Annotated in this window: 84 protein-coding genes, 2 pseudogenes, 1 riboswitch and 1 other annotated feature (1 of these 88 running past the window's edge); of the genes and pseudogenes, 35 read left to right on the forward strand and 51 right to left on the reverse strand. The window is 49.2% G+C overall.

From position 1 onward, the window contains the following. Positions 1 to 665: the 3' portion of a fructose-6-phosphate aldolase gene (fsa, locus tag ACFPYJ_RS01375; RefSeq protein WP_379186241.1), read on the forward strand. The gene continues 4 nt to the left of window position 1, outside the view; the window shows 665 of its 669 coding nt (coding positions 5-669); the start codon falls outside the window, past its left edge; its stop codon occupies positions 663 to 665. Between the two features lie 79 nt (positions 666 to 744). On the opposite strand, the gene ACFPYJ_RS01380 is transcribed toward fsa, so the two are convergent. Next, complete coding sequence (locus tag ACFPYJ_RS01380) at positions 745 to 2214, reverse strand: MFS transporter (RefSeq protein WP_379186242.1); 1470 nt, start codon at positions 2212 to 2214, stop codon at positions 745 to 747. 265 nt (positions 2215 to 2479) lie between these two features. Here ACFPYJ_RS01380 and ACFPYJ_RS01385 point away from each other — a divergent pair, with 265 nt between their 5' ends. Next, entirely contained in the window at positions 2480 to 3712 is a 1233-nt protein-coding gene (locus ACFPYJ_RS01385) for an aminopeptidase (RefSeq protein WP_379186243.1), read from the forward strand. Between the two features lie 144 nt (positions 3713 to 3856). On the opposite strand, the gene ACFPYJ_RS01390 is transcribed toward ACFPYJ_RS01385, so the two are convergent. Both ACFPYJ_RS01390 and ACFPYJ_RS01395 read right to left on the reverse strand, forming a co-directional pair. After that, positions 3857 to 5005, reverse strand: a complete 1149-nt coding sequence (locus tag ACFPYJ_RS01390; RefSeq protein ID WP_379186244.1) for an enolase C-terminal domain-like protein — start codon at positions 5003 to 5005, stop codon at positions 3857 to 3859. Further along, the gene (locus ACFPYJ_RS01395) at positions 5005 to 5883 is read right to left on the reverse strand and encodes an NAD-dependent epimerase/dehydratase family protein (protein WP_379186245.1); all 879 of its coding nucleotides are present in this window, start codon (positions 5881 to 5883) and stop codon (positions 5005 to 5007) included. Before ACFPYJ_RS01395 ends, ACFPYJ_RS01390 begins: the two co-directional genes overlap by 1 nt. A 178-nt stretch (positions 5884 to 6061) precedes the next feature. Between ACFPYJ_RS01395 and ACFPYJ_RS01400 the strand changes: the two are divergent. Next, positions 6062 to 6195: pseudogene (locus ACFPYJ_RS01400) on the forward strand (IS110 family RNA-guided transposase); the annotation flags it as partial. Between the two features lie 263 nt (positions 6196 to 6458). Continuing rightward, entirely contained in the window at positions 6459 to 7070 is a 612-nt protein-coding gene (locus ACFPYJ_RS01405; RefSeq protein WP_379186246.1) for a DUF1349 domain-containing protein, read from the forward strand. A 1131-nt stretch (positions 7071 to 8201) separates the two neighbouring features. Here the strand turns inward: ACFPYJ_RS01405 and ACFPYJ_RS01410 are convergent. The 5 genes from ACFPYJ_RS01410 to ACFPYJ_RS01430 form a co-directional block, all read right to left on the reverse strand. After that, positions 8202 to 10583 (reverse strand): X2-like carbohydrate binding domain-containing protein, encoded by a 2382-nt coding sequence (locus ACFPYJ_RS01410; RefSeq protein ID WP_379186247.1) that lies wholly within the window; start codon positions 10581 to 10583, stop codon positions 8202 to 8204. A gap of 910 nt (positions 10584 to 11493) precedes the next feature. After that, positions 11494 to 12954, reverse strand: coding sequence for an arylsulfatase (locus ACFPYJ_RS01415; RefSeq protein WP_379186248.1), 1461 nt, complete (start codon positions 12952 to 12954; stop codon positions 11494 to 11496). A 19-nt stretch (positions 12955 to 12973) separates the two neighbouring features. After that, entirely contained in the window at positions 12974 to 13147 is a 174-nt protein-coding gene (locus tag ACFPYJ_RS01420; RefSeq protein WP_379186249.1) for a hypothetical protein, read from the reverse strand. Between the two features lie 645 nt (positions 13148 to 13792). Beyond that, positions 13793 to 15151: a cytochrome P450 gene (locus ACFPYJ_RS01425; RefSeq protein WP_379186250.1), complete on the reverse strand. Its 1359-nt coding sequence runs from the start codon at positions 15149 to 15151 to the stop codon at positions 13793 to 13795. A 303-nt stretch (positions 15152 to 15454) separates the two neighbouring features. Continuing rightward, the gene (locus ACFPYJ_RS01430) at positions 15455 to 17815 is read right to left on the reverse strand and encodes an S-layer homology domain-containing protein (protein WP_379186251.1); all 2361 of its coding nucleotides are present in this window, start codon (positions 17813 to 17815) and stop codon (positions 15455 to 15457) included. Between the two features lie 202 nt (positions 17816 to 18017). On the opposite strand from ACFPYJ_RS01430, the gene ACFPYJ_RS01435 reads away from it, so the two are divergent. After that, positions 18018 to 18602, forward strand: coding sequence for a type 1 glutamine amidotransferase family protein (locus ACFPYJ_RS01435; protein WP_379186252.1), 585 nt, complete (start codon positions 18018 to 18020; stop codon positions 18600 to 18602). A gap of 174 nt (positions 18603 to 18776) precedes the next feature. Further along, entirely contained in the window at positions 18777 to 19247 is a 471-nt protein-coding gene (locus ACFPYJ_RS01440) for an MmyB family transcriptional regulator (RefSeq protein WP_379186253.1), read from the forward strand. 100 nt (positions 19248 to 19347) lie between these two features. Here the strand turns inward: ACFPYJ_RS01440 and trxA are convergent, their stop codons facing one another. The 6 genes from trxA to ACFPYJ_RS01470 form a co-directional block, all read right to left on the reverse strand. Continuing rightward, positions 19348 to 19659, reverse strand: a complete 312-nt coding sequence (gene trxA / locus ACFPYJ_RS01445; protein ID WP_379186255.1) for a thioredoxin — start codon at positions 19657 to 19659, stop codon at positions 19348 to 19350. An 80-nt stretch (positions 19660 to 19739) separates the two neighbouring features. Beyond that, positions 19740 to 20165 (reverse strand): RrF2 family transcriptional regulator, encoded by a 426-nt coding sequence (locus tag ACFPYJ_RS01450; protein WP_379186256.1) that lies wholly within the window; start codon positions 20163 to 20165, stop codon positions 19740 to 19742. A gap of 142 nt (positions 20166 to 20307) precedes the next feature. Then, positions 20308 to 21258, reverse strand: coding sequence for a ring-cleaving dioxygenase (locus ACFPYJ_RS01455; RefSeq protein WP_379186257.1), 951 nt, complete (start codon positions 21256 to 21258; stop codon positions 20308 to 20310). A 57-nt stretch (positions 21259 to 21315) separates the two neighbouring features. Then, positions 21316 to 21714 (reverse strand): DoxX family protein, encoded by a 399-nt coding sequence (locus ACFPYJ_RS01460; protein WP_379186328.1) that lies wholly within the window; start codon positions 21712 to 21714, stop codon positions 21316 to 21318. Between the two features lie 99 nt (positions 21715 to 21813). Beyond that, on the reverse strand, positions 21814 to 22059 hold the full coding sequence (locus tag ACFPYJ_RS01465; protein WP_379186258.1) for a DUF896 domain-containing protein: 246 nt from the start codon (positions 22057 to 22059) through the stop codon (positions 21814 to 21816). Between the two features lie 311 nt (positions 22060 to 22370). Then, positions 22371 to 23258 carry a DUF72 domain-containing protein gene (locus ACFPYJ_RS01470; protein WP_379186259.1) on the reverse strand — a complete coding sequence of 296 codons (888 nt, stop codon included), beginning with the start codon at positions 23256 to 23258 and terminating at the stop codon, positions 22371 to 22373. A 140-nt stretch (positions 23259 to 23398) separates the two neighbouring features. Here ACFPYJ_RS01470 and ACFPYJ_RS01475 point away from each other — a divergent pair, with 140 nt between their 5' ends. Beyond that, positions 23399 to 24034: a DsbA family oxidoreductase gene (locus ACFPYJ_RS01475; RefSeq protein ID WP_379186260.1), complete on the forward strand. Its 636-nt coding sequence runs from the start codon at positions 23399 to 23401 to the stop codon at positions 24032 to 24034. A gap of 139 nt (positions 24035 to 24173) precedes the next feature. On the opposite strand, the gene ACFPYJ_RS01480 is transcribed toward ACFPYJ_RS01475, so the two are convergent. The 7 genes from ACFPYJ_RS01480 to ACFPYJ_RS01510 form a co-directional block, all read right to left on the reverse strand. Further along, complete coding sequence (locus ACFPYJ_RS01480) at positions 24174 to 24938, reverse strand: GTP cyclohydrolase II (RefSeq protein ID WP_379186261.1); 765 nt, start codon at positions 24936 to 24938, stop codon at positions 24174 to 24176. Positions 24939 to 25130: 192 nt separating this feature from the next. After that, on the reverse strand, positions 25131 to 25424 hold the full coding sequence (locus ACFPYJ_RS01485) for a hypothetical protein (protein WP_379186262.1): 294 nt from the start codon (positions 25422 to 25424) through the stop codon (positions 25131 to 25133). A gap of 122 nt (positions 25425 to 25546) precedes the next feature. Beyond that, positions 25547 to 27061 (reverse strand): beta-N-acetylhexosaminidase, encoded by a 1515-nt coding sequence (nagZ, locus tag ACFPYJ_RS01490; protein ID WP_379186263.1) that lies wholly within the window; start codon positions 27059 to 27061, stop codon positions 25547 to 25549. A 1168-nt stretch (positions 27062 to 28229) separates the two neighbouring features. Further along, complete coding sequence (locus tag ACFPYJ_RS01495) at positions 28230 to 33971, reverse strand: HAMP domain-containing protein (RefSeq protein WP_379186264.1); 5742 nt, start codon at positions 33969 to 33971, stop codon at positions 28230 to 28232. Positions 33972 to 34005: 34 nt separating this feature from the next. Then, complete coding sequence (locus ACFPYJ_RS01500; RefSeq protein WP_379186265.1) at positions 34006 to 35199, reverse strand: ATP-binding protein; 1194 nt, start codon at positions 35197 to 35199, stop codon at positions 34006 to 34008. A gap of 354 nt (positions 35200 to 35553) precedes the next feature. After that, positions 35554 to 36381: an alpha/beta hydrolase family protein gene (locus ACFPYJ_RS01505; protein WP_379186266.1), complete on the reverse strand. Its 828-nt coding sequence runs from the start codon at positions 36379 to 36381 to the stop codon at positions 35554 to 35556. Positions 36382 to 36527: 146 nt separating this feature from the next. Next, positions 36528 to 37199 (reverse strand): DNA alkylation repair protein, encoded by a 672-nt coding sequence (locus ACFPYJ_RS01510; protein ID WP_379186267.1) that lies wholly within the window; start codon positions 37197 to 37199, stop codon positions 36528 to 36530. Positions 37200 to 37503: 304 nt separating this feature from the next. Between ACFPYJ_RS01510 and ACFPYJ_RS01515 the strand changes: the two genes are divergently transcribed. Further along, the gene (locus ACFPYJ_RS01515) at positions 37504 to 37665 is read left to right on the forward strand and encodes a hypothetical protein (RefSeq protein ID WP_379186268.1); all 162 of its coding nucleotides are present in this window, start codon (positions 37504 to 37506) and stop codon (positions 37663 to 37665) included. Positions 37666 to 38442: 777 nt separating this feature from the next. After that, positions 38443 to 38730, forward strand: a complete 288-nt coding sequence (locus tag ACFPYJ_RS01520) for a hypothetical protein (protein ID WP_379186269.1) — start codon at positions 38443 to 38445, stop codon at positions 38728 to 38730. Positions 38731 to 38870: 140 nt separating this feature from the next. Here ACFPYJ_RS01520 and ACFPYJ_RS01525 read toward each other — a convergent pair whose 3' ends face one another. From ACFPYJ_RS01525 to nirB, 3 genes are read right to left on the reverse strand one after another with little or no spacing between them, the layout of a single operon-like run. Further along, entirely contained in the window at positions 38871 to 39695 is an 825-nt protein-coding gene (locus ACFPYJ_RS01525; protein ID WP_379186270.1) for a uroporphyrinogen-III synthase, read from the reverse strand. Between the two features lie 49 nt (positions 39696 to 39744). Then, a complete protein-coding gene (nirD, locus tag ACFPYJ_RS01530) occupies positions 39745 to 40080 on the reverse strand; it encodes a nitrite reductase small subunit NirD (RefSeq protein WP_379186271.1) in 336 nt (111 codons plus the stop codon). 4 nt (positions 40081 to 40084) lie between these two features. After that, positions 40085 to 42532: a nitrite reductase large subunit NirB gene (gene nirB / locus ACFPYJ_RS01535; RefSeq protein WP_379186272.1), complete on the reverse strand. Its 2448-nt coding sequence runs from the start codon at positions 42530 to 42532 to the stop codon at positions 40085 to 40087. A gap of 578 nt (positions 42533 to 43110) precedes the next feature. Here nirB and ACFPYJ_RS01540 point away from each other — a divergent pair. Continuing rightward, on the forward strand, positions 43111 to 44352 hold the full coding sequence (locus ACFPYJ_RS01540) for a nitrate/nitrite transporter (protein WP_379186329.1): 1242 nt from the start codon (positions 43111 to 43113) through the stop codon (positions 44350 to 44352). A gap of 23 nt (positions 44353 to 44375) precedes the next feature. Continuing rightward, positions 44376 to 46007: a molybdopterin oxidoreductase family protein gene (locus tag ACFPYJ_RS01545; RefSeq protein WP_379186273.1), complete on the forward strand. Its 1632-nt coding sequence runs from the start codon at positions 44376 to 44378 to the stop codon at positions 46005 to 46007. A 134-nt stretch (positions 46008 to 46141) separates the two neighbouring features. On the opposite strand, the gene ACFPYJ_RS01550 is transcribed toward ACFPYJ_RS01545, so the two are convergent. Next, positions 46142 to 46327, reverse strand: coding sequence for a hypothetical protein (locus ACFPYJ_RS01550; protein WP_379186274.1), 186 nt, complete (start codon positions 46325 to 46327; stop codon positions 46142 to 46144). A 627-nt stretch (positions 46328 to 46954) separates the two neighbouring features. Here ACFPYJ_RS01550 and ACFPYJ_RS01555 point away from each other — a divergent pair. Next, positions 46955 to 47698 carry a PmeII family type II restriction endonuclease gene (locus ACFPYJ_RS01555; protein WP_379186275.1) on the forward strand — a complete coding sequence of 248 codons (744 nt, stop codon included), beginning with the start codon at positions 46955 to 46957 and terminating at the stop codon, positions 47696 to 47698. Positions 47699 to 47744: 46 nt separating this feature from the next. Here the strand turns inward: ACFPYJ_RS01555 and dcm are convergent, their stop codons facing one another. Continuing rightward, complete coding sequence (gene dcm / locus ACFPYJ_RS01560) at positions 47745 to 49082, reverse strand: DNA (cytosine-5-)-methyltransferase (RefSeq protein WP_379186276.1); 1338 nt, start codon at positions 49080 to 49082, stop codon at positions 47745 to 47747. A gap of 151 nt (positions 49083 to 49233) precedes the next feature. Between dcm and ACFPYJ_RS01565 the strand changes: the two genes are divergently transcribed. The 4 genes from ACFPYJ_RS01565 to ACFPYJ_RS01580 all read left to right on the forward strand — a co-directional run bounded on the left by ACFPYJ_RS01565 (position 49234) and on the right by ACFPYJ_RS01580 (position 51565). Beyond that, positions 49234 to 49416, forward strand: coding sequence for a hypothetical protein (locus tag ACFPYJ_RS01565; RefSeq protein WP_379186277.1), 183 nt, complete (start codon positions 49234 to 49236; stop codon positions 49414 to 49416). 101 nt (positions 49417 to 49517) lie between these two features. Next, on the forward strand, positions 49518 to 50045 hold the full coding sequence (locus tag ACFPYJ_RS01570; RefSeq protein ID WP_379186278.1) for a hypothetical protein: 528 nt from the start codon (positions 49518 to 49520) through the stop codon (positions 50043 to 50045). 843 nt (positions 50046 to 50888) lie between these two features. Further along, positions 50889 to 51182, forward strand: coding sequence for a hypothetical protein (locus ACFPYJ_RS01575; protein ID WP_379186279.1), 294 nt, complete (start codon positions 50889 to 50891; stop codon positions 51180 to 51182). A gap of 98 nt (positions 51183 to 51280) precedes the next feature. Further along, entirely contained in the window at positions 51281 to 51565 is a 285-nt protein-coding gene (locus ACFPYJ_RS01580) for a hypothetical protein (RefSeq protein ID WP_379186281.1), read from the forward strand. A gap of 1174 nt (positions 51566 to 52739) precedes the next feature. Here ACFPYJ_RS01580 and ACFPYJ_RS01585 read toward each other — a convergent pair. The 9 genes from ACFPYJ_RS01585 to ACFPYJ_RS01625 all read right to left on the reverse strand — a co-directional run bounded on the left by ACFPYJ_RS01585 (position 52740) and on the right by ACFPYJ_RS01625 (position 56656). Next, positions 52740 to 53357: a helix-turn-helix domain-containing protein gene (locus tag ACFPYJ_RS01585; RefSeq protein WP_379186282.1), complete on the reverse strand. Its 618-nt coding sequence runs from the start codon at positions 53355 to 53357 to the stop codon at positions 52740 to 52742. Positions 53358 to 53362: 5 nt separating this feature from the next. Next, a complete protein-coding gene (locus ACFPYJ_RS01590) occupies positions 53363 to 53989 on the reverse strand; it encodes a hypothetical protein (RefSeq protein WP_379186283.1) in 627 nt (208 codons plus the stop codon). 56 nt (positions 53990 to 54045) lie between these two features. Continuing rightward, entirely contained in the window at positions 54046 to 54168 is a 123-nt protein-coding gene (locus tag ACFPYJ_RS01595) for a hypothetical protein (RefSeq protein ID WP_379186284.1), read from the reverse strand. Between the two features lie 11 nt (positions 54169 to 54179). Next, positions 54180 to 54518 (reverse strand): hypothetical protein, encoded by a 339-nt coding sequence (locus ACFPYJ_RS01600; protein ID WP_379186285.1) that lies wholly within the window; start codon positions 54516 to 54518, stop codon positions 54180 to 54182. Continuing rightward, positions 54518 to 54682 carry a hypothetical protein gene (locus ACFPYJ_RS01605; RefSeq protein WP_379186286.1) on the reverse strand — a complete coding sequence of 55 codons (165 nt, stop codon included), beginning with the start codon at positions 54680 to 54682 and terminating at the stop codon, positions 54518 to 54520. The genes ACFPYJ_RS01600 and ACFPYJ_RS01605 overlap by 1 nt, the downstream gene beginning before the upstream one ends. Positions 54683 to 54969: 287 nt before the next feature. Beyond that, a complete protein-coding gene (locus ACFPYJ_RS01610) occupies positions 54970 to 55152 on the reverse strand; it encodes a hypothetical protein (RefSeq protein WP_379186287.1) in 183 nt (60 codons plus the stop codon). Beyond that, positions 55152 to 55892 (reverse strand): hypothetical protein, encoded by a 741-nt coding sequence (locus tag ACFPYJ_RS01615; protein ID WP_379186288.1) that lies wholly within the window; start codon positions 55890 to 55892, stop codon positions 55152 to 55154. Before ACFPYJ_RS01615 ends, ACFPYJ_RS01610 begins: the two co-directional genes overlap by 1 nt. 26 nt (positions 55893 to 55918) lie before the next feature. Next, positions 55919 to 56410: a phBC6A51 family helix-turn-helix protein gene (locus tag ACFPYJ_RS01620; protein ID WP_379186290.1), complete on the reverse strand. Its 492-nt coding sequence runs from the start codon at positions 56408 to 56410 to the stop codon at positions 55919 to 55921. Then, positions 56411 to 56656 (reverse strand): helix-turn-helix transcriptional regulator, encoded by a 246-nt coding sequence (locus ACFPYJ_RS01625; protein WP_379186292.1) that lies wholly within the window; start codon positions 56654 to 56656, stop codon positions 56411 to 56413. Between the two features lie 1181 nt (positions 56657 to 57837). Here ACFPYJ_RS01625 and ACFPYJ_RS01630 point away from each other — a divergent pair. The 5 genes from ACFPYJ_RS01630 to ACFPYJ_RS01650 all read left to right on the forward strand — a co-directional run bounded on the left by ACFPYJ_RS01630 (position 57838) and on the right by ACFPYJ_RS01650 (position 61249). Continuing rightward, on the forward strand, positions 57838 to 57990 hold the full coding sequence (locus ACFPYJ_RS01630) for a hypothetical protein (protein ID WP_379186294.1): 153 nt from the start codon (positions 57838 to 57840) through the stop codon (positions 57988 to 57990). Next, positions 57990 to 58700 carry a helix-turn-helix domain-containing protein gene (locus ACFPYJ_RS01635; protein ID WP_379186295.1) on the forward strand — a complete coding sequence of 237 codons (711 nt, stop codon included), beginning with the start codon at positions 57990 to 57992 and terminating at the stop codon, positions 58698 to 58700. The genes ACFPYJ_RS01630 and ACFPYJ_RS01635 overlap by 1 nt, the downstream gene beginning before the upstream one ends. Before the next feature lie 4 nt (positions 58701 to 58704). Next, positions 58705 to 58914: a hypothetical protein gene (locus tag ACFPYJ_RS01640; protein ID WP_379186296.1), complete on the forward strand. Its 210-nt coding sequence runs from the start codon at positions 58705 to 58707 to the stop codon at positions 58912 to 58914. 168 nt (positions 58915 to 59082) lie between these two features. Continuing rightward, positions 59083 to 60660, forward strand: coding sequence for a recombinase family protein (locus ACFPYJ_RS01645; RefSeq protein WP_379186297.1), 1578 nt, complete (start codon positions 59083 to 59085; stop codon positions 60658 to 60660). 52 nt (positions 60661 to 60712) lie between these two features. Further along, the gene (locus ACFPYJ_RS01650; RefSeq protein ID WP_379186298.1) at positions 60713 to 61249 is read left to right on the forward strand and encodes a molybdopterin oxidoreductase family protein; all 537 of its coding nucleotides are present in this window, start codon (positions 60713 to 60715) and stop codon (positions 61247 to 61249) included. Between the two features lie 254 nt (positions 61250 to 61503). Here ACFPYJ_RS01650 and ACFPYJ_RS01655 read toward each other — a convergent pair whose 3' ends face one another. Next, positions 61504 to 62127 carry a molybdenum cofactor guanylyltransferase gene (locus ACFPYJ_RS01655; RefSeq protein ID WP_379186299.1) on the reverse strand — a complete coding sequence of 208 codons (624 nt, stop codon included), beginning with the start codon at positions 62125 to 62127 and terminating at the stop codon, positions 61504 to 61506. A 256-nt stretch (positions 62128 to 62383) separates the two neighbouring features. On the opposite strand from ACFPYJ_RS01655, the gene ACFPYJ_RS01660 reads away from it, so the two are divergent. Further along, a complete protein-coding gene (locus ACFPYJ_RS01660) occupies positions 62384 to 63004 on the forward strand; it encodes a nitroreductase family protein (RefSeq protein ID WP_379186330.1) in 621 nt (206 codons plus the stop codon). 972 nt (positions 63005 to 63976) lie between these two features. On the opposite strand, the gene ACFPYJ_RS01665 is transcribed toward ACFPYJ_RS01660, so the two are convergent. The 3 genes from ACFPYJ_RS01665 to ACFPYJ_RS01675 form a co-directional block, all read right to left on the reverse strand. Next, the gene (locus tag ACFPYJ_RS01665) at positions 63977 to 64114 is read right to left on the reverse strand and encodes a hypothetical protein (RefSeq protein ID WP_379186300.1); all 138 of its coding nucleotides are present in this window, start codon (positions 64112 to 64114) and stop codon (positions 63977 to 63979) included. A gap of 192 nt (positions 64115 to 64306) precedes the next feature. Next, positions 64307 to 64507 carry a transposase gene (locus ACFPYJ_RS01670; RefSeq protein ID WP_379186301.1) on the reverse strand — a complete coding sequence of 67 codons (201 nt, stop codon included), beginning with the start codon at positions 64505 to 64507 and terminating at the stop codon, positions 64307 to 64309. 335 nt (positions 64508 to 64842) lie between these two features. Beyond that, positions 64843 to 66510 (reverse strand): glutamine--tRNA ligase/YqeY domain fusion protein, encoded by a 1668-nt coding sequence (locus ACFPYJ_RS01675; protein WP_379186302.1) that lies wholly within the window; start codon positions 66508 to 66510, stop codon positions 64843 to 64845. Between the two features lie 170 nt (positions 66511 to 66680). Here ACFPYJ_RS01675 and ACFPYJ_RS01680 point away from each other — a divergent pair, with 170 nt between their 5' ends. The 5 genes from ACFPYJ_RS01680 to ACFPYJ_RS01700 all read left to right on the forward strand — a co-directional run bounded on the left by ACFPYJ_RS01680 (position 66681) and on the right by ACFPYJ_RS01700 (position 73450). After that, positions 66681 to 67184 (forward strand): MarR family winged helix-turn-helix transcriptional regulator, encoded by a 504-nt coding sequence (locus ACFPYJ_RS01680; RefSeq protein ID WP_379186303.1) that lies wholly within the window; start codon positions 66681 to 66683, stop codon positions 67182 to 67184. A gap of 6 nt (positions 67185 to 67190) precedes the next feature. Beyond that, positions 67191 to 68921, forward strand: coding sequence for an ABC transporter ATP-binding protein (locus tag ACFPYJ_RS01685; protein ID WP_379186304.1), 1731 nt, complete (start codon positions 67191 to 67193; stop codon positions 68919 to 68921). After that, positions 68918 to 70951 (forward strand): ABC transporter ATP-binding protein, encoded by a 2034-nt coding sequence (locus tag ACFPYJ_RS01690; protein WP_379186305.1) that lies wholly within the window; start codon positions 68918 to 68920, stop codon positions 70949 to 70951. Before ACFPYJ_RS01685 ends, ACFPYJ_RS01690 begins: the two co-directional genes overlap by 4 nt. A 438-nt stretch (positions 70952 to 71389) precedes the next feature. Then, entirely contained in the window at positions 71390 to 71923 is a 534-nt protein-coding gene (locus ACFPYJ_RS01695) for a YceI family protein (protein ID WP_379186306.1), read from the forward strand. Positions 71924 to 72154: 231 nt separating this feature from the next. Further along, positions 72155 to 73450, forward strand: a complete 1296-nt coding sequence (locus ACFPYJ_RS01700) for a TolB-like translocation protein (protein WP_379186308.1) — start codon at positions 72155 to 72157, stop codon at positions 73448 to 73450. Here ACFPYJ_RS01700 and ACFPYJ_RS01705 read toward each other — a convergent pair. From ACFPYJ_RS01705 to ACFPYJ_RS01730, 6 genes are all read right to left on the reverse strand, one after another. Then, a complete protein-coding gene (locus tag ACFPYJ_RS01705) occupies positions 73426 to 73881 on the reverse strand; it encodes a hypothetical protein (protein WP_379186331.1) in 456 nt (151 codons plus the stop codon). The genes ACFPYJ_RS01700 and ACFPYJ_RS01705 overlap by 25 nt on opposite strands. After that, positions 73878 to 75140, reverse strand: coding sequence for a serpin family protein (locus ACFPYJ_RS01710; RefSeq protein WP_379186309.1), 1263 nt, complete (start codon positions 75138 to 75140; stop codon positions 73878 to 73880). Before ACFPYJ_RS01710 ends, ACFPYJ_RS01705 begins: the two co-directional genes overlap by 4 nt. 60 nt (positions 75141 to 75200) lie before the next feature. After that, entirely contained in the window at positions 75201 to 76433 is a 1233-nt protein-coding gene (locus ACFPYJ_RS01715; RefSeq protein ID WP_379186310.1) for a serpin family protein, read from the reverse strand. Positions 76434 to 76690: 257 nt separating this feature from the next. Further along, positions 76691 to 77674, reverse strand: coding sequence for a tryptophan--tRNA ligase (trpS, locus tag ACFPYJ_RS01720; protein WP_379186311.1), 984 nt, complete (start codon positions 77672 to 77674; stop codon positions 76691 to 76693). A 147-nt stretch (positions 77675 to 77821) separates the two neighbouring features. Beyond that, positions 77822 to 78103, reverse strand: a binding site (T-box leader). A gap of 77 nt (positions 78104 to 78180) precedes the next feature. Next, positions 78181 to 78633 (reverse strand): GNAT family N-acetyltransferase, encoded by a 453-nt coding sequence (locus ACFPYJ_RS01725; protein ID WP_379186312.1) that lies wholly within the window; start codon positions 78631 to 78633, stop codon positions 78181 to 78183. After that, entirely contained in the window at positions 78630 to 79202 is a 573-nt protein-coding gene (locus tag ACFPYJ_RS01730; protein WP_379186313.1) for a GNAT family N-acetyltransferase, read from the reverse strand. The genes ACFPYJ_RS01725 and ACFPYJ_RS01730 overlap by 4 nt, the downstream gene beginning before the upstream one ends. Before the next feature lie 216 nt (positions 79203 to 79418). On the opposite strand from ACFPYJ_RS01730, the pseudogene ACFPYJ_RS01735 reads away from it, so the two are divergent. The 3 genes and pseudogenes from ACFPYJ_RS01735 (at position 79419) to ACFPYJ_RS01745 (ending at position 83529) form a co-directional block, all read left to right on the forward strand. Further along, positions 79419 to 80278: pseudogene (locus tag ACFPYJ_RS01735) on the forward strand (NAD-dependent epimerase/dehydratase family protein). A gap of 1401 nt (positions 80279 to 81679) precedes the next feature. Continuing rightward, a complete protein-coding gene (locus ACFPYJ_RS01740) occupies positions 81680 to 82630 on the forward strand; it encodes an ATP-binding protein (protein WP_379186314.1) in 951 nt (316 codons plus the stop codon). A gap of 11 nt (positions 82631 to 82641) precedes the next feature. After that, a complete protein-coding gene (locus tag ACFPYJ_RS01745; protein WP_379186315.1) occupies positions 82642 to 83529 on the forward strand; it encodes a tetratricopeptide repeat protein in 888 nt (295 codons plus the stop codon). A 79-nt stretch (positions 83530 to 83608) separates the two neighbouring features. Here the strand turns inward: ACFPYJ_RS01745 and ACFPYJ_RS01750 are convergent, their stop codons facing one another. The 4 genes from ACFPYJ_RS01750 to ACFPYJ_RS01765 form a co-directional block, all read right to left on the reverse strand. Then, positions 83609 to 84154: a glutathione peroxidase gene (locus ACFPYJ_RS01750; protein ID WP_379186316.1), complete on the reverse strand. Its 546-nt coding sequence runs from the start codon at positions 84152 to 84154 to the stop codon at positions 83609 to 83611. A gap of 25 nt (positions 84155 to 84179) precedes the next feature. Continuing rightward, positions 84180 to 84638 (reverse strand): MarR family winged helix-turn-helix transcriptional regulator, encoded by a 459-nt coding sequence (locus tag ACFPYJ_RS01755; RefSeq protein ID WP_379186317.1) that lies wholly within the window; start codon positions 84636 to 84638, stop codon positions 84180 to 84182. 347 nt (positions 84639 to 84985) lie between these two features. After that, entirely contained in the window at positions 84986 to 85498 is a 513-nt protein-coding gene (locus ACFPYJ_RS01760) for a CcdC family protein (protein WP_379186318.1), read from the reverse strand. Positions 85499 to 85626: 128 nt separating this feature from the next. Beyond that, a complete protein-coding gene (locus tag ACFPYJ_RS01765) occupies positions 85627 to 85809 on the reverse strand; it encodes a hypothetical protein (protein WP_379186319.1) in 183 nt (60 codons plus the stop codon). Between the two features lie 205 nt (positions 85810 to 86014). Continuing rightward, positions 86015 to 86174: riboswitch (cyclic di-AMP (ydaO/yuaA leader) on the forward strand. 123 nt (positions 86175 to 86297) lie between these two features. On the opposite strand from ACFPYJ_RS01765, the gene ACFPYJ_RS01770 reads away from it, so the two are divergent. Continuing rightward, positions 86298 to 86768 (forward strand): hypothetical protein, encoded by a 471-nt coding sequence (locus ACFPYJ_RS01770; RefSeq protein ID WP_379186320.1) that lies wholly within the window; start codon positions 86298 to 86300, stop codon positions 86766 to 86768. A gap of 24 nt (positions 86769 to 86792) precedes the next feature. Here the strand turns inward: ACFPYJ_RS01770 and ACFPYJ_RS01775 are convergent, their stop codons facing one another. Then, positions 86793 to 87284 (reverse strand): NanQ anomerase/TabA/YiaL family protein, encoded by a 492-nt coding sequence (locus tag ACFPYJ_RS01775; protein ID WP_379186321.1) that lies wholly within the window; start codon positions 87282 to 87284, stop codon positions 86793 to 86795. A gap of 442 nt (positions 87285 to 87726) precedes the next feature. Next, on the reverse strand, positions 87727 to 87930 hold the full coding sequence (locus ACFPYJ_RS01780; protein WP_379186332.1) for a YwbE family protein: 204 nt from the start codon (positions 87928 to 87930) through the stop codon (positions 87727 to 87729). 204 nt (positions 87931 to 88134) lie between these two features. On the opposite strand from ACFPYJ_RS01780, the gene ACFPYJ_RS01785 reads away from it, so the two are divergent. The 4 genes from ACFPYJ_RS01785 to ACFPYJ_RS01800 all read left to right on the forward strand — a co-directional run. Further along, positions 88135 to 89301, forward strand: a complete 1167-nt coding sequence (locus ACFPYJ_RS01785; RefSeq protein WP_379186322.1) for a WD40/YVTN/BNR-like repeat-containing protein — start codon at positions 88135 to 88137, stop codon at positions 89299 to 89301. 437 nt (positions 89302 to 89738) lie between these two features. Then, the gene (locus ACFPYJ_RS01790) at positions 89739 to 89963 is read left to right on the forward strand and encodes a DUF1450 domain-containing protein (protein WP_379186323.1); all 225 of its coding nucleotides are present in this window, start codon (positions 89739 to 89741) and stop codon (positions 89961 to 89963) included. 65 nt (positions 89964 to 90028) lie between these two features. Next, positions 90029 to 90535, forward strand: a complete 507-nt coding sequence (locus ACFPYJ_RS01795) for a ferritin (RefSeq protein WP_379186333.1) — start codon at positions 90029 to 90031, stop codon at positions 90533 to 90535. Between the two features lie 1024 nt (positions 90536 to 91559). Further along, positions 91560 to 91870: transposase (locus tag ACFPYJ_RS01800; protein ID WP_379186324.1), on the forward strand; the 311-nt coding region annotated here is incomplete at its 3' end.

The raw sequence follows: 91870 nt of genomic DNA on the forward strand, positions 1-91870 counted from the left end.
AGTTTTTTATTGACACAGCAAATGTTGAGGACATCAAGAAAGCGTATAAAATCGGAGTCTTATCCGGTGTGACCACGAATCCTTCACTCGTTGCCAAAGAAGGCGTCAAATTCGAAGACCGAATTGCAGAAATTTTGCAGATTGTTCCTGAGGTTGAATCGGTTTCTGCCGAAGTAACTCCTGATGCGGTAACCGCTGAGGAAATGATTGCACAAGCGCAGGAGCTTATCAAAATCAATGACGGCGATAAGAATATCACCATTAAGCTTCCGATGACTCTAGCTGGGTTAGAGGCTTGCCGATATCTCACTAAATTAGGGGTCAAAACGAATGTCACCCTTATTTTCACAGTCAATCAGGCGCTGTTGGCTGCTCGTGCAGGGGCTACCTATGTCTCCCCATTCCTAGGCCGATTGGATGATATCTCGGAGGACGGCGTTCAATTGGTTACAAAAATCGCCGAGCTGTTCCGTGTCCATAATCTTGATGCTCAAATTATTGCTGCTTCCGTCCGCCATCCGGATCACGTAACCCGCGTAGCTTTGGCCGGCGCACACATCGCAACGATCCCATTCAGTGTCATTGAACAAATTTCGAAGCACCCGCTTACGGATCAAGGCATAGACAAGTTCGCCGGTGATTGGGCGAAAGCACCTAAGTTTTAAGTTCGCAGTCCTCTAATATGAGGGTGAAAAATCCGGTCCTTCTTGAGGACCGGACTTTTACATGCCCGCCATGTATGATCTACTGCGGCGTTACTCCGTTCACACCCGCCTCATGCTTTACCGTGCGGCCAGCCCGCATAATTGACAGGAAGCAAGCAGCGACCATCAATGCAGCCATAACCCAGAACACAGTATGAAGACCCGTAATAAATCCGGACAATGACTGCTCCGGGTTCTCCAGCCCGACCTGCGTCCCGGAGAAAATCGCCAGCATCGCTTCTCTTGGAATGCTCTGTGTGACAAGCGGGATGGTGAAAGCGACGCTCAGCATCATGCCAAGGTTTGCGGTGAGCGAACGGATACCGGACGCCTCGCCGCGGTACTTGGGTCCTGCCGCATTCATGATGCTGCTGGAATTAGGCGAGTTGAACAAGCCCGAGCCGATACTGATCAGCGTCATCCAGAAGGCGAGCTGCCAGTAGGGTGTATGAAGCCCCGTATCCATAGCCAAACCGACAAGCCCGATAAAGCTGAAGATAATGCCTGCTGTTGCCGGTGTTGTTTCTCCGTACCGGTCGCCAAGCCATCCTGCAAGCGGGGAGAAGATCAGCATGCCCGCTGCCAGAGGAATGGTCAAAATCCCCGCCATCAGCGCATCGTAGGAGAGCGCTCCTTGGAAATAGAAGATCAGCATGAACATCACCGCCATCCTCGCCAATCCGTTTAACGTAGCGGTCACGATACCGAGCGAGAAAACGATATTTTTGAACAAAGGCAGATGCAGCAAGGCGGAAGGATGACCATTCTCCACCCGAAGGAAAAGAGGAAAAGCAATAACGAACGCCAGAAACGAAATATACACGACCGGTGAATTCCACTGTTGAATCGGCCCCCATGTTAATCCGAGCAGCAGCCCTGTCATGAAGATGACGTAGAGGACGGAGCCGAGCATATCGAATTTCTTCGTTTCACCTGCCCGCTTCACATCCTTCATGCCCATCGCCCACATCCCCCATAGAATGGCAATGACGCCAAACGGAATGTTGAACCAGAAGGTCCATTCCCAGCCGTATGCCGTTGTCAGCCAGCCGCCAAGCACAGGCCCGATAATCTGACCGACAGCCACGACCATAATATTGATGCCGAGCGCCCGCCCGAGCTCTTCCCTCGGGAAAGCATCGGCCACGATGGCTGTACTGTTGGCCATAACCATAGCTCCGCCGATACCCTGCAGAACCCGGAATAAGATCAGCATCGGCGCATTCGGCGCGAAGCCCGACGTAAAGGAGAAAATCGTAAACACGATCAGCCCGAACATATACAGCCGTTTGCGGCCGAAACGGTCCGCAAGACTTCCCGCCATGAGCACCGCTACGGTTTGCGCAACCATGTACGCGAGCATGATCCACATCGCCTGCAGCAGTGAGGCGTGCAGCCCTGTAATTAAATCCGGCAGCGCAATAATAAGCGTGCTAAAGTTAAGCGCAGACAACAGCGCACCTAGACTCGTTACGGATAACGTCATCCATTTGCGGTTAACAGTATTCATTTCTCTCCCTACCTCCAACTGCCTATTTTGTACAGCTCTCTATACAGCTATTATATAACTTAGCTTATCATTTATATGAAAATTTTTATATATAAAATATTTTTTTGCTCCGATTCGATATTCGCCGCAAAGTTGTTTAGAATAGAGGGGACGGTGGATCAGGCCATGCCGCGCAAAAACTTAGGTTGATGCTTTCGAAGCGAGTTTTTAGCTCGCAAGGAAGTATTTCAAGGTGATTCGCTAAAAACTTTTAGGAGGCGTACATATGTCAAATTTCAAGCAAAAGCTGGAGCAATACGCTGAGCTGATTGTTAAAGTCGGCGTGAATGTGCAGCCAGGGCAAGAGGTTTACATTACCAGCGCAATCGAGATGGCCCCATTGGCCAGACTCATTGCTGCCCGGTCCTATGATGCCGGCGCAAGCAACGTTCATGTCGATTGGACAGATGAAGCTCTCTCCCGTCTCAAATATGAAAAAGCAGCGGATGCGATTTTTACGTCATTCCCTGAATGGGAATCAGCCAAACGCAACTCCTTCGTAGAGCGCGGCGCTGCTTTCATTGCACTCATTTCTCCTAATCCAAGCTTGCTCAAGGGCATCGATCCGCAGCGCATCAGCAATTTTCAGAAGGCATCCGGTCAGGCCTTAGCGGAATACCGGCGTGCGATTCAATCCGATAAAGTGGCCTGGACCGTTGTAGCTGCTTCCTCCAAAGAATGGGCGACGGTGGTATTCCCGGGTATATCTGATGAAGAGGCGGTCGCTAAGCTGTGGGACGCTATATTCGAAACGGTCAGACTGCATACAGACAATCCGGTAGAAGAGTGGGCTGCGCATAATGCCAATCTTCACGCCAAGGTGGATATTCTCAACGCGAAGCATTTCCGCAAGCTGCACTACCGTGCTCCAGGCACTGATCTTACGGTTGGGCTGCCGGACAAACATCTGTGGGTGGGCGCATCCAGTACAACTAAGGACGGGATCGCCTTCATGGCGAATATGCCGACAGAAGAGGTATTCACCGTTCCGCAGCGCGATGGCGTAAACGGCTATGTCTCCAGCACGAAGCCGCTTAGCTACGGCGGTAATATCATCGACCGTTTCAAGCTGACCTTCGAGACAGGCCGTATTGTGAAGGTGGAGGCAGAAGAAGGCGAGGAAATTCTGAAGCGTCTGGTGGAAACGGACGAGGGCTCGCATTACCTGGGCGAAGTTGCACTTGTCCCGCATGAATCGCCAATTTCGCAATCGAACATCTTGTTCTACAATACCCTGTTTGATGAGAATGCCTCGAACCATTTTGCCATTGGAAGCGGTTATGCCTTTAATGTGGAAGGCGGCAAAACGATGACGCCCGAGGAGCTTATCGCAAACGGCGTCAACTCCAGCATTACACATGTTGATTTCATGATCGGTTCCGCCGAAATGGACATCGACGGCATCCTGGATGACGGTACAATCGTACCGATCTACCGCCAAGGCAACTGGGCGATCTAAGAGCGGCTCCCGTTCGTATACGGAATATCATCCTTAAGCAGCGGTCCGAGCTTCATCACGCAGCACAAAGAGCCTTCCTGCAGCAGCGATCGACTGCTTACAGGAAGGCTCTTTCTCTACTGCGAACTTGAGGCGTCAAGCCCCTTACACGGACCAGCCGCCCTGCTTCACTCGGCTCGCAAACAGCTCCGCATCAAAGTCGATGCCAAAGCCCGCTTTATTCGGAACATAAAACAGTCCATCCTTCACCTCGTAAGCCGAGACATCCATTCCGGCTATGGCGATCTCATCGTATTCCACGAACTGAAATCCTTTAATGGCTGCTGCCAGATGGCCGGAGGCATAAATGCCGTATGCATTGCCGTAACAGTGCGGCGCACTGAATAATCCGTGACTGTCCAGCTTGGCACCTAATTCGAGCCAGTGGGTAAATCCGGGGTGAATAATATCGTATTGCAGCACATCCACGTTACCTCTGATCGCCCAATCAACCAGATAAGGGGAGGCAAGACCTTCCCCGTCTGCAATGAGCACCTTGGAGCTCCGTTCATTCAGCCATGCCCGCAGATCACTGTAGAGCGCCTCATCTTCATGAAACATCTCCTCGATCCAGTACAGGTTAACGTCGGAAAGCGCAGCCAGCACATCCTTCGTCAGATTGAGGTTATAGCCGTTATTTGCATCAATCATGATTTTGCCTTCGGGACCCGCCACTTCCTGCACGCCCCACACGATCGCGATATCCCGCTTCGTCCCTTCCCATACAGGCATATAGCGGTTTCCGCGGCCGACTTTAATCTTGAAGTTCCGATGTCCTTTGACGAAGCCTTGTCTTGCTTCCTCCTGCATCAATGCGACAGCATCCTTCTCATTATCCAGATGAAGATCATCGAAATACAGCGAAGTATCATAACAAGGTACAGTCTGCGGCTCACCCGTCGCCCGGCCGTCCCTGGCTGCGAGCTCATAAACCGGCTGATTCCATCTCTTGCCGAGGAAGTCCAGCAGCGGGTATTCAAGGAGCAGCCGGTAAGGCTCAAGCAGCAATCCATTCTCGTCAAACAGCTCGCTTACCGTCCTGCCGATCAGGCCCTTCGCCCGATCCTCCGAGAGAAAGGAAACTCCATAGCCCGCTTCGCCATCAATAGTAACGCGTGCAATATCTACTGCGCAGTTCTTGCCATGCACGCCGATTCTGGCATTCGCACCTGCAATACGGGCGCGCTCCCCTGTCAGTCTGGCAAATTCGATACGCTCAATCTTCCAACTCGGATCTATTCTTGAACGATCCATTATTTCTGCACCTCCGGAAGTTCTGATGGGATGAATAACTCATGCACGTCAAGCCCTTGTTCGTCCCGGAGCTTCAAATCACACAGAAATTCAATAAAGCCGATGCGCGGCTTCCAATCCAGCAGCCTTTCCGCTTCGGAGAGATCATGCTGCTCCACTTGATTGGGGAGGACAAGTTTATATTTCTCAATGAGCGCCTGGGCACCCTCTACCTGAGACTCACACCAGGCAGGTCCCTTATTGCGAAAATCCTTTACGACTTCACTCGGCATTCCGTGATTGGTGTGGATAACGGTCTGGAAGAGTTCAAACCTCCGATCGAGCGCCGCGCGGATAGCCGCGACCGTCGCTGCCGCAACATCACGCCGATCGATCCCGTTCTGAAGCAAACGCGATCCGAATTCCAGATACGGCCTCGGAATAAATTCATGGTATCTCAGCATGGCAATCGAAGCGCCCGTCATATTCTGATAGGTTTTGCACAGATCTTCACCGATTACTTTAGTGACCCCATAGACGGACCACCAGCCATATGCCATTGAGGAAGCGTATACAATTGCCTTCACGCCTTCCTGCCTGCAAGCCTCCAGCACGTTATACGTCCCATCCACATTTACAGCAAAAATCGTGTCATCACTGACCGGTGGATTATGGGCGCAGTGCCAAGCCGCCAAATGGATGACCCCGTCCATACCTTTAACCGCCTGCCGTACGTCCGATACCGTACGCGTATCGCAGCGAACAAACTCAAGCGTCTTCAAATCCTCCGCCGAAGACGGCATGACATCCGCCATTCTTACATCATAGCCAGCCTGTTTGAGCGCTCTGCATACCGCTTGGCCTCCGTTACCGGAAGCACCTGTCACTAGAATTCTCATAAAATCGCCTCAGCTCCAAACGAATGAATTCGTATCTGCTCTTTGCAGGCAGTATCTTCTAGAATAGGTTCTTGGTTTACCACCATATTCCTGCACAGAGCTTGAAAAATGAGGAAGGTTTAATTGGGAAGGCGGTTTTGGGGGTTGGGGTTGGACACAGGACAAGCAAAATCAACTCATTGAAAACATTACCGTTTCTCACTTAGTCGTCGCGTAGATATCGCCTAGGAAGTTCATGTGGCCCGCGCCGTCAGCTTTCGAGGCATTGCTTTGGGAACTCCGCTCGAGTTCGGTAATCATCGTGAAGGGTTCTCCGTCCCTCGGTTGATTAGCCTTACATCTCCTTGTCAAAAGCAGTTTGGTGGAAACAAGGGTATGAGGCAGCTCACGCCGAATTCATATATCGGAGAATACCGGCCAAAATCCGTGTACGGCGAGGAAGGAGATTGTGATTCCGATACCTTTATTGTTCGGTCCATATGGAAACGGGTGAGCTGCCTGTCCGGACAAAGCCCTCGCGTTCAGGCATTCGGTTGAGACGATCCGGAATCTTTGCAGAAATGAGGAGGCATAATATGAATCTTTTTGAACAATGCCGGCAAGGCCGGCAATTAGCACCAGGCTTTCAGTGGATGAATCAACCTGAATCCTGGGAATTCGACGGTGACGGCAGGCTGACGATAATTGCGCCTCCTTTGGCGGATTACTTCCGCGATCCGAATGGAGGAAGTCCGAGAAACTCGGCTCCGTACCTTTACACCGTGCTCAAGGGTGATTTTACCGTATCGGCCCGGGTCGAGGTTGATATGGTCGAAGATTTCGATTCCGCTTGTATGATGATTATGGTCGATGAAGAAAACTGGGCAAAGCTATGCTTTGAATATCCAAATAAAATTCCGACGATGGTCAGTGTAGTGACCAAAGGCACTTCGGACGACTGTAACTCCGAGAAAGTCAGTGAGAAGAAGCCTTACTTGAGAGTGACCAGATTCGGGAATTGCTTCGCCTTCTTTTATTCAGTGGATGGAACATCGTGGACTCTGGTGAGGTATTTCCGTATGGAGGCTCCGGCAGAAATCAAGGTTGGCGTTGTAGCGCAGTCCCCCGCGGGCAACGGCTGCAGAACGTCATTTGATTACCTCGAATATTCCCAGGAACCGGTGACAAATTTGAGATCGGGGGAATGAATAAAATCCAATCCCCCGGATGAAGGCGCCGCCTTCAAACCGGGGGATTTCAATAAGAGACTCTTTATTGGGACAACTTTACATACTCCGCGTCCCGGATGAGCTTATCCGCCATAGGATTACCAGACTCTCCTTGCGATTCTAGAACGCGCAAGGAGTTTAGAGGTACTCAAAAAAGGCTAGATAAAGCGTTAAAAATGGATGCTAATGGTAACCTAGCACATTGGATAATAAGAAAAAAAGCCCACATCGAGTTTTCAGCTTTTGTCCGATCAATCGGTGATACGATTATTCGCAATGGGAAATAAATTGAAAGGCCGACTGCTGCTTGCAATCGGCTTTAATTTTACAATAAGAAAACTTGCCGTTACCGTTACTTATGGTAAGGTTCACCGTAACACTCTAACTGCGAAAAAATAGAAAAAGGATGCTATATGTAAGCATCCTTTTTTGGTTGTCCCCAGAATTTCCCTTTAAGCAAATTCTACTTGGGAAGCCTTCATTAGTGTGTTTCATTTGAGGAATGAGTTTTACGCATATTCTTTTCAACAATTGATAGTTGAATAGGTTTAGCCTAAAATTCATATTTGAAAAACCTAAATTATAATAATACCTACACAACAATTAGCACATTCCACTCCACCGGGAGTCTAAGGCTATTTTCATCCGAAAAGTATGGTGCTAAATACGGTTATTTCTAAAAATACCCAATCCTTTTTGGATTATTTGCAATGCATTTTGATGTGTTGTTCTGCCAATGCGGTATAACCGCGTGATTTTGCACAAGTTTTTTTGTTTGGTCACTTGAAAATTTCTCCAATTTTGGGTGAAGTCCCTTTTTTATGCCTGAAAATCCTTGCGTATCAAGGGCTTAGGTTAATGCAAAATGCTCAGATAAATAACTTATCTTATGTAATGAAAAAACCGTTCTCCTTTTTAGGGGAGAACGGCGTAAAGGGGACGGTAAGCCGGATAGCCTCCTTCTCTATCGTGAATTCGGTATTGGCGAACTTCATCCTATTCATCCGGAATGAAGATCGTCATCGCGGTCTCGCCAGCCGCCGGAATTGTCGGAACAGCCAGCGCGCCGTTGCCACCCGACTACTGCGAAGACGAACTCGTCCCGGAGCTTTATGAAACGATGAATTTCAGCATGTCCGCAATCATCAACTCGCCCGATTTTTTGACAACCCTGATTGTATGGCTGCTGTTTTTCAGTTTGGAGACGCTGAACAGACTTTGCTGCACGCTGCGGGTTTGGCTATAGGCGTTCACCGTCGCCTTCCGCGCGCCGTCGATATAGATGTCCATCTCGCCGAGATTAGGACCTTTCGGCGCAATCACGTCAATGCCGGTTCCGGTAAAGGTATATTCGTAATAATCGCCGTTCGCTGCTGCAGCATGCACGTCGTTCTGGTAGTCGCCTTTGAAGACGAAAGTCAGCCGGGTCGTTCCCGCTGGCTGTGCCGCCAGGTATTCCTTCTTGATCGTCACCGCATTGCCGTTAATCGAATAATCGATTCCGTTAGTAAGCGCCGCGCTGCCGTTAGTTATTCCGCCCAGATTGCCGATGTTCCCCAAGACGTTAACCGTCAGATCAGCTTGGGTGGACTTGTCGAACTCGGCGGCGCTGACATTAATCAGATCGGGCAGCTGAACCTTGAGCGCATCCAGCAGCATGAAAGTTCCCGATTTTTTCACGGCTTTGATCGTATGGAAGCCGTCAGATAGGCCGGATACCTTGTAAATGGCCTGCTGGGCCGACCGCTGGGCGGCAAAGGTGTTGACGGTTTGCTGGAACTGCCCGTCGAGATAAATGTCCACATCGCCCTGGGAAGGATCGAGCTCCGTAATATACTGGATGCCGGTTCCTTTAAAGGTGTATTCTAAATATTCGCCGTTGTTCTCCGAATAGTGCACATCGTCGAAGTAATCGCCGAAGCTGCGACCGCTGTTGCGCGACCATCCGTTCGAATATATGATGCCGGAATCGTCGTCGTTCAGCATCAGATAGCGGTCCGATGCTGTCGCGTTCTGCGCCGAACCGTCAACAATCGCAACCGACAAATCCTGCTTGTCAGCCATCTGCTCGCTGCCGCCGTTGCGTGTCCAGCTGCCGGTATATTTCATTCCCGATTCATCATCGTTCACGCTTGCTTTGCCGTTCTTGGCCGTTATCTTGAACAAGCGCGAAGCATGCGGCTCAAGAATGATATTCTTAAGGCCGGTTGCGTTGCTGTCCAATTTTTTGCGGCTCCACAAATCGCGGACCGCTGCCTTTCCCTCCAAGCCGATATCGCTGAAGTTGACATTCATTGCGGCAGGCTTATTGTCAAGATTGAATAACGCCACATTGAAGGTGCCGTCGCCGTTATTGGAATACCAGACCTGCTGGTTCGTCGTAATGGACAACGGGTGTGCCGGCCGGCCCGCCTGATTGACCGCAATAACTTCCGGATTGGTCAGAAGGCTTAGCCCGTAGTCATCGAGATTCGTCATATCGTTGCCGATGTAAAGCTGGGCCGCGGAGACGGCCCAGAAGGTCATCGCAGTCCTGCGCTCGTCTTTGGTGAGCCCGTCCATTGATCCATTCCCGATATTCAGGGAATCGAAGTCGTTCCAGCCGCCGGGTCCAGCGTCCCGCCACCACAGCGCCGCGTCGGGGAACAGCCTGGCGATGTTTTCCCATTTGGTCAGGGTCGTTCCGGGTCCGCTGTAGCTCTCGATGTCCCACTCGATGCGCCAGCCGTTGGCGTATTTCTTCCAGGTGTCCGCGTAATTGTGATCGAGCGCCCACGACAGCTCAAGCCAAATATGATACGGCTTCAACGACTCCGACATGGCCGCTACTTCGTCGCGCGCGTCAATGGCCGTATTGTTGTGGCCCGATCCGGGAGTGACGCTGTCGAATTTCAGAAAGTCGATGCCCCATTTGCCGAATTGGTCGGCGACGGACTTGATATACTCCTTTGCGCCCGGCTTCGAAAAATCGATTTTATAATTGATGCCCCAATAATCGGCCGTCGTGAGCGGCAGCTGCACGATATCCTGCGCATGGTAAGGCGTCCCGTAGATCGGCAGGTTTTTGTCGTATACCTCTTTCGATAAGCCCGGTATCGTATAGAGACCGATCTTCTGTCCATTGTGATGGACGTAATCGATCACTTCCTGGATTCCTTTCGGATACAGCGATTCCTTGGGCTGCGGCCTGCCGTATTCATCGAAACCGCCGTTCCAGCCGGCGTCGATGTTTATGTAATTGTAGCCGTAAGGCTGCAGCTTCTGATGCATGGCATCGGATTGCGCCTTGACCCTGTCGGCCGTAACCCAATCGATTCCGTTCTCATTGTAGACCTGCAGGCTGTAGCTGCTCCAGCCCATCAACGGCTTCTGGGCAAGGCCGTTGTCGGCGGCTTCCGCCACATTGCTCTTCGGCGGAATCAAACCTATCGGCGCAATGACTAATGCCGCCAGCAGCAGACTCAGACACAACGTTCTCATTCCTTGTTTCAAATCCCAACAACTCCTTTAAATTTGAAATAAATTCCACGGCGTTGACAACCGCGCGCTAACAATTGTACTCCGACATTCCAATAAAAACGTTTTCACAAAACCTCTAAGTTTGACGCTTTGACGGGTTACAACCCTATCCCCCTCTCGTTTGGACGTAGCCTTTTACAAGCCTTTTGCAGCCTGACAGGTCTCCCGCTTTGATAGCGCTTACCGTCACTCATAATAGTACAATTTGTCAGGAAAACGATAGGTACATTTCGTCTTTTAACGTACAAATCTCCAAAATTCCATGGAACATTTAGGCAGGTTGACGTACAAATACCGTGATTTCAAATGTTTCAGACATTTTATAAAAAAACGCTCTTGCAACTCATGCAGGAGCCGAAACCGATGAAACGGGCACTTCATAGAATAGAATGACAGATGATTTGAAACGGACAGGAAGAGAAGGTCGATGACACATGACCTGGTATCGGAAGCTTTGTTATCCATGGGGTCCGGCCAACATTTTAACGAAATTATACGTTAAGGGCGTTTTGACGTATGAAGAGCGGACTGCCCCTACTCTACCTTGGTTACAAGTAATTCTACCTGTCTTTTACGTGACTCAAAAATTGATTATTAAATGAGCAAACTAATACTCAATAGCTAAATTTTAGGATGTGGCTCCAATTTAACACTTTGTGCATTGTGTTAAGTTTAATGTTTAACACGTTCCCATCCTACTCTTCAGCTCACGCCGAATTCATATATCGGAGAAAAGCGCCCATCCTTTACATAAAAATAGCCCAGTCCTCGTAAGGAAGATGGGCCTGATAACTTAATATCAAAATATTAAGGCTATTCTTTTGGAATCACCATTATTTGTGCCTACGTATAATTATATTGGATATTTTAATTTCTATATCCTCTAATTCTCACATGTATCCAGCCTCTCTCTGTATTTTGGTGAAATCAGGTAAGGCTTGCCGGATTGATTAACCAGCCGGTCGCCCTCTGTCAAGCCGGAGTCGCGGGTAGACAATTCTGCTACCAATCGGGCTCGCCATTTTTGAAGTTCTTGTGAATAATCTTTACTGTCCACAAAATTTATTGTTTCGTCTCTGCCGTTGGTAAGATTAAATAACTGCTCTGTTCCTATCCGCGGGAACCATATATACTTCCATTTCCCGTCCGTCAAATATTGCATTTCCTGCTCTTCCGAATAGCAGGTGCTATGTTCGCCGTGAATATAACTCCGCTCCGTCTTTTCTCCCCTAATGAGTCCGAGCAAGCTTACTCCGTCAACGGTTTCGGGAATTTCCGCACCCACGGCTTCCAATATGGTCGGCATAATATCCTGCAGCAGAACAGGAGCGTCAATCCGTTTGCAAGAGGGTTTCCCTAATGATTTGGGCAGCCGTACAATCATCGGAATATGCGCGGATCCCTCATAAGCGTATGTTTTTCTCCACAAATTGTGATCCCCGAGCATGTCGCCATGATCGGAAGTAAAAATAATCAGGGTGTTCTCCAATTCCCCGATTTTTTCCAGGTAAAACAACAATCGGCCGATTTGGAGGTCGATATGATGAATGGACCCGTAATACCCGGCTCTTGCGCGCCGAATTTCTTCCTGACTCCTTACCCCTCTCCAGGCGTTCGGTTTGGCCGCATCTTCCGGCACATCGTGGATGCCGGCCCAATCGCCGACATCGGGTTCTGGCAGTGATTTGTTCAAATACAAATCAAAATAAAAAGGTAAAGCATCGTAAGGGGAATGCGGCCGGGCAAACGACGTCATCAGGAAGAAAGGCTTGCTGGGATCACGGGTTTTCAAAGCTTCAATGGACTGATTGACGGTCCAATTGGTCGGATGCAAAAATTCGGGCGCATGGTATGGACGGGCCATCCAGGAGTTCCAATCGATCCCATGATCGACGATATCGTAATCGCCTGTTTTATTTCGATTAAACCACTGCCTGTAATCCGAGACGAACCCTGGCGCTTCTTCTCTTCCCGACTCGTCAAGCAGCGTACGGTGAAAACCGTTCAGCAACCGTTGAGGGTGGAAATGCATCTTGCCGATTCCCTGGGTATGATAACCGGCGTTGCTTAATTCGCCGGGCAGCGTGTGTTGAAAGCCCCCGCCCATCGGACCTTGCCCCTTGCCCATGCCGAGAATTCCCGTATTCCAAGGATGCATGCCAGTCATGATCGAGGCTCTTGCCGGCACACAAGATGGGCACGAGGTATAAGCGTTTTCGAACACAACCCCTTCGGATGCAAGCCAATCCAGATTGACCGTCTCGATTACAGAATTTCCGTAACATCCAAGGCTGTCCCAGCGTTGCTGATCGGTCATAATAAACAAAATATTTGGCTTTTTCAAGTTTCCAGCTCCTTCCTAACTAGTTCTTCAAACCCGTAATCGCAATTCCCTCGATAAAGTTGCGCTGAAAGAAAAAGAACGTCATAATCATCGGGACAATCGCCATGCAGGCTGCGGCCATCATGAGCGGGTAATCCGTGGAGAATTCCCCGACAAAGCTCGGGATCAGCACAATCTGCTGATCTTTTTCCATATTTTGATTATAACAGACATACAAACCATATATCTTTAGAGTTAGATCGATCTAAATTAGAAATTGACTGTTGAAGCCAACTACACACCCTAATTGACTAACTCATTCAATATATAGGTCCTTTAAAATCTTCTGTTGTTGTTGCCGCAGGCGCGGCAGAACTTCGACCCTATTTAATAGTTTAATATACAGGTCTTCCATTAAGGCGTGTCTACTAAATGGCCTACTTGCACTACTTGCACATGCAGCAGCTATACTGCATATTTCCACTTATTTTCGGTTATTTCTCCTTTTATCGGGGGCTATACTGCATATTTCCACTTAAAAATCTCATTTGAAGCTCATAATCGCTCCTATCTGCTCATTCTACTGCAATAATCCAGTATAGCTGCCACTTTTGGCCAAACTGCTTGTCTATACTGGATTAGATCCACTATAGACAAGACATTCTGGACTGCGAGCAACCTTACTGCATTCCGTTGGCCCTCCGAGCACACTCGATCAACTCCGTACCTGCATTCCGTTGTCTCTCCGAGCACACTCGATCAATTCCGCTCCTGCATTCCATTGTCTCTCCGGGCACACTCGATCAACTCCGCTCCTGCATTCCGTTGTCTCTCCGGGCACACTCGATCAATTCCGCGCTTAGTCTCGGGTCATTCTGCGATGAGGAATCATCCATCTGCCGTTCTTCACCCGCAGCGAGACTAGCGCTTCGGGTACCGCATCACCTTGCCCTGGGACAGAGGTGAATGTGAAGCGCTCCGCCAGCGTGCCGATAATAAGCACGGCTTCAAGCATTGCAAACTGCGATCCGATGCAGCCCCGCGAGCCTCCGCCGAATGGAAAATAAGCGAAGCGGGGCCATTCCGACAGCCCTGCATCAAAACGTTCCGGACGAAACGCTGCCGCATCCCCGAATACCTCGTCATTGCGGTGGATTGCGAAAGGACTGATAATGAAGCTGCTGTTCGCAGGAAAATGATCGCCAAGCATCTGCGTTTCCCGCTCCGATTCCCGAAGAATGGCCCAAGCCGGCGGATACAGCCGAAGGGTCTCCTGCACAACCTGCTTCGTGTAAGTCAGCTCCCTGAACCGCTCATAGGCGTCAAAATATTCTCCGTCTTGCCCTTCCTTAGCTGCACCTAAATGATCCAGCTCCAGATGAAGCCTGCGCTCTACGGCTGGTCCGCGCTCAAGCAGATACCAGGCCCATACAAGCGCATTCGCTGTCGTCTCATGCCCGGCCAGCAGCATCGTCATCATCTGGTCGCGGATCTCAACGTCAGCTATCGGCTCGCCTGATTCCTCCTTCGTATCCAGCAGCAGCCCCAGCAAGCTGTCGGCGTAATGCTCCGGCTCCCGCTTCGCTGCTGCAATGGCGTCGTAAACCATCGCCTCGAGCGTCCGAATAGCCCGTTTATGCGCCACATTCCCGGGAGTCGGTACCGCCATAGGGAGAATAATCGGCGAGAAAATCGTTTTGGCCGATTGCTTAATCGTCACGTCCACAGCGGCAGCCAGCTCAGCTTTATCCTCGTCCACCTCCGTCTTGAACATGCTCCGTGCAATAATGCCAAGCGTCAGCTGCATCATCGCATCATGCATCGCAACGGGTACGCCGTCCTCTAGTTTGTCCGCTAGCTTAAGCGTTTCCTCAACGACAATACCGGCATACGATTGAATCCGCTCTTTATAGAAAACAGGCGTCAGATAGCGTTTCTGATGACGATGGGTTTCCTGTTCGGATGTCAGCAGCCCATCACCGATCGTTCGGCTCAATACGCCGGAGCTTCGGCCTTTACGAAACTGGCTGTCCTGATGAACTAAGATTTCTTGTATAAAAGCAGGTGAATTCACGACAAAGGTAGGCCGAAACGAGCTCGTACGCAGCGATACGATATCCCCAATCGGGAATGCGTCCATCAGAAAGCCCAGCGGGTCCCGTTGGAACTTGAAGAAATTCGCGGCTCTTGACGTTGGTATTAAGGCGATGCGGGTCAAATAGTAGCCCTCCCTCTCCATTCATGATGGCTGATCCTTCCATCATAACCTTCCTCTCTCTGCATCTCAAACTTGCTCGCCCTTCGCTTACCGGATGCCCAAAACACACCCTTCTTTAGATCACATCTCGGAGTCGTTACCATGGTGGCAGCGGTCGACACCGCAAGTAAAAGCGCGACGATGCCTGATCTCTCAAGCACCGGCATCCTGTGTTTGTATTCACCGCTGCTCCGCGTAGAAGCCCTGCAGCAGCAAAAAGAGCGCCAAACTGCACTGGCGCTCTTCTTCTGGATTTACAGCCTGTTAATCATTCCTGAGCGGGGCCTCCTTGAGCGCTGCCCGTTCTGTAAGAAAACGGAAGAATGCCGCAGACGCTTCTGCCCTCGTCACTTGACGCTCAGGCAGGAAATTGCCGTCAGTCAGGCTCATAATATGGAGTCCGACTACAATAGCAGCCTGCCCCCTCTGCTTCACCTTTTTCAAATCCTTGAATGACGTATTGAATAGCTCATCATGCTCCGCAAGCGAATTATAGCCGAGCGCTCTGACGATCAGCTCCGCCATTTCCTCTCGGTTAACCTTGCCTTCCGGGTTAAAGGAACCATCGCCGATATCGATCAAATTCTGCTGAACCGCATCCTGCACATAGACGTAATAAGCTGAGGATGAGCTGACATCAGCAAAATCGGCTGCTGCTTGGTCACTTGCATACATAATCGGCGGGCGTCCGCTGTTCATAGCCAGAACGAGCATCTTAATAAGCTCGCCTCTTGTAACGATCTGGTTCGGCCGCACCTTGCCGTCTGCTACATCAAGCGCTTTGTAAGCGACCATGAGCTCAAGCTCCCGCTGCGCCCAGTGGCCCTCGACATCCATCGCTTTGGGCTTGACAAGTGTGGTGACATCTCCTGTCTCCGTGCTTCTCCATTGCCTAGTCTGTGCATCGAGAAGGACCGACTCATCCATCGGTTTGGGAACGAGACGGTAGACCAGCTTTGTTTTCGAGTCCACATCCCCCGCATCCCCCTGAAGCTCTCCTGATGCCAGCATCAGCTTATATTTCTCCGCAGGAACCGGCTCTCCGTTGATTTGGAAGGAAGTCTCGGTTACATAGGTCAGCTCCAGCTTATAAAAGTTCAACCAGGCGTCTACTGCCTGCTTCACACTAATGACCGGAGGTGTCTGAGCCGGATAATCAACGCCGGACACATTCACCCAATACTCGCGAACATCACCTGTCTGCGCATCAATATTCACTTGAATGCTGTCATTGTCTATGCGCGCGCCGTCTACGATGCGGTTAATCGCGATGGAATACTGGTTATTGCCGTTATTTTGCCGCTCGATCTCGATCTCGCTCGGCTGACGGACAAACAGCTGATTGGCCAGCCAGGGCAGCTGCTTCTTCACAAGCTCTACTGCTTTGGTCTTTGCTTCTTCGTATGTGATTCGCTTAGCGGCCGATGCGTCTGCGGCATTCTCTTGAAACCGGTAGGAGCTGTAGCTCCGGATCACGCCGGTGTCGCTGTCGATCGATGCATGAATGCTGCCGGCTTCCTTGTTCCCATCCTTTAGCTGCCAGCTGATATTCCAGGAAGAACTGGTCACTCCGCTGCTGTCATCCTTATATTCATTATAATTCGCATCAGACTGAACGGCGTCCTGAGGAATCGGGAAAGCATCCTTGATCGCCTGCGCCGCCTGCTCGCGGGTTAACGCTTTACCCGTTTGCGGCTTGCTGCCAAGCGGTTTGTCCGCAAGCGGCGAGGTCTCCCATTGATCCGAGGCCGAATTCGGCGATACCGCCAGTTCACCCGTTACCGCATCTAATGTAATCGGCGCCAAGGAATAGCCAAGTATCGGCTGGCGCGGCGCCTTCATTTGGTAAGGCGTCATATAGAACAGCACCGGCTTGGCAAGTGCTTGGATTTTCGCTGCCGCTTCCTCGAGCGACAGGGAAGGCTTCGTCTGTGTAAACACCAGTTTATCATTCCAGTTAATCTCATAACGAAGCACGCGGCCCTCGCTGTCCACATCCACATCAATGTAATTATCCATGTAGGCGATATCCCCGACCAATCGGTCAAATCGGAGAGAATGAACGACCTGACCATTGAGAGGCGGCTTCAAATCCTTGCCGTAGTCTTCGTCGAAACGAAGCTGATCCTTGTAGCCGGGTGATTGCTTGGCAATAAAGGACAGCGCCACTGTGCGTGCTGCGTCCCGGTTAACCTTAAGCGGATAGGACGGCTTCGCATTGGGCTCCTCCACCCTTGCCTGATAAGAGGTCAGCTGCCCGCTGTCTGCGTCAATGCTTACTTCAATACCGCCCTTTTGCTTGCCGTTCACCAGCTTCACGAACGATAGCCGCCATATATTCCGGATATTGTCGATTCCATTCATGCTGTTGTATAAATTAACATTCTGCAGCTTGTAATCATCCGGGATGCTGACATAACTGCGGGCAAGCGCTTCTGCTTTTGTTTTCGAAACCGATGCGTCTACGGGATTCCCCTCCTTCACGCTGCCTGCCGGCAGGTCGCCTGCACCAGCCGACGGACCCGGCGGTACCGCTGAATCGGCAAAAGCCGCACCTGGCATCGCTGCCGTCAATGCGACAGCCGCACATAATGTGACCAGCCAATGCCTGTTTCCTTTATTCATCTTCATTTGCCTCCCCCAAGAGATCCATGGATTTGTTCAACTATCAGGTTAAACGCATACACTCTGGTAAAAGTTGCATGTTTCCCGGCTGCTGCTAGCTTTAGTTGAAAATGTAGTGAAAACCAAGCTATCACTGACTGCAGCTGTCAGTGATATTGAGATAAGATAAGGTTATAGAGAAGCCCACTAGGAGGGATCAATCATGAAAAAAATCGTATTGATTGCACTAACGGACGGGTTTGCGGACTGGGAAGCCAGCTATGTAAGTGCAGAGATTAACGAGCCTGACACCGGTTATCAGGTGAAAACGATCGCTATTGATCAAGAACCCAAGACGTCGATGGGCGGCTTCCGGGTCCTGCCGGATTATACGCTGAATGACCTGCCGGAGGCCAGTCACGTGGCCATGCTCATTATTCCCGGAGGCACGGGGTGGAGAGCGGAGCATAATCAGCCATTCCGTTCACTCGTGGACCTTTGTTTAAGCCGTAATATCCCGGTTGCTGCAATATGCGACGCGACGACTTTCCTGGGTAATGGCGGGTTCCTCGACCACAATAAGCATACGGGCAATATGCTGGCTAATCTGAAGAGCGGCGCCCCTAACTATAAGGGCGACAGCTATTATGTGGAGGCGCAGTCCGTCAGCGACGGAAATCTCATTACCGCTAACGGAAGCGCAGCGGTCGAGTTCTCGAGACTTATTTTAGAGAAATTGGGCGTGTTGGAAGGCGACAGGCTGGAGGAATGGTATCGCGTGTTTAAGAACGGGTACTTGCCGGCGTGAGAATTACCTGCGGGGATCATGAATGAGTGATTGCCGGCTATTAGATTCAATGGATGACAATCTGGCTGGCTTATACTGCCTCTTCAGCTCAACAATCCCCTCAGACCCTGGCTGCATCTGCTTCGGCTTGCCCGTGTTCACATGCCGCCTCCATCGCCAGTCCGGGATTTTGTAATGACGCCATCCCTGCGCAAAATACTGGATAACATCGCATACCCTGCTATTCTCGTGGGCAATCGTACGGATGTCATTGCTTGGAATGCGCCGGTGACAGCGCTTTTTGGGGATTTCGGGTCTCTTGCGGCGGCAGAACGGAATATGACCTGGCAGGTGTTTGCAAACCCCTCTCTCCGAGAGCGCGTCGCAGACTGGGAGACTTATGCGGCGTATGCCATCGCGATTTTCCGCGGGTATTTCGATTCTTACATCGGAGATCCTTGGTTCACCTCATTTGTAGAAGAATTGAAACAGGTAAGTCCTTTCTTCCGTGAACACTGGGATCTCCACGATATACGGAACAAAGCCGAAATGATCATCGAATTCATCGGCCCGGGTCGAACAAGGCAGCGCTATGATATCAGCTCGTTCTTTGATGTGAACGGCAATAAAGATATTCATTTCTGCGTGTACACGCCAATCGATTAACTCGAATAGCCTCATGCGAATTTAACAATCAACATAACGTACGAAACAAAAAACCTCATGCCCATGGCATGAGGTTTCGTTCAAGCGAGTCAACCGCTTATTAGACTTGGCCTTGAATTTTGTTTTTCAAAGCATCTTTGGATTGCAGACCGACCATTTTATCAACCGGTTGACCGTCTTTGAACAGGATCAAAGTCGGGATGCTCATAACGCCGAATTGGGAAGCCAGTTCCGGCTCTTCGTCCACGTTGATTTTGCCGATTGTCGCTGTGCCTTGAAGCTCAGTGGAGAGCTCTTCAACGATAGGAAGCTGCATTTTGCAAGGTCCGCACCATGGTGCCCAGAAATCTACCAAGGTTACGCCGTTTTCGATGCTTTGGTTAAAGTTGTCTTTAGTCAATGCTACTGCCATATTCAATCATCCTCTCAAATTATAAGTTCTCTTACAAACACTTGTATGAGAAGGGAATACCCGTCACATCATAAATCGAATCAACAATCCTCGCACTCTTGGATCTGGTCCAGCACGTCGGTAAGGGTAATGCCGCTGAAGTAACTCTCAAGCTGCTTCTCCGCTTTGCAAAAGATACCGTCCATCACTTCCCTCATGTTGGAGCCAACCACGCAATCCATATCCGGATCGCCTGAGCACCAACTTGGAATAACAGAGCCTTGTGCCATAAGCTTGTAGATATCAGCTAAGGTGACAACCGCCGGATCCAGCGTCAGCCGGTAACCACCGCCAGCGCCTTCCCTTGTGTTGACATAACCGCCGCGCTTCAAACAACTCATTACCTTGCGAATCCTCGCTGGGTTCGTTGCCACGTTGTCCGCAATCGCTTCACTCGAAGCCATTCGCTCCGGCTTATGAGCCAAATAAACCAAACTGTGTACCGCAATCGTAAATTCGCTGTTCATGCTTAACGGCCACCCCGCTTTATACTGTAATAATATCAGTTACAGTTGTGTTTGTCAACGGCGGCATGTACCTTATTTTGTAACGATTTATGGGATCCTATACAGCCTGCGCCGGAAACAGACGGCACAGGCTGTATTCCGCTTATTGTTTGCTCGGCGCAACCACTCTAACCTCGATCGGATACAGATTCGCTTCGATTTGATCCCGGTGCGGCTCAAACCAGTTCGGCAGCATTAATTTCTGTCCTAATGATTCTGCAGGCTCGTCATTCGCAAATCCCGGCGGATCTGTTGCGATTTCGAACAATATGCCTCCTGCTTCACGGAAGTAAATCGCATTGAAATATTGGCGGTCGATGACAGGCGTTGGATGATAGCCGCTGCTCTCCACGGTATTTCTCCATTCCTCATGCTGCGCAAAATCCTGAGCCCGCCATGCAATATGGTGGACCGTACCAGCTCCGCCGACTCCCCAATTCATATTGGCAAGCGGAACGTCAACCACGTTGCCGATATCACCAGTCGATTGAAACCGCGCATACTCCCCATTTTCAGCAGCTTTGGCGAATCCGAGTATATGCTCCAGCGCATGCATCGTTTGTGCATAGTTGGTGCTGAAGAGAATGGCGCCCCCGAAGCCTTTGATCGCTTGACCGGCTGTAATCCCATCGAACGACCAGCTGCTCGGCGCACCTTTCTCGCGCTCTACGATCTCGAGCCCCAGCCCTTCGTTATCCTTAAACTGCAGATACTCCTCAGAGAACCGGGTTGTTCTTGTCGTTTCGATGCCGAAGCTTGCCAAACGATTTTCCCAGAAGGGAAGCGCACCCTTTGGAACGACATAAGAGGTTACGCCCACCTGACCGCCTCCGATTCTTCCTTTCGGAGAACCGGGGGACGGGAAGAACGTGATAATTGTCCCCGGACTTCCCTGCTCATTGCCGAAATATAAGTGGTACACTTCGGGAGCGTCAAAGTTGATCGTTTTCTTCACCATGCGAAGACCGAGAACGCCGGCGTAAAAATCGACATTGGCTTGCGGATTGCCTGCAAAAGCGGTGATATGATGAATGCCTGCGGTTTGTAATGACATGTGAATTCCTCCTCTATATGATTGATTTCTTATTAGTTTTCTCTAGACCTTACAGGTTTATTTGATCAGCGCATCCAAGGAATAGTCTCCGGCTCCAGTTAAGGCAACCCCAATGACAATGACCAGGAGCACAAGCGGATATTCGTAACCGTTAGCCGTTGCCCAGAGTCCGTTCGCACGATGCACTTTCACAATAGCGCCAACCATCGTAAGTGCAATCAGCACAGCAGCCAGAGGCGTGAATAATCCGGCAGTGAAGAGTGCCCCGCCAACCAGCTCCATCAAGCCGGCAGCGACCGCCATCGCAACACCCGGTTTAATGCCGATCGATTCCATCCAGCCGCCGGTTCCTTTGGGCCCGTAACCCCCGAACCAGCCAAACAGCTTCTGCGCTCCATGCCCCACGAACAACAAGCCCACTACCGCACGAACCAACAACAATCCCAATGCTACCATCACAATCATCCTCCAATAGTTTAATTTTAATAATCTTTAATTTAAGATATCAGATAAAAATAATTCTTCGTGTTCCCTTCTCTTATCCAATTTGTTCGTTCACCCTCCTAAGTCAGGCTCATCGGCTGCCAATCTCGCCTGGTGTTGTCTCAACTTCTCCGGTGTAACATCATCGCCGTTAGGATCATATATCGTAACGTTCAATAAGGTACTCTCCAGAGATCCGCGGAAGATTTCGACGTATTTCTTGCGGAGACTGTCTTGTTCCTCTAGTTCCGCCTGCGATAATCCTTCGGCTTTGGCCTGTTTGGAAAGCTCATTGATTCGTTGTAGCAAGGCGCGCATCGTGATCACTCCTCTTCTTCGTATTGGGTACTTAAGCGATAATTCGTTGTCGTGAACTATCTCTTTATTAAGTATCTTGAATTAAAGATAAATGATTTTAAGGCTTCTGTCAACAGGTATTTTGGCTTTTATTTCAAAATCATTCGGGTTGAGGCTTACAGCAGCATCTCTGCGTCGATTTCACGGGTAAACAAGAGCCCTCGGGTCCGATTCTGAATCCGTGGGCTCTTGTCTTTCTTATCACCATTAGAGGGTCCTCGCTTTTCTATGAGGCATAAGCAGGAATGCGGCGAGGCTCGTCCGGGTGCGCATCAATCGAACAGCTCCAGCTGCTCTGCTTTTTCTGCAGGCTTAACGGTCTCAAAAGCACCCCGAGGCGGAACCTGCCCCAGCATCCGCATGAGCTGCAGCGCATTATCTGCGGCATCCCCGCCGGAATTGTTATTGAACAAGATAAAGACCGTTTGCGACAGCTGCTCGAGACGATGCAGGCGCTCCGCCCAATCTTGAAGCTCTTCTTCATTGTAGCGGTACAGATAACGCACATCCCGCCAATTGGGCTGACCCGCGGATACCCAGCCTTCCGCATTGCGGCCATGCAGCCGGACAATGGTCGCCTGCTCATCTGTCGCCGCTTCAACAATCGGCACCGATCCGTCTCCGGCCTGCGGCTCGTCGCAAACCGTATGCATCCAGCCCTCCCGCTGCGTAAAGTCCAGCGTCTTCTCTCTCATCTCCGGTGCGAACCAGCTTTGATGACGGAATTCGAGCGCGCACGGCACCTCACCCATTTGCTGCTTAGCCTTGCGGATCATATCCACATGTTGCCTCGTGCAATCGAACCAGGGCGGGTATTGAAAGAGGACAGCGGCGAGCTTCCCCGCCTCCTGCAAGGGTACGATAGATTCCCGAAAAGCCTCGAACATCGCAGCTTCACTAGGGAAAGGCTTATAACCGCTGCCCCCGCCCCGGGCATGCCCCGTCATGCCTTGGTAAGCTTTGACCACAAAACGGAACTCCGCCGGCGTATCCTTGGCCCAGCGATGCATAAGCTCCTGTGATTGAACGGCGTAGAAGGTGCTGTCCACCTCGACGCAGTTTAACCAACGCGAATAAGAAGCCAGCTTATTGCGGGCTGCGCCTGATTCTTTATATAAAGTCGGATGGTCCCCCCATCCCGCCAAACCGATTCGAATCACCATCATCACCTCTATTCTATTGTAACCTCCTCCTAAAATTCTTCAAAGAGCCGATATGCTATCCAGCTCTACGGTTAGGAACTGCCCCGGTCCTGTGTTAAAATAAGAACAAAACGACTTCCATGAGGGGATTATGACTAATGCATATTGATCTTTATTCTGACGTGGTCTGTCCATGGTGCCGCATCGGCAAACAAAACCTTTTCCGCGCATTGGAGCTGTGGGACGCCAAAGGCGGCGAGCCAGTCACCATTACCTATCGCGCTTACCAATTAGATCCGTCGCTTCCTGAGGAAGGCCGCGCCTTCGACGAAGCCATGCAGAAGAAAATGGGCGGTCCGGAGACATTGCAGCGGATGCTGGAGCATGTAACCAAAGCCGGCGCCGACGTAGGAGTCACCTTTCGGTTTGACCGCGTAACCCGGATGCCGAACACAAGACTCGCTCACCGTTTCGTTACCCTCGTACCTGAAGCGGATAAGACGGCGGCGGTTGACGCTTTATTCCGTGCTTATTTCGAAGAAGGCCGCGATGTTGCACAGCTTGATGAATTACTGGCCGTTGCACGTGAGCTTGGTTTAGATGAAGATGATATTCGTTCCCGTTTACTTAACGAAGAGGGAAGCACTTCCGTGGATGCCGACATCGAGCAGGCCCGCAAGATCGGCGTGACCGGCGTTCCTTTCTTCGTATTCAATAATAAATATGCGCTGTCCGGCGCTTATCCGGCTGAAGAGTTGATGGGGCTGATGGAGCGCGTGGCTACGGGCGAGTAAATGACTTATGTACAATGACCGGAAGATGGGAAGTAGTAACTAAACTGCTCACCTACCGGTTATTATTTTCAAAACTGGATGATCGCTGCGCTCTCCATCACCTCCTTTCCCAAGGAGGGCGGAGAGCGTTTATTTCTGCTTACGGGATTGTAATTTCCGAATCGAAGTGACCGGAACGCTTCACTTTCGTCTCGAGATACTTCTTATTGAACTCCGAGATATCGCCCCATAACGGGATACGTCCGTCCACATTCATACCTGTGGCCTGCAGCGCATCGAGCTTCTTCGGATTGTTCGTAATGAGCGTTACCGGCTTATCCCGCAGATGTCTGAGCACATGCAGCGTATCGTCATAATTACGCGTATCATCCTGGAAGCCGAGCTCCAAATTGGCCTCGACGGTATCATAGCCCTTCTCCTGCAGGAGATATGCCATCGCTTTGCTGAACAAGCCGATTCCCCTGCCCTCATGATTCGCCAGATAAAATAAAGCTCCCGTTCCATGCGCAATGATCATTCTCATGGATTGATGCAGCTGATAGCCGCAGTCACAGCGTTTGCTCCCAAAGATGTCTCCGGTGTGGCAAATGCTGTGCATCCGGATCAACGCGTCCTCATGGTTGCGGAAATCCCCGTACACCAGCGCGCTCGACTGCTGCTTCTCAGCCAAATTAGATGCGGACAGCTGCTCAATCAGGAACTCCGTTTGTTCTTTATCTCTGCAATCGCCGCTGCTCTTAACCAAATCCTTACACGGCAGCCAGCAGTACCATTGAAAAATATGTGTAAGTCCGTCCAGCTCAACGGGCAAATTAATCGGGCCGACTAAAATCACCGTACCGTTCGTGCTCTTAACCGTCTGTATTTTATCGTCCAGGATGTTGACGATTTGTTCCGCGATCATGTGCATTTCCCCTTCGGCTGTATACTTCAAGTCTACGGCTGCAGCGGCTGCAGATCCTCAGCTTAGTATTGTATACCCGTGTGCAAATATGCCGCTTCCGTCTCTTCCAACATTACCCTTCCGCGCCATAGATCGCACTCTCAATCTTGTCCCCAACTCCCGAATTAGCTGCAGAAGGGGTGTTTAAGTACATCAGCAGCACATTGAGCCGAAGACATACATGGCATATTCGCCATCAAGGGTCTTGAACATGCCGGGCTTGCGATGATTCAGCGTGAAGTACTCTCGACCTTGCCAGCTGGTGAGCGTCAATCCTTCTATTGCAAAAGCTTCCTTCACCTCGTTCAATGTCAATAGCTGATCACTCCCGGTCCTCGCAGGAAGGGTGACTTCATCCGATTCGCCGCCGCTCCGGGCAGCCACAATAGCAAAAGCACCTATAACCGCTATTAGGATCAGGAAGCCTGCAGCGAGCTTTATTTTCATAATGAAATCCCCTCCGACGCTTAACGATTACCCCTTCCACTTGTTTCTCATACAAACGCACACGCAGCTAGACATGGAGCGATGATGGTCAATGATGTGAGCGTGAAGGGAATCATGGAAGCTTAATGAGCAGCTGTCGCTTTGCGAATAGCTGCATTGAGGTTGGTCAAGTTCGGCGTTTGGATCGTTGTGTCATCTGTAAGCTGATACTTTTCCTTCAGCTGCAGGATCCGCGTCACACTCTCGTCGATCCGCTTCTGCGTGATGTCGCCTTTCTTCACACTTGATTTCAATGCCGCCAAGATTTTATCCACATTATCATACCCATGAGCCACTAGCAAAATATCACTCCCAGCCTTAATCGTCCGAACAGCGGCCTCACCCATACCGTAATTCTTAGCGATTGCCCCCATCGTCAGATCATCGGTGATTACAACCCCTTTGAATCCAAGAGTGCCGCGCAGCTCATCGGTAATCACAACTTTGGACAAGGAAGCCGGATAGCTCGGATCGAGCTTTGGAAATAAGATATGGGCAATCATAACGACGTCTGCCCCTTCTTGAATCGCCTCTTTAAAGGGCACCCATTCAAAGGCTTTGAGCTGTGTCAGGCTTTTCTTCACGACCGGCAGCTCCAGATGGGAGTCTACGGACGTATCGCCATGCCCGGGGAAATGTTTAACGACTGGAATAACGCCCGCCGAAGCGATGCCCTTCATCACATTCATGCCCATATCCGTCACCAGCTTGGACGTCGCCCCGAACGAGCGGTCGCCAATGACGGGATTCTTCGGGTTGCTGTTAATGTCCAGGACAGGGGCGAAATCCATATTAAAGCCCATGCTGCTGCTCGCATCTCCCAGGAAGCCGCCAATCTCCGCCGCATATGAAGTACTGTTGGCTTTCCCAACCTCACGGCCGGTCGGCAGCCGCTCGAGCCCCGGCAGCCTGCTTACCCGCCCGCCCTCTTCATCGACGGAGATAAACAGGGGCGCATCGTTGTCCTTATTCCAGCCGTTCAGCTGGTTCACATACTTTACGACACCTTTAGGGTCGGTTACATTTTCTTTGTAAAAAATAATACCGCCCACATGCTGCTGAGCAATCATCCGCTTCGTCTGCTCGCCGGCTGTATTGCCTGCTATGCCGGCAATGATCATCTCTCCCAGCTTCTCATCCAGCGTCATTGCCGCAAGCTGCTGCCGAACCTTCTCACTGACCGCATCTTCCGCAGGCGGCTCCCCGCTCTCACCCGGTTCATTACCGACTTCAGAGCCGGGACCCGGATTCCCTGATGAACCGCCGCCTGAGCCTGAGCCGGTATTCGAGTCCGCATTTCCCTCTCCATTATTCACTGAGTCTCCGCCAGCTCCAGACGGATCCGTCTGTCCTGCCTCGCTGTCCCCATTGCCGGGAACATTGACTTGGTTACCGGACTCACTATTTTGGCCATTCGTTCCTGTTAGTCCTGTATGTTCATTCTGGTTACGATTGCCCTTATCCGCACAACCTGCCGCCAATACACAAGCCAGCAGCAATATGGCCAGTTTAGACTTCCCAGCTCTCATCGATGCACACCGCCATTTCACTTGATGTTCCTCATTCCAATATTCCGCCTTGCCGGGACCTTTCTTCATTGTGTACCTGCAGGCGCTCTTTTATAAGAACGAGTCTATGCTCATTAATGTTGCGACTGTGCCGCTCGCTCCCCTGTCCGCAGCTTTGTATTTTGCTACGGCCAAAACCAGCTTGTCTACCTATTGCCCTTGCTTGCTCTGATGCAACTTACTATTCTGTTCTATTCTTTACCTCCGCTTATTTTCGCTAACCTTGTATTCTAACTCGCTCTCTATTGCCACCAAATTTGAAACTTGGACGCTAATTCCCCATTGCTGCCTATTCGGAACCTGCACGCTAACCTCTATTACTACTCATTCGAATTTTGCACACTAACTCTCCCTCTATTGCTGCCTATTCGGAACCTGCACGCTAACTCTCGCTTACTACTCATTCGAATTTTGCACACTAACTCTCCCTCTATTGCAGCCTATTCGGAACCTGCACGCTAACTCTCGCTTACTAATCATTCGAATTTTGCACACTAACTCTCCCGCTATTACAGCCTATTCGGAACCAGCACGCTAACTCTTGCTTACTACTCATTCGAATTTTGCACACTAACTCTCGCTCTATTGCAGCCTATTCGGAACCTGCACGCTAACTTTCTCTTACTACTCATTCGAATTTTGCACACTAACTCTCCCTCTATTGCTGCCTATTCGGAACCTGCACGCTAACTTTGAACGCTAACCAACCACAGCTTTTTATCCAAACATATCTCAATAGGAATATCTATACTGGATTCTGTCCAGTTATATGCGGCAGCTAGGTCGAGACTCTATAGCTATACTGCATATATCCATTTATTTTAGCCAATAGAACGACTTTGAGCGCCCCAAGAGCATTTTTAAATGGATTTAACCACTATAGGCAATTGAAAAGCCAAATAGGGTCAAAATAACTGTATGGTTTCCAGTATAGCTACCTGCTATTTTCTAATTTCTATCCTCTATTTTCTACCTGCTACCTGCTACCTGCTATCTTCTACCTGCTATCTGCTATCTTCAATGCATAATCGTGCAAGCACAGCCTTCTCTGCAGAGTGTACCTACACGCGTAAGAAAAGCACAAGCAGCCGCCGAGTTTCCTCGGCAGCTGTTTCCTCGATTGCTGTTTCCCCGCAGCTTAAGGTTGCCACGACCCGCCTCAAGAGACGGCGACGCACAGCACAGCTTCCCGTACAAGCTAACTTTTTACCTGCACGCTCTGTGCCTCTGCGACTGGACTGCCCAGCCAGTGGCGGATCATGGCCAGTAATTGCGCGCTGTTGACCGGCTTCGTAATATAATCGGATGCCCCTGCCTCCAAGCACAGCTCGCGGTCGCCTTTCATCGCCTTCGCAGTGAGCGCAATGATAGGCAGCTCCGCGAATTCTTTTTGCTTGCGGATCGCGCGCGTAGTCTCATACCCATCCATGACCGGCATCATGATGTCCATCAGCACAATATCGATATCAGGCGTCTGCTCCAATGAGATAATGGCGTCATGACCGTTTTCGGCGGGAATGACCTTCATATTATGCCGCTCCAATATCGTAGTCAGCGCAAAAATATTCCGGATATCGTCATCGACCACAAGCACCTTCTTGTATTCGATCATCTCATCGGAGGCGTACAGTCTTACCAGCTTCTCCCTCGTTGCATCCGTCAGATTCTCCGCTTTGCGATGCAGGAATAATGTCGTCTCGTCAAGCACTTGAACGAGCGATTTCGCTTCCGTCATCACAACGGATTTCATGAGCTCCTCCAGTTCGTTTTCCTCGCCTGGGGTCAGCTTACGGCTTGGATGGATAACGAGCGGCACATGTTTATGCTTCGTGTTCTTTTGCATTTCCCGCACGAACACCGCAGGTATCATATCAGGCAGATCATTATCAGCCAGAACACAGTCGAACGTCTTGGACTTGAGCTGATTCATCGCTTTGCGGCCCGTATCCGCAGATGTAATTTTCACATCTTTGCCAGCAATCAGCTCGATGAATTGCTGACGGCGCTGTTCATCATGAACGGCTAACAGCAGCTGGCGAACACTTCGATCCGCATCGCTGCTCAGCCGATCCAAGGTGTTCTCAAGATCCTCATTCGTAACCGGTTTGCAGACGAAATCCGATACTCCTTTGCGAAGAAGCTCAATGGCATCTTCCTCGACGGAGATAACGCATACCGGAATATGGCGTACGTCCATATTATTCTTGAGATGTTCGATGACAAGCCAGCCATCCATGTCACTCAGCCGCAAATCCACTGTAATCGCAGCAGGTTTATATCGTACAGCCAGCTCGAGCGCATCCGAGCCATTCGTCGTAATAATGGCTTTAATCCCTTTTTTCCGTAATAAGCCTAATAAGATCTCGTTGAACTTCATGTCATCCTCAACAATCAGGAACACCCGGTCACCGGTCACGATCGAATCGCGATCATCGATGATTTCCTCCTCAGAGTAGCGGGCGAAGCTGCGGGTGCGCGTTGGCGGCGCTACATCGATAACCTCGGGGACATACTTCGCTTTAGGCACCGGTTCATCGGTCTCCACATCAAGCGGCAAATAGAAGTTGAACGTGCTCCCGATGCCCGGAACGCTATAGAGGGTCAGTTCTCCGCCGAGCATAGCCGCAATCTCCCTTGAAATCGCAAGGCCAAGGCCCGTTCCGCCATATTCCCGGTTCGTACTGCCATCGGCCTGCTGGAAGGCTTCGAATATGATCTGCTGTTTCTCAGCCGGAATACCGATACCCGTATCGCTTACAGAAAAACAGAGCACAGTCTTCGCCTTATTGAGCGACTCATTCTCCTCGCTCCAGCCGGAGGTCGCCTTGCGGATTTGCAGCATGACCTGCCCTTGCTCCGTGAATTTGAATGCATTGGAGAGCAGGTTCTTCAGAATCTGCTGCAGCCGCTTCGAATCGGTGGCAATCTTCTGGGGCACGCCAGCTTCCGTCGTCAACCGGAAATCCAGCTTCTTATTGTTCACGATCTGCCGAAACATCCGGTCAAGACCGCCACTTAGATCGGCTATCTTGATATCATTGTACTCAGGCGTCACCGTGCCGGATTCAATCTTGGATAAGTCCAAAATATCATTAATCAGGTTGAGCAGATCAAGCCCCGATTCCTGAATGGTCTTGGCGAATTTCACTTGATGGTCGGTAAGATTCTCATCCGGGTTCTCAGCAAGCTGCTCTGCCAGCAGGAGAAGCGAGTTCAGCGGTGTACGCAGCTCATGCGACATATTGGCTAAAAACTCGGATTTGTACCTCGACGTAAGCGCCAGCTGCTCCGCTTTCTCCTCAAGGAAACGCTTGGCGAGCTCGACCTCGTTGTTCTTGCTCTCCACCTCGGCCTTCTGGATGACGAGCAGCTTCGCTTTGTCTTCCAGCTCTTCATTCGTGTTCTTCAGCTCGTTTTGCTGCTTCTGAAGCTCCTCTGTCAGAGACTGCGACTGGCTCAGCAGCTGCTCCGTCCGTTGGTTCGCCTGCATCGTGTTGATCACGATACCGATCGATTCCGTCAGCTGGTCGAAGAATGCGATATCGATTTCACTGTACCTGCGGAAGGAGGCAAGCTCCAGCACAGCAAGCACCTGTTCTTCGAAAATGATCGGCAGCAGCACGATATTAAGCGGCGGCGCCTCGCCAAGACCCGAAGAAATCATGACATAGTCGCTTGGCACATTCGTGAGCAGAATACGCTGCTTCTCAATCAGACATTGACCGACCAGCCCTTCTCCAGCGCGGAATTCATTGGCCAAATGCTTGCGCTGCTGATAGGCGTAGCTGGCGAAGAGCGCCAGCGTCTGGACGCCGTTCACCGGCTCGTTAATGTAGAATACGCCGTGCTGCATGGAGACAAGCGGCGCGAGCTCGGAGAGAATCATGCGGCAGACCGCATACAGGTCTCTTTGACCCTGCAGCAGCCTTGAGAATTTAGCCAGATTCGTCTTCAGCCAATCCTGCTCGGTATTGATGCGCGTCGTTTCCTTCAAATTGCGGATCATCTCGTTAATGTTATCCTTGAGCGTTGCGACATCGCCGGCCGCAGCCACATCAATGGTCCGGGACAAATCACCCTTCGTAACGGCAGTCGCCACGTTCGTGATCGCGCGAACCTGCGTCGTCAGCGTACTCGCCATATAGTTAACATTGTCGGTCAAATCCCGCCATGTACCGGCCGCTCCCGGAACGCTGGCTTGTCCGCCGAGCTTCCCTTCCGCCCCTACCTCGCGGGCTACGGTCGTAACCTGTACCGCGAACGTAGCGAGCGTATCGATCATATTATTGATTGTATCAGTCAGCTCGGCAATCTCGCCTTTGGCCTCTACGGTCAGCTTCTGTTTCATATTTCCGTTTGCAACAGCCGTGACGACCTTCGCAATACCGCGCACCTGATCCGTCAGATTGGTCGCCATAATATTAACGTTATCGGTGAGATCCTTCCAGATCCCGCCGACGCCCCGTACCTGCGCTTGGCCGCCAAGCTTCCCGTCCGTACCGACCTCGCGCGCCACCCGTGTAACCTCGGAGGCAAAAGAATTCAGCTGGTCCACCATCGTATTGATCGTGTTCTTCAGCTCGAACAGCTCGCCCTTCACATCGACGGTGATTTTCTTGGATAGGTCGCCGTTGGCTACAGCCGTCGTGACCCCTGCGATATTCCGCATCTGTACGGTCAGATTGCTCGCCATATAGTTTACGGTATCGGTGAGGTCCTTCCATGTGCCCGATACATCCTTCACCTCTGCCTGAACGCCGAGCTTCCCTTCCGTCCCGACCTCGCGGGCGACCCGGGTGACCTCGGAGGCGAAGTTACTGAGCTGGTCCACCATCGTATTCATCGTGATTTTCAGCTCGAGAATTTCGCCTTTGACGTCTACGGTAATCTTCTTGGACAGGTCGCCTTTCGCTACAGCCGTTGTGACATCCGCGATATTCCGCACCTGATCCGTCAGATTGCGGGCCATATTGTTAACGCCCTCCGTCAGATCCTTCCATGTGCCGCCGACGCCTTTAACCTGCGCTTGACCGCCAAGCTTGCCATCCGTTCCGACCTCGCGGGCAACGCGGGTGACCTCGGAGGCAAAGGTCGAGAGCTGATCCACCATCGTATTGATCGTATTCTTCAGCTCCAGAATCTCGCCCTGTACATCCGCCGTAATTTTCTTCGATAAATCCCCGTTCGCTACGGCTGTTGTCACAACGGCAATGTTACGGACCTGATTCGTCAGATTGCTCGCCATATAGTTAACGCTTTCGGTGAGATCATACCAAGTCCCTGCTACTCCTCGTACCTGGGCTTGTCCGCCCAGCATCCCAAGTGTACCTACCTCGCGGGCAACCCGCGTGACCTCAGAGGAGAAGGTCGAGAGCTGATCCACCATCGTATTGATCGTGCTCTTCAGCTCCATAATCTCGCCTTTGGCATTAACCGTAATTTGCTTCGATAAGTCGCCTTTCGCGACTGCGGTCGTCACCTCCGCGATGTTGCGCACCTGGTCGGTCAGCGTACTCGCCATGAAATTAACGCTGTCCGTCAGATCCTTCCAAGTACCCGATACACCCTGCACATCCGCCTGACCACCCAGTATCCCTTCGTTCGATACCTCGCGGGCGACCCGTGTAACCTCGGAGGCGAAGTTGCTGAGCTGATCCACCATCGTGTTAATGGTGCTCTTCAGCTGCAGAATTTCACCCTTTGCATCCACCGTGATCGTCTTCGATAAGTCGCCCTTGGCTACAGCCGTTGTCACTTCCGCGATATTCCGCACTTGGTTCGTCAGATTGCTCGCCATATAGTTAACGCTTTCCGTTAAATCGCGCCAGGTGCCTGCAACGCCGCTAACCTCGGCCTGCCCGCCGAGAATGCCTTCCGTACCGACCTCGCGGGCCATCCGCGTAACCTCGGAAGCAAAAGTCGAGAGCTGATCCACCATCGTATTAATCGTATTCTTCAGCTCCAGAATTTCCCCTTGAACATCGGCTGTGATTTTCTTCGACAGATCGCCATTGGCTACGGCAGTCGTCACAACCGCAATGTTCCGCACCTGATTCGTCAGATTGCTCGCCATATAGTTGACGCTTTCCGTTAAGTCGCGCCATGTGCCGGATACACCCTTTACATCCGCCTGTCCGCCGAGCTTCCCTTCCGTACCCACCTCACGGGCCACCCGCGTAACCTCGGAGGAGAACGTCGAGAGCTGGTCCACCATCGTGTTGATCGTGTTCTTCAGCTCTTGAATTTCACCTTTGGCATTCACCGTGATTTGCTTGGACAAATCCCCGTTCGCTACTGCCGTTGTGACCGCCGCGATATTCCGCACCTGATCCGTCAGGTTGCTCGCCATGTTATTTACGCCGTCGGTCAAATCCTTCCATGTGCCGGAAACGCCTTTCACATCCGCCTGCCCGCCCAATTTGCCGTCGGTTCCGACTTCCCGGGCCACACGCGTAACCTCGGAAGCAAATGTGCTCAGCTGATTCACCATCCGGTTAATATTGTTCGCCGTCCGCTGAAACTCGCCGGTCAACGCCCGGCCCTCGAACTCCAGCTCTACCTTCTGGGACAAATCGCCCTGTGCGACGGCATTAATGACGCGAACCATCTCACTGGTCGGCTGTATCAGGTCAATCACGAGCCCGTTCAGCGCTTCGAAGACCGTCTCCCAGGAGCCGCCTGTATTCTTATGTGTGAATCTGCGATTCAGCTTACCTTCCTTGCCGACAACCTTAGCAATCGTCTGCACTTCCACAACCATGCTTTCCTGCATGTCCATGATCTCATTAAAGGTATCTGCAACCTTGCCTGCAATCCCCGTGTGATCATAGGGCATGCGATGGGTGAAATCCCCTTTCTTCAGCGCCATCAATGCATCAAGCAGAAGGCCAGAGTCGATCGCATCAGTCATTACAAGTGGACTATTTTCCGTCTCAGCCATGATTCAACCCTCTTTCGTTAATGTAATTCACGCATTATGGCGTATCGGCTTGCTTGGCGGCAATCGTAAAAACGAACAAGGCTCCCTTGCCCTCCACCGGCGCTGCCCTTATCGAGCCGCCCATCAGCTCAACTAGCGATCTGCATATGGAAAGCCCAAGACCCGTCCCGCCAAATTTGCGGTTCGTGGAAGCGTCGAGCTGGGAGAAGGGCTGGAACAGCTGCTCCATTTTACCCGGCGGCACACCGATCCCCGTATCCCTAACCGCGAATTCGATAATGAGCCTCCCATCCCGCTCTCCGAGCGGTCTCACGCTAATCGTTACACCGCCTTCATACGTGAACTTGACGGCATTGCCAACGATGTTGATCAGCACCTGCCGAAGCCTCGTCATATCTCCAACAATCCTCTGGGGCAACAGCGGATCAATCGATACATTCATCGCAAGCTTACGCTGACGGACTTTAGCCGTGAATAAATCTATGGTTTCATCCAGACACAATTGAAGCGGAAAAGCTTCCTCCTCCAGCTCCAATTTGCCGGATTCCAGTTTCGAAAAGTCCAGTATATGATTAATGACCTTGAGCAGCGCATTACCGCTGGTATGGATAATTTCCACCATCTCGGCATGCTCCTGACTCAAATCCAAGGTAAGCAGCAGATCTGACATCCCGATAATCCCGTTCAGCGGCGTACGAATCTCGTGACTCATCATAGCCAGAAACTCCGATTTCACTCGGGATGCGATTTCGGCCGACTCCTTGGCCTGCAGCAAATCCTGATTCGCCTTCTCCAGCTGCCGGGTCTGCTTCTGCAGCAGCTCGCTCTGCCTGATCAAAGACCGGTTGGCCTCATAGAAGCTCACATAACCTTCAACCTTGGAACGCAGAATTTGTGGAATGAAGGGCTTGGTCATATAATCTACGGCTCCGGATAATTCCACGGTAAAGTCACGCCCCTCCTGACTAACCGCAGACAAAAATATAATAGGGATATGCTTCGATTTATCACGGGTCTTAATCATGCGGGCCGTCTCGAAGCCATCCATATCCGGCATTTGCACATCCATTACGATAACGGCAAAATCATTCTCCAGCAGGCAGCGCAAAGCTTCCCTGCCCGAATAAGCGCGGATGGCATGATAGGACATCCCTGCCAGCGCAGCTTCTATAGCAGCCAAATTTTCAGGGCGGTCATCTACAATCAATAGTTGAACAGGAATCTCCACCTGTCTCTTCCTGCCTCCTTCCAAACTACATCCTTATACCCTTATAACCCTAAAGGGCAAACGGTGAATCATCCAACATGCGGATCTATCTCCAATATATGGTTCAACGTAAAAAAGCGCTGAAAACCCAGCGTTTTCGATGGATTTTCGGCGCTATAGACAGTTGATCAGCTTAAGCTCGCGCAGTCATTTTCCGACTCTTGGTACTGCTCAACAAAACCTTGCGGTAACGCTGGTACTGCTTTTAAGAATCTTGCGGTAACCCTTGAACTGTTTCAAAAAGCCCTGCGGTAAGGACGATCGATCGTCTTCCGCAGGGCTCTTATTTCAATTCAATACCTATGACGTATCCGATTAAATCGTCCACAAGCTCCAATCTGAGCGGCGTTTGCCGATCAAGTCAATCCACCGGAACGTAACATCGAACAGCTCTTCCCTGTAGGACTTCGAGGAGAAGGTATGGTCGCCCTGCAGAATCACTTCCTTGTCGCAGTTGCCTTCCTTGCGGAGCCAGAACATCTTCTGGTAGAGGAAGCAGTAGTCGACCGGTATGATCGTATCGGCTGTACCGTGTACGATCAGCACATCGCCGCTGTAACCGCGAAGCTCAGTCAAGGGTTGGTACTGTGCAAGAGAGTCGGTAAAATACTTAGTCAACTCGTAATGCATGTGGTCGGTTTTCCCTGTCCGGTCAATTTCCTCAATTGCCTTGGTTCCGATGATGTTGCGAATATCCATGAAAGGATGTGCAACCGGCGCCCACAGGACGAGCGACTTCACGCGAGAATCGCGCGCCGCTGTAAGAACTGCCACCGCTCCGCCTAAGCTGTGTCCAATCAAAATAATGCGCTCGGAGTCAACAATATCCAGACTATATCCGTAATCGATGACGGTTCTCGTCTGCTCGATCAGCTCATCAAGCCCGCCGCTCCCGTAGTCGCCGGTACTCTCGCCGCAGCCGCCATAATCGAAGCGGAGCACGAGATACCCGTTCTTCGTTAACCGTTCCGCGGCTTCAACGAACAAACGATCCGTTCCCATGCGGTTGCCGATAAAGCCGTGGCATATAATAATAAGCGGATACTTGCCCGCCTTGCGTTCATTGTTGTTATCTCTCACAGGATACTGCAGGACACCGGACAGCTCCAGTTGGCCGCTCTTTATCGTTATCGAATGATTCATACCGAGCCCACCACCTTATAACCTATAATTCCTACCCACTTTGTTGGGATTAAGAATACCATGCTTTCCCATAGCCGTCAATTGTAATTTTACCTAAAAAGGCAATTTTTAATCGCTGGCCTTGGCGGCGGTTATGAACGCAGCTCTTATCCCATTCGCTTGAGCGCTTCACGCTTACTCAAAGGGGATAACTCTATCCCTGCAACGAACTGTCTCACCGCATCCGGATTCGTTTTGCTGTACTCACGAAGCGCCCAGCCAATCGCTTTGCGGATGAAGAAATCCTCCTCACCTGCACATAATCGGATGAATGAGAACAGCAGCTCCTTATCGGTTCGCCCTTTATATTGAAGCTGAAATAATATCGCCGTCCGCCGCAGCCAGAGATTGTCCGAATGAATCCACTTCTGGGTATAAACAGGGATCAGCTCAGGATAACGCGAAAATAAAGCTCCCACGAGGTGCCCGGCAATCACATCGACCGTATCCCACCACGAGCCTGTCGTGATGATATGTTCAAGCAGCTCTGTCTGTGCAGGCGTTATTTCCTTCACCCGTTTCTCCAGCATCATCAGCGCGGTATATTGGAATTCACGCTCCGGCAGCGCCCAAAGCTCCCGCACCGCCTGCTCCAATTCTTCTCCCGACGGTGCACCGTTCTCCTTCATGAACTGCTTCGTCAAAGCTGAACGCTGCGGCATTTTAATCCCAAGAAACGGGAACTGATTGCGCATGTAGGCAATCATCGGTCCCGCAATTTCTGCATTGGCATGTCCTCGCAGCAAAAGTTCAATTTGCATCGCGTAGGTTTGCGTCATAAGCTGGCGCCTCCATTTACCGTTATATCAACCCCTAGCATTATAGCAAACTTCGCCTAACAAAAAGAAACGGGCCGGCCCGATTACACACTGTATAATGCCAGAACTTACAGCCCCACTCCCTGTAATCGTTTAAGTCGTAATTTTCCAACACGCTGAATATGATCAGGCATTGCATGCCGATCTTTCCCCGCAAGAAAATTGGGTCACATGCTGGGTCACGTGCTGGGTCACGTGCTGGATCACGTGCTGGATCACGTCCGGCTTACGCGCTGGATCACGTCTGGCTTACGCGCTGGATCCCGTGCTGGATCCCGCGCTTGATCACGTTCTGGCTCACATGCTGGATCCCGTTCTGGATCCCGTTCTGGCTCACGTTCTGGCTCACGTTCTGGCTAACGTGCTGAATCTCGTTCTGGCTCACATGCTGAATCTCGTTCTGGCTCAATGCTGGATCCTGTTCTAGCTCACATGCTGAATCTCGTTCTAGCTCACATGCTGAATCTCGTTCTGGCTCACATGCTGAATCTCGTTCTGGCTCACATGCTGGATCCCGTTCTAACTCACATGCTGGATCCTGTTCTAGCTCACATGCTGAATCTCGTGCTGGATCCCGTTCTGGCTCACGTCTGGATCCCGTGCTGGATCACGTTCTAGCTCACATGCTGGATCCCGTCTGGATCACGTGCTGGATCTCGTTCTGGATCCCGTTCTGGCTCACGTGCTGGATCCCGTCTGGATCCCGTGCTGGATCACGTTCTAGCTCACATGCTGGATCTCGTCTGGCTTACGCGCTGGATCCCGTCTGGATCCCGTGCTTGATCACGTTCTGGCTCACGTGCTGAATCCCGTCTGGATCACGTGCTGGATCTCGTCTGGCTTACGCGCTGGATCCCGTCTGGATCCCGTGCTTGATCACGTTCTGGCTCACGTGCTGAATCCCGTGCTGTCTCCTATGCTGGATTTTGTACAGTATAGAAGCTAATATCGGCGCCATGACGTATCTATACTGTATTCCATGCAGTTAAACATCCTCTAAAAGCTTTCCAGCGCTAATTCCGGTTTTTTTAACTGGAAATATCCATTATAGCTCTCATAATAGTCAAAAAACGCTCTAAATAGATGCAAAAATCCACTATAGATACTAATCCAATTGCTACGCCCACCCAGAGGCGATGAACCAGATTCATGCCAGACCAAACCGACAGCCCCGCGAATCGCGCGGAGGGAGAAGGCACACTTCATGAACAGGCTTATTTACATTAAATATCAGCTGAAGCATCCAAAATGGACCCGATCCCTCCTCGCTGTCACTCAGGATAATCCAGAAATACGAGATCACGTTAGCGAATCGCTTATCCAATTTGAATGCGCGAACAGGGTCAAGCTGTACGACGCCATTCTTACCGGCCCTGCCAAGGAACTTCTTATGCTCGAAGCGGATAAATCATTGCTGCCTCTTTTGTGGAATCCGTCAACCTGCGGAACCGGGGACCAGCAAAGCGCAGGCGGTACATCATACAGCTATTAACTTTATTCTTTCTGATCAGCGAAAGAAAAGCCGCCCGCTCACTTCCGAATTCGGAAGCAAGCAGACGGACTCAAGAATGGATGGACATGCAATTACAAATAACCCTGATTGATGAACAGCGGTTAGCGCTTCGAACATGTCTAAGGCACTGGACCGCCCTCACCCTCACCGAAAAACTTACTCATCGCGATAACCATGCTGCCCATCCGTTCCTCCTCCGGAAACAAGACGCGCTGCACACCTTCCTCCTGCACCGCCTCTGCCGTCACTTTACCGACAGCGACTGCAAGAACGGAGCTGCCGAATGCATCACGCACAGCATCCAGCTTCCCGAGCTTGGCTGCGCAGCCCATGAGATATCTAATTTGAACCGTGCTGGTCAACGTTACCGCATCTACCTGCCCGGCAATAATTTCTTCCACAAGCTGCTCTACTACATCTCCCTCAGGAGGAATATGACGGTAGGGCAGCAGTTCCTCACAATTGGCGCCTCGCACTGCGAGTTCAGCAATCAGCCGAGGCGCGGGGTCACCGTAAAGCTGGAGCGCAACGCGGCTGCCGCAAAGATCATAGTGCTCCATCCTTCGCAGCAGACCCGCCGTAGTTCCGTCATCATCTCGGACCTCCGGTGTCAGTCCCAGCTTTCGAAGCACATTCACTGTCTTGTAGCCTCTCGCCGCTATGCGCATTTGCCCAAGCACAGCCAGAAACAGGTCGCTAAGACCAAGCTTATCAGCGGTCTGCATCAGAGCTTCCGTTCCAACACCGGTCGTTAGAATAATCCAATCCGCAGGATGTTCAATCAACGCTTTGAGCTGCTGCTCAATATGGGTATCATCCAGGAAGACTGTTCCTTGAGCGGGTCGCATCAGAGCTGTACCGCCGAATTTGTTGACCATCCTGCCGAGTTCGTCGGCCTTGCGCGGTCCGGTTAAGGCAATGATTTTACCCTCTAATCGAGCCATGGATGGTTCCTCCTCAGATGAATCTAGGATGAGCGATCGTTTTGTGCAGCTAGGAAACTTTTGACTGTACCGTTTCTTCTATCCGAAGAATCACATTGCCTTGTTCATCTACAGTGACCGGGTAAGTCGAGACGCAGCCATCATCCGGCGCTTGAACAAGCCCGTCGTTCAAATCAATTTTCCAATCATGCAGCGGGCAATAGACATGGTGATCACATACCATACCGTCAGCCAGCTTACCTTGTTTATGAGGACAGCTGTTCTCTACCGCCTTCACCTCGCCGTCCGATATCTTAAACAGCGCCAGCTCCAGATTGCCAAGCCGGAATACGCGTCCGCGTCTCTCCGGAAATTCCGATATATGGCCAATCGTTACTTCATTCATTCGTTTATTCTCCTCTCGCAGCTGCTGCTTCTGCAGATACCGGTGCCGCTAATGGTTCAAATACACGGTTAAGCTTGTCGTTCTCAATGATTTGTTTCCATGGATCTGTAGTCAGGCTCAGCGTCTTGTCAATCCGCACGTTCAATGCATCACGATCCGCCTGCTGCCCCAGCGCTTTCTTGATCGTATCCAGACCAATCCGCTGCAGCCATTCGCTCGTCCGTTCGCCGAAATTAGCTGTTTCCCGGTAATGCTGCAGGTACGCGCCGGTCCACTCCATTACTTCCGACTCGGTCTTTACTTTTGTGAGCAGGTCGGCCGCGCGTACCTTCGTACCGCCGTTGCCGCCAACGTAAATCTCCCATCCGCCTTCAATCGCTACGACGCCGAGATCTTTAATCGTCGCTTCCGCACAGTTACGCGGGCAGCCTGATACAGCGAGCTTAACCTTATGCGGTGTGCCGAGACGCTCGAATTTCTTCTCCATATCGATCCCCATTTGGATGGAATCCTGAGTACCGAAACGGCAAAAGGTCGAGCCGACACAAGTCTTAACCGTACGAAGCGCTTTGCCGTAGGCGTAGCCGGATGGCATATCGAGATCCTTCCACATCCCCGGAAGGTCCTCTTTCTTCACGCCGAGCAGGTCAATCCGCTGTCCGCCGGTGAATTTCACGAGCGGCACCTGATACTTCTTCGCGACCTCAGCGATCCGCTGCAGATCCTCCGGCGTCGTTACACCTCCGTAAATCCGCGGAACAACGGAGAACGTACCGTCTTTCTGAATATTAGCGTGGTTACGCTCATTAACGAAGCGTGACTCCGGCTCATCCTCATGCTCCTCAGGGAAAGCAACAGCCAGATAGTAGTTCAATGCCGGACGGCATTTGGAGCAGCCTTCAGGATTCTTCCACTCCAGCACATTCATAACTTCCTTCGTTGTTGTGAGCTGCATCCGTCCGATTGATTCTACCACTTCATCGCGTGTAAGTGTCGTACAGCCGCAAATGCCTTCTTTCGCGGAAACTACGGAATCTACGCCAAGCGTCGTAGTCAGCACAGCTTCAACCAGCGGTCTGCATCCTCCGCATCCGCCGGATGCTTTGGTGCAAGCCTTAAGCTCGTTGACTGTCGTGCAGCCTTTTTCTGTTATTGCGGATATGAGCGCGTCCTTCGAGACTCCGTTACATCCGCAAATAATTTCATCCCCGCTCATCGCCGTTACAAGATCTGCAGGGCTGAGTGTCTTGCCGCCACCGGAAGCGCCGAACAGCACTTCCTGCTCGCGTCCGGTAAAGTCTTCCCCGCTGCGCATAACCGAGAATAGACGCGAGCTGTCAGCGGTATCTCCGAACAGAACCGCACCGACCACTTTTCCATTTTCAAAAACAACCTTCTTATAAACGCCCTTCAGGTCATCCTGTACACGAAGTGCCTTCGTGCCCGGTTCATCGGCGAAACGTCCTCCAGAAAACACATTAACGCCGGACACCTTCAGCTTCGTCGATACGACCGAGCCTTGGTAGCCATCGCTTTCTATCCCGGCCAGCTTCTTCGCCAGAATCGCCCCCTGCTCGTACAGCGGCGCGACCAGTCCATAAGCAATTCCTCGATGCTCCGCACATTCGCCTACAGAGTAGATGTTCGGAATGCTCGTTTGCAGATAATCATTGACGACAATCCCGCGATTCACTTCGATGCCGCTGTCTTTGGCCAGCTGTACGTTAGGCTTAATACCGACTGCCATAACGATGAGATCGGCATCTGCATGTGTGCCATCCTTGAATTTAAGACCCGTTACACGCTTCTTGCCCATGATGGAGTCCGATTGCTTCTCGAGGAGGAAGTTCATCCCTTGGTTCTCCAGCTCCGATTGAAGCATGCGCGATGCGGTTGGATCCAGCTGCCGCTCCATCAGATTATTGAAGATATGCACAACGCTGACTTCCATATTGAGATTGACGAGACCGCGTGCGGCTTCAAGGCCAAGCAGACCGCCACCAATGACGATTGCCTTGCGGTATTTCTTCGATGCGTCGATCATCGCTTCGCAATCTTTAATATCACGGAATGCGATAACCCCTTCCTTGTCCGCGCCTGGCAGCGGAAGCATGAATGGAAGCGAGCCCGTAGCGATAATCAGCTCATCGTATGGAACTGAAATCCCTTTATCCGTCGTGACAATCTGTTTATCTGTATCGATACGCTCTGCCGTCTGTCCGGCATGCAGTGTAATATTGTTATCCTTGTACCAATCCCAATCATTCAGAATAATATCCTGCATGCTCGCATCACCTGCAAGCACCGACGACAGCATAATTCGATTGTAGTTCGGATGTGGTTCTGCGCCAATTACCGTCATATCATAGCGATTCGGATTCAGCTTAAGCAGCTGCTCCAAAGCCGAAACCCCTGCCATCCCGTTACCGATCATGACTAGCTTTCTTTTCATGTAATGATCTCTCCTTATCGTTCTTTACGAAACGCTTAACAGGCTGAGAAAACATAAAAAGCCTACTCTACTCGTCATCATGACCAGTAGAATAGGCTCCATTGCCGGATTTTAGAAGACACATCATTGTGCCGTCGCAGTATTATTCTTTTTTATAATTATAATTGGGACCTTTCAACGTGTCAAGATAGATTACATCATTTCGTTATGTCATATTACATGACATAGAATTGTTTCAATAACCAACCCCCACATTACCAATTCTCCCATTTTTATAGAAAACCTCGACTGTTTATCCAGCGTTCCCCGCAATCAAAATATTTTATGTAAGGTATATTGACATGAACTTTCCCGCTCGCATATAATTCAACTAGGATCACAATGACGTGAATCTCACTCATATCGAGCTTGCACACCGGTGTGCAAGCCGTTGGCAAAGAGGCCGTATTGCAGTTCACTTTGGACTGCGTGCGGCCTCTTATTGTGTTCACGGCCGTTGTGGTATAGAGAAAAAGTAGAATACTGCCGCTAAAATAACAAGAGCAGCAGCCTAACCCTGGAGAGGAGTTTTACCCATGATGGATCGAAAAAGCTTTCTGAAAAGCGGCCATACCCCTTCACTCTTAAGTTCGTTTTTGTATTTTGACACAAGCTTTATGGTTTGGGTTCTGCTCGGCCCCCTCGTCGTCATTATTATGAATGACTACCCCATGGATGCCGCTCAAAAAGCCAATCTGGTCGCCTTGCCTGTGCTTGGCGGTTCCGTTCTGCGTCTTGTACTTGGTTATTTCACCGATGTCATCGGCCCCAAACGGACCGGACAAATCGGCATGCTCCTAACAATGGTTCCACTCGTATGGGGCTGGAAATTCGTTGATTCATTAAGTGAGCTGTACACCGTTGCCATTCTGCTTGGCATAGCCGGCGCTTCTTTCGCTGCAGCGCTGCCGCTTGCAAGCCGTTGGTACCCGCCGCAATATCAGGGACTCGCGATGGGAATCGCAGGCGCCGGCAACAGCGGTACGGTATTTGCCACTTTGTTCGCCAATCGGCTTGCCCAGCATTACGGCAGCTGGCATGCCGTGTTCGGCCTTGCTCTGATTCCGATTATCCTTATTTTCATTGTCTTCTCGATTCTGGCCAAAGACAGCCCTAATCAGCCAGCACCGCGTAAACTCACTGATTACGGTTCCATACTTAAACAGCGTGACACTTGGTTGTTCTGTATCTTCTACGGCGTCACGTTCGGCGGATTTGTCGGCATGTCCAACTACTTAACGATATTCTTCAATACCCAATATGGCCTCAGCCCCGTTCGGGCAGCAGACTTTGCAACGATTTGTGTTATTGCAGGCAGCTTGTTCCGTCCAGTGGGCGGCTGGTTAGCAGATAAAATCGGCGGTATCCGCATGCTGATGACTCTGTATGGAGTCGTGGGAATCATGATGGCCTGCATCTCCACTCTTCCGCCTCTTGGCCTTATGATTCCGCTTCTCTTCATAGGGATGATGGCGCTTGGTATGGGTAACGGCTCTGTATTCCAGCTTGTTCCGCAGCGTTTCCAAAAAGAGATCGGCATTGTAACGGGTATTGTCGGAGCTGCCGGCGGTCTTGGAGGTTACTTCCTTCCAAAAATCCTTGGAAACCTGAAGCTCTCCAGCGGCTCTTATACGCCTGGTTTCCTTATTCTAAGCGGGGTTGCCCTGCTATGTATCGTGATCATCTTCATCGTACAAGGCGCTTGGAAAAAAACCTGGATCGGCAATGGCGGCAAAGCGATTATCGACCAGTCCTCAATCAAGAGCACAGTCGCATCCTAATGTGACCAAACGGAGGAATGATTATGGCAGCCGCATCGCCCATCGCTGCGGAACCGAATAAGAACCGAAGTAAGTCCCACTGCTGCTACTGCAGCATGCAGTGCGGTATCGAACTCCTTCGAACAGATACGGATCTCGGATGGGAGATCAAGGCGAGTCCTGATTTTCCTGTAGCGACGGGCCGATTATGCCAAAAGGGACTGCATGCCTTGGGTCACGTCGTTCATGAAGAACGTCTCTTAACCCCAATGCGGCGGCAGTCCTTTCCTTCGCCAGGGGTCCCTTGGGTCTCAGCGTCCTGGGATAATGCGCTTCATGATATCTCCTCCCGCTTGAAATCAATTCAGCAGCGTTATGGTCATGATGCGGTTGCAGTCTTTGGAGGCGGTTCACTTACGAACGAGGTTTGCTATCTGCTTGGCAAATTCACGCGTGTTGCCCTGCAATCCAAGTACGTCGATTACAATGGCAGATACTGCATGTCCTCGGCTGCCGCCGCCCAGAATCGCGCTTTCGGAATTGACCGGGGCTTAAACCTGCCGCTGGATGATATTCCTTTAGCCAAATATATCATTCTGGCGGGTACAAATATCGCGGAATGCCAGCCGACGATGATCCCTTATTTGCTCGACGCCAAGAAACAGAAGGCGATTATCGTTACCATTGATCCGCGTCAGACATTGACTTCCAAGATTGCCGACATTCATGTGAATCTGCAGCCGGGATTCGATTCTGTTTTCGTTAATGGGCTGCTTCATGTCATTATTCACGAGAAGTTATATGATCAATCGTTTGTGGAGTCACATACAACAGGGTTCGAGGAAGTACGTCAAGCCGTAGAGCATTTCTCACCGGAGACGGTGGCTCTGTATACCGGGATTCCAAAGGAAGTCACCCGCACGATAGCGCGCGGCTTCGCTAAGGCTGAGACCGGTATCGTGCTTACTGCACGCGGTTTGGAACAGCAGATAAATGGTGTTGAACATACGCTGAGCTACATCAATCTCTGCCTCTTAACAGGGAAAGTCGGAAAACCCGGATGCGGCTTCGGGCCCGTCACCGGTCAGGCGAACGGCCAAGGCGGCCGCGAACATGGGCAGAAGGCCGATCAGCTGCCAGGCTACCGGATGATTGACGATCCGGAAGCACGTAAGCATGTCGCTGCAGTATGGGGCATTGAGCCGGAAGAGCTGCCAGGCAAAGGTGTATCCGCCTACGAGCTGTTCGACAAGATTCATGACGGCGAGATCAAAGCCATGATTATTCTGGGCTCCAATCCGCTCGTATCGAGCCCCAACAGCGCACGGGTTGCTGAAGCGCTGCAAAAGCTGGAGCTGCTCGTTGTGAGCGACATGTTTGAGACGGAGACGGCAGCTTACGCGCACTGGCTGCTGCCAGGCTCCTCTTTCCTTGAAGCAGAGGGGACGTTAACTAATTTAGAGGGCCGTGTCTTTCATCGCCCCCGCGCTTTTCAAGTGCCGGGTGAGGTCATGGAGGATTATAAGCTCATCGGAAAGCTGGCTGAGAGGCTGGGACGGGGTCAATATTTTCAATACGATTCGCCGGAGGCTGTATTTGAGGAGCTGTGCCGGGCATCAGCCGGCGGCAAGGCGGACTACAGCGGTACATGTTATGTCACAATATCACGCAACTAGAAAAGCCTTATGCACCAACGGTTTCAGCGTTTTGAGGTATCGTTAGCTGACGAATAAAATTGGGGTTTCTCTTGGTCACGTGGGGTCACTGGTGGTCAACATGAACACTCCGAAACCCCTAATTCATTTTGTATTTATTTGGCAGTAGTCAAGGTGCAGTTACATCTTAAATAGTAGTATCCGTTTACCTTTATTGTTTCTTCTGAATAATCCTGCAAAACCCCCATGTCGTCCAATTCCCCACCAATACTTACTTCAATATTGGATTGAAAGTAAATGCAATTATCAAGGTCAGCGTCAGTCCGTATTACTTTTTTCATTCGTAATCACTCCACCTTCATTATTATAAAATAAGAAACACCAACCAAACGTGTATACACGTAATGGCGGTGCTTCCGCTCAATGAAATGGATGATATTTACTTGGCTTAATCATAACCTACCTGTATTTATTTGTAAATAACCTGTTTTTAAGAAGGGAAGGATTATCGTTGCTCTATGTCGAATTTTGTTTGAATGAACAAATGGTACTGAAATTCATGTTGTGGAAGGGATGATTCAAAAATGTTTATTTGTTCTTGCGGCGGCGTAATGCTTGTCAAAGAAATTGAAGCATACCCAAAGGACTTAACTTCGAAAGAGAAGTTGGAATACGAACGAAAATGCACAACTGAGTGTCCGAATTGTAATACCGTATTGCATGACCAAAAGTATGACTAAAAAGAAGGAGTTTTTTATTAGGAAATACGTTTGCCATATTGGATAATTAAAAAGCACAAGTCGAGAAATACCTCCAAAATAGAAAACTATAGTGTAATAAAAGTAAGTCCGTGATAGAATGGAAAAAATAAGTAATTAGAATCATGGAAAATAGTACATAATCTACTGGTAAATCAAATACCATAATATTATGGCTTTTACCACATCTATCTTGGGGGAATGAAATAAATGAGCGGGGAAAATCAAGAGCTACTCCAAAAAGGGTTGAGTGAAGATGAACTTAACCTAATTATCGAAAAGGCAAAACACTTTTTTAGAAATGACATTGTTCCAAGTCACATAAAAAATGCTCAAGATTGCCGAGACCTTAGTTCTTTTAGGTTAAATCCTTTCTTAGACAAGTACAAGGCTACTTTTATTACAGGAAATGATGACCCAAAAAGTATAGCAAAAGCTCTTGTGTATCCAAGAGTAATTGGAACTTCCCTTAATACCATCTTTGGTAGTAAGTTGCAAAAATTTTGCAGCGAAGTATTAGAAGGGTTTGCATCCGCCATACCGGGACTAGATATTGAGTTTATTGACAAACTAGACGGCAGAAGAAAGTACTGTCAAATAAAAGCAGGTACGAACACCATAAATGCTGACGATGTTGATACAATAAAAAGTCATTTCAAAGGGATTAAAAATCTTGCGAAAACCAATAATCTAAACATTGGATTAAATGACTTAGTTATTGGTGTTTTCTATGGAACACCCAGTGAGCTAAGTGGGCATTACAAAAGACTTCAACAAGACCATCCTGTAATTGTGGGCGTAGAATTTTGGCAAAGACTTACAGGACATGCTGACTTCTATCAACGGATTACAGATGCTATTGGTGATGTAGCATCTGAGTATGATGGTTCTGCTCTTGTTGAGAATATTATCAATGCACTTGCCAAACAAATTGAGGATAGTTTAAAACCATAGTTTAGCTTTAGAAAAAAGTGGATGTTATCACAACATCCACTTTTTTTTAATTTAATTGATTGAGAACATTCACAATAGAAAGTCCTACTGCTTTACCCATATTTACTGGTACTGCATTTCCAATTTGCTTATAAGCATATGCTGTGGAACCTACAAATTCCCATTCATCAGGAAAGCTCTGTATTCTAGCATATTCTCTAACTGTAAAAGGTCTAGTTTCATCTGGATGGCATCTTTCTGTTTGTTTTTGAGCAGGAGAACATGTTAGAGTCAACGAAGGCTCATCCCAGGATAACCTCCTAGCCATTCCAGTTCTACCTCCACCTGAGTAATAGCTTTTCCCCATATATTCTCTGGCTAAATCGTCGGCTAAATCTCTCCAATAGCCACCGGGAGGCACAAGTTCAAGAACTTTTTTCTTGGAATCTGGATACTTAGCTCCATCGGACTTAGGTACATTCTGTAAAATATCTCTAAGGGTAAGCTCATATCCATATGGTTTAGGAAATTTATATGTTACATTGTTTTTTTCAACTAAGTCTTTTCTGATTCCTACGATAACTATCCTTTCTCTTTTTTGAGCAACATCATAGTCTAATGCCCTTAGAACTTTCCAACGGACTTCATATCCAATCTCTTCAAAGACTGACAACATTGTAGATAAAGTTTTTCCATTATCATGGTTTACAAGTCCTCTAACATTTTCTGCCAAGAACATTTTTGGCTTTAAATCCTCGAGGATTTTACCGTAATAGTAAAACATAGTACCCCTTGCATCATTTAACCCCATCTTTTTACCTGCATAGCTAAATGCTTGACATGGGTATCCACCAGATAAAAGGTCTATCTCTCCTACAGAACTATCAATAAAGTTTCTAATGCCTAGTTCAGCAACCTCAACTATGTCTTTCTCAAGTACGTTCCAATTAGGTTTGTTTTTTCTGAGGGTCTTACATGCAAACTTGTCAATTTCAACTAATCCATTAGAATGAAAACCAGCTTTCTCAAGCCCAAGCGCTAAACCTCCTGCTCCAGCAAATAGCTCTACACAATTATATTGTCTTTCTGGTCTAACATCTCTAACTTCAATAAAATCTTGCTCACCTTTATCATTTAAAATAAAAGCTGCTTCATTTTCAGTTTCATCAGTAATGCCTTCTTCTAACTCTAATTCAATTTGTTCGCTCTCCATAATTTCCTCAATATCAACGCTTAGCGTTTCACATAATTTCACAGCATTTGATTTAATAGGATTAAAATTAGGAGATAATAGCATGGATAATTGATTTTTTGTCATTTGCATTTTTTCAGCTAATTCTTTTTGAGTACTTATGCCGAGCTTTTTCATATGTACCCTGACTTTATCTTTACTTATTGTAATCATTTATGTAACCCTCCAAAAAGTTAAAGAAATACTTTAACACTACGAGGTTATTATATTTGAAAACTCTTGCCTAGTCAATTATTGCTAGGGTAGAATATGATAGATATAAACTAGTTGTTTAAAAGTTTAAAATAAAAGGGGAGTCAAGAAAGTGGACGAATTTAAGAAGGCGCTGGATATTGCAATAGACGCTTGTATTAAGTTGGGTGAGGAATGGGATAAAATCGAAGAAAGTCAATCTGACAAACTTTCTGAACAGTATCCATTTAATAAGGATTTTAGAGAAGTTCTCCACGATTTACTCAATTGGAAAGAAAGTCTTAATAAAGAGTAATAAATCAGGCTTCCAATACGGTTGTCCTTATTTTGTATCTGTGCTTATTCTATGTATTAAATAATGCCATTTTTAGGTGGAAGCAGTGGTTGGAGGACAAAATGGGAATTGATATTTTCAGTATTTTTAAAGAAATGAAAGAATCGGAATTAGTTGAAGTCTACGGGGTATGGTTAAGTGAATTAAAAAAAAGAGGAATAATACGAACAAACAATGTTATTGGAGAACTTGGAGAGTATTTGGTAATTAAACATTATAATAAGACAACAAGATTGCCCAAATTGCAAGCAGCTCCAACTGGCACACAAAACATTGATGCGATAAGTATAAATGGTGATAGATACAGTATCAAAGCTACTTCCGGGAAAGTAACTGGTGTTTTCTACGGATTAAATGAACCAAATTCTATCGAAGAAGAAAAACAAAAATTTGAATATGTGATTATAGCAATATTTGATAAAAACTTAACCCTTAATGCTATTTACCAAATGAATTGGAAGACCTTTTTGAAACATAAAAGGTGGCATAGTCGCATGCGTGCGTGGAATTTATCTATCACACAATCTTTATTAAAGGATTGTGATTTTATTTATGAAGGCAATAGAAGTGAAAGTGAAACCATATTATAGCTGTTGCGGCAAGCTAATCATACTGTGGTTCAACGTCTTTGATTTCCCATTTTTCATAACAAAAAAAATAAGGCAACAGTTTGACCGTCACCTATTTCTGCTCTTATATTTCAGCTATCACGCGTGTTCCGTCGTCTACAAATCGGATTCCGTTCCCGTATCTAATACGGTTCTTTATGGCAAAAACAATATAAAAAAAGTCCCCCAATAATACAAAAAACGATATTAAAATTGTTACTTCAGCCATCACAAGAACGACATTAAAATAATTATTCTGCCAAAAGAAAGATAATAAAATTGAAAACAAAATTACAAAAAATAAAAAAATTAAAATTGGTGAAATTGTTATACATACAAATTGTAGAAATCGCTGCTTTCCGTAGACCCTAACATTGGGATGGCTTGGTACAGGAGGTCGTCTTGGATTTATCCGCCATAAACGATTTAAAAGCGTCCACTTTAAATCCACTCTAGCTCTAAATCCCAAGTGTCTTGCCCTCCAATAATGAAGTTTCTCGTGCAATGGAATTTCTAAGAGAAAAAAATAAAATAAATAAACTATTAAGAGAATAACTACCAGAATACGTTTGTCGTACTGATTTGGCATGGAAAAGCACATAAGTACGAATAAAGCAATAATGATAATGTAAGTTGTGATTTTGAAAACTCTGGAAGAGCTTAAATCCAAATCATCTACCAATGTTTATTTTCCCCCTATTAAGAATTTTGCCTTCCATATTATAACAAATGATTTTCTGTACGAATAGTAGATTTGATGTTCATAACCTTTTTAAATCTGTATCGACTTTTAATTGCCTTAATAAATGAGCAAAGAGGAAAGCGGTGATTGTTATGACAAAGGCTAAGGTTGATGTTGAATACTTTTCCAAGAGAGAAAAAGAATATGAAGATTGGTGCAAGGAACATGTTGACGGTTATGTGTTCAATCATGCAGGAGGAAAAACGGGCAACGTTCTACATAAGGTTGGTTGTTGGCATCTGACGGTTCCTGCACGCATTGGCACTTATACAACCCGTTATCCGAAATACTGTTCAGATGATTTAACCGCAATATCTGAAAAGGCAGATGAAAAAAGCAAGCCGTATGATTGGCGACGGTGTAAGGCTTGCCCTTAAATAAAGGCTATGTTATTCTTTGTTGTTGATTTATCATTAAGCTAACAATTTAAGGAGTTTTTTTATTTTTTCATTTAAATACAGATTGGAGAACGATAATGAAAAAGTTTGTGAAAGAGGTTTTAACTGATACATTACATGATGTAAGGGAACATGTAAGGGAATCAGAAAATACACGAATGGCTAAGGCATTTTACGATGGTTACGATAAGGCTACTGATATTTGTGTGGGAATTATAACTAAAAAAATTGAAGAATTGTTTAGTAAAATCAATTCTGATTCTTCTCTATCCAAACAGGAACAATTCATGCTGTTAAAGCTGAATGAACTCAAATCTGAAACAGAAAAAGAATTACGAGACTTCTGGAGTGGTAATGAGTAAGTAAGCTGGAGGGGACTAGTATTTTAAAATGTGCTTCATGCGGGTCATCAGATTCTTTGTTTGATGAAGTTCAAAAGAGGAAAAGTTATTGCAAGTTCATTAAACTATAGTTGAATCACCCACCTTAAACATGAGGTGGGTTTCTTTTGCTCAAAAATCAACATTCAATGATAACTGAGCCTAAATAAAAAGAAGCGGTTGGATTCATTCCGCCGCTTCAACAGTTTCCTTTCTCTTTTTCCACCAGTTGTCTTCTTCTTCCAGTAAAAAGCCGTAAGTATCGGTCTAATTGCAGTTCTTCTTTTTCCTGTTTCTCCATGAGGTCACGTCCTTTCCAGTTGTACTTCCCATGATATAACACGTTTGGACAATGCGCTATCCTTTTACGACATATCGTAATTTAACGTTGGGGTTCACGTTGACCCCCGACTTTCTAAAAATTTTGTATGTATATTCTGAACCACTATTGCAGGGGCAGCTATACCCCTTCCCCCCCCCCCGTGTACCCCCCCTTATGTGTTCTTTGTCCAACGTCAAGCCCTGTGTGTCCCTGTGCTGAACGTTAGCCCAATGTGCAGACAATCCCACTGTGATATTCGTAAGCCCTGTATGCCAACGTCAAGCCCTGTGTGAACGTGTGAATAAGTATGCAAAGATATGCAGAACCATGACTGTACATAACATCTTCCTGTTATGTTTTGATTGTAGTTGTAACGGTGTATCAAGGTGTATCAGCGTGATTACAAGGGGCTTTCTCGGCTATGTCGTACAGTTCCATACAAGGTTTACAGGGCTTGTGGTGACTAAGAGGGGAAACAGTCCCATACGTTGAATACAGTCGCTTACAGGTCAATTACAGGGGTGACATGGGAAGGCAACGGTAAGGGAATGGGAACGAATGAATAATACAATGGGCAGCGATAATAACAGGATTGGCAAAAGGTCAAGTGGGAAATTCAGGGGGCAGGACGTGCAGGGCAGGTTTAACGGAGATTTAAGCAGTTACCCAACGTTAAAAGAACTGGGGGAAATCCAGTCTCATCAAGGGATTTAGACGTTTCCACCTGCCCCCAATAGTTTCATTAGATGAAACCAAGTGTGTCCAGTGGGCAAACGAAACCGCACTTTTAGACAAATTGAGGACAACGAAAAAAGAAGCTTGAAGGAAGGTTTTTCACCTACTTCCCCCAAGCCGTTCAACCATTCTATTAAGTTCTTCTTCTTCTTTTTTATTAGTTCCAACGGTCTTATCCTTATCCTTACCGTTGAGATTTTCAGCGAAGCCATTCTTTATATTATCTTTATTCTTTTGTTTATTCTTATTAGGAGGTATATCCGTACCTGTGGGATAAGTCGATTTATACCTGTGGCTTTTGATTTTTGTACCTATGGCTTCACTATCCAGAGGTATATCCGTACCTGTGGCTTCATGTGAATTGAATTCAAATTTTCCCAATCTGGAAGGGGGCAGGATACGATAAATGTTGTAAGGTTGCCCCAATGGATTCCGTCCTGTGTCTTTCAGTTCAATCACGTGTTCACCGTTGAAGCGGTAATGAAGCAGACCTGATTCTTTATGAGTCAACCACTTTCGGACGTGCGCCCCATCCGTAAACCCAGCTTCCTTGCATAAGGTTTCTTGTGAAACAAATGCAATACCTTTTCCGTCTACGTGGGAACAGATGGCAAGCAGTAATTTCAAGTGATTCCCATGAAGGTCTGCAAGTAATCCCGAATCAATAAAGTCATTGTATAATTTTGAGAAAATGGGGGATGTGTAAGAATTATTCATTGCCGTTATGCCCCCTTGTGAACCCCTGCTTGTTTGACGATTCTTTCAAAATATTCACGTGCTTCCAACGGTAATTCAGCCCCGAAACTATCCATAATCTGACTATACAATCCATCATAATTGAACCCAAGCTGTGCTTTTCGTTGCTTGTCCTTAGCTTGTTCCAGTGCATTCAGTGGAAACTTCATGACCTGCTTGAATTTCTTGTTTTCATCCTTGGCAAACACACACCAATGATTATTTTTTAGGTAAACCCCAAAATGGTCTGAACTAGAAACGTTATTTCTGCGGTTGCGTTGATTCACCCAAGCAGGAACACACCGTAAATTATCGTTAGTATTTATAGAAGGATTGTGCAAAGGGAAATGGTCAACTTCCAAATCTTCTGGGCAATTTGTGAGCCAACGAGCAAGAACCATTGTCCGTTTTGTTTTCTTTGAATAGAAGCGGTAACGTATAGCCCCACTGTTTGATTCATAAGGGTATATACTGAAAACATTGTCAATGATTCGGGGTAACTGTTCCAAGCTTACAACGGTCTTACGGAATCCACCTTTGTATGGAGTTGTTAGGTAAACTTTTCCTGCTTTTGGGTAAACTGAATACATAAAATTTCCATGATATAACATCATAATTGCCCCTTTTTGTGGAATAGTAAAAAAGATGGGAAGAAATCCCCATCCCAACGTTATTTGTTTTCAATCAAATTGGTGATTATTTGCATTTTCAGCGGTTCGGGAAGGTCTGCAAGCTTGCCAATGTTGCGGATAAGTACCAAGCGTTCTTTCAATTCGGTTTGTGCGAATGTCAAAGTAATGCCCCCTATGAATAATGGATTGGTTTGACTAAAAATGTCCCTGTGGATACCTTGTAAACGTTGTTCTGTGGGGTAACCATTTGTACTTCATACGAATAGTAACCAAGCATGACCAGTGTTGTATTGTGGTCAAGAGAGGGAAAGGAAATAATGCCCTGTTTACCTTTTGAGTCGGTTACCAAATACTTTTGGTCAACTACACAAACACCGTCACCCTTGAAGAGGTGAAGGGAAGCGAAACACCCAGAAATGTCTATCACTTCATCATGTTGATTGGTTATCGTAAATTGAAGGGCTTCCAGTGAATCCCCTGCATAGAGGGTAAACGGTTGGTTTACTTTCATTACCATTTACCCACTGCATTACGTTGCTGTCTGCGTTCTGCGGAAGCCTTCTTTTTGTTCTGCCGTTGTCCTGCGTGACGACGATTTTTTACTTCTGTAACCTTGTCACGATTTTTCTTGGTAAACGTTGACAACATTTTATTAAACTGTGTTTGCTTGTCCATCGTATAAAAGCCCCTTTTGGTTGAATTGAATAGAAAAGAACGCACTTGTTACGGTGCGTCCCGATAGATAACGTTTTAGGGGACGTCACCTAGTTTTTAGAAAAGTCGTTGTAAGGGTACAATTCCACTTTCGTGTCAAATCAGAAGAAGAAAAAATAGTGCTTTTTGAACTGGAAGCCCGAAACCAGTTGGTATTACTTACCCTTTGGTTTTGTGCTTGCTATCGTCACTGTAACAGGTGCTTTTGCCATCCCGAACACCCCCCTTCAAAGGTAAAGAAGTGCGGTTTAATCGGTGGTGCTGTCTGCGTTATCGGTAAGCAATTTTTTGTATCCCCACGAAAGAAGGCGAACGGCAGAAGCATTTTCAACGTCTGTGGAACTTGGTTCAACAGTCTTGGCTTCCTGTTTCTGCTTCTTGTCTTCTGGGTAACCTTGTCTTAACAGTTCACGTGCAGTCTTGTTTTCCATTATTCAGCACCGTCTTCCGTAATAGGATTTTTCAAGAAGTCTTCTGCGTCTTTGGTTTTCAGAAATACCTTGCCATGCTTAACAAAGGCTTGAACCCTTGGCAACATTCGAATATTTCCAGTCAACATATCTTGAATTTCACTTGGTTCAATGCGTGTCGTTGTATCGTTTTCCCCAAGGGTTGCACGTGCGCCAACGTTTAACACTGGTGCGGAATAACGAAGGTTTCTGTTTTCTTCACGAACACCTGCTTGGTATCGAACGTTTTGAACTTCCTGCAATAGTTGGGAAGGTTCAGCTTCCGAATTCTTGACCTTTGCCAATGCCCCAAGATACATAATTTTTGCCCTGTGCACATCTTCATGCAGGGGGAGAATCGTTTCATCGTTGAAAGCGGAAGCGTACTGCATATAAGCCTTTTCAATTTGTGGAATCAGCTTGGCAAGTTCCCGTTTTTTTGCATCTTCAAGCGTGTCGATAACGTCCGAAACGTCTTTCAATTCGATGTTCAACAGGGAAAGCTTTTTCTTGCTGTCCATAACGTTTCTATTGGAATAACCATTAGTTCCCATTGACACCTGTGTAACCACGTTTTGAAACGTTGCTTGTGCTTCGGTAACCGTTGCTTGAAGTGTTTGCCGTTCGGCTTTCAGTTCTTGCAGACGTGCTTCAACGTTATTGGATTTCTTGGCGAAGCCTTCAATAAGTGCTGTCAATTCGTTTTTCTTTTCGTTCATCATCGTAAAATAGCCCCTTTATAGTTCGATTATTGTAATGATGGTTTTTCCGTTGCCTTCAACTGTGCAAGCAAGGTTTCAATTTCTTCGTCCTGCGTTTTCTTCAACGGTTGCTTCTTTGGTTCAGCGTTGTCTTCAATTCCAAGCTGCTTTTTCAGCAGGGCAATCTCGGAATTTATACTTTCATTTGACCTACTATCATCGGGTTGATTCACGTTTACTTCCATTTCAGAAGCGTTCAATATTCCCATTGTTTTCAACCATAATTCTGTCCATTTGGGAACTTTGCCTTCCAGAGCTTTTTTGGTAAGGACTGACAAAACATCATTAAGACTTTCCTTTGCAACAGCAATGGCTTGACCTGTAATGAATTCCTTACCTTCATCCGAAGAAATCCACCTGCGAAGCTGACGGTCACTAACTTGGAACTGTTCAGCAATCTGCTTTTGAGTGATTCCCAAGGCTTGACGGTTCATATACAAGGTCAAAGCTTCCATTTGCGTGGGAGATAGTTCAGTCATTTATTTCACCTGCTTTCCATTTAATTTCATGTGTGATTCCAGTAAAGCAATAATTGTGCGTTCGTTCGTAACGGAATTGAAGAAGCTTTCCAACTTTGCTTCAACGTTAGGTGTAATGGAGCAGTCACCGTTTTCGATTCCGCAAAGTAATTGCTTGGAAATTCCAATCTTTCTTGCTAGTTCCGTTTGCTTCATATTCAAGTTCAAGCGGATAATTTTAATGTTTTGACCGTTCAACCAATTCATAGTTTTTTCCACCACCTTTCAAAGTAGATTCATATATTCAGAAGTACAACCAATCAATCTCAAATAAAAGAAGTGTGGAAGCAGTTGCTAAACGTGGTCTTGCTTATATGACTGCACATTACAGGGGGTAAGTGGCTTTCATTCATAAGCAACTGCTTCCAATCTTCATCTTTCGTTGTCACCGTGAAGTGACGTACATACAACCAATTGGAAGTATAAAAAAGCAAGGGGCAAAGCCCCAAGCCCTTTATCGAAAGGAACAAGAAATAAGGAAAAGAGGACGAAACCTAATTTCCCATTCCGTTCTATACTATAAGGCACTACATGTAACACTTTTTGAATTTCCCCAACGGTAGCCCACTCCCTGGAATCAGTCCCCACTTGACAAGGCAGCTATGGGAAATTCCACGTCAACTCTATGGGAAACCTATGCACCCCTATTGACCCGAAACTTCCCAGTAACAAGAACCATAAAACTATAACCAACTTATAACTAGAAGTTACGTGCCAACGGTAACTGGTCAAAGTCTGGGCAAGCACCGTTGCTTCACTATAAAGTCCCAGAATCCAACGTATGCTTTTCGTGTGGTTCATCGTGTCTTTGTCTGGGTGTGACGATTGAAAGCCCTGTGAAGCCGCTGGAAGCCCCACGTACCGCACCTCTTACCGTTGCAAAATGATACGGTAACTCTTTGGCGACTTCCCTTGTCCCCGAGGGCTTCACGTTCTACCGTCTGATAACACGACGAAAGCACCAGAGAATTTCACGAACACCCTATAATGAAGAAACTCATTTGAAAAAAGCCCTTTGCAGACAAGCACCGTTGAATCACTGTACCCCACTGTAAGCCCAGAAGCCCACGTAAGCCTTCCTACTGGTTCAACGTGTCTTGATGGTGTAGCACCGTTGAAGTCCACTGTGAAGTCCCTATGAATCGTGTTCCTTCATATAATACCGTCTGACCTTTGACCACTTCGGTTGAAGGTCTTTTTGTCGTTCCAGAAAAGTTTGTCGCTGTGAAATGTCCCGAAATGACTGCCCCCCTGACATGTATTCGTGTAAGCAAAAAACCGTACCGCACAAGGGAAAACGGTACTGGAGGAAATTTCAATGTCCCAAATCGGGCTTCCTTCCTGCATTGAAGGGTGTAAGACAAAACAACCACAGGGGGAACACACAGATGATTAAACTTTTCAAGGGCAACAGCAAGGAACTGGAAGCAATCAAGAAGATGAACGGAAAGGTTACACGCACCGAACCGACACAGAAAGCCATTGCCAATTACGGCAAGTCATACAACAAACTAATTGAAACCGTTGGGGGTGTTGCGTAATGAAGAACCGCACCCAATACGAAGCCGAATTTATCGCAGACCTGTCTTCCCACGTGAACCAATTGGAACGATTCGGGAAGATAGCCATGAAATTGAACCAACAAGATTTGAAAGACCTTCCATGTCAAGCTGAAATTATTGAACAGGTTGAAGGGTTGATAAACGCTTATCAATCGTTGAACGGTATCGACCTTTATTCAGCAAGCAAGCCAACACAAGCATCAAAAAAATATAAGGACTGTCTGGATTTATTGGGAAGTTATTGCATGGCTTACTTTATGAAATCACAGAACTCAAATAAAAAAGATGAACCTTCGGCAGTAATTTCCCACCACAAGAATGAACGGAATTTGAAACGGTATGAAGTTGAATTCAAGCCACAGCACAAAAAAGTAATATCGCCTTCTATCCAAAGAAATCCAGAAGCTTTGGAACTGCTTGCACAAGACCCAACAGATGAACAGATTGTTTTCACTGGTGCAACACTTCAAGCCATTCGGGAAGGTTGTGAAATGACACAAGATTTTTTAGCTGACGGTGTGGGTATGTCCAAGAATTATCTTTCTGCAATCGAACGTGGTGTGAAGCCACTAACCGCAAAAATGAATTTGAAAATCATTGACTTTCTGACCAGTAACCAAGCCATTTCAATGCAGGTTTTACAGTATGCACTTTCCAAACTACCACAACCACAAAAACAGGGGGCTTAATTATATGAACTATATCAACACGACATGGAACGTCTATACAGGGGCAAAGACGGAAGCCAAAAAGTTTTCTGAAAGAATCGTATACAAACGACTTGAAGACCTGCCCGAACTTGATAAGGTTAGAATTGCAAGGTATTACGAAATGATAGAAGCCGATAAACTTGACAATCCGAAGAAGTACAAAAGTAAACAAGACCTGCCAATAACCAAGTAGTGCTTCAAACAGAAAAAATAACCGAAAGCAAACAACGGCTTCCTGCTTCTGGGGGAAGTCTGTTTTTATAAATGGAATATTTTATGGGATGTATCACACTGGACAATGTACTACAATAGTTTCATGGATACATTGTCATGGATACATACATCATAGGGGGAACATAATTTGGATAAAATTAAAGTTGTGGCATATTGTCGTGTTAGTACGTCAACGGTTGAGCAGGATAATTCATTTGAAAGTCAGAAGTCTTATTTTCAACGTGAAATCACGAAGAACCCCGAATATACCCTGTACCGAATCTATGCCGACAAAGGAATAAGCGGAACGTCACTGAATCGCAGGGAAGAATTTTCTGAAATGTTGCACGATGCAGGTCTTGATGAAACTAAGATAAACCAGAAGAAAACTGTTTTCACCGCTTCTTCACGTGAACCACGCTTTCACAAGATATATGTCAAGAATACAAGCCGTTTTGCACGTAACGTTATGGTCATTGATATTTTGAGGGAACTATTGAAGAAAGGTGTTCACGTCTATTTCTTGGACATAAACCTAGTATTCGATTCTATTGATAAAGAATTCATGTTGAACCTGTTCCTTAACTTTGCCCAACAGGAATCAATTGACAAGTCCCAGAAGGTAAAGTCTGGAATGAAGGAATCTGCACAAAAAGGTGTAATCTTTACCAACAAAAATTTATACGGTTACACTTACAGCACCGAAACACGTGACCTGACGATAAGGGAAGATGAAGCCGAAGTAATCCGCAAGGTTTTCACGTTATATTCAGAAGGAATTGGAATCAGACGGATACTAAACATATTGGAAGCCGATGGTATACGTGCAAGAAGTGGCAAACCTTTTGTGGCTTCCTTCATTAAACGTCTTCTTTCCAACGAAAAATATATGGGGACACTGGTACGGAATAAATATGAAACAGGTGCAATCTTCAATAAAATATCACCAGTGGTCAAAGATGAATCAGTATGGCAAGTTTTTGAAAATCGTGTTCCAGTAATCGTATCTAAAGAATTGTTTGAAGCTTGTAACAAATTACGTTCTTCCAAGGTTAGCCACGTGAACCAAAAAGGTGTGTATCGTGGGGTAAGTGAGTATGCAGGTAAGATATATTGTGCCAAGTGTGGAAACACGTATACACGAAACATAGATGAAGGCAGAGTGTTTTTTAATTGTGGTTTGAAGAAGACCAAAGGCAAGAACGCTTGTGATGGTCTGAACGTTAGCCTTAAAGTGTTGGAAGACATGGTTGACCAGATAACAGCAGACGGTGTGATAAGGTCGTTTGCGCTTCAAAAGGGACGTGTGTACCACGAACTAATGAGTAGGATTGAATCGCTACAGGAACACATAGACACCCCTAGTGACGATGAATTACAGGTGAAGACGAAGGAACTTGCGGATGCTGAAACCAAGGGAAAAACGTTGACAAGACTTCTTCTTAATGAACAGATTTCCGAAGAAGAATTCACCGAACTCAAAAAGGAAGTGGACGATAGGCAGACGGTGCTTAGACATGAGATAAAAGAATTAAGCAAAACGAATGAACACCTGACACGTGAAATTGCCGTTATCGAAGACAAGGTAAAACAGCTTGAATCGTTGGAAGTCAAAACGGATTACAGCAGGGAAGAAGTATTCGATTTGATAACGAAGTTCACCGTTAAAGAAGACGGTTCTGTGGGGTATCAGTTGGGATTATTTAGTGAATTGTATGCAGTCTGACGTGCCTTGCGGTACGTCTTTTTTATACCCATGACAATGTATCATAAATTGGATGTCTTATGCCCGCCTTCAAGAACATCAGGGTTTGTTCTGGCCGTGCCCGGCCAAGGATCACCCCGGTACGCCGCGTATGTTCGAGAACCTCAGCTTCTACCACCCTGATAAACGCGCTAAGCTTCACGGTATAGCACCCGGCAGGCCCGCAGAACTAACCGATCGGCATTATCCCTATATTCTAAGTACGGGCAGGCTCGGCAATCATTACTTAAGCGGGGCGCAAACCCGCCGGACTGCAGCGCTCATGAAGAAAGCGCCCGTTCCCGTTGCCGAGATTCACACCTCGGTCGCTGAGCGAATTTTACTTCGCATGGGTGACCGAATTCGGCTGACGACCAGGCGCGGCTCTCTTATTCTGGATTACAGAATATCGCCGGACATTCATCCGACGACGATATTCGTCCCCTTTCATTGGGGCGGGGAGCATTCCATTAATGCGCTTACGAATGATGCGCTGCATCCGGTTAGCCGAATGCCCGAATTCAAAATATGCGCCACCCGCATCGAACGTGTCGCAGGAGACTCCGAGTAAAGGAGCTCTTGAAATAAATATCGCGGGCGCGGTCCGTTCGGCGAACAGGCGAGGCCAGACCACTCCCACTTGTTTGCGCCGCCTGCGCCCGCATCCAGAAGAAACGGCTGTCGCTTGGCATGAACCGATCGTGTGATGAGCACACACTGCGCTTCGTGCCATCCTCTGACGATTCGCCCATCTCTTCTAAAAACCGACCCCATAGGGGTCGGTTTTTATATCTTCATACATGCTGACACACAGATGTCAAGCAGCTATCGCATCTCATGACCGCGGCCAAACTGCTCATAAGCTTCCCGCGTATTTAAGTTGCGAAAAGCTTCTTCCTCAAGTGCAGCCGGTTCAATTAATTTCGTAAGAAGCTGATCCAGCATGCGCATCATACGAAGCTCCCCCTGCTCCAGTTGGCGCAGGAGCTTCGGCACTGCACGGGTATGATAAAGCGCATGGAACGGCTGCTCCGGCGTTCGAATCACTTCCGAATCGGACTCGTAGCTTGCCGCCACCATTCGCGCATACAGCGATTCCGATAGGCTGGGCATGTCACAGGCAAGGACGAAGACGTAGCATTCCGCTTGTATAGAGGATAGACCCGCATGCAGCCCGGCTAATGGACCGCAGCCTGCAAATTGATCGTGCGCATAGCGGATTAATTCCGGTTCACCGAAACTGCCCAGCGCTTCCCGATATCTCGCCTCTCTCTCCGAATCAGCTACCGCCACAGTAATTGCAAATATACCGAGCGATTCCATCCGGTCTATAATATGTCTGAGCAGCGGCTTGCCGGCTATATCAAGCAGCGCCTTGTCCTCTCCCATACGCGAGCTCTGTCCGCCTGCAAGTATAAGCCCATGAATGGGAGTCCATGATAAGGACATTCCGTTTCCCCCGATCCCTTTTCCTATAGACTGTTACACTACGTATTTACTCCTAAGTATAGTTCTAGTTAACCCTCTGGAAAAGAGTTACACGCAAGTTGTTCAGGCGACGGGGGAAACAGACGTATTCGCGCTGATTCAACGCTGCGAATGGACAGGTAATGAACATCTAGTGCTCTAACGAGCTTCACCTATGATTTACGGTAACCTACCAGCCTTAACATGTACAACAACCCAAGGAGGTTGAACCCAAATGATGACACGCAATACAGACAACAATTCCAAATCGTTGCCGCAGGTTATTGAAGGCAGACGCTCGATTCGCAAACTAACCGACTCGCCTAAAGTCACCAAAGAACAGATCGAGGAGATCATCAGGCTCGCTCTTCACGCTCCCTCCGCCTTCAATATGCAGAGCGGACGATTAGTTGTTCTGCTGGGAGATCAGCACAAGCAGCTGTGGAGCATCGTTACCGAAACACTTCGTGCTCGCGTGCCTGCGGACAAATTCGCTGCAACCGAGGAACGCATGCATGGATTCAGCAGCGGAGCCGGCACCGTGCTGTTCTTTGAAGACCAGACAACCGTTAAGGAAACACAGGCCAAATCCCCTCCCTCCTACCAGATGCATTTTGAAGCCTGGTCTCAACAGGGCAGTGCGATTTTGCAATATGCGGTTTGGCTTGCACTTACCGATCACGGCTTAGGCGCTTCGCTGCAGCATTACAACCCGATCATTGATGAAGAAATTAAGCGAAAATGGGATATTCCGCAGAACTGGTCGCTCGTTGCTCAAATGCCGTTCGGCCAGCCCAATGAAACGCCTGGACCGCGAACTTACTTGCCTTACGAGCAAGTTGTGAAGTGGCACTCTTAAGCCTGCCCGCCGTAAAAAGCTGAATATCGACATTCAAAAAAGCGTACCTCGCTGTTCTTAACGAGATACGCCTTTTGCTATTGGCTATTGATATCATGCCTGCCCATTACCCGTCCCGCTCCCCGGAAGCTAAAGTCCGATAAACAGCGAACGGTTATCTGTTCTACTATGCAGGCTCCCATTGATGAATTACCTATATGGGTACCTGAATTCGGCACCGAATTAAACACTAGTATTGATATAAACAATCGCAATGTGGCGTTGCATGAGCTTGGCTGCCCAAACATCGACAGTTCGATCAGACAGGCTTGGCCGCCACATCCACACCAACAGATTTCAATAGTACCCCGTGCAGCTCCCTGTGCGCGATGTGGCATTGCTGAGCTTGGCTACTCCAAGCTCCAACAATTCGATCAGACAAGCTTGGCTGCCATATCCACACCAACAAATTTCAATAGTACCCCGCCCAGCTCCCTGTGCGCGATGTGGCGTTGCATGAGCTTGGCAGCTCCGAGCTCCGACAATTCGATCAGACAGGCTTGGCTGCCATATCCACACCAACAAATTTCAATAGTACCCCGCCCAGCTCCCTGTGCGCGATGTGGCGTTGCATAAGCTTGGCTACTCCAAGCTCCGACAATTCGATCAGACAGGCTTAGCCGCCACATCCACACCAACAAATTTTCAATAGTACCCCGCCCAGCTCCCTGTGCGCAATGTGGCGTTGCATAAGCTTGGCTACTCCAATCCATCATCTATACTGGATATTTGCACTTATATAGCGCTCTCCGCTTCAAATTCGATTGCTATACTGGATATCTCCAGTTATTTCTCCCTAATTTAGCTTCTAAAGCCCTATAGGGGGCGTTTTAGCTGTATGAAATACAGTATAGCTTCGACTTTGATCCAACACCTTCCCCTATACTGTATTGAATACAGTATAGGCTTCGGAGCATCTCTGTAATTTTCGGGCTAACCATAGCGTTTCTTAGCGTCGTGGAACAGCCAGGAGGTACGTGCCAAGAGAGCTTCACGACGCACCTGGTAACGATTCAAATTAGCCTTCTCAGACAGCCATTTGTAGTAGCCGCTCCTTGAAACCTCTAGCACGTTACACATCTTCTCCATTCGAAACTCGGAGCGATGATCTTCGATGAATTGGAACCTTAGTTCCTTTCTTTCCCGAAGATGTGCAGCGCCTTTTTTAAGATTTCAAGCTCCTCACGTAAATCTGCATTCTCACGTTCTTGTTTTTGCTACTCGGTCTCCATATTACGCAACTGTTGTTCCAATTGACGAACTTTATTCTGGTGAAGCTTGGACTTCCGCCTGCATCTCTGCCTGAATCTCGCTACGGTACTTTTGCTTCCATGAGTGCAACACACCAGCCGAGATATCCAGTTCTCCAGCGATCTCCGGCATCGACTTTGATTGTTCTAGAATGTACTTTACAGTTCTCTTTTTGAACTCTTCCGTGTACTGATTGCGTGGCTGTTTTTCCATACAAGACACCTCTCCTCGTTAATGTAATTATCTATTTACACTTAACGGGTGTCCACTTTTTATTCTAGCTCCAAGGCTTCTTTCCCACAAGGAACAGCGAACGAGGGAGCCTCTTAGTCTGACGATAGGTTGGGCGATTTGCAGCTTGTCGTTTAATCCAACTATAAGGCGGGCGATTTGCAGCTTGCCTCTTTATCCGAAGATAAGGTGGACGATTTGCAGCTGAAAGCTTGTAGCTTTGTGCTAATAGCTTGTAACTTACAGCTTGTGCTTATTGCCTATAGCATGTAACTTACAGCTTGTGCTTATTGCCTATAGCTTGTAACTTGCTTCCCTTACGCCTTCGCGTCGAATGAGCTTTTCAGCGAAACGATACGGTTGAAGACGATTTTTTCCTTATTCGTATGCTTCGGATCGACGTTGAAGTAGCCGTGGCGGAAGAATTGGAACTTGTCTTGGCCTTGCGCTTCCTTCATATTCGCTTCGACGAAGCCTTGCATGATAGTAAGCGAGTTAGGATTGATACATTCCAGGAATTCCTTGTCGGAATCTGCCGCCTCATCGGTCAGCAGCGGCTCGAGCAAGCGGAATTCTGCCGGCGCAGCTTGCGAAGCTTCCACCCAGTGAATGGTTCCCTTCACTTTGCGGCCGGTAAAGCCAGATCCGCTCTTCGTCTCTGGATCATACGTACAGCGAAGCTCAACGACCTTGCCTGACGCATCCTTAATGATCTCTTGGCAGGTAATGAAGTAGGCATGCTTCAAGCGCACCTCATTGCCAGGGAACAGGCGGTAATATTTGCTGGGCGGATTCTCCATAAAGTCTTCTTGCTCGATATAGATTTCACGCGAGAACGGAATTTGGCGGCTGCCCATCTCTTCATTCTCAGCGTTATTCTCGGCATCCAGAAACTCCACTTGCCCTTCCGGATAATTCGTAATGACAACCTTCAGCGGATCAATGACAGCCATCGTGCGGGGCGCCTTCAGCTTCAGGTCCTCACGGATGAAGAACTCCAGCATCCGCTCGTCAACCACGCTGTATGCCCTGGCTACGCCAATCTCCCGGCAAAAAGCGCGAATCGCTTCAGGTGTGAAACCTTTGCGGCGCAGACCGCTGATTGTCGGCATGCGCGGATCATCCCAGCTCTCGACGATGCCTTGATCAACCAAGGATTTTAAATAACGTTTACTCATAATCGTGTTCGTTACGTTTAGACGGGCAAATTCATATTGATGCGGCTCCGATTCCATCTCGCATTCTATGATTGTCCAATCATAGAGCGGACGGTGATCCTCGAACTCCAGCGTACAGATGGAATGCGTCACACCCTCAATGGCATCACCGATCGGATGCGCATAGTCATACATCGGATAGATGCACCAGTCATTTCCAGTCCGGTGATGGTGAGCGTGGGCAATCCGGTACAGTGCCGGATCGCGCAGGTTGATGTTCGGCGAGCTCATATCGATTTTGGCGCGGAGAATACGTTCCCCGTCCTTGAATTCACCTGCACGCATTCGGGCGAACAGGTCGAGATTCTCTTCCACGCTGCGGTCCCGGTATGGGCTGTTCTTGCCCGGCTCAGTCAATGTGCCGCGGGTTTCCCGCATTTGCTCCGCAGTCAGGTCGCATACAAACGCTTTGCCCTTCTTGATCAGCAGCACCGCACGGTTGTACATTTCTTCGAAATAATCCGATGCAAACCGCAGCTCATCCCATTCAAAGCCGAGCCAGCGCACATCCTCCTGGATGGCTTCCACGTATTCCGTATCTTCTTTAACTGGATTCGTATCATCGAACCGCAGGTTTGTTTTTCCGTTGAATTCATCTGCCAGCTCAAAATTCAGACAGATCGATTTGGCATGTCCGATATGCAAATAGCCGTTAGGCTCAGGCGGAAACCTGGTTATGACTTCTTTCACTTTACCGGCCTTCAAATCTTCCGCAACGATATTTTTAATAAAATTTGAGGATGATGTCTTGTTCTCCACGGTAACCAACCTTTCCCACGCAAGTTTTTATCCTTCTATCATACACAATTTTACGAGTGTTTATAAATAGGAATCTTGACATAACCGCTTTCATAAATATACTTAAGTTAACTAACAAAAGTATATTCTCCAAGCCGCAGCACTTGCACACTCTAAAATGAAAGGGGGGATCCGCCAAAATGCCCGATGATCGCGAGTCTTCACATGAGCTCATCCGTGCCCTCAGGCAGCTTCGCCACCTCAATTGGGGCGGCAAAAGACCTCTTGACGGCTGTTCGCCCAGCGAAACGATGATGCTCTTCTGCATTCACCGCTGCTCCAAAACGAATGAACTCGGGTTAAAAGCATCCGAGATCAGCAGCATCATGCGCATTACCTCACCCTCAGTAACCCAAACGGTGAATGTCCTAGAAGCTCGAGGCCTGCTCGAACGAACGGCCGATCCGCTTGACCGCAGAGTCGTACGCATTAAACTCACTGCTGAAGGCCAGCGATTAACGAAAAAAGCCGAAGATACTATGCACGAGAGAATGCAGGGCCTGGTTGAACACCTTGGCAAAGTGAGAAGTACGCTCTTGGTCCAGCTGCTAGATGAGGTCGTTCATTATTACGGAGGCGTAGATCCAGCCCCTTGTCCGGGCCGAGAATCCCAAGCTAGTCCATCCCACAAAGAAGGTGAATAGAGACTTATGATCAAGCTGCTGCGTATGTTAAAGCCTTATCGCGTGCCGGTTATATTCGTCCTAGTATTCGTCTTTATCCAATCCTTATCCGAGCTTTACCTGCCTACGCTCATGTCTGATATCGTAGACAAGGGCATTGTCGGCGGCGACACCCCGTATATCTGGAAAATCGGCGGCTTCATGCTGCTCGTTGCGCTGGGCGGCGCAGCCTGTTCCGTTGGCGCAAGCTTCCTGTCCGCCAAGGCGGCTGGCGGCTTCGGCAAAGATCTTCGCAGACGCATATTCGGGCATGTCGAGCAGTTCTCTCTCCATGAATTCGATAAAATCGGCACCGCCTCCCTGATTACTCGAACAACAAATGATATCACTCAAGTCCAACAGGTGCTCACCATGATGATGCGGGTCATGGTTATGGCGCCGATGATGTGCTTCGGCGGTATCATTATGGCGCTGTACAAGGACGCCACGCTATCGCTGATCATTATTGCAATCGTGCCCCTGCTCGCCCTTGTCATATACGGCATCGTAAGCAGAGGCGTTCCTCTGTTCAAAGTGATGCAGGTGAAAATCGATAAACTCAATCTCGTGCTTCGCGAGAATTTGACGGGCATCAGAGTCATTCGTTCCTTCAACCGCATCAGCCAAGAGCAGACACGCTTCAATCATGCCAACCAGGACCTGACCGATACCTCCATCAAAGTAAACCGGATTATGGCATCCCTGATGCCGATTATGATGCTCGTCTTAAACTTCGCCAGCATCGGCATCGTTTGGTTCGGCGGGCTTCGCATTGACAGCGGCAATATGGCTGTTGGCGATTTGATGGCTTTCATTCAATATGCCTGGCAGATCATGTTCGCGCTTATCTTTGCTTCCATGATGTTCGTCATGATCCCGCGGGCTTCGGCATCTGCGCAGCGTATTAATGAAGTACTCGATATGAAACCGGACATTAAAGATCCGTCTTCCCCAGCCGCAAACCCGGCTGCCAAACGCGGTTCGGTTGTGTTTGAAGATGTTTCCTTCCATTACCCGGGTGCCGAGATGGCCGCTCTTTCAGGCATCTCCTTCAGTGCCCAGAGCGGTAAGATCACTGCCATCATCGGCGGTACCGGCTCCGGTAAATCTACGCTCATTAATCTGATTCCTAGATTCTATGACGTAAGCGGCGGTACAATCCGCATAGGCGGCGCCGATATCCGCGAGCTCACGCAGCAGCAGCTGCGCGCTAAGATCGGCCTTGTTCCGCAGAAGGCCGTCCTCTTCACGGGCACAATTGCCGACAATATCCGTTACGGCAAAGAGGATGCGTCGGATGAAGAGATTCAGCATGCGGCTATGGTCGCGCAGGCAAGCGAATTCGTGTCCGAGATGAAGGAAGGCTTCAACTCCATCATCGCACAGGGCGGAACGAACGTATCCGGCGGCCAGAAGCAGCGGCTGTCCATTGCAAGGGCGCTTGTCCGCAAGCCGGATATTTACTTGTTCGACGACAGCTTCTCAGCGCTCGACTTCAAGACGGATGCCAAGCTGCGCCACGCACTTCGGGATGAAACGGGCGATGCGGCTGTCCTTATCGTCGCGCAGCGGGTCAGCACCGTCATGGATGCCGATCAAATCATCGTGCTCGATGACGGCAAAATCGCAGCGATCGGGAAGCATCGCGAGCTTATGCAATCATCAGAGATTTACCGTGAGATCGTGACGTCACAGCTGTCTGAGGAGGAGATCGCATGAGTGAGCAGCAGCGAGGTGCCGGAGCACCCGGAGGTCGCCTTGGCGGAGCCCCTCAAGGCCCGGGCCCTGGCAATTTTGGCTTTGGCCCCGGCGGACGCGGCGGCCCTGGCGGGATGATGGGAATGCCCGTCCAGAAGGCCAAAAATTTCAAAGGTACCCTTAAACGGTTAACGGGCTATTTGAAGCCCCACCGCGGTGCGCTGTTTGTCGTGTTTGCAACCGCCGTGCTGAGTACCGTATTCTCCATCCTCGGTCCGAAAATTATGGGTAAAGCAACGACCAAGCTCTTCGAAGGGCTGGTCGCGAAGATGAAGGGCGTGCAAGGAGCCAAAATCGATTTTGGCTACATCTGGCAGATTCTTCTCGTCTTGGCCGCACTCTATATCATTAGTGCGCTGTTCAGCTACATTCAGCAGTATGTCATGGCAGGCGTTGCCCAGCGAACAGTCAACGATCTGCGCAAGGATGTGAATGAGAAGCTGGCGAAACTGCCGCTCAAATTCTTCGATTCGCGGACGAACGGCGAGATTCTGAGCCGCGCCGTCAATGACGTCGATAATATTAGCGGAACGCTGCAGCAAAGCTTAACGCAGCTGATCACCTCAATCGTCACCTTAATCGGCGTCATTGTAATGATGCTGACTATCAGCTGGGTCATGACGCTGATTACCATAGTAACGCTCCCGCTTTCCTTCCTGGCGATAAAGATGATCGCGGGGCGGTCGCAGCTGTATTTTAAAGGGCAGCAGAAGTCGCTTGGGGAATTGAACGGCCATGTTGAGGAAATGTATACAGGCCATCCGATCGTGAAGGCTTTTGGCCATGAAGAGAAATCGATCCGTCAATTCGAAGAAGTGAACGAACGGTTATATGAATCCGGCTGGCGGGCGCAATTCGTCTCCGGCATGATTATGCCGATTATGGGTTTCATAGGAAACATAGGCTATGTATTGGTCAGCGTTGCCGGCGGTATTCTCGTGCTGCGCAGGTCGATCGAGATCGGGGACGTCCAGGCTTTCATCTCTTATTCCCGTCAATTCTCGATGCCGATCACCCAAACCGCTCAAATCGCTAACATTATTCAGTCGACGATCGCATCCGCGGAGCGTGTATTCGAACTGCTCGACGAAGAGGAGGAAGTGGCTGAAGCCATAGATGCTGTCGTTCTTCGGAAAGAGGACCGGAGCAAGGTGGCTTTGGCGAAAGATACGGCCCCCGCAAGCAGCAATACGCCTGTCAGTGGAGCTGCGAAGATCTCTGCGAATGTGATTCCGATGCCGAAAGGCCATGTGGCTTTCGAACACGTGAAATTCAGCTACAAGGAAGATGCGCCGCTGATCGAAGACATGAATATTGACGTGCTGCCCGGTCAAACGATCGCCATTGTCGGCCCTACCGGCGCAGGCAAGACGACGCTGATCAATCTGCTCATGCGGTTCTACGAGCTCAATAGCGGAGCAATTACGATTGACGGCGTCAACCTTACACAATTCACACGCGGCGATCTGCGCAGCCTGTTCGGAATGGTGCTGCAGGATACGTGGCTGTTCAATGGAACCATACGCGATAATATCGCTTATGGACGAAGCGGCGCATCGGAAGAGGATGTGGTGCAGGCTGCGCGCGCAGCGTACGCCGATCATTTTATCCGGACACTGCCTGAAGGCTATGACACCGTTCTTAATGAGGAAGCATCGAATATCTCGCAGGGTCAGAAGCAGCTGCTGACAATTGCCCGTGCGATCTTGGCTGATCCAGCCATCCTCATTCTCGATGAAGCGACGAGCAGCGTCGACACGAGAACCGAAATTCAAATTCAGCGCGCGATGAACATGCTGATGCAGGGCAGAACGAGCTTCGTCATCGCCCATCGCCTCTCTACGATCCGTGATGCCGATCTGATTCTCGTCATGAATCACGGCACTGTGATTGAACAAGGCACACATGAGGGGCTGCTGGCTCAAGGCGGCTTCTACGCCGAATTATATGAAAGCCAGTTCAGTCAGAAACCGCAGCAGGAAGTCATCTAAACCATAGAAGCCCGCATGAAGCGCCGCAATCGCCGGTCGGCTGCCATGCGGGCTTCTTCATTTTCATTATTTTCAAGCCAAATGGAGGAAATTGGGTCTGCTCTGGTTAATATAGTTCTTAGGAACCAGGAGGGATTGGCATGTTTAAGCGCATCAATTGGGGATTGATTGCCGGGTTAGTGTTCTGCGCAATCTGCTGGCTTTTAGTCATAAGATGGCTAATTGGTTTATTTTAGATGGCATATAAAATAAATATTGACAAAGCTGGCGTTTACCCATAGAATCTTACTCAGTTAAGGTTAGATAGTTATTAAAAGTAAGTACAGGCGGTGCTGCGCAAAAACTTAAGCCCATGCTTTCGAAGCGAGTTTTTGCTGGAAGGTGCTCATTCTTCGCATATCTAGCGGTGCTGCGCAAAAACTTTTAGGAGGTCATTTCATGTCAAAAGCAAAATGGATCGTTGATGCCTCACACAGCAGTGTGGATTTCACAATCAGACATATGATGATTTCGAAGGTTAAAGGCACTTTCCACCTTTTTGACGCCGCAATCGAAGCAGATCCGGCTGATCTGACGACAGCAGCCATCGATTTTAACGTTGAGCTCAGCAGCATCGATACACGCAATGCAGACCGTGACAATCACCTGCGCACGGCGGATTTCTTCGACACCGAGCAATATCCGAAGCTGAACTTCAAATCCACCTCGATCCGTAAAACGGATGATGACGAATATGCGGTTACCGGCGATTTGACTCTGCATGGCGTTACACGCTCCGAAACCTTCGAGGTTGCTTTTGAAGGCGAAGGCAAGGATCCATGGGGCAACCAAAAAGCAGGCTTCAGCGGAAAAGGATCCATCAAACGCAGCGAATACGGCCTGACGTACAATGCCGCGCTCGAAACAGGCGGCGTATTGATTGCCGATGAAGTGAAAATCAGCATCGAAATCCAAGCTTCCAAACAAGCTTGATTCTACTCCCCTATGCAGGCAGAATGGCGGCCCTGAGCTTGAATATCAAGCCCTGGACCGCCATTTATAGATTTAAGCCTCTCTTCTACCAATTAACCTATTTCTTGCTCAGCGGCCCCCAGTATTGTGTTCTATACCCTCTGCATGATTGTCTCAGGAATTGGAAACCGTAACCGTAGATGAAGACCATCCGTGAATCGGACAACCATCACAGACAGGAGACGGACAATCATGTATACGTTACGTAAGGTACTATTAGTCTTCGGTGTCGTTCTGTCTATGGCGTGCTATGATGCCAGCCGCCTTAGCGCAGCACCTTCCTATGAATTGAAAGCAGCTTTCGTACGCGGCGGGGATTTATGGATGAAGAATGGCGACAAGGAAACGCCCTTAACCAAAGGGGAACAAATCCGCAATCCCAAATGGTCATCCAATGGAAGATGGATTGCCCACACTCGCGGTCAAGACGAACAGGAATTGTGGGTCATCGACATTCAAACCGGAGAGAGTATTCTGGTTTCCGCTGATGGCGGTGGCCGGGGTCATTTTGCATGGGCACCGGGAAGCACCCTTCTCGCGTTTCAGTCGGAGCAGCGCCTGTATTGGGTCGATTTACTTAAACCGGAACGGGTAGTTGAAGCTGCCGTGGGAATCGATAATTTCTCGTGGTATCCCGACGGCCAGGGCTTCCTGGCTTCATCGGAGACGGATAGGATCCCGCCAGACAGCTGGTCTCCGGTCAGAATTCTCAAAATTCCGTTAAACAAACCCGGAGATCCAAGCGCCGTAGAGACGTTATTCGTGCTGCCGCTGCCATCGGACAAGTTCTTCGCAGTAGGAACAAGCATCTTCAAATGGTCTGCCGACGGCCGCTGGATCGCTTTTCTGGCGACACCGACCGCCTCGCTCTCTGCTGACGGAAACTATCTCTGCCTCTTATCCGCTGACGGACAATCTTTTCAGTCTATCGATCAGATGGCTAACAATGAATTATGGTTCAATTGGTCTCCGCAGGGGACGAAGCTGGCTTATATCGGCGGTGTCGGCCGGGAAGCGACCTCGAACAAAAGGCTGATGGTTACCGAACTGCCGAGTGCCGCAGGAACTGCGCCGGTCACATGGATAAAGCCGATCTCTTATACCCCGACGGGATATGTGGATCAGAACTTCACTTGGCAGGGCAATCGGCATATCGTCGTATCCAGAGCGCAAGAGTTACAGCAATGGTCAAGCGATCCGGCTTCCCGTCCATTCCCTTCTCTGGTCAATGTGAACTTAGGCAACCGGCGTCACCAGCAGCTGACGGAACCTTCCAAGACCTACGGGGATTATCAGCCGCTAGCCGTTCCCATTCAACGGTTAATCTGGGTTCGCTCCGACCGGCAAAAGGCAAGCGTGATGTTCGCAGCGCCAAATCCAGCCTACAGCAAGGTGTGGATCGCGGGTATCGACCTCGGAACGAATTTCTATGAGCAGTGGAACTGGAATCCTGTGCTGAGTGTCTATGAGCCCGTGGGATTCAAGTAACGCTGCCCATGCGCCCGAATCGGCGTAAGGATATACAGAGCATCACGGTTATCTGTCAGACGAATGATAATCGGCTTCAACGGTCCGGCAAAGGATAACTGCACGGCTGCATCAGCAGCCGCCTGCAAAATATCTCTCATACAGGAACCGTTGAAGCAAATGCTCAGCCCCTGCACTTCTATCTTATCCACTGGCAGCTCCTCGGCCACATCGCCTATTTCTGCCGTTTGAGAACGCAGCTCCAGCCTGGTGCCTGCGGTTACGCGTAATCGTACCAAACTGCTCTCCCCTGCGAGCAGGGTTACCCGCTGCAAAGTGCGCAGCAGGCTCCCGGAGTTTACCGTTATAACCGTCGAACAAGCAGAAGGCGCAAGCCGATCGAATGAGGGAATGCGGCTGAAACCAACAGGCCAACAACCTGAGTGCTTTATTCCGCCGCCGGATTCGAAACCGAACCCATGAAAACGAGCGCTCCAGTCGTCCGATCCTCAATGGCGAAGAAGAACGGTCTGTCCGCCCGGAATTCGAATGGTTCTTTGACCGGCGCAGCGCTCCCAGCCATCATAACTGCAGTTACAGCCGCCGCTTCCGTTCCCCGCTCATTCACTTCAATAAAGGCTTTATGAAGAATATTACTGACATAGAATCCCTTGCTTAGGTGGGTCATACCTGAGAAATCTGCCTGCTTGGCATCAAAAGCCTGCTTCATCCCTAAAGCCTTCATCGCAGCCACCAAGCTTTTGCTGTATTCCAGCTTGAACTTGGGCAGCTCAACAACGGCGTCCCCTCCTTCATAGTCCTGCCTCCAAGACTGAGCAGGATCAGCCAGCATTTCAGCTTCCGCATCACGCAGCGAGACACCTTTATTCGGCAGCACGACAATCATCCCCCAGCTTTGATTGCCATAGGGCAGACGAATCGCCTTGAAGCTATCGCTTACCTTATAGGTCAGCGCGGTTCTCTGCCTCATCATCGGCACAGTCACATTCGTTCCGTCTGCCAGATGAAACTGCGCGTCGCGTGTCGCGGACTCCTCGAACGGCTCTGTCCAGCTCCCATTGAAATAGATGGCATTCATCAGCACCATCACATTACTGCTCAACGAGGCAGAATCGACCATATTGTCAATCCGATCATGGGTTTGCTTCCTAACCCATTTATTAATCGTGCCTGCTGCAGCCTTATCATCAAAATCCAGTTCACTTACCTTCGCATCATAAAATTGCTGCAAGCGGCTCGAATAATCATCCAGGAGCTGTGTACCCTTTCTTGCCCAAAGCGCATTTGCGATCTGCACATCAACCTTCGGATCGCCGTGCTCCAGCAGATCCGTCAGAACCTCGCTGCCTTGATTAAGAACTTCCATAGAGAGATTGTCCGCCCCGAGCATCTGGAGCATTTCTCGTTCGGTAGCTCCACCGGCACCGTTCAGGGCAAGGGAAAGCGCGAGGGTCACGCTGAGCGGAGAAACCACCATATTGGCTTCCCCTGATTCCAGCAGGAGCTGCTTCGTCATCCGCGCAGCAAATTCGTTATAGGCATGAACCTGCTGTACATTCACATCTTCAGCCTTAAACCGGGCTGCCTGCTTGGCATCTGCCTTCGCCCCGCAGTCGGTCGTTAGAGCCGCAGCAAGGATAACTGCCGCCCCGAGCGCCGCTATCGGTCTCTTTTTTACTCGAACATTCATTGCTCTTCCCCCTTGTCATTCTTGCTGCTGAATAGATGCAGTCCCCTGCCCCTACCTTCTTCAGGAGGATGGATTTGAAACGGAACCCAAGAACATCAGCGCCCCCGTCGTCCGATCCTCAATGGCGAAGAAGAAGGGCCGATCGGCCCGCAGCTCAAAAGGCGCCGCACTCGGCTCGCCTCCGCCATCCATTTCAATCGAGGTAGCTGCTGCAGCCTCGGTTCCCTGCTCGTCAACTTCAATAAACGCCTTATGTGTAACAGAAGAGATATACAGCCCCTCACTACCACTGACCATGGCCGAGAAATCAGCCGTCTGTTTATCAAAAGCCCGTTTCATTCCAAGTGACTGCAGGATGCCGGATACCTTCTTTTTATAGTCCAGCTTAAACCGCGGCAGCTCCACAATCGTATCGCCTGACTCAAAATCCTTCCGCCACAACTGTGCAGGATCCGCCAGCAGTGCCGCTTCCGCATCACGCAAAGAAACACCCTCGCTTGGCAGCACGATGATCATGCCCCACCTGCCGCTGCCATACGGCAGTCGAACCGCCTTGAATCCTTCGCCCTCCTTATAGGGGAGAGAAGCTCTCTGAGCCATCAGCGGCACGGTGACATCGGTTCCGTCTGCAAGATGAAAGGGCGCATTGCGCGTCGCGGACACCTTAAACGGCTCTGTCCACCTGCCGTTGAAATAAACCGCATTCATCAGCACCATCACATTACTTCGGAGCTTCTCCGGATCAGCCATGCTGTCAATCCGGTTATGGGTCTGCTTGCGCACCCATTTGTTGATCGTGCTTGCAGCATCTTTACGGTCAAAGTCCAGCTCGCTGATCTCCGCTTCATAGAATTGCTTCATACGGCCGGTGTAATCATCAAGCAGCTGCGTCCCTTTTCTTGCCCAAAGGGCATTTGCGATCTTCACATCAACCGCTGGATCTCCATGCTCCAGCAGATCAATCAGCACTTCGCTGCCCTGGTTGATTGCTTCCATAGGAAGGCGGTCCACATTAAGCATGCGAAGCATCTCCTGTTTGGTCTCTCCACTCGCGCCGTTCAAGGCAAGCGAGAGGGCAAGGGTCACACTGAGCGGTGAAATAACGAAGTTGGTTTCCCCAGATTCTTGTAAAAGCTGCTTTGTCATCCGTACGGCAAATTGGTTATATGCCTCTATTTGCTGTCTATTCACATCTTCTGCTTTAAAGGCTGCAGCCTGCTTCCGATCCGCTTCAGGTCCACAGCCGGCAGCCAGAACCAGAGCTAGAATCGCAGTCCCCGCAATTGCTGCCATCCGCTTTCCCCTCGCTATCCAAGGCATTTCCCCCACCTCATTCCTTAAGCAAGTATGTATATGACGCTCTAATCTGGGAATTAGTTGCAAATCCCCTTCCGGCATCGAACATTGCCTGAATCATGAAAAATGGCTGCCATTAGCGGCAGCCATGCAAGGTAACTAGCTTACTCTTTCGGAAAGCGATCTGCTCTGCCAACGGATCATGAACAGCATGCAAAAATAACACACAGCAGAATGGCAGCCATACGAATCGTCTAGAAATAATTGAGGCTCATGGCTTCCCGCACCTCGAGCATTGTCTCACGGGCTATGGTGCGCGCACGCTCAGTCCCGGCCACCAAGATATCGTCGATTCGTTTTGGCCGGCCTGCATAATAAGACCGCCGTTCCTGCATGGGCGCAAGGAGCTGCTCAATTGCCGCAGTGATGCGCTGCTTACACTCCGAGCACCCCATGGAGCCCTGTTCACAGCTTTCTCGTATTTCCGCTGCCCCTTCCTTGCGAAAAGCAAGGTGATAGGCATAGATCGGACAATGATCCGGATGCCCGGGGTCATTCTTGCGAATGCGAGCGGGATCGGTAACCGCCCTGCGTATTTTAAGCGCAATTTCTTCGGGCGAGGAATCGAGCATAATCGAATTTCCGAGGCTCTTGCTCATCTTCGCATTGCCGTCCGTGCCTACAAGACGGGGAATATCGCCAACAAGCGGCTTCGGTTCGACAAGGACAGGCCGATACAATTCATTGAAACGCCGCACGATTTTACGAGTCAGCTCCAAATGCGGCAGCTGGTCTTCACCTACGGGAACGATAGCTGCTTTGCAGAATGTAATATCGGCTGTCTGGCTTACCGGATAACCGAGGAACCCATAATACATCTCATCCAGCCCGCTGCTTTTCGATTCCGATTTGATGGTTGGATTGTGGCGCAGCGCATTCACGGTGACAAACATGGAGAACAGCACCGTCAGCTCGGCAATTTCCGGTATCATGGACTGCACGACAATCGTTGCATGATCGGGGTTGATGCCTACAGCCAAATAATCGAGGGCAACCTCCCTAAGATGGCTTCGAATTAATCCCGGTTTATCGAAATGGGTAGTCAGCGCTTCTGCCAGCAGAACAAAGGTTTCATATTGATCCTGCAGCCTGACACGGTTCTTCAAACTTCCAACGTAATGGCCCAGGTGCAGTTTGCCGGTGACCCGATCTCCTGTAAGCATTCTTTGTTTCTTCATCCCAAGCCCTCCTAAGTGTCGAGACAGAACTTAACATCTGTCTCGTGTACAGATTGTTGAAGCAAGGTATTCCCACCGTTAACCGCCGCCACCAGCCATCTTCCATGGCCATCACCCCCTTGTCATCGCACAAAAAAACCCCATCCCGGAAAGGACGAGGTTATCGTGGTACCACCTTAGTTTAACCGCGGCTCCCTCAGCAATAGAAGTGCCCGCGATTCTCAGTCAGTACGGAGATGATCTGGCCATCTCAGGTACTGTTCCCGTGATAACGGCAGGAAGCCCGGCTTTTCCTACTACATCGGAAGGATGATTCGGCAAAGCAACTCTGAAGGCCATTCAATCCTATGCCGGACACCGGTTCACAGCAGCCACCGGCTCTCTGGAGTCCTTATCATAGGTCTACTTACCCTTCTTCACAGTTGTTAAAATGATGTTGAATTCACTTTATCTTACCCGAATCCGGCTGTCAATAGATTCCATGGGAGCAGTATTCATGCACTTCTTCACAGATCCTGGGACAGGCGGACCATATCTCTGAGCTGAATGCCATTCTCGTAAATTTCCTGCGCATAATGACGGACATAGAAGTCCCGATCGATGCCCACCATACGGAATCCGCATTTCTGATAGAGAGCCAGCTGTCCGAATCCTGAATTTCCGGTACCGATTTCAATCGTTTGATAACCAAGCTCTCTCGCATGCCGAACCGCATGATGAACAAGCTGCTTGCCGATTCCTTTTCCCTGCCAGCCTGGGCTTACCGCTATGTTCACCAGCTCCACCGTCGCCGGCCTTGTCGGCAGCAGCACATATTCGCCGATAATAACGCCATCCGCTTCGGCGACGAAGCATTGGCCTCTTTGAATATATTCCTCAACAAGCGCAGGCGATTCATCCGCTAACAGCAGCAGCTCCACCGGGGGCGGCTCACCGGACTGCAGTTTCCTTATTATCATGCCCGCTTACCCGCACCCTTGCTGGCCATTTCGGCAAATTCCTCATTCAATAAGCCATAAATCAGCTCATCGGAATGCCGGCCCCGCGTGAATACCATTCTTCGCATTCTGCCTTCCTGCTTGAAACCCAGATGCTCATGTAATTGAATCGAAGCCTCATTAAACGCATAAATGTTCGCCGTCACCTTCTGGTAACGCAGCTCCTCGAAATAGTAACGAAGCAATAAATGTACCGCTTCCGAAGCGTAGCCCTTGCGCCAGTGCTCCCGGAAGATAGCCACTCCGTATTTAAAAGTTCCATGCCGCGTATCGCAGCTGTGCGTGTTCATGCTTCCGACAAGCTCACCATCCAGCGTTTCAATCGCAAAGCGGTGATTATCCCCCTCCGGCTCTGCCTCCGCCTCCTGCTCGGTCCACAGCCTCGTTCCTTCCTCAGACCTTGGGAAATGGACGACATCGCAAAGCCTCGAACCGTCCGAATCCTCGTCATTATCATGGAACTTCTCCCAATCCTCCGGAAGGATCGCCCGCAATCGAACCTTAGCTCCCGCCCACACATTACTAATCATGCCGACCCTCCTGAACGAAACCCCATATTTACAAAATTGTACCATATTTCCTCGTTAAGAAGCGATGGGGATCCCCAATTATTAGTGGAAAAATCATCCAAATGCCATCAGCAGCCGGACTGGAACTTTTTTTGGGCGGATGCTGTCACAAACGGACGCCCTCAATTGTCTTCTTTATGATGGCACACAACCAATCCATAAAAGGAGAGAATCCTGATGAAAATATTCGCAGCCGGGGCATCCGGTGCAATCGGCCGGCTGCTGCTTCCGAAGCTTATTGAAGCCGGACATGAGGTCATGGGAATGACCAGCAGCGAGGCAAACAAAGCAGCCATAGAGCATACGGGAGCGCGCGCGGTGCTCGTGGACGTGTTTGACCGGGATTCGCTTATTGCCGCAATCGGGGCAGATTGTCCCGATGTCATTATTCATCAGCTCACATCACTCAAGAACTTCGATTTCTCCGACAACAATCGAATTCGAGTGGAAGGCACGCGTAATCTCGTCGATGCCGCTAAAGCTGCCGGTGTGAAGCGCATGATCTCACAAAGCATTTCTTTTGCCTATGAACCGGGGGAATTACCTGCTTCGGAGGAAATATCCTTGGATATCAAAGCACCCCTGCCAAGAAAAACGACAATTGAGGGTGTAGTCGCACTGGAGCAGGCCGCCTTAGAGATCCCAAATTCGATTATTTTGCGTTACGGCATGCTTTACGGACCGGGTACCTGGTTTGAGAACCATGGATACATGGCGGAGCAAGTCCGCTCGAAGCAGCTGCCGGCAGCTGAAGGGCTGACTTCCTTCCTGCACATTGAGGATGCTGCCAGCGCAGCTCTGCTTGCTTTGGAATGGCCGGCGGGGATCTACAACATTGTCGATGATGAGCCTGCTGCAGGAACGGAATGGCTTCCCGTCATGCTGAAGCATTAGGGGCACCCCGTCCGGAGAAGCAAGCTGCCCGCAGCATGCACGAACGCGGAGCCTTGAATACGAAAGCCCGTACGGTACTCGGCTGGCAGCCGCTTTATCCGAGCTGGAGAACGGGATTTGCCCAAAGTTTAAGCCGCATGTAACGGGTTCATGAAGAAACACGGGGCTATCCATGTGTCATCTTTGATGAATTACTGGAAAGCCCCTCGGTCATCGCTCTTCGCTTCCTATTCGTCTATCCGTGGCATAAGAGCATAAGATACCTGCTGCACCCTGGCCTCGGAGCATAAGATATCTGCTGCACCCGTGCCTAGGAGCATAAGATACCTGCTGCACCCAGGCCTCGGAGCATAAGATACCTGCTACACCGTTGCTTAAGAGCATAAGATTACACCCGTGCCTCGGAGCATAAGATACCTGCTGCACCGTTGCTTAAGAGCATAAGATATCAGTTACACCCAGGCCTCGGAGCATAAGATACCTGCTGCACCCGTGCCTCGGAGCATAAGATACCTGCTACACCGTTGCTTAAGAGCATAAGATATCAGTTACACCCGTGCCTCGGAGCATAAGATACCTGCTGCACCGTTGCTTAAGAGCATAAGATATCAGTTACACCCAGGCCTCGGGGCTTAAGATACCTGCTGCACCGTTGCTTAAGAGCATAAGATATCAGTTACACCCAGGCCTATACTGGAATTCATACAGTTAAAAAGGGTTCCCTCCGAATGAGGGGGCTTCTATACTGCATTCCATACAGTTAAATCGCCCCAAATGAGCCTCATGGAGCTCAAATAGGCATTTATAACTGGAAATTTCCAGTATAGCGCTATTTTTAACGTCTAAAACCCGAAATAGCTGTAAAAATCCAGTATAGATGCGCACGCGTCGTGTGGTTGACTGCCAACACGTACCACCACACCGACCGCGTGGTTGACTGCCAATACGTATCGCCACACCGACCGCGTGGTTGACTGCCAACACGTATCACCACACCGACCGTGTGGTTGACTGCCAACACGTATCACCACACCGACCGTGTGGTTGACTGCCAACACGTATCGCCACACCGACCGCGTGGTTGACTGCCAACACGTATCGCCACACCACGCGTGTGGTTGACTGCCAACACGTATCGCCACACCGACCGCGTGGTTGACTCCCAACACGTATCACCACACCAACCGCGTGGTTGACTGCCAACACGTATCACCACACCGACCGTGTGGTTGACTGCCAACACGTATCGCCACACCGACCGCGTGGTTGACTGACAATACGTATCGCCACACCACGCGTGTGGTTGACTGCCAACACGTATCGCCACACCACGCGTGTGGTTGACTGCCAACACGTATCGCCACACCGACCGTGTGGTTGACTGCCAACACGTATCGCCCCATTAATTTCAGTGCTCCGCTTCCTGGTATCTCCCTGGCGAGAAGGCTGATCCCTCCGCGCTCCACTCATAAAAAGAAGGGAAAGGCCCTATCAGACGCGAATAAGGCTCTCATGCTGTTTTTGATTCGAAAGGGGTCTTTGTCATGACTGAAGAGTTTGATAAGAAGAATCGCCCGAAGCTGAAGGTCATTCATTTTGATAAAGATAAGCATCAAATCGTAGAGACGGAGCAGCCCGATGTCACGTTCGATGATGTCGGCGGTCTCGAAGAGGTCAAACAACAAATCCGTATGAACTTTATTCTCCCGCTGCAGCAGCCCGAGCTCTTCCAGGCGTTCGGCAAACAAGCCGGCGGGAGCTTACTCCTATATGGTCCTCCGGGCTGCGGCAAAACATTTCTCGCACGCGCTGTCGCCGGTGAAATCAATGCCAATTTCCTGCACCTCGATCTCCAAGCTATTCTATCCATGTACATCGGGGAGAGCGAGCATAACCTGCATGATCTGTTCGAACGTGCACGTTCAGAGAAGCCCTGCGTTTTGTTCATCGACGAACTGGATGCATTAGGAGGAAGCCGGCACCAGATGCGCCAGCATCATGAGCGAATGCTGGTTAACCAGCTGCTGCTGGAGCTGGACGGGCTTCACTCCTTCAATCAGGAGGTGTTTGTCATCGGCGCTACGAATACGCCTTGGTACATCGATGCCGCGCTGCGACGCCCCGGCCGCTTCAACCAATTGATCTTCGTCATGCCTCCCGCCAAGGAAGAGCGAGGCCTCATTATGCAGATGAAAGCCGCCGGGAAACCGCAGGAGAAGATCGATTATGATAAGCTCTCCGCCTACTCCGAGCACTTCTCTGGAGCGGATCTCACACAGGTCATCGACGATGCCACCGTGAAGGCGCTGGAGCGTTCCATGAAGGCCGGCAGCATCCAGCCTATTCAAGAGAGCGATGTGCTGCAGAGCTTGAAGAACCGCAAGCCGACAACGCTGGAATGGTTTCAGACGGCGAAGAATTATGCGACCTTCAGCGACACGAACAAAGACTATGATGGCGTTCTTGCATATATGAAGCGTCATAAGCTGAGGTAGGGGACCCGGACATGGAGAACGTTTACGATGGCATACAAATGTACAAGCAGGTAGAGAAAATCAATCATCTGCTTCAATGGCGAAGATATGATGAGGCGCTGCAGGAAGCCGGCGAGCTGCTGCGTGAATACCCGGAGAACGCGTTCGTATTCGGAATCACGTCAATGATTCACCGGGCCAAGGGAAATGAGGAGCAGGCGCTGTATTGGGCGAATGAGGCTCTCGCGCGCGATCCCGAGCAGGAGGATGCCTGGTGTACCCTGCTGTTTGTGGCTTATAACAAAGGAGAGTATAAGGAAGCGCAGAGGCTGGTCTTTGAAATGCTCCGTATGTTTCCGGAAGAGAGCTACCTCTACCGGATGAAATCACAATGCGAGCTGCGCGAAGGCCGGTTTGAAGAAGCAAGGAGTTCGCTGGAGCTTGCCCTGTCCATTGAAACCTCCGCCATCAATTTGGCGATGTACAGCTATGTGATGGCGCTGCTCGGCCATGAGTCGGCATCGATTCAAGCGGAGAATTCAGCGATGCGCATGGAGCCTGAGAACGATCAGGTGCTCCTTCAAGTCGCATGGGCCGCGGATAAACGGGGCGATCACAAGAAAGCTTCCGAATATATGAATGCGGCGGTACGGCTCGACCCTGACAACGAACAGATCCGCAAAGAATATTTGGACATGCTGCAAAAATCATACTGGTTCTACCGTGTGCTGCTTTATCCCGGAGCACTCTTCGCCAAATATCGGTGGCAGGCACTGGTTATCTGGCTCCTGTGCGCAGTTGTATTTAATCAGCTGATTGTTTTGTTTATCGTCCTCTATATTTTGTCCTACTGGACCAGCAAGGCGCTTGTGAATGTAAAGGTGTACGGCTGGGGCGGAATTTGGCGGCGCAAATCATAAAGGACATACTCGCAAAATAAGCCGTCCACGGGAAACGCAAACGCTGCGCTTTCGTGGACGGCTTTTGTATGATTCGTGATTAGAGCAGCGCTTCGATATCGGCTTTTATATCGAGCGGATTCACATTGGACTCATAACGCTTCACAACTTGTCCTTCGCGGTTCACAAGAAACTTCGTGAAATTCCACTTGATGGAGTTGTCTGCCATACGCTCCGGCATCTTCGCTTTGAGATAGCCATCCATCTTCTGACCGCCCTCGGAGGAGTCGAAGCCAGTGAACGGAGCGGCTTCCGTCAGGTATTGGAACAACTCGCTCGCCGATTCTTCACGAACATCGGATTTGGCGAACAGAGGGAAGGAAACGCCGTAATTGATCTGGCAGAATTCCGCCACTTCCTCGTCGCTGCCAGGCTCTTGACCGCCAAATTGGTTGGATGGGAATCCAAGCACCACCAGGCCTTGATCCTTATACTCCTCATAAACCTTCTGCAAACCCTCGTATTGATACGTAAATCCGCATTTGCTCGCTGTGTTCGCCACCAGCAATACGCTGCCTTTGTAATCGGCTAGTGATTTCAGCTCACCCTTGTTGGTTTCTGCTTGAAAGTCATAAATCGTTGCCACTTTGCATCTCCTCCATGAATAAAAGTTAGGTTCGAGTGCGGCAGTCCGCTTGCTCATGAATGTTCTGTGTCATCTTGTGCAGCTGTTCCCGAAGCTTGCCCAGCTCTTCGGGCAGAAAGTCAGTCTGGCAGAATACCCGTTCCGGGATCAAGAATGCCCGTTCCTTCAAGGAGTGCCCTTCCACGGTCAGTCTAACATTCACACTCCGTTCGTCTGCCTGATCGCGCTCGCGTACGATGAGCTTCATCGTTTCGAGCTTCTTAAGCAGCGGTGTCAACGTACCGGAATCGAGATACAGCCGCTCGCCAAGTGTCTTGACCGGGACATGATCCTTCTCCCACAGCGCAAGCAAGGTTACGTATTGTGTATACGTGATACCAAGCTCGTCGAGAAAAGGCCGGTACAGCTTGGTTACTTCACGGGCACAAGCGTACAGCGCGAAGCAGACCTGATTATCTAATAGAAGCAGAGAATCCCGTTCCATAGTCACCTTCCTCTCTAGCTGCTGGTACGGTAAATTAAATTGTATGCAATCTATATATGTAGAATACCAGTTGGATATGGGAATGTCAATTGCGCCTCTTCCCTTTTAACCTCCGAGTCCGTTTTGTTAAACCTGAATATTCCCAGCCTGTTTCTCAAAATAATACGATGGAACCCCGATCTACTACCGTTAATAAGGAGGCGCCCCTTAAATGTCACAGCGAACGTTATCGATCGCCGCGGAATCGGCTCTTCGATGAACAACTAGATTCCAGCGGACCTCTATAAAAAAAGGCACCTCCCTGTCATTCGGGCATAAGCCCGGCATGACAGGCCAGCGCCTTACATTCACTCCTTGTCTTCCTTTTGCCTAACCCCTTCCTTCTCCAGCTTCCGATAAGCCCTTAGCATCGAAACCCGCCATACCGCTATCATGCCGAAGGCGAGAATGAAGAACAGTCCGCCTGTCTGAGCGATACTGATCTTCTGCTCAACCACATCATGCAGCAGCAGCCTCACGAGCAGCAGGGCGAGCAGAATGAGGATGAACATTTTGGAACGCTTCAGCACAATCGTCTCCCCGACCCGCTCCAGCTTTGAGGTTCGGATGAGCGGATAAGCGAACAAGACAGCTCCGACAGCAAGCGCGGCAAGTGCCCAGCTCCACGGTATGCGCGTCTCAGGGACAACGAACATGAGATATCCAGTCGACATGCCGATTGGCGGGATGATGATTTTGCGCATGGTGGTCGGTCTGTTCGATGCCCGCATGCGCAGGAACAGAACGGCAAGACCCGACAGCAGGGTAACGATAATGGAGCCTATATGTGTCATTCGAATGGGATCAGGCAGCAAGTTCATACGGGTAAGACTCCTTTTCTTACGGATGTTTCAATAGCGGCAGGACAGGAAGGAATCGCTTTCTTCCTATCCTACTTCATTTTCAATTCAGGTTCAATTCCCTCCTCCTCTACCGCGGTCATTCTTCATCAATCCACATTTCTGACAATTAAATAAGCAATGAAGCCGATGGGCCCGAGAATTAATACGACAAGCGCCCACAAACATCCGATATTCCCGCCCCGTTTCTCCGAAGCGTCGGACCATACCCAGAACAGCCCGATAATGGAGGCAAGCCATAGCAAGACAACGATGGTCATTTCCTTAACCACCCCGCATCCACCTGTTTGCGTACATTGTATGTTGGGCGCAAGAAGTTATGCCAAATGAGGAAAATACAGAGATTTTAAGGGTAATTTGGAATCGCATCCGCTATGAATCCGCTTTTACGGTAGAATAGAGGGATTGAATGAAGGAATCGCCTTCGATTGAGGTTTTACTTTCAGCTTCAGGTGGCGTAATATACGTTTCAACAACCATATATCAACGCTTAATTCCCAGCAGGGGAAGCGGGGGAACCAACCGGAGCCTAACTTGGCTTCATGGGGTGAATCCTTATCTATGTTCAGCACGTAAGGACGGGCACTCTCAAGCCTGAATCCGTCAGCTAACCTCGTAAGCGCTTGAGAGAGAACCTAAGATCCTTTCATCTGCAGCTCTTTTTGGCCTGTGGAAGAAGCCAGGGGTAGAGTTTCTCTGCTCTTTAGGCTTCTTTGTGTTGCATTCAGTTGTTTATATCCGAAGGAGTGTGAGATTCACCATGCCGCTATTATCGGAACCGCTCGTTTCCGCAATCGATAACCGTTTGATGAATGTTAAAATAGGCAAAATGGAAGTTTTTCTATGTGACAGCAATCCAACTATCCAGTCCGTCGTTGGCGGCACCCTAGCTTCAGGCTGTAACTGCGTCCTGCTGAATATCTCTTGCGGCGGTGTAACCGCATGGAGTGATTGCCTATTAATCGATAAGCATACATACGTGGATATCGTCAGCTGGTCTGCTGTGTATCTCCAGTTGCGGGGACTCACCATTGCGCAGTGCCTGCAGGTCGTGCAAGCCAAAAAGGAACGCTGGGGACAGGACAAAACCCGGCTCGCAGAAACAGCCCTGAACGCTCTTATCCAGTCATGGAACAACGAGTCAGAAGCAAAGCAAGCCGAGCAGTCGGACCGGGAACGATCCTACCTCTTTCACCATTCCCAGTCCTACTACTCGCTTTGTCTTTATTAACGCGGCAAATTCAGGCTTGCAGCATTAAAGGACAGGCTGCGAAGCACCGAACAGATCGCGGTGAACCTTAACGACCGCTTTGCGAAGCGGGGTATCCTCGGACACGGAGCAGTTAGGCCGGTGAATATCCGTCGGAAACAGCACGATAAAGTCTCCCGGCACCAGATCTATATAATTCTCATGCTGAACATGCTCATAGAAAGCAATATCCTGGGTCTCATAGCGGTTATCCGTAATAATCTGCTCTTCCGATACCTTAGCCACATACATCCGCTCCCGTCCGCTGAGAACCAGCTGGATATCGGTATGGAGCTGATGGGATTCCGGCTTCACACGGCTCTTCTCTTGCGTCGTTACTTCATTGATCAGCAGGAACATGCCCGGCTCTCCGAACTCATGCTTTCCTGCCGGAAGGGCATCCAGATCTGTCTGCTGAAGCCGCTCAATCGCCCGTCTTACAGGCTCCGGGAACGTCGCCCGTTCCTTCTCCCAATTCGTCAAATCGCTGTAGATCATGAGTACCTCCTGAAAGTTATTGCGAGGTTTTACCTGATTAAGCCGAGTAACGGCTCAATTAAGCAATAACCCGCTTCGAAAGCAATGGCTTTTTGCGAGGTTCTTCGTGGTGTACTCCGCCATTATCGGCGAGACTGGCTGGCCTGTCAACGACGGGTCTACTCCGTCAGCTTGGCAATCGGCCTATATACGTATTTAATGAGCTGGATTGTTCCGGGCAGATCGGGGAACATGACAACCAAATTGACTAATATCCACCCGCACACCGTACAGAAAATAAAGACTGCCCTCAACCGGGACGTACGTTATGAGATCAATATCAAGCTTTAGCTTAACCAGTAATGGAATAAATAACCGAAAAACCGCGCTTCAGGCTTTCACCCGAAGGAGCGGTTCTTCTGCATTTTTGCTATTCATAATTCAAGAAAATACTGAAGCCTGCCTATCCTTCTGAACCTATAATGGACTTCACCCGTCCAACATCCCCGCTTTGCAAGCGGACCTTGATGCCATGCGGATGATTAGGGGAATTCGTCAAAATATCCTTTACGACACCCCGTGTTAATTTGCCGGTCGCCTGGTCCTTCTTAAGTACGATATCAACGGTGAGTCCTGCCCGGATTGCCGCTCTTTGCTGCCCATTCATACTCATATACATCTGCTCCTTCTTTACCCATCAACACGTTGATGCTTGATGCTCCCTATCATATGACAGCCGTAATTCGATGTAAAGGAACCGGTGAAGGAAGACAGGCCCGGCAAGTTCTCTTGCAACTATCTTCTTGGCTAATTCGTCATAGGGTGAGAGAGATTGGTGAAAAGTGGGTAATATGAAGGACGAGGTGATGCAATGATGAAAAGAAAAGGTTTTGCCATGCTCGGGGTCATGACCCTGTCCGCAGCGCTGTTCACAGGTATTGGTTCCGCATCCTCAGCTGAAGCGGCGGCTGGAGCGGAACCGGCTGCCGGCTGCCGTACAGACAGCCACGGTCTGACGCTGAAGACGCTGCCGGACACGGGCGATGCGCATTTTCAAGCCATTCAATTCTTAAGTCCATCGATCGGCCGCGCTGCAGGGAATGGGTTCATGATCGGAACATCCGATGGCGGATGCCACTGGCAGAGCATTCAATCCAGCGGCAAATATAGCTTTAACCAAATTCAGTTTCTGACTAACTCAGTCGGTTACGCGCTTGCACAGACCGATGCTGCAAAGCCTAATCTCCTGCTACGCACGGCCAATGGCGGCTCTGCCTTCAAAACCATCTCTACGGGAGGGAATGCATTTAACCGCATTCAGTTCTTCTCGCAGCAGGTTGGTTTTGGATTTACGCAGGCTTTCACCTACAAGACTACGAACGCCGGACAGACTTGGACCAAACTATCTACGCCGCCCAACACGCGTTATGCGCATTTCATCACACCCGACAAAGGTTGGATTCTCGTCTTCCACAGCGGCGGCGGATATGATGTGAAGCGTACCGTGGACGGCGGACGTACTTGGTCGAATAAGCTTTATGTCCACTCTGAACAGACCAGCGGCGGAATGATTTACGGGACAGACAGCTCTGATATCTGGGTCGTCCTGCTCGGAGGCTCGGGTATGTCACAAACCTCCTATTCCTTATATCACACAGCAGATGCGGGTGAGCATTGGAAACAGCTCATCTCCAATCCGACGGCTGGAGGCGGCCCTGCTCCAGGACCGAAGGTGGATGGTTTAACCGGACCATTCGGCGCTCCGCAGGATATGCAGGCCATCGGGAAGAAAGCCGCATACTTGGCAGCTTCCTCAGGTGCGGTGGACCAAATCGGTATCGGCCGTTCATTAGATGACGGCAGGACATGGAAGAATGTGACCGGCGTGCCTGGTTACGGCGGCAAGCTTTCTTTCCCGGCCGCGCTTAGCGGTTATATTGCAACAACCAGCAGCCTGTCAGGCGGGATCTACTCGACTGTGGACGGTGGCATCCACTGGTCGAAGAAATTCTCCATTCCGGAGCCGGTGGAGAAGTAAGAACGAAATATCGGTTATCGGGCAGGCTTCCTTCATTTCGGTGAAGGTGGCCGGCTCTTTTTTATTGCGCGGGAATGCCCGGATAGATGTGATTGACCTCCGACAGGCACCCGAAGGCCAGACGTTTGATTGACCACCGTCACGCGCCGCAGGCCGGACGTTTGATTGACCGCCGTCACGCAACCCACAGGCCGCCGGATGGTGGTTGACCGCCGTTACGCAACCCACAGGCCGCCGGATGTGTGGTTGACCGCCGGTTACGCACCGCCGACTGCGCGAGGTCGATCCGACTAGTGTAGGTTAGCTCGGACCTCTAACACTCACCTATGAAGCGGGTGGACCAGCCGATCCATAAAACTGTTGACAATGAGAATGAGAATTACTATCATCTGAAGTAGTGAATCATATCCCTGCTCGAAAGAGGTCGGTGCAGACCCATGAAGAAAATCAAATACTGCTGCAAAAACTTCAAGAACGGCTCCAAAACCGTCTTTAAATCACTTAAAAGCGAGTTTCCCGATATTAAACAAAAGAAAAAAGACTGCCTCGGCAACTGTAAGCTGTGCTCCAAGCAATGTATCGTCATGATTGGCAAAACAGAGGTTGTCGTAGCCCCGAACGCAAAGATTCTGTATAAGAAATTAAAGCACCGGATAGGCTAACAAGGCATATTATGGTACGATACATAGATAGAAGGAAGAAATGGAAGGGAGGCGGCTTTTCGATGATGAATGAAACACTCAGCCAGGCTTTGAATGACCAATTAAATTTCGAGCTTTACTCCGCTCATGTTTATTTGGCGATAGCCGCTTACTGCTCTGGAGAGAGCCTAGACGGATTCGCTAACTTTTTTATCGTGCAGGCGGAGGAAGAGCGATTTCATGCTATGAAAATGTATAAATTTCTGAACGACCGCGGCAAACGCGCTACACTGGCGGGTATGGATTCCCCGAAGAATGAATATTCTTCGATCTTAGATGCATTCGAGCATGCTTATGAACATGAGCAAGAAGTAACCCGCCGCATCTATCACCTGTCCGACCTGGCACTAAACGACCGTGAGCATGCTACGATGCAGTTCCTCAAGTGGTTTATCGACGAACAGGTGGAAGAGGAATCCATGTTTGACAGCATCATAACCAAGCTCAAGCGTATCGACAAAGACAGCAATGCATTCTTCATGCTCGATGCCGAATTCGCACAGCGCACATTCGTACCTCCGACAACAGCTTAACGGAAGTAACCAATCTGCATGCGCCATAACCACTAAGGGGCTGCTCCGAAAGTCACAACCTGACTTTTGGAGCAGCCCCTTACGCATTGTACTATCAGCCGCCGCAAGCATGGATAGTCATTGACAGCCGCGTCTATTTCACCAGTTGCCTCTCATGAACATTGCCATAAGATCAGTATATAGGCTGCATTCCCATCTGATTACCCTTTGCATATCAATTAGGTTCTCACGCTCGCGGTACAACCTGCTTACCATCTGCATCACAATTAGGTTCCTCACTCACATTCCCATCAGACTACCCACTGCATCACAACTAGATTCCTCACTCGCAGTACCATCAGACTACCCACTGCATCACATTAGGTTCCACACTCGCTGTCCAACCTGCTTACCATCTGCATCACAATTAGGTTCCTCACTCACATTCCCATCAGACTACCCTCTGCATCACACTAGGTTCCACACTCGCGGTACAACCTGCTTACCATCTGCATCACAATTAGGTTCCTCACTCACATTCCCATCAGACTACCCTCTGCATCACAACTAGGTTCCTCACTCGCAGTTCAACCTGCTTACCATCTGCATCACATTAGGTTCCACGCTCACTGTCCAACCTGCTTACCATCTGCATCACACTAGGTTCCTCACTCGCTGTCCCATCAGACTACCCACTGCATCACAACAAGATTCCTCACTCGCAGTACCATCAGACTACCCTCTGCATCACAACTAGGTTCCTCACTCGCAGTTCAACCTGCTTACCATCTGCATCACATTAGGTTCCACGCTCACTGTCCAACCTGCTTACCATCTGCATCACACTAGGTTCCTCACTCACATTCCCATCAGACTACCCACTGCATCACATTAGGTTCCTCACTCGCAGTCCAACCTGCTTACCAACCGCATCACAATTAGGTCCCTCAGCTACGTCTAAACTGGATATTCTCCACGGCCCCCTAATTAAACTGGAGTCGTAGCCCCCATTTTATTAGACTAGTAGTAGGGGGAGGTGGGCGACATGGGCGGTCGGAAAGTGATGAAAGAAGTCCGGTTACGGATTGTGCAAGAAGCTTTATCCGGTATTAAGATCGCTGTATTAGCTCGGAAATATGAGGTGCATCCTGAGACCATTCGCACATGGATAAAAGAGTATCGCGACCAGGTAGGGGATGATGAGATCCCTTCGACTGACGAGCAGATTCAAGAGTTAAGGCGGCTCCAAGACGTGGAGGAGAAGTACCAGAAAGCCGTTAAGATTCTCGGTGAGAAAGAGCTTGAAATTGAGATCCTGCGAGAGTTGCTAAAAAAGAAGAACCCCGCTTATCCGAA

This window comes from Paenibacillus solisilvae (assembly GCF_042656405.1).
Taxonomy (GTDB): Bacteria; Bacillota; Bacilli; order Paenibacillales; family Paenibacillaceae; genus Paenibacillus_Z; species Paenibacillus_Z solisilvae.

What these genes read in the sequence shown, in the direction of transcription:
- ACFPYJ_RS01380 (WP_379186242.1), bottom strand. Translation starts at nt 2,214, where the DNA reads ATGAATACTGTTAACCGCAAATGGATGACGTTATCCGTAACGAGTCTA.
- ACFPYJ_RS01385 (WP_379186243.1), top strand. Translation starts at nt 2,480, where the DNA reads ATGTCAAATTTCAAGCAAAAGCTGGAGCAATACGCTGAGCTGATTGTT.
- ACFPYJ_RS01390 (WP_379186244.1), bottom strand. Translation starts at nt 5,005, where the DNA reads ATGGATCGTTCAAGAATAGATCCGAGTTGGAAGATTGAGCGTATCGAA.
- ACFPYJ_RS01395 (WP_379186245.1), bottom strand. Translation starts at nt 5,883, where the DNA reads ATGAGAATTCTAGTGACAGGTGCTTCCGGTAACGGAGGCCAAGCGGTA.
- ACFPYJ_RS01405 (WP_379186246.1), top strand. Translation starts at nt 6,459, where the DNA reads ATGAATCTTTTTGAACAATGCCGGCAAGGCCGGCAATTAGCACCAGGC.
- ACFPYJ_RS01420 (WP_379186249.1), bottom strand. Translation starts at nt 13,147, where the DNA reads ATGGAAAAAGATCAGCAGATTGTGCTGATCCCGAGCTTTGTCGGGGAA.
- ACFPYJ_RS01430 (WP_379186251.1), bottom strand. Translation starts at nt 17,815, where the DNA reads ATGAATAAAGGAAACAGGCATTGGCTGGTCACATTATGTGCGGCTGTC.
- ACFPYJ_RS01435 (WP_379186252.1), top strand. Translation starts at nt 18,018, where the DNA reads ATGAAAAAAATCGTATTGATTGCACTAACGGACGGGTTTGCGGACTGG.
- ACFPYJ_RS01440 (WP_379186253.1), top strand. Translation starts at nt 18,777, where the DNA reads ATGACGCCATCCCTGCGCAAAATACTGGATAACATCGCATACCCTGCT.
- trxA (WP_379186255.1), bottom strand. Translation starts at nt 19,659, where the DNA reads ATGGCAGTAGCATTGACTAAAGACAACTTTAACCAAAGCATCGAAAAC.
- ACFPYJ_RS01450 (WP_379186256.1), bottom strand. Translation starts at nt 20,165, where the DNA reads ATGAACAGCGAATTTACGATTGCGGTACACAGTTTGGTTTATTTGGCT.
- ACFPYJ_RS01455 (WP_379186257.1), bottom strand. Translation starts at nt 21,258, where the DNA reads ATGTCATTACAAACCGCAGGCATTCATCATATCACCGCTTTTGCAGGC.
- ACFPYJ_RS01460 (WP_379186328.1), bottom strand. Translation starts at nt 21,714, where the DNA reads ATGGTAGCATTGGGATTGTTGTTGGTTCGTGCGGTAGTGGGCTTGTTG.
- ACFPYJ_RS01465 (WP_379186258.1), bottom strand. Translation starts at nt 22,059, where the DNA reads ATGCGCGCCTTGCTACAACGAATCAATGAGCTTTCCAAACAGGCCAAA.
- ACFPYJ_RS01475 (WP_379186260.1), top strand. Translation starts at nt 23,399, where the DNA reads ATGCATATTGATCTTTATTCTGACGTGGTCTGTCCATGGTGCCGCATC.
- ACFPYJ_RS01480 (WP_379186261.1), bottom strand. Translation starts at nt 24,938, where the DNA reads ATGATCGCGGAACAAATCGTCAACATCCTGGACGATAAAATACAGACG.
- ACFPYJ_RS01485 (WP_379186262.1), bottom strand. Translation starts at nt 25,424, where the DNA reads ATGAAAATAAAGCTCGCTGCAGGCTTCCTGATCCTAATAGCGGTTATA.
- nagZ (WP_379186263.1), bottom strand. Translation starts at nt 27,061, where the DNA reads ATGAAGAAAGGTCCCGGCAAGGCGGAATATTGGAATGAGGAACATCAA.
- ACFPYJ_RS01495 (WP_379186264.1), bottom strand. Translation starts at nt 33,971, where the DNA reads ATGGCTGAGACGGAAAATAGTCCACTTGTAATGACTGATGCGATCGAC.
- ACFPYJ_RS01505 (WP_379186266.1), bottom strand. Translation starts at nt 36,381, where the DNA reads ATGAATCATTCGATAACGATAAAGAGCGGCCAACTGGAGCTGTCCGGT.
- ACFPYJ_RS01510 (WP_379186267.1), bottom strand. Translation starts at nt 37,199, where the DNA reads ATGACGCAAACCTACGCGATGCAAATTGAACTTTTGCTGCGAGGACAT.
- ACFPYJ_RS01520 (WP_379186269.1), top strand. Translation starts at nt 38,443, where the DNA reads ATGAACAGGCTTATTTACATTAAATATCAGCTGAAGCATCCAAAATGG.
- ACFPYJ_RS01525 (WP_379186270.1), bottom strand. Translation starts at nt 39,695, where the DNA reads ATGGCTCGATTAGAGGGTAAAATCATTGCCTTAACCGGACCGCGCAAG.
- nirD (WP_379186271.1), bottom strand. Translation starts at nt 40,080, where the DNA reads ATGAATGAAGTAACGATTGGCCATATATCGGAATTTCCGGAGAGACGC.
- nirB (WP_379186272.1), bottom strand. Translation starts at nt 42,532, where the DNA reads ATGAAAAGAAAGCTAGTCATGATCGGTAACGGGATGGCAGGGGTTTCG.
- ACFPYJ_RS01540 (WP_379186329.1), top strand. Translation starts at nt 43,111, where the DNA reads ATGGATCGAAAAAGCTTTCTGAAAAGCGGCCATACCCCTTCACTCTTA.
- ACFPYJ_RS01545 (WP_379186273.1), top strand. Translation starts at nt 44,376, where the DNA reads ATGGCAGCCGCATCGCCCATCGCTGCGGAACCGAATAAGAACCGAAGT.
- ACFPYJ_RS01550 (WP_379186274.1), bottom strand. Translation starts at nt 46,327, where the DNA reads ATGAAAAAAGTAATACGGACTGACGCTGACCTTGATAATTGCATTTAC.
- ACFPYJ_RS01555 (WP_379186275.1), top strand. Translation starts at nt 46,955, where the DNA reads ATGAGCGGGGAAAATCAAGAGCTACTCCAAAAAGGGTTGAGTGAAGAT.
- dcm (WP_379186276.1), bottom strand. Translation starts at nt 49,082, where the DNA reads ATGATTACAATAAGTAAAGATAAAGTCAGGGTACATATGAAAAAGCTC.
- ACFPYJ_RS01570 (WP_379186278.1), top strand. Translation starts at nt 49,518, where the DNA reads ATGGGAATTGATATTTTCAGTATTTTTAAAGAAATGAAAGAATCGGAA.
- ACFPYJ_RS01580 (WP_379186281.1), top strand. Translation starts at nt 51,281, where the DNA reads ATGAAAAAGTTTGTGAAAGAGGTTTTAACTGATACATTACATGATGTA.
- ACFPYJ_RS01585 (WP_379186282.1), bottom strand. Translation starts at nt 53,357, where the DNA reads ATGAATAATTCTTACACATCCCCCATTTTCTCAAAATTATACAATGAC.
- ACFPYJ_RS01590 (WP_379186283.1), bottom strand. Translation starts at nt 53,989, where the DNA reads ATGATGTTATATCATGGAAATTTTATGTATTCAGTTTACCCAAAAGCA.
- ACFPYJ_RS01600 (WP_379186285.1), bottom strand. Translation starts at nt 54,518, where the DNA reads ATGAAAGTAAACCAACCGTTTACCCTCTATGCAGGGGATTCACTGGAA.
- ACFPYJ_RS01605 (WP_379186286.1), bottom strand. Translation starts at nt 54,682, where the DNA reads ATGGACAAGCAAACACAGTTTAATAAAATGTTGTCAACGTTTACCAAG.
- ACFPYJ_RS01610 (WP_379186287.1), bottom strand. Translation starts at nt 55,152, where the DNA reads ATGGAAAACAAGACTGCACGTGAACTGTTAAGACAAGGTTACCCAGAA.
- ACFPYJ_RS01615 (WP_379186288.1), bottom strand. Translation starts at nt 55,892, where the DNA reads ATGATGAACGAAAAGAAAAACGAATTGACAGCACTTATTGAAGGCTTC.
- ACFPYJ_RS01620 (WP_379186290.1), bottom strand. Translation starts at nt 56,410, where the DNA reads ATGACTGAACTATCTCCCACGCAAATGGAAGCTTTGACCTTGTATATG.
- ACFPYJ_RS01625 (WP_379186292.1), bottom strand. Translation starts at nt 56,656, where the DNA reads ATGAATTGGTTGAACGGTCAAAACATTAAAATTATCCGCTTGAACTTG.
- ACFPYJ_RS01630 (WP_379186294.1), top strand. Translation starts at nt 57,838, where the DNA reads ATGATTAAACTTTTCAAGGGCAACAGCAAGGAACTGGAAGCAATCAAG.
- ACFPYJ_RS01635 (WP_379186295.1), top strand. Translation starts at nt 57,990, where the DNA reads ATGAAGAACCGCACCCAATACGAAGCCGAATTTATCGCAGACCTGTCT.
- ACFPYJ_RS01640 (WP_379186296.1), top strand. Translation starts at nt 58,705, where the DNA reads ATGAACTATATCAACACGACATGGAACGTCTATACAGGGGCAAAGACG.
- ACFPYJ_RS01650 (WP_379186298.1), top strand. Translation starts at nt 60,713, where the DNA reads ATGTCTTATGCCCGCCTTCAAGAACATCAGGGTTTGTTCTGGCCGTGC.
- ACFPYJ_RS01655 (WP_379186299.1), bottom strand. Translation starts at nt 62,127, where the DNA reads ATGTCCTTATCATGGACTCCCATTCATGGGCTTATACTTGCAGGCGGA.
- ACFPYJ_RS01660 (WP_379186330.1), top strand. Translation starts at nt 62,384, where the DNA reads ATGACACGCAATACAGACAACAATTCCAAATCGTTGCCGCAGGTTATT.
- ACFPYJ_RS01670 (WP_379186301.1), bottom strand. Translation starts at nt 64,507, where the DNA reads ATGGAAAAACAGCCACGCAATCAGTACACGGAAGAGTTCAAAAAGAGA.
- ACFPYJ_RS01680 (WP_379186303.1), top strand. Translation starts at nt 66,681, where the DNA reads ATGCCCGATGATCGCGAGTCTTCACATGAGCTCATCCGTGCCCTCAGG.
- ACFPYJ_RS01685 (WP_379186304.1), top strand. Translation starts at nt 67,191, where the DNA reads ATGATCAAGCTGCTGCGTATGTTAAAGCCTTATCGCGTGCCGGTTATA.
- ACFPYJ_RS01690 (WP_379186305.1), top strand. Translation starts at nt 68,918, where the DNA reads ATGAGTGAGCAGCAGCGAGGTGCCGGAGCACCCGGAGGTCGCCTTGGC.
- ACFPYJ_RS01695 (WP_379186306.1), top strand. Translation starts at nt 71,390, where the DNA reads ATGTCAAAAGCAAAATGGATCGTTGATGCCTCACACAGCAGTGTGGAT.
- ACFPYJ_RS01700 (WP_379186308.1), top strand. Translation starts at nt 72,155, where the DNA reads ATGTATACGTTACGTAAGGTACTATTAGTCTTCGGTGTCGTTCTGTCT.
- ACFPYJ_RS01710 (WP_379186309.1), bottom strand. Translation starts at nt 75,140, where the DNA reads ATGAATGTTCGAGTAAAAAAGAGACCGATAGCGGCGCTCGGGGCGGCA.
- ACFPYJ_RS01715 (WP_379186310.1), bottom strand. Translation starts at nt 76,433, where the DNA reads ATGGCAGCAATTGCGGGGACTGCGATTCTAGCTCTGGTTCTGGCTGCC.
- trpS (WP_379186311.1), bottom strand. Translation starts at nt 77,674, where the DNA reads ATGAAGAAACAAAGAATGCTTACAGGAGATCGGGTCACCGGCAAACTG.
- ACFPYJ_RS01725 (WP_379186312.1), bottom strand. Translation starts at nt 78,633, where the DNA reads ATGATAATAAGGAAACTGCAGTCCGGTGAGCCGCCCCCGGTGGAGCTG.
- ACFPYJ_RS01730 (WP_379186313.1), bottom strand. Translation starts at nt 79,202, where the DNA reads ATGATTAGTAATGTGTGGGCGGGAGCTAAGGTTCGATTGCGGGCGATC.
- ACFPYJ_RS01740 (WP_379186314.1), top strand. Translation starts at nt 81,680, where the DNA reads ATGACTGAAGAGTTTGATAAGAAGAATCGCCCGAAGCTGAAGGTCATT.
- ACFPYJ_RS01745 (WP_379186315.1), top strand. Translation starts at nt 82,642, where the DNA reads ATGGAGAACGTTTACGATGGCATACAAATGTACAAGCAGGTAGAGAAA.
- ACFPYJ_RS01755 (WP_379186317.1), bottom strand. Translation starts at nt 84,638, where the DNA reads ATGGAACGGGATTCTCTGCTTCTATTAGATAATCAGGTCTGCTTCGCG.
- ACFPYJ_RS01760 (WP_379186318.1), bottom strand. Translation starts at nt 85,498, where the DNA reads ATGAACTTGCTGCCTGATCCCATTCGAATGACACATATAGGCTCCATT.
- ACFPYJ_RS01770 (WP_379186320.1), top strand. Translation starts at nt 86,298, where the DNA reads ATGCCGCTATTATCGGAACCGCTCGTTTCCGCAATCGATAACCGTTTG.
- ACFPYJ_RS01775 (WP_379186321.1), bottom strand. Translation starts at nt 87,284, where the DNA reads ATGATCTACAGCGATTTGACGAATTGGGAGAAGGAACGGGCGACGTTC.
- ACFPYJ_RS01780 (WP_379186332.1), bottom strand. Translation starts at nt 87,930, where the DNA reads ATGAATGGGCAGCAAAGAGCGGCAATCCGGGCAGGACTCACCGTTGAT.
- ACFPYJ_RS01785 (WP_379186322.1), top strand. Translation starts at nt 88,135, where the DNA reads ATGATGAAAAGAAAAGGTTTTGCCATGCTCGGGGTCATGACCCTGTCC.
- ACFPYJ_RS01790 (WP_379186323.1), top strand. Translation starts at nt 89,739, where the DNA reads ATGAAGAAAATCAAATACTGCTGCAAAAACTTCAAGAACGGCTCCAAA.
- ACFPYJ_RS01795 (WP_379186333.1), top strand. Translation starts at nt 90,029, where the DNA reads ATGAATGAAACACTCAGCCAGGCTTTGAATGACCAATTAAATTTCGAG.